We start from the raw sequence: 115,343 nt of genomic DNA, 5'->3' as shown, positions 1-115,343 counted from the left end.
GCATTTCCAGTTGCTGTCTTTCTTTCCATTACTGACGAATGCGGGCAGTCATCGCATTCAGTTTGTTGCGCAATGACAAAGATTGCGCAGGTTCTTGCTCCGCTTCTTCGGTAGTTTCAGCTGAGGTGGAGCAACCGCACCGCAGGCCGTTAGCATCTTCTGCGGAATAAACGTGCAGTAAGTGCCGACCAGCGGAATGACGCACTTTGGAGAACTGCTCGAAAATGGCGGGCAGAACGGTGACAAATGGCATGATTTTCCTTCCCCGTACACGGGAGACAATGAAAAAGGCCGCATTATTACCATGATTTAAGTGTGCTTTATTTGTTTTATCTCGCGGTTAAAAATTGCCGAGGGGTAACAAAGTCGGGATTTGCGATAAAAGATACAGTATCAATCCAATACAACCACCAACCAGTGTACCGTTGACGCGGATAAACTGGAGATCTTTGCCGATATTTAACTCGATTTGCCGCGACATATCCCGCGCATCCCAGCTTTTCACCGTGTCAGTAATGTGGCGCGTCAGGAATGCCGAAAACTCTGGTGCGACGCGGTGCGCAGCCTGTTCGAGATGACCATTTAACGACGCCCGCAAGGCATCATCGGCAATTAACGTCTCGCCAAACCATTGACCCGCCCGCGCGATACGTTCCTTCACGCGAGAATCTTCGCTATTGATATCGGCCTTCAACCATTCCCGCAAATCCCCCCACAATTCACCGAGATAGCGGTTAAACGCTTCATCTTCTTTCAGATACGCTTTGATATTGTCGGCGCGCGCCGCCATTTCCGGATCGTTTTTCAGCTTATCGATCAGCGCAAAGATAGCGCGATCAAACGCATGGCGGATCTGATGCGCGCGATCGCGGCTGATATCATCAAGCAAAGAATTAACTGCGTCAGAAACCAGCTCTGCGCTATGTTCACCCAGCCATTCAGTCGGCAAAATTTTCGCTTTCAGCGGATGTTCGCTCTCCAGCCAGCGGACGATCTGTTGGGCGATAAATTTGCGTGATTTATCGCGCTGGAGCAGGGCGATCAGTTGTGCGATCAGAGTATCCAGCAGCACCTGATGACGATCGTTTTTGGTCATGCTCTCCAGCATTAACGCACTGGTGCCGGAAAGATCCACTTTATCAATCGCCCGATGCACCGCGCGCTTAAGCAGACGCTGAATACGTGCATCATCGGTCAGTTCGAGAAAACCACTCATGATCTGCAAAAGATGCTGCCCAACGCGGTGGGCATTTTCCGGCTGACTAAACCAGTTGCCGATTAACAATGCCGGTTCATGACGACGAATCAACGCCACCAGGGATTGGGTATCGAGAAATTTTTCCTGTACGAACTGCCCGAGATTTTCGCCAATCCGGTCTTTATTACGCGGGATAATCGCCGTATGGCGAGAAATAATCGGAATCGGCACGCGGCGAAACAGCGCCACCACCGCAAACCAGTCAGCCAGAGCGCCGACCATTGCCGCCTCCGCAATCGCCTTCACGCCGCTCACCCAAAAATTGGGGGGCAAAAAAAGCGTAACGATAAAAGTCGCGGCAGCAACGAGCAGTAAAGAGAGCGCCAGCATTTTGGCGCGTCGGAGTTCAATGATTTTATTCATATCGTAAGAATAGAGCCTGACGGCAGGTTCACGCAAAAATCGAGACGCCTTCCAGAAAAATGTATCGCTTGCAGGAGAACAAAAATAGCCTGGAAAGCGCCTCGGGGAATGGGAAATTACCGGATGTGAGCGGAATTAGGAATCGCTAAAGTCGGGCTATCTCTTCAACAGGTGACGGATCGCCATGACAAACTTCACGACCAGCACGCCGCATGACGCATTATTTAAATCTTTTCTCACGCACCCTGACACCGCGCGGGACTTTATGGAGATCCATTTACCAAAAGGTTTACGTGAACTGTGCGATCTCGATACCTTAAAACTGGAATCAGCCAGCTTTGTCGATGAAAAACTGCGGGCGCTGCACTCCGATATTTTATGGTCGGTAAAGACCCGCGAAGGCGATGGTTATATCTACGTGGTGATTGAACATCAGAGCCGCGAGGATATTCATATGGCCTTTCGGCTGATGCGATATTCCATGGCGGTGATGCAGCGTCATATAGAGCATGATAAACGCCAGCCGCTACCGCTGGTTATTCCGATGCTGTTTTATCACGGTAGTCGTAGTCCTTACCCCTGGTCTTTGTGCTGGCTGGACGAATTTGCCGACCCGATTACCGCTCGGAAACTTTATACCGCCGCGTTCCCGCTGGTGGATATCACTGTGGTGCCGGACGATGAGATTGTGCAACATCGCAGAGTTGCCCTGCTGGAGCTGATCCAAAAGCATATCCGCCAGCGCAATATGATGGGGCTGATTGATCAACTGGTAGCATTACTGGTTACAGAGTGCGCTAATGACAGCCAGATAACCGCGCTGTTAAATTACATTTTACTGGCTGGTGATGAAGCGAGTTTTGAAGAATTTGTCAATGAGCTTGCCAGGCGAATGCCACAACACAGGGAGCGAATCATGACGATTGCAGAGCGAATACATAATGCGGGATGGCTGTTGGGAAGGGAAGAAGGGAGGATCGAAGGCAAAGAAGAAGGTAAAGAAGAAGGGGAACAGCGTCTTCTCCGGTTGTTTTTGCAGAATGGTGCAGATCCTGAATGGATACAAAAGATTACCGGACATTCATTAGAGCAAATACAGGCATTAGGTCAGTCTTTGCCTGACAGTTACCGCGATTAAGGGATCGAATAATAATCAGAGACTGATGACAAACGCCAAACTTCCTTATGTGCTACGCTTAACAGGCTTATATAGCCCATGCAATATATTGAATTTGCAATATTTTGTATGCCGGATAAGGCGCTCGCGCCACATCCGGCATGAACAAAGCGCACTTTACCTAAGCCATACTGGAACGTAGCGATGTTGCTATAGAGACAAAACGAGCCACAAGCTATTCGTCAGAGGAAATTTAGGCGCGTCGTCACGATTCCGTATTTATTCCATTGCCCGATACACTGCCTCGCCAATTTGCTTTAGTGCTTCGCGGTAGGTTTCGCTGAGCGGCAAAGCGCAGTTGATGCGCAGACAGTTTCGGTATTTACCGGAAGCTGAGAAAATCGAACCTGCCGCCACCTGGATTTTCATGCGGCACAATTGCCGCGCGACGCAGACCATATCGACCTGTTCAGGCAATTCTATCCACAGTAAAAATCCGCCTTTCGGGCGCGTAATACAGATTTCGCAGGGAAAATATTCCCGTATCCAGCAGGTATAAAGCACCATATTGCGCTGATAGTTCTGCCGCATCCGCCGGATATGGCGATGATAGTGACCTTCCAGCACAAACGTTGCTGCCGCCATTTGCGTGGACGGTACATTAAAGCTGCTGGTGGCATATTTCATATGCAGCAGTTTATCGTGATAACGCCCCGGCGCGACCCAGCCCACGCGCAGGCCTGGCGCAATGCTTTTACTGAACGAACTGCACAGCAGCACCCGACCATCGCTATCCCATGAATGAATGGTACGCGGGCGCGGATATTCCGTTGCCAGTTCGCCGTAGACATCATCTTCAAAAATCACAATATCATGACGCTGAGCGAGAGAGAGAACGGCTCGTTTGCGCGCGTCCGGCATAATAAATCCCAGCGGATTATTACAGTTTGGCACCAGAATGATGCCTTTAATCGGCCATTGTTCCAGCGCCAGTTCCAGTGCTTCAACGCTGATGCCTGTTTCTGGATCGGTTGGGATTTCAATCACGTTCACGCCTATGCCACGCAGCATCTGCATCGAACCGTAATAACAGGGCGATTCAACCGCGACAATATCGCCCGGTTTACACACCGCCATTAACGCCAGCGACATCGAGTTATGGCAGCCGCTGGTGATAATAATGTCATCGGCGGTGACCACCGAGCCGCTGTCGAGCATCAGGCGGGCAATCTGCTCGCGCAATACCCGCTGACCGGTTAACGAATCATAGCTGAGAACGGTTTGCAGATTATGCTGCACCACCCGGCTAAGCTCCCGCCAGAGCGGTTTCAGGCTGGGCGCCTCGACATCCGGCGTGCTTTTACTGAACGGAATAACAGAACTATCGCTATGCGCTTTCAGCATATCCAGCACCTGATCCCACTGGGTAATTTCCACCGGACGTTGCACCGGACGCGTCATCGGCGGCACTGGCGGCTGGGCTTTATGTTGCGCGACAAAATAACCCGAACGCGGCTGCGGGGTGATGAGCTTCATTGTTTCGAGCGTCTGATACGCCTGCTGCACGGTACTGATACTGACGCCGTGCTCCTGACTTAAGCTGCGCACCGACGGCAATTTCTCCCCGTGACGATACAGCCCCTGCTCAATCCGCTCGGCAAGTAGAGTCGCCAGATGTTGATAACGCGTCATGCTGTATTCCTTATATGAACCATACAGAGAGAAAAACCGGTACAGATGAGGCTAAAAAACCGGATGCAGATGCTGTTTTAACCTGTCTGTATGTTAAATAAAAGTAATATTTGCATCTGTATTGTGAACTGCCAGAAGGCGGATGATTAAGCCTCTGAAAGATGAGGAGGCAGCAGATGGAATTTCACGAAAACAAAGCCAAAGCGCCGTTTATTGGACTTGTGCAACTCTGGCAGGCGGTGAGGAGTTGGTGGCTGAAAAAGCAGACCCGGCGAGTGTTACAGCAAATGAGTGATGAGCGGTTGAGGGATATAGGGTTACGCAGGGAGGATGTGGAGTGAGGGGACAGTTCGTCGCGGATAAACAGGATTTCTCTATAACCTCCACAAGGAAGTGTTTATTATTGTGAAATCATCGCTTCACGGAAAGACGTCAGAATGAAAGCAACAGAAGCCCGTTTACTCGATTTTTTAAAACGTTCGCAGCAGTTTGTTATTCCCATTTATCAACGCACCTATTCATGGACAGAGCAACAATGTCGGCAACTTTGGGACGACATCATTCGTGCCGGAAAGCGTGATGATATATCAGCGCATTTTATCGGTTCGGTTGTTTATATAGAGCAGGGGTTGTATCAGGTTTCCGGTATTTCTCCGTTGCTGGTCATTGATGGTCAACAGCGTCTGACGACCGCAATGTTGCTGATTGAGGCTTTATCGCGCCATCTTGGCGAAGAAGAAGTTTTTGATGGCTTTTCGGCAATGAAATTGCGTAATTATTATTTACTCAATCCTTATGAGTCCGGTGAGAAAGGATTTAAATTACTGCTGACCGAGACCGATAAAGACAGTTTGCTGGCGTTAATAAAACAAAGACCAATGCCAGAAAACTATTCCCATCGAATAATGGAAAACTTTACTTTCTTTGATGAGCAAATTGCCAAACTCGGTGATGACTTGATCCCCTTATGTCGTGGGTTAGCAAAGTTATTAATTGTCGATGTTGCGCTTAATCGTGGTCAGGATAATCCGCAACTGATTTTTGAAAGTATGAATTCCACCGGTAAGGCGTTAAGTCAGGCCGATCTGGTGCGCAATTTTATTCTGATGGGCCTCGAACCAGAGCATCAAACCCGGTTGTATGAAGATCACTGGCGTCCAATGGAAGTCGCTTTTGGTCAGCAAGGTTACAGCGAATATTTTGACAGTTTTATGCGTCATTATCTGACGGTAAAAACAGGGGAGATCCCTCGGACAGATGAAGTCTATGAGGCATTTAAACTACATGCCCGCAGCCAGAGTGTTGCTGAAAAAGGTGTAGATCGGCTGGTTGAAGATATACACATCTACGCGGAGTATTACTGTGCAATGGCATTGGGTAAGGAAAGTGACAAATCGCTTGCCACGGCTTTTCAGGATTTGCGCGAGTTAAAGGTCGATGTTGCGTATCCTTTCTTACTGGCGCTTTATCATGACTATAAAAATGGCGTTTTGTCTCACGAAGATTTCCTGCGCATAATTCGTTTAATTGAATCTTATGTTTTCCGCCGTGCAGTGTGTGCAATTCCGACGAATTCTTTGAACAAGACGTTTGCCACTTTTTATAAAGTCATTAATAAAGAAAAATATCTGGAAAGCATTCAGGTACATTTTATGAACCTGCCTTCATATCGTCGTTTTCCCAACGATGATGAATTTAAACGGGAATTAAAAGTTCGCGATCTCTATAACTTCCGCAGTCGCAGCTACTGGTTACGACGACTGGAAAACGATAAACGCAGAGAGCGCGTGGAAGAGTTTACGATTGAACACATTATGCCGCAGAACGAAAATCTGTCGGCTAAATGGCGCGAAGAGCTGGGAAGCGACTGGCAGCGTATTCATAAAGAATTGTTGCATACGTTGGGGAATCTCACTTTAACGCGCTATAACTCCCGCTACAGTGACAGACCTTTCGCGGAAAAACGCGATATTGAAGACGGCTTTAAGCATAGCCCGCTCTATTTGAATATCGGTCTTGGACAGTGCGAAAAATGGGATGAAGCCGCCATTCGCGCCCGAGCCGATCGTCTGGCCGATCTCGCAGTTCAGGTCTGGCAAGCGCCTTCTCTTCCTGAAGAGGTTTTAGCTGTTTATCGGGGGCAGCCGGAGAACAAAACCAGTTACAGCCTGAATGATTTTCCTTTCCTTGCTGATGGTTCGCATAGCCGGGTGTTATTCGATCATCTTCGCGATGAAGTTATGCGCCTGGACGCAGGGATCACACAGGAAGTTTTAAAGCTGTATATTGCGTTTAAAGCGGAAACGAATTTTGTTGATGTTGTACCGCAAAAAAGCCGACTGCGGTTGTCGCTTAATATGCAGTTTCATGAACTGGTCGATCCGAAAGGTATTGCCAAAGATGTGACAAATGTTGGGCGCTGGGGCAATGGCGATGTGGAAATTGGTTTCAGCGACCTCACACAACTTCCTTACATTATGGGATTAATTCGTCAGGCATTTGAAAAACAGATGGAGAGCACGTTGGTATAACGCGGCGAATAATACCCGGTAGCACTTGGCGCTACCGGGTCAATCTATCAGGCAACTTTCTGTTTACCCGCAATCACCCCAATAAATTCCTGCACCTGCTTTTGTTTACGTGCTGACAGCTTGCACACCTGGCGCAGCGACTGCATCAGTTCGCTCTCTTCGGGGGCGGGTGGTTGGGCGGTGAGGACAATACAGCCTTCCATCACTTTGACATCTACCGCCGTGCCGGTGGCAAAACCGGCGGCTTCCAGCCACTGACCTTTCAGGGTGATGGCAGGAATACGGCTGTAATCCGGGTAGCGACTCGCATAACTCACGGTTAATTGACGGTTATTTGCCGGGGAGACTTCTGCTTCGAATGATTCTGAAATAGAATGCGTGTCAGTCATGATTACTATTCTCGTGAAATAGGGATTGTGATGAGCGGTGCGGGTGTGCGCCAACACACCCGCACCGCGCTAAATACCTGGATATATCATCAGTAAACACAGGGAAAGTCCAGCTAAAAATAGAATAAAATGGGCAATTTCTGGAGGGGTTTAAATATATTTATGTGGGTTATGATTGGCGTGAAATAATAAAAAGCGCACCGGAAAGGTGCGCCAGAAAATAATGATCAGGATTTTTTGCGCGAGGCTTTTTTACCCCCGCTGGCTGCGCGCTCGGCTTTGATTTTTTCCAGCAACGCGGCGGCGCTGTTTTCTCCACTGATCAAATCCGGGTTTTCGGCCCGCCACTGGGCGGTAAGTTCACCACGGAACGCTTTTGCCAGGATGGATTGCGTCAGGTTGTTGACGCGGGCCAGGGCGTTGTTGACCTGTTTTTCTATGGTGTCGGCGTAGGCGAAGAGTTGCTCGACGCGGCGAACGATTTCGGCTTGTTCGGGGATGGATAATAACTTAAATTTAAATTCTTTTACATCACGTATATAGATCGCTTGTTGCGCCGTAGCACCAGAGGCTGAGACTAATTGTTTTTGTCCAGAGATATTATTGAATACTAATTTCATAAAACTAGGCAACACTATATTTTTATTTAGTTTTATGAGTAGAACACTTCCCATGAGGCAAAACTTAGTATTAATTGATACCAAATGCGTTCTGCCTACAGTTGCACCTCTACTTACAATTAAAATATCATCTTTTTCAGGTGAACATCTACTCAATGCTTTATCCGCGGTTTCTTTTGATAAATATTTAACATTATCAAATAGTAATTCATTTTCTTGTACATCTTTTGCTGACAGTAAAGGTATACCGGCTTCAACTGTCTTAGGTGTTATATGTTCCCCATCAGTTATTTTTTCTGCAACTTCGACAAGTTTAACAATGTTGTCAGACTCCGGAGATTTTTCATTGGTTATTGATAAAGCACTTACAAGCACTGCCTGACGAAAACGTTTCAGGATTTGCGGAATTTGCTCAAGACGTGCTTTGGTGCTGTCTACCTGCGCCAGCAGCGTATCGAGTTTTTCAGCGATGATTTTTTGTTCGGCAAGTGGAGGAATTGGTACTATAAGCGTGGATAATTTTTGAGCATTTACATTTTGTAATGCATTTCCAGCCGACATAGAGGCAAGCTGAACCCAATAGTTGCCGGACTCTAAAAAACGCTTCAAGTAAAGCTCTGAAATATTATCAAAAGGTTTGAATCTGATCAGGTACGAAGCAAAGACAGCATTATTCGGTGGGTTTTTTACTAAAAAACTAAAACCTACGGAACCAGCCCGGGATATAACAATATCTCGATCTTGAAGCTGATATTTAAGTATATCATCAGGATTTTGCAAACAATAAGGTACAGTGGACCAATCCACAGTACCTTTAGTAATATCTGTAGTTCTTAAAAATTTTACATTACCTGTAAAGCTCGACTTAGTTGTATAACCATATTGTGGTTTACTACATATTTCAGAAAGGTAGGTTTCAACCCACCCCTCCGGCAATTTCCCCGCACTCATTCCTTCACCCCACCAAACGCTTCTTCCAGCAACTGACGCTGTGCATCCGCTTCATCGCTCGCCCCCAGTTCACGCATCAGCGCATCCAGTTCACCCAGCGCCTGTACCAGTTCGCCCATCGCTTCTGCCGCTAATACATCCGGCTCCGGTAGGTTGTCGGCATCAATGCTGTCTTTATCTTTCAGCCAGGAGATATCCAGCGAATCGGATTTCGCGGTGCGGATCCACTCGCGGCTGAACTTGCGCCAGCGGCTGGTAGCCAGATGCTGATCGGTGTTTTTGTTCTCTTCGCTGTCGGCAACTTCCGTCTCTTCGGCGTTAAAACTCCATTCACCTTCAGTGCGCGGGCTTAAGCCGTGCGGGTCTTCGCCAAACACGCGCTCAAACGGCTGCAGATGCTCGTCGGTAAACGGCGTGCGCTTGCCGAAGCTCGGCATATTGGTACGCAGGTCGTACACCCACACGTCATCGGTACAGTTCTTATCCTGATTCGGGTTCGCCACCGTCCCTTTGGTAAAGAACAGCACGTTGGTCTTCACGCCCTGCGCGTAAAAAATACCGGTCGGCAGACGCAGAATGGTGTGCAGATGACACTTATCCATCAGGTCACGACGAATGTCGGTGCCTTTGCCGCCTTCAAACAGCACGTTATCCGGCACCACCACCGCCGCACGACCGCCGGGGTGCAGCGTTTCGATAATATGCTGCATAAAGCACAACTGTTTGTTGCTGGTCGGGTGAACAAAGGTGCGGGTAATGTTGGTGCCTGCGGCGCTGCCAAACGGCGGGTTAGTAGCGACAATATGCGCCTTCGGCAGGTTTTCACCGTCGCTGCCCAGAGTGTTGCCCAGACGGATTGCGCCGCCGTGGTCGAGGTTGCCTTCAATATCGTGCAGCAGGCAGTTCATCAGCGCCAGACGACGGGTGCCGGGCACCAGTTCGAGGCCGATAAAGGCGCGGTGGATCTGGAAATCCTGCGTATCGCCATCAAGGTCGTCCAGATCGTTAGTCTGCGACTTAACGTAGCGGTCAGCTTCAATCAAAAAGCCCGCCGTACCTGCTGCCGGGTCCTGCACCACTTCACGCGGCTGCGGTTTCAGCAGATGAATAATGGTTTTAATCAGCGGACGCGGGGTGAAGTACTGGCCCGCGCCAGACTTGGTTTCGTTGGCGTTTTTCTGCAACAGCCCTTCGTACATATCGCCGAAGTCATCGCGCGACTTACCGTGCGCACCGTTGTACCAGTCCAGCGAATCCATATTTGTGACCAGTTCGGTCAACTGTTTCGGCTGGGTAATGGTGGTGTTGACGTTCTGGAACACCGCCTGCACCAGCTTTTGATTGTCGGCGCCCAGATGTACCAGCAGGTTACGGTAGAACTGCAACTGCTCCTGGCCGATGCGGGATTTCAGGTCATCCCAGCGGTAGCCTTCCGGAAGGTACTCCTCTTCCTGTCCGGTCTCTTTACACATTTTCAAAAACAGCAGCGAGGCGAGTTCATTGACGTAGTTTTGATAGGAAACGCCGCCATCGCGCAGGTTGTCGCACAGCTTCCAAAGCTTGGCGACCAGATCGTTATTGTTCATTGTGAGTTCCGTAAATTAAGCAGCGGCCCAAATTTATCGGGCCGCAGAAGAAGAAATTGCCGGGAATGATACCGTGTCAGGCGAGCTCGTCCCAGATGTAATCGCTGAATTTGCCCAGCAAGGTATCGAGATTATCGTCAAAGGTTCTTTGCAGCATCGCCTTCCCGCCGCGACGGTGGAAGTTGCCGGTTTTGAAGACATCGTCGTCGAGCACCACTTTTTCTTTCAGCGCCTGCGCTAAACGATCGAGCCAGCTTAATTGCTCGCTGCTCCAGTCGTTTTCGCCCTTAATGCGCGTAAGCGCGTGATCGACACGTTCCTCAAACGGTTTCAGCGCATCGCCCACCGCAGCGCGGCGAATATGACCAATCAGCCGGGCGGCGATATCTTCATTACGCGTCTCTTTCCACGCTTTGCGCAGGGAAGATTCCTCAAAGTGCTGTCGGTCAAACCACTCCTGTAGCTCGACCAGCCCTTTACGGGTGAGATCGCGCGGGCGATTGATCACCGCCTGCAACGCCGGTTGCGCGTTCGGGGAACGTTGCACCAGCGAGTCAAAGGCTTCGAGGAAATCCTGCGGCGTGTCGTAATCACCGTACAGCGATTTTACGCTCACCACTTCATCGTCAATATCGAGGAAGATCGGCGCATCATTCAGGTTGTTGATGTCGGTTTTCAGCTTTTCCAGACGGGCGATAAAGCCAGGCAGTTTGTTAAAGACTTCGGCGCTCCGGTGCGGCCCTTTTTCCCGCAGGCGCGAGGCGAAGCCGTTAAAGTTAACCCCCGCCGCGTCCTGGCATAGCTCATCCAGACGACGCACCTGTTTATCTATCGTTTCGCTGCGGTCACGGTTAAACGTGGCCAGGCCGATGATGCGCTGGAGCTTCGCCACCAGTTGTTCATGGCTGTGCTCGGCAAAACTGCGGCCATCCGCTTCGGTTATTTTATAGGTTTCCGAATCGGTAATTTCGTTGACCAGCGTTTGCAGTTCCACCTTCGGACGCACCACCACCGGACGCATGGTGTCGACGCTCTCCAGCGTGCTGTAGATATCGACGCAGTCGAAAATCTTAAAGCTGGTTTTATTCACGTCCGGGCATAAGCGCGTGGCGCGGCCTTTCATCTGCTCGTACAGAATACGGCTGCGTACTTTACGCAGGAACACGATGTTACAGATCGACGGAATATCGACGCCGGTCGTCAGCAGGTCGACGGTTACCACAATATTGGGCAGCCGCTCTTTATTGAAGCGGGTGATCATGGTCTGCACTTTGCGCGCGTCTTTATCGGCATCACCGGTGATCTTGATGATCGCGTCGTGCTCCAGTTGCGGATACTTTTTCTTGAACGCAGTACGCAACTCTTCCACCACCATATCGGCATGGGCATTGGTGACGCAGAAGACCAGCGTTTTTTGTGACCCGGTCGGGTCAAGGTAGTTGGTGAGTTCGTTACAGACGGCGCGGTTAAACGCCGGGATCACCAGGCCACGGTTAAAGTCGGCGACCTCAAAATCCTGATCGTCTTCCAGGGTGTCGTTGATCACTTCCCCCTGCGGGCTGATGCGCTCTACCTGTTCGCCTTTGGAGAGATAAACCCCTTCCTGCGCGTTGCGGGTGATGATCTGAATCGGCGGATCCTGGTCGATCAGAAAACCGTCGATAACTGCGGTACGGTAGGTATAACGGTAAACCGGCTCACCGAAAATCTGCACCGTATGCAGCGCCGGGGTGGCGGTGAGGGCGATTTTTACCGCATCGAAGTGATCGAGAATGCGACGATAGGCAGAAACGTAATCCAGCTGGCTGCGGAACTGCAGCTCTCCTTCGGTCTGCTCTTTATCGAGAATATAGCCGCGATGCGCTTCATCGACGACGATACAGTCGTAACGAGCCACCGGCATCGGTTCATCCGATTGCAGGGTGCGTTTCACCAGCGACTGTACGGTGGCAACGTGAATTTTGGTGCTGTCTTCCGGGAATTTATCCGTCAGCCCTTTAATATCGAAAATGCTGTTGAAGGTGTCGCCGTTAATACGCGTATCTTCAAACGCGCCCAGCGCCTGCTCGCCAAGAGAACGGCGATCGACAAGGAAGAGAATGCGTTTAAAACGCTGGGACTGGATCAGGCGGAACATCATGGCGATTGCCGTACGAGTTTTACCAGTACCCGTCGCCATCGCCAGCAGGATCTCTTGTTGACCCTTGACGATTGCCTTTTCTACCGCGCGGACGGCATCTTCCTGATAATAACGCAGGCCCAGCTCGCTCATGCCAGGGTTATCGGCAAACCACTGATTCTGTTTTTGCGGTTCGCTGCCGAGCATTTCCAGCAGCTCTTCCGGGCGATGCCACTCGGGTAAGGCTTTCGACATATTGCGGGTATCACGCACGTCGCGATACCAGATGCCACTTTTAGTCTTCATCGCTGCGCGGTATTCGCGCCCGTTGGTCGAGTAGCAGAAGGGGATTTTAAACCGTTGTTTGCCGCTGGTATCCTGCCAGCTGATTTCATACTCCGGCACCGCTTCATGCACTTCATCCGGTGAGTAATGTTCAAGCAAGGTTTCCCGCAGGAAGCCATTATCGAAGCATTTACTGTAGCGATACGACTCATTGAGCTTGCCGGGAACGTCGATATTTTTACGTTTCGCTTCTACCACCGCGATGGGTTTGAGGCCGACAAACAACACATAATCCGCAAAGCCCTGTTTACCCGTTTCATCTTTCCCGGTCGGCCATTCGGCAATGGCTTTGTTGACGCCGGGTTCAGGGCGTGCGCCTTTGGAGAAGCGCAGGGTTTTGCTATCGGCCTGCCAGCCTGCTTTACGCAGTTGTGCATCAATCAGGAAGCGGCTCTCTTCTTCGCTAAGGTTGAGCGTGCGCTTGATGGCCTGATCGGTAATTTCTTTGTGGTAAGCCTTACGTTCCTGTTCGGTCTGTTTGGCCAGTTCCGCGTTCTTCTCGGCGAGCTGTGCTTCCAGTGCAGCAAGGCGAGCCTGGGTTTGCGCTTCTGTTTCCTGCTGTTTGCCTTCCAGAATGGCGATATAGCCGTTCAGGGCAACCAGCTTCTGCTGTTGCGCTTCGACTTCTGCCTGAGTCTGCGCTTTTTCTCGTACCTGCTGTTCAAGCTGTTGTTTTAGCGTCAGCACTTCCTGGTGATAGAGGTTTTCACCACGTTCCGGCAACACAAACACCGGCACCGGGAAGTCATAATCTTTGGTGACCAGACGGTAGTACCAGACAGCCAGGCGGAACCCGAGTCGCAGGCACATCTGGGCATCGTCGAGATCGTTATGATATTCGTGCACTGCCTGGTTACCAATGCGGCGTAATTTGTGGAATACAGAGAGGATGTTGTCATCAACGAAGGCGATTTTGCCGAGTTCGCGCAGGAGATCGTGTTGATTCTCACAAGGGGGGATGTTGAGTAACAGACCAAGATGTTTCGCTGTGGCTTCGCCAAACATACGCATTTTAATCAGCGTCGTGTTGGGATCATCCGGGTAGTTATTTTCCGCCGCACAGGCGATGGCATAAGTGAAGTCGTTGACGCCCTTCAGGAATTCAAAATTGGATTTATTCATCATTGTTATTAATCCATTGCTGTGTGGGCCTGTCCAAATATTTAAGGCCCATAACATCTTATCTTAGCTTTCTGTACCTTTCCGGGCAATGACCGGAGTCACAGCAACTGACTAATTTCTAACGTGTTCGTCTATTTTGGTAGTGCTATAGTAGTCGCAATAACGACTCGTTTTTCTGGCCGGTGTTTCTTTACGTTTTTTGAAGGTGCTGAAGCTGGATTATTTTGAGTAAAAAACAGTGAACCATGCAATCAAGGATCCTCTAGTGACAACCAAACTACTGGACCTGAGCTGGAATGCAAATGCCATCCCGGCGATGCAAATTGTCGGTACGCGCGCGGCATTGTTTACCTTCAAAACGCATATGGCGGGTTTTGTCTGGGATGCCGCGCAACTGGAAAATAACCCTTATACCTTTGTTGAAGTTAAAACGCTGCTCGATGGCGTCACCGTTGGCGGGCACAAGGTCAGTGATACTGAGCAGGTGCTAAACCTGGCGGACAGCGCGAAAAAGTTGATCGAGCTGGTGCAGTCAGGCCGTTTTGATCTCGATAAAAAAACGTTCACGTTATTGCACGGCATTATTGCCCGCAATGAGGCGCCGGAGTGGGGCATTTTTCGCGGCGAAGGTGAAGAGTTGCATTACAATGCGCGCGTTCACCTCGGCGAGTTGGGCACCCATTTTCCTCCTGCTACCGAAGCGGGCGCACCAGAGCTGAACCGCATTTTTGCTGAGGGTGTCGCGCATATTAAAATGCTTCCCCCGTTTGAAGGCGCGCTGGCGATGTTCCTTTTCGGTGCCTACTATCAGTTTTTCTTCGACGGTAACAAGCGCACCAGCCGCTATATGATGAATGGCTGGTTAATGATGCACGGCTATAATCCAATCAGTATTCCAGCAGCGAAAGCCTTGGAATTTAACAGCAAAATGGTACGCTTTTATCACAGCAAAGACGCGACGGAGATGATGGCGTTTTTGGTGGAGTGCTATCAGCTCTGAGTAGACGCCGGATGCGGCTGCGCCTTATCCGGCCCATAAACCCTACTTCCTCAACCCCGCAAACGCCGCCCGAATCTCATCCTCCGGCAACTGAATCCCGATAAACACCATCGTGCTATGCGGTTTTTCATCGCCCCACGGGCGGTCCCAGTCGGCGCTGTAGAGGCGCTGGACGCCCTGGAACAGCAGGCGGTTAGGTTCGCCGTCAATCCACAGCATCCCTTTGTAACGCAGCAGTTTATCCGCCGACTCCAGCAGCAGGTTTTCCATAACGCGGGAAACTTCGCTGATATCTACCGGGTAATCCAGTTCCACCACAATCGACGAAATATCGTTTTGTTTGTCCGCGATAAAGTGGAAGCGCGGTTTGGCGCTGACGACGTTCTCTTCCAGCATAAAACCGTTGGTGTTGAACAGCAGGCCCAGGTCGATGTCGCCGTGGGTGACGGTGTAGACCGGTGCGCGGGCGTTGATGCGCGCCAGGCGTTCACGCAGTTTTTCTGCTTCGCCTGCGACGTCGGTTTTGGTCAGCAGAATACGGTCGGCGTAGCCAACCTGGGACTGGGCGATGGTGAACTGGTTCATCTGCTCATCGGCATGTACCGCATCCACCAGCGCAATCACGCCGTCCAGCAGGTAACGCTGGCATAAAATCTCATGAGAGAAAAAGGTCTGAATAATCGGGCCGGGATCGGCCATGCCGGTGCATTCAATCACCAGACGGTCGAACTGAATATTGCCCTTGTCGAGATTGTCCAGCAGGTCGAGTAGCGCGTCCTCCAGCTCGTTGGAGCGCGAACAGCAGATGCAGCCGTTGGTCAGCGTTTTGATCTGCGTGGCGCGGTCGCCAATCAGTTGATCATCAACGGAGACTTCGCCGAATTCGTTTTCAATCACGGCAATCTTGTAGCCGTGTTGTTCGTTAAGAATATGGCGCAACAGGGTGGTTTTGCCCGCGCCTAAAAAACCGGTGAGTAGGGTAACTGCAATCGGGTTCATGCTCTCTCCATTAACAACAGCGCATACCGCCTTTACCATCGCCGCCGTAGCGCGCGTTCTGGCGTTCGCGGAAGAATTCTTCATAGCTCATGTACGGCTTGTCGGGATGGTTGGTCTTCATATGCTCGACGTAGTTGTCGTAGTCTGGAATGCCAATCAACATCTTCGCCGCCTGGCCGAGATATTTTTTTGCCTGTCCTAAGTTACCAAACATTTTGCCTTCCAGATATGCGTAAAGCCCGGAAGGTCCGGGCTGGGGATTTGCCGGATGCGGCGTACACGCCTTATCCGGCAACCGGTTAGTGGTGCGAAGAGATCTTCACGCCGCCTTCCGGGATTGGAACGTACGGTGTTTCTTTGTCAGTACGTTTGTCGCTGTTACGCACCTTCAGCCAGGTTTTGAAACCGTAGAAGATGATGCTGTACACCACAATCAGGAACAGAATACTCAGGCCTGCGTTGGTGTAGTTGTTCACAACGATGTGGTTCATGTTGGCAATCTGCTGCGCCGTCAGGTCAGTACCGTTAGCAATCTTCTCTTTGTACTGGCTTGCCATGTAGAAGAAGCCTTCCATCTGCGGGTTGGTGCTGAACAGTTTCAGACCCAGCGCCCAGGTGGTGCAAATAAGCAGCCATACAGCCGGAACAACAGTTACCCAGATGTATTGGGTACGCTTCATCTTAATCAGCACAACGGTGCCCAGTACCAGCGCCACGGCTGCCAGCATCTGGTTAGAGATACCGAACAGCGGCCACAGGCTCTTAACGCCGCCCAGCGGATCGACCACGCCCTGATACAGCAGGTAGCCCCACAGACCCACACAGCCCGCCGTACCGATGATACCGGCAACCAGAGAGTCGGTTTTTTTCAGGAACGGGATGAAGTTACCCAGCAGGTCTTGCAGCATAAAGCGGCCAGAACGCGTACCGGCATCCAGTGCGGTCAGGATGAACAGGGCTTCGAACAGAATACCGAAGTGATACCAGAAGCCCATGTCAGCCATCGGCAGCACTTTGTGGAACACGTGTGCGATACCTACCGCCAGCGTCGGCGCTCCACCTGCACGGTTCAGGACAGAAGGCTCACCAATGTCTTTCGCGGTTTGCAGGATCTGCTCTGGCGAAATCACGAAGCCCCAGGAGCTGACGGTTGCTGCCGCGTGTGCGGTAACGTCTTTCAGCTGCGCCATGATGATCGGCGCGTTCTCGCCACCCATTTCATGCAGGTTAGGCATGGTGATGCCGAGACCCGCAGGCGGGGTGTTCATCGCGAAGTAAAGACCCGGTTCGATGATGGACGCAGCAACCAGCGCCATAATCGCCACGAAGGACTCCATCAGCATTGCGCCGTAGCCAATGAAACGCGCGTCGGTTTCGTTAGCCAGCAGTTTCGGCGTCGTACCGGAAGAGATCAGGGCGTGGAAGCCAGATACCGCACCACAGGCGATGGTGATGAACAGGAACGGGAACAGAGCGCCTTTCCACAGCGGGCCAGTACCGTCAATGTACTGGGTCATCGCAGGCATTTTCAGTTCCGGGTTCAGTACCACGATACCCAGCGCCAGGCCGACGATAACGCCGATTTTCAGGAAGGTTGCCAGATAGTCGCGAGGTGCGAGGATCAGCCACACTGGCAGCAGTGCAGAAACAAACGCATAGCCAATCAGCGCGAAGGTAATGGTGGTGTCTTTAAAGGTCAGTGCCGGACCCCAGTACGGGTCGTGAGCAATCACGCCGCCGAAGTAGATAGAGGCAACCAGCAGCACGATACCAATGACAGAGACTTCACCTACACGCCCCGGACGGATAAAGCGCATGTAGATACCCATAAACAGCGCAATCGGTACGGTTGAGCAAACGGTGAAGACACCCCACGGACTTTCGGCCAGGGCTTTAACCACAATCAGCGCCAGGACGGCAAGGATGATGATCATGATTAAGAAACAGCCAAACAGCGCGATAGTCCCCGGTACTGGTCCCATCTCTTCTTTGATCATCTCACCGAGAGATGCGCCGTTACGGCGAGAGGAGATAAACAGCACCATAAAGTCCTGTACCGCACCGGCCAGCACTACCCCCGCCAGCAACCACAGCGTGCCAGGCAGGTAGCCCATCTGTGCGGCGAGAACCGGACCGACCAGCGGACCAGCACCGGCGATAGCGGCGAAGTGGTGACCAAACAACACGTAACGGTTGGTCGGAACATAGTTCAGACCGTCGTTGTTAATAACCGCAGGCGTCGCGCGTGTGGGATCGAGTTTCATCACCTTCTGAGCGATGTACAGACTATAGTAGCGATACGCCACCAGATACACCGACACAGAGGCGACCACGATCCACAGGGCACTGACGTGCTCCCCCCGACGTAATGCAACTACCGCGAGGCAGAATGCACCGATGATTCCAAGAATCACCCAGGGTATGTGCTTGAATAGTTTTTTCGTATCCATAGTAAAACCTGGCATTTTACTCGTCGTCTTTTGGCTTACTGGTGCGGCAGCTACATTCGCTCCCCCAGTCACTTACTGTTGTAAGCACCCGGGGATTCACTCACTTGCTGCCTTCCTGCAAACCAAAATCCATAGAGTAATTTGTTAATCATAGGCCGAAGCCGTTCTAGGTTTGCGTTGCGTTTGAGGAGGTAAATTGACCGCTATCCTGCAGTGATGTTGCCAGAGTTACGCGCGCGTAAAGTAAGGTAAATAACTGAGTGGTTATATTAGGGACGTAAGCGGTCAGTTTTGCAGTTGAGCGGTATTGGGCGAGGTTTATGAAGGCTATTTATGTGATATTGATCACAACCGAAGCGATTTTTAGCCCTCGGTTGTGTTACTCATATAAAAATTATATTCACGCTATAAATATTAAATAACAATATAGCAATATGGTGTATTATTTATTTCTTTAAGTAAAACGTGTTTTTTACGAGATTTAGTAAGGTGAAATTTCTCATCTAAATAACTGTCGATGAGATAATCCAGTCTTTCCCTGTCTATCATGGGGGTGATGCCCAGGGTCCAGAAACTACGCAAATCAAGTTCAGAACGTTTAATTTTGGCACTTTTCTCTAAGTCTGCGATCATATTTTTAACACAACTAGTCGCGTCTCTGTTTTGTTTTATTTCAAGTGCGATATAGCTATCTTGCGTCCAGCCTTTTTTACGTAATAAGAAATCTGTGCGTAGTGTGGGGCGCTGGGGATTTCTGCGCTTATCACAGCAAAGTGTTTGTTCTCGCCACCATTCATGGCCTGTTGAGCAGAGCATATTGGCAAATTCAACCTGAAGCCACACTTCCCAACCAGTGATATTGTTTTGGTCAATAATATTAAGTTTTTGACAAATATCCTCACGTTCAAAAAAGAGATGTAATAGCGTTGAGAGATGATCGAAGTCACGGTTTAACATTTCAGATGTCCTTTCTTAAAAATTCACATATAGAACATATTTCGTTCAAAACAGATACAGTTAGTGTGAAAAAAATAAGAAAGAAAAATGTATCAATGAGTGGTTATTGTATTTTTGAACAAAAATAAAAAAGTGAGATAAATTTAACCAGTTTCAGGTCGCTACCTATAAAGTTTTCTCATTCCAGGCCGAAAATCCTGCTATCGGTCAACAGGAAAAGAGAAACCATGTTAAAACGTATCAGGATCGTGACCAGCTTACTGCTGGTTTTGGCCGTTTTCGGCCTTTTGCAACTGACATCAGGCAGCCTGTTCTTTAACGCTTTAAAAAAGGACAAAGAAAATCTCTCCGTCTTACAAACCATTCGCCAGCAGCAATCTACGCTAAATGGCAGTTGGGTTGCGTTGTTGCAGACGCGTAACACCCTCAACCGTGCGGGTATCCGCTACATGATGGATCAGAACAATATTGGCAGCGGTTCGACCGTCGCCGAGCTGATGCAGAGTGCCACTATTTCGCTGAAACAAGCGGAAAAAAACTGGGCAGATTACGAAGCATTACCGCGAGACTTGCATCAGAGCACAGCGGCTGCCACGGAGATCAAACGTAATTACGATATCTATCACAATGCACTGGCGGAGCTGATCCAGTTGTTAGGGGCGGGCAAAATCAACGAGTTTTTTGACCAACCTACTCAGGGATATCAGGACGGTTTCGAGAAGCAGTATATGGCGTACATGCAGCAAAACGATCGTCTCTATGACATCGCCGTCACCGATAATAATGCTGCCTTTAACCAGGCAATGTGGGTGCTGGCTGGTGTGCTGATTGTCGTACTGGCGGTTATCTTCGCCGTCTGGTTTGGTATTAAAACGTCGCTGGTGGCGCCGATGAATCGCCTGATCGACAACATTCGTCATATTGCTGGCGGCGATCTGGTGAAACCGATCGAGGTAGATGGCTCTAATGAAGTGGGGCAACTGGCAGAGAGTTTGCGCCATATGCAAAGTGAACTGGTACGTACCGTGGGTGATGTGCGTAATGGTGCTAATGCTATCTATAGCGGAGCCAGCGAAATCGCTACCGGTAATAACGATCTCTCTTCACGCACTGAGCAACAAGCCGCTTCGTTAGAAGAGACGGCAGCCAGCATGGAGCAATTGACTGCGACAGTGAAACAGAATGCCGAGAACGCGCGACAGGCAAGCCACCTGGCGTTAAGTGCTTCCGAAACGGCACAACGTGGCGGTAATGTGGTCGATAGCGTGGTACAAACCATGCGCGATATTTCCACAAGCTCGCAGAAAATCGCCGATATTATCAGTGTCATCGACGGCATTGCTTTCCAGACGAATATTCTGGCCTTAAATGCGGCGGTCGAAGCAGCACGCGCGGGTGAACAAGGCCGTGGTTTTGCGGTGGTCGCGGGAGAAGTGCGTAATCTGGCTCAGCGTAGCGCCCAGGCGGCGCGTGAAATTAAAAGCCTGATAGAAGATTCGGTTGGCAAAGTGGATGTCGGATCGACACTCGTCGAAAGCGCCGGGGAAACTATGGCGGAGATTGTCAGCGCCGTGACCCGTGTGACCGATATCATGGGCGAAATTGCCTCCGCTTCAGATGAGCAGAGTCGCGGTATCGATCAGGTTGGCTTAGCGGTTGTCGAGATGGACCGGGTAACACAACAGAACGCTGCGCTGGTGGAAGAGTCTGCCGCTGCTGCCGCCGCGCTGGAAGAGCAGGCCAGCCGCCTGACTGAAGCTGTGGCTGTATTTCGTATTCAGCAAGAGCAACAGCGTCAGCGCGAAGCGTTGGCGGTAAAAACGGTGGCACCGATGGTGTCGCGTAAAGCGGTAGTGGCTGATAGCGGGGATAACTGGGAAACGTTTTAATTGCCACAAAAAATGCCCGATAAGCGATGACTTATCGGGCAAGGGGAGATTACTCTTTATGCGGATCGCTAATGGGTTGATGTACCATGAAGATGTACGCCAGCGCGCCTGCTGCGGTGACGCAACCGCAGATGAGTAGCGCCAGACGGAATGAGTGAGTGGTATCGACAATAAAACCGGTAATAATCGGTGCTAATGAGGCACACATGAAGCTGGCAAAGTTCTGGATACTGCCCACTGACGCAGCCATGCGAGAAGCGACCGCTACGTGAACCAGCCCCCAGCAGGAGGTTCCAGCAAAGTGAAGGCAGAACAGCGCCATGCCAATCAGCAGAACCGCACTCATGGGGGTTGTCGCTTGCGGTACTACCAGAGTAAAGGCGGCTGAAATGAACATCCCGGTAACAATACAGAGCTTACGGTTCTTAATCGGCTTCATCCCGCCTTTGACCAGCCAGTCGGTCACATATCCGTTGAGTAGCATCCCGATCCCACCAAACAGGAAAGGTATTGCTGCCATCAAGCCCGTGCTTTTTAAATCCAGGTGATAGACTGTTTGCAGGTAACCTGGCAACCAGGCAATGTACAACCACCCCGCATAGTTCATACCACTGAAACCGAGCATCATTCCCCACATTGTGCGGTTACGAAACAGGCTGCGCCATTCGGCAAAAGTGAGTGGGTCGCGGCGGGTATTGACGCTACCGGCGTTGAGATAGGTTTGTTCAGCGGCGGTCAGCCCCACCTGCTCGCGGTTGCGATAGAACATAAACCAGGCGATGGCGAGAAAAATGCCCAGTAAGCCGATGGTTATAAACATCCCACGCCAGCCGATGGCCAGCATTATCGCTGCCAGAATCGGCGGGCTTATGGCAATACCAATGACGGAGGCCGCGTTGAAAAAGCCCATCGGGCGTCCACGTTCTTTGATGTTGTACCAGTCGTTAATCACTTTAACACCGCACGGGTTCATGGGAGCCTCGCCGATCCCCATACCTATGCGCATCAGCACGAACTGCGCCAGGCTGTGCACCATGCCAGACATTGCCTGAAACAGCGACCAGACGATCATCCCTAGCCCCAGCATCAGGCGTGGGCCTTTGCGGTCCAGCAGTATGCCTGCGGGCAATTGCGCAATCCCGTAAGAGAGAGAGAACACGGAGAGTAAAGCGCCCATCTCGGTGGCGTTTAACCCCAGTTCTCCACGAATAGTTACATTCGCTACCGACAGCGAACTGCGATCGAGAAAATTTATTACCGCAGCAATAAATAATAACAACATGGCGGTGGTTTGAATGTGTTTAATTCGTGGACTGCGTTGAATTAATCCATTTGGTGGCACGGGGATATCTACCGACGACGTTGAGCGAAAGGAAGATTGCGGATCGAGGGTAATATTTTCTTTTTCCACGCCGAACTCCTGTATCTATAATATATTAATTATTTGCGTAATTATGTATTGCGCAGGGTTAATATTAATGGCAGATGAAATCTTTAGGATTTCACTACCGCTCGCAAGAAAACATTTATAGTCGACTGGTTGCGAGCATAGGTAAGTCGGAAATTTCGGGTGTTTATATTTTGATAAAACCGTGCACAAACTAATAGTTTGCTGTTTTTAATCTGTATTTAATAAACGTACCGCTTGTTCTTCTTGATGGAACGAATCATCGCTTGTTTAGCTGAATTCAAATGGTTACGTAGTGCAAGCGTTGCATCCACATAGCTGCGGCAAACCAAAGCACTGAGAATAGTCATATGCTCATCTATGGCTATGATATTGCGCTGCCGGCGATCGTTTTCGTCCCATTGATAGTGGAAATGAAAGATGACGGAGATAATATCAATTGATTGATTGAAAAAGATATTGTCAGTGGCTGAAAGCAATAAGGAATGGAACTCTCTGTCCAGTTGCGAGAACGTGTGAAAATTACTGCCGATGTTGTTACGCAGCATTCGGTGGCGTTCGAGCATGGTTTTCACCTGAAACCAGCGCGGATCATTATCAGGCAGGGTGAGAAAACGCTGGATTGAGCGCGTTTCCAACATTTCGCGCAGTTCAAAAAGCTGCTCGGCGTAGGATTGATCGAAATGCTTTATCCTCCACTGACCGCGTTTTTCGCTTTGGGTGAGGTTATAGCACCATAATTTTAAAAGATATTTTCTTGCCGTAATCGAGCTGACACCTGCCGCTCGCGCCAGTTGCAGCTCAGAAAAAGTTTCACCAGGCAATAACTGACGCTGATTGATCATCGTGAAAAAAAACTGCTCAAATACTTTGTCTTGCTCGCTTATCGAAGCTGCGGGACAGGCAAAACCATCGTTGTGATCAGGTTTACGCGTGATGACGTGGTCATTCCCGACCTGCGTCAGGACACCGCATTCGCGTAAGTGGCTGAGAACATGACGCACCGTGGTGCGACTGACGTTGTACATTTCCGCTAGTGAGCTTTGCGATGGGAGTGGGGAAGGGATATGACCACATACCATCTCATCAATAAACTGGTTAACCACATTATGGCGTAAATTTTGTGAGCGACTCATATTTTTCTCCTTGTCGCGCTATTAAAACCCGATTTAAAACATTTTTATGCGTGTATTTTCACAAAATAGATTTTCTATTTCACTGGCATTTTTCATTTTCATTGATATCTAAGACAACAAAAAATGGAGAGCAGAATTATGCCTAAGATAAATACATTAATTTGCCAGAAACCGAAAGAATTAGTCTGGAAACAATATGAAATGCCAATTCCCGGTGGCGATGAAGTATTGATAAAGATTAAGTCTGTCGGAATTTGTGGTACTGATATTCATGCCTGGGGTGGAAATCAACCATTTTTTAGTTATCCACGCGTGTTAGGCCATGAAATATGTGGAGAGATTGTTGAATTAGGTAAAGATATTGCTGATCTCAAAAATGGCCAGCAAGTTGCAGTGATCCCTTATATCGCCTGTCAGCAATGCCCGGCGTGTAAAAGTGGTCGCACCAACTGCTGTGAAAGCATTTCGGTCATAGGGGTGCATCAGGATGGCGGTTTTAGTGAGTATTTAAGCGTGCCAGAGGCGAACATTTTGCCCGCAGACGGCATCGACCCACAGGCGGCAGCGTTGATTGAACCCTTCGCCATTAGTGCTCATGCGGTGCGCCGCGCGGCAGTTGCGCCTGGCGAGCAGGTGCTGGTGATTGGGGCGGGGCCAATCGGTCTCGGCGCGGCGGCAATTGCTAAAGTTGATGGCGCACAGGTGGTGGTGGTGGATACCAGCCCGGCGCGGCGTGAGCATGTGATAAGGCATCTGGAGCTGCCCGTTCTTGATCCGTTCGCAGAAGATTTTGATGACCAACTACGCGCGCAATTTGGCGGCTCTCTGGCGCAGAAAGTGATCGACGCGACAGGTAATCAACATGCGATGAATAACACTGTTAATCTGATTCGCCACGGTGGCACGGTAGTCTTTGTCGGCCTGTTTAAAGGCGATTTGCAAATCTCTGATCCAGAATTCCACAAAAAAGAGGCCACAATAATGGGCAGCCGTAACGCTACGCCGGAAGATTTTGCGAAAGTCTGGCGACTGATGGCGGAAGGGAAGATCACTGCCGGCATGATGTTAACCCATCGCTATCCGTTCGCCACGCTGGCAGAAACCTATGAGCGCGATGTGATTAACAATCGTGAGTTGATTAAGGGTGTGGTTACTTTCTGATAATGAGTGACTGGTAAAGTGGCTATGCAGTGTTGGACACTATTTTTATTTATCAATAATGTTTTGTTGGTCGGATAAGACGTTTACGCGTCTTATCCGACCTGTAAATCCGTCAGTGTTTACCCTTCACGCGCCACCACTTTAATTTCCACCATCCCGATACCGAGTTTACGCGGCGAGTGACCGAGAATATTCCCTTCGTTGGTTGCGACGGGTTCCGGCGGCACAATCACCAGGGTGTCGGCATCGGTTGGGTTATCGAAATGCAGCGTAGTGGTGGTCACTTCGTTGCCCAGCACAATGGTTTGTTCTTCATTGCCAACGCGTACCGGAATGGGGCGGCTGGCGTTATTACCGTAGGCTTTGGCGGTAATCACCAGATCAAATTTCTTCGGCAGCGGATGCTTGTACTCGATTTTCACTTCATCGCCAAGCTGTGCATTAGACCAGCGACCCCACGACTCCGGACGGGAAATCCCGCTAAACTGTTTCACCTCTTCCGGCGCACCCGCGACGTTAAAGATGAAACTGTCTGCTTTGTAGCGAATATCGTTATCGACAATCTTCAGTGTATCGACATTGCCTTTGTAGCGTGCCATGTCGATGACCGTGTCCTTAAATGCCGTTTTACCTTTCCATTCTGGCTTATCGACATGCTGCACAGTTTGTTGCCCGCCAAGTTGCCCCTGTGAAACACACCAGTCGGTAGAAAGCGCCAGTTCCGGCGCCCACAACTGCCCCATTTTGTAGCAGCGGTCAACCCAGATGAAATTATCACGTGGGGCGAAATCGGCCAGTTGGAAACGCAGTGGTGCGGAGTATTCACTTTCTGGCAGCGGTTCCACTCGTTTGTCTGAAACCCGCAGCAGCAGCGGCAAACGGAAATGACTACCCGAGAAGGCGATCATGTTTTTATTCTGATTGATGGTAAATTCTTTTATCTCGGTGGGGAATTTCCACAGACGAATGATATCCGGCTTCCACGCCAGTACTTTCTCTTTCATGTTCAGGAACACTTCTGACATTGACTGACCAGAAAGGCTACTGCGTCCGAGGCCGATAAAATTATCACCACCAAGGATATCCAGTACCGTAGCGCCGTTATCCATCGTGTTGCGCTTCACTGCCAGCGTCTCTTGCTGCGGTTTGTCGCCACGGATGACAAAAAACAGGTTATTGCGATCCTGCTTATTGAGGTATTTCCACGCCGTGTTATTCATCGCTAAATGGTCAGAAGAGACGACGATGACGGTATCTTTAAACCACGGTGACGCTTTGATTTTGTTGATAAACGTCGCGATGTTCTCCTGGCTGCAACTTACCGCGCTGAATGACTGGTTCGGTTTTCCGTCAAAATCATATTTTTTGCGATTACAGGTACGAGAGATAAAACCATCCGGGTGATGGGTATCGACCGTCAGGGTAAACAGTGAGAACCGCTGACCAGAGCGGGAAAGCTCTTCAAATTTTTTCCATGCTTCATCCAGCACGGTATCGTCGTAGAATCCCCAGTCGTTGCGATAATGCGGGTCTGCGACCACGCTTTTTAGTTCTTCCGAGCCGTACAAATGGTCGAAGCCGTGTGATTTCAGGAACACATCTTTACCGGCAAAACGCAGATTGGCTCCCTGTACGAAATAGTTCTGATAACCCGAGTTTTTCAGGATATCGCCCAGACAGATGTTCTGCGGGAAGAAGCTGGAAACGGATGCAGAAGCGTTGCCTTCAAATGGAGCAAAAAGCGGAATACCACACTGGGAAGCCACCATGCCCGCAATCGTGTAGTCCGTTCCCGGCAACTGCTGCGTGTGGCTGAAATCCAGACTTTCATTTTTCAGCGCGCCCAGTTCAGGCGTGAGATCCGGGAAAGCATCGTTGTCAAAATAGGTGCGTTCGAGGCTTTCTCCGTAGATATAAACCAGGTTGAGTTTCGGGTCAGGAATGGTTTTCGACGGTTCTTTATAATAAGCCGCAAAGTCCGGATCGCCGTCGCGCGACTGGGATTTCACCAGTTCTGTTATCTGACGAAACGCCGGGCTGGCATCGACAGAACCCAGTGCCAGCAAGAGCGCCAAAAGGCTGTAACCAAAATGGTGCGGATGATGACGTCGGCGGCGCAGGATCCAGCCCAGTGCACCGAAAACGACTGCCAGTGCCAGTGCAATGCCAATACCTGGCAGGATATATTTGCTGACGCCTGCACCGGTCAGGCTGTTGGTTAAGGTATAGAGAACCGCGTCGTTAATACCATCGCCAGTAAAATAGTCGCTGGCAAACAGGGTAATATTTAAAACGACAAATAACCCTAACACCGTTAACGTGGCGGCAAACCACCAGGTGTTACGTCCCGCTTTCCATGCGTAGATCAGCACAGAGGCGAGAAACAAGGCAAATGAGAGTAGTTCTGACAACGGGCGATCCTCACTAAACCAGGCTGTGTAGCCGATGCTTAAGATTTTTTGAGAAACACAATGTAATGGCGCTGCCATATTGCTGCAATTCTAGTGTCAAAAAAATGAGATGTTGTTAGGAATTAGTTTATAAACAGACTTTTTTGATCGAGGTTGTTTCCCGCATAGCAGGGGATGAAAGCGTCAGAAGTGGGAAAAAGAGAAGGGGATTGCCGCGCCAGCCGATTAACAGCTAAAACGCGGCGTTATGCGGATCAAGAGATAAAGTTCAGACCTTGCTTTAATACCAGATCGCAGGCTTTGGTTTTCACTTTCTCCGCCAGCGGAGTCGTACCGATGTTATCCAGATTAAGCTGCTGGCCATCTTTGGTTTTCAGCAAACCCTGAATGCCGTCCAGATAGTTGGTGTCTTCTTTCTGCTCTTCGCTGTTCAGACCCAGCTTCTCCAGTACCTGGTTTTTGATGTTTTCCGCATCGGTCACCGAAGCCAGCTTTTGCTTCGCGCAGTATTGCAGAATGCCTGCGGCATTGTTCATGTTATCTGCGCTTAATGCCTGATTGCCGCTACTAAGCAGGTTAGTTAATGAAGCGAGCGACCAGCCGCCTTCCTGTGTGGTGTTTTGATTGCCTAACTCGCTGGCGGCGCTGGAGAGCGCATCTTTCCAGGAAGCGGCATTCACCCCGGCGGAAATTAATGCGCTGGCGGTAATTGCACAGCACAGAAGGTGTTTAACAGTTTTCATCATCATTACTCAAGGTGGAATTTTGTCGCAGTATAACGCCGGGAATGGGGATTAATACTCTTTACCCGTTACCCGACTACGATAACTGTCCCAGTTGAAGATCACCCACAGACTGTTACCCAGGCGCATACGATCCATCACGCGTTCACCCAGCAACTTCGTCATTTCCTCCACATTGCTGTTTGTCAGCATTCCGGTTGGGCGCTTGGAAGAAGAGCGACGATCGACGATCTGATTGATGATCACTTTTTCGTATTTAGATTCGGTCTGCACGCCGATCTCGTCGATCACCAGTAGATCAACGTTGCTCAGATCGTTGAGCAGTTGTTCTTCACTGGCACCGCTATTTTTGAAGGTATCTTTCATCGCCGACATAATATCGGCAACAGTAATAATCAATACCGATTTGCCGCGCAGCAGTAGTTCGTTGCAGATTGCCGCCGCCAGATGGTTTTTACCGGTGCCCGGCTTGCCAGAAAAGATAAAGCTGGCGATGTTGCCGTCGAACTCTTCGACATACTGACGCGCTTTGCTCAACGCATTCATCTGCCCTTCGCATTCAACACGATAGTTCTCAAAGGAACAGTTCTGATGCAGTGGACGAATGCCGGAGCGGTTAAAGGTGCGCTGCATTTTCATCGCCCGATTCTCGCGCTCCAGAGCGGCGGAGCGGAGCGCCCCTTGTTCTTTCTGCCACGCCAGAAGTTCTTCACCCGTTTTGAAGGCGGGTTTGATATGGGCAGGCATCATTTTTTGCAGGCGTTGCATCAGGTCGCCAACGTTTTTCATCGTTAACCTCTGAATCCTGGTGGAATTTGGCTGTCAGGTTCGCTGACCGTGTTCACATCTCGTTTGGCTAGTCCGCCGTTGCTGGCGCGACCAATTTGCAGACTGCGCGCCAGTTTTTGCTGCCACTGTACATGATGAAAGACTTTACCTTCCGCCTGCCAGTAGGCAATGAATGAGGCCAGTTCTTCGGCGGTAGCGGGCTCTCTTAGTGCCACGCCCCACAACGCGGCCTGGCGAGTGAAGTCGGCATCGGGTCGCCAGTCTGGGTACATGGCAAATTTTCCCATCGGTACGGCAACGGGGGCAGTTTGCGGTTCCTGATAGAGTTGATCGTCCAGAGCGACATCGCTTCCCGGACGTGCCAGCTTTTCTTCCAGCGCCAGCAGTTCAGCAAGACGCGCGGGCGTGACGGCATAAAACGCCGGGGCGTTGTTAGCAAATACGGCAACCATTCCGCCTTCGGCTTTTGCCAGAACGGTCTGGTGATCGTGTACCAGGGCGTCAATACCAACGACGTCCGGGGTCAAAACTCTGGAAGACATACTGTTTCTCAATATGGAACGATGAACGAGAAGGGAGATTACTTTTATAGTAACACACGGATGAAAGGAGGCCGTCTCTCATCCGTGTGCTTTAAGCGAGGCAATTTTATACGCGAGGGCGCTTGCGGTACAACCATAATCCAGGAATGGAAAGACCGATGGATAATGCACCAACAATTGATGATGCCGTAAGAAAGTTGGTTAACAGGGTAATCATCAACGGCTCGCTATAACCTAACTGACTGATTTTTACAGCTGAAATCATTGCTGTATAAGCAGAAATGCCAGGGAACATGGGGATAACAGCCGCCACGGTAAAGACTTTTGGATGCGCCAGATACCAGCGCGACCATTGAATACCAATGGTGCCGACCAGCATAGATGCCATAAAGGTTGACCACTCAATATTCAGCCCGGTAGTCATTAAGATCATTCGTGAACCATGACCAATCGCGCCAAGCAGCGCACACCAGCGTAACGCCCGAACCGGAACATTGAATACCATCGCAAATCCGACCGCAGGAATTGCCGCGAGGATCATATCCTGCACCAACGCTATGAGAAATTCGATCATACCCATCCGCGTAGTCCCCAAATCGTCAGTGCCATCACCACGCCAACGCAGGTAGCCAACGTCAACAGGCTGGCAATTGCCCAGCGTGCCAGCCCGGTATTGATGTGGCCTTTAAACATATCGGCGACGGCATTAATCAACGGAAAGCCCGGCACCAGCAACAGAACGCTGGCCGCCATCGCTATGGTAGGCGTATGACTGAATGTCGGAAGTTGTAAAAGGAGGCCGGAAATCGTGGTGGCGGCAAATGCGGTGAGACAAAAGTTTATCTGCGGGTGAAGATGGCGTTGTGCCAGCAGTTGGCGGATGTACATGGCGATCATGCTGGCAAAGAACGTAATCAGCGCGCCGTCCCAGCCACCGTTATTCAGTTTGCAGAAACAGGCGCAAGAAAGTCCAACCATCAGGGCTACCAGCCAACGCGGATAGCGCAGAGGATGTATTTGACTAAAACGCTTCTCCACACCTTTGCAATCCAGCAATTTATGTTCCGCCAGAATCACAATGTGCTGTACTTCAGTAACCACATGCATATTAATGCCGCGATCCTGATTTTTACGTGTCGAGGTTAAACATTGACCATCTTTAATGGTGGTCAGCACAATTGCGTTGGAAGAGATGGAGCTTTCAACGCAGTCCATACCCAGCGCACGCCCAAGTCGTGAAGAAAGCTCATCCACCAGCGCACTTTCCGCCCCGTGCTGCAAAAGAAATAATCCGCACTGGATACATAGCCGTGTTACGGCTCGCTGTTGCTCAGTTTGCATAACTCGCCCTTTGTCATAGACGTGCAGCGTATTGTTCAAATAATGAGACCCCATTTGTATCATGAAGCGCGGTTGTTTTGGGGTTGGTTAAGATCAAAATTGCGCTGATTAATTCTGGTTATGGTCACAGGAAGCGGTCTGCGTCGGAGGTCAAATAAATATCCTCATGAATATTATCACTGAAATGAATTTATAGTTTTGTTTTTACTTGTTTAGCTAATAGCAGGGGAAATCAATTTTTCGAATCTGGATAAGAAATATCTTTCAGTTTTTATTGCTTTTTTTGTTGTTCTTTCGGACTAAAGGCCTTGTATTTCGCCTTTGGTCATTATTTTGAATGATATCGTAAACTGATTGGATTTGCGGTTTTTGATTAAGTATTTCTAACAACATAATTTAGATATTTTAAATGTGTCAGAGGTATTTTACCAGGTTATTATTTGATGCTAGCCTCCTGAAACATACAAAGGATTTTTGGTGTGTCAGGGGTAAACTGATATGAAAGTGAATGCTAAGGATAATTTATTCGCTAGATCTATTAATTTGTTGGAGTCATTTGAAGGATGAATATCCTGATTAAACCATCATGATTTATAGAGAGTGGATATGGAGGATATATGTTGCCAGGATGCTGCAAAAATGGAATTGTTATCAGTAAAATACCCGTTATGCAGGCAGGATTAAAAGAGGTCATGAGGACCCATCTACCTGAATATGAAATAACGAGTAGCGCCTCTGCGGAGGAGTTGACCTTATTACAATTACGTCGTGCTGGGTTAGTGATTGCCGATTTATCCGGCGAAATGGAAGACCCGCGTTCCGTTTGTGAACATTACTATTCATTGATCTCACAATACCGGGAAATACATTGGGTTTTCATGGTTTCGCGTGCCTGGTACTCCCCGGCAGTAGAACTGCTTATGTGCCCAACAGCGACGTTACTGTCCGATGTCGAACCCATTGAGAATCTGGTTAAGACCGTTCGTTCCGGCAATGCGTATGCGGATCGTATCAGCGCCATGCTGACCTCTCCGGCAATGACTGAAACTCAGGATTTTAGCTATCGCACCGTCATTCTGACCCTTTCAGAGCGCAAGGTACTGCGGCTGTTAGGCAAAGGATGGGGCATCAACCAGATAGCTTCATTGCTCAAGAAAAGTAATAAAACTATCAGCGCACAAAAAAACAGTGCGATGCGTCGGCTGGCAATTCACAGCAATGCTGAGATGTATGCATGGATAAATAGCGCGCAGGGTGCAAGAGAACTTAACTTGCCTTCTGTTTATGGAGATGCCGCAGAATGGAACACAACCGAATTAAGAAGAGAAATGTCGCACTTATAGAAAAATGCGTCATGAGCAGTATCGGTATTGAGAGTTTATTCAGAAAGTTTGCGGGTAACCCTTATAAGCTCCACACCTATACCAGCCAGGAGTCGTTTCAGGATGCCATGTCGCGGTTCTCGTTTGCGGCGGTTATTTTTTCTTTTTCTGCCATGAGAAGTGAGCGCAGAGAAGGATTATCTTGCCTGACTGAGCTGGCGATTAAATTTCCGCGTACCCGACGTTTGGTTATTGCAGATGATGATATTGAAGCACGGTTGATCGGTTCATTATCTCCATCACCACTGGACGGAGTATTAAGTAAAGCATCGACGCTGGAAGTTTTTCATCAGGAGTTATTTTTGTCATTAAATGGTGTGCGTCAGGCAACCGATCGGCTGAACAATCAGTGGTACATTAACCAAAGTCGGACGTTAAGCCCAACGGAGAGAGAAATATTGCGTTTTATGTCGCGTGGCTACTCAATGACACAAATTGCCGAGCAGCTTAAACGCAATATCAAAACGATCCGCGCGCATAAATTTAATGTGATGTCGAAATTGGGCGTCAGTTCTGATGCAGGGTTGTTGGAGGCCGCAGATATTCTGTTATGTATGCGGCATTGCGAAGCAAGTAATGTGTTGCATCCCTATTAATCCGCATGATGCCGGGTTTACTTCCCCGGCAGTGCTTTCATTTCAGCGTACAATCGCCACATTGCTGCACATCCGGTAGGCGATAACGCTGGCAGCAGGTTCGGCGCACCAGCAGGCCGTCGCGCAGTACCACGGTACGCCAGAGTGGATTGTCTTCGCCGCTGGTGAGTGTTTTCTCAAAAAAGAGGGCATGGCGGAGCGATTCAACCGTCGCCTCGCCAAGCAACTGCTTCATTTCTGTCAGATACCAGTTGATCAAATAGCCGGTATTACTCCAGATGAGTTTGCCGTTAATCTCTCCAGTCGCTTCTAATGCCTGCACTACCGGGACAAGTGCCTGGCTGATTAACGTTTCCATTCGCTGTTGTGGAGAATGCGTTGTTGCGTTTTTATCTTCACACACATCGACCCAGAAACAGGCGGCGCGTCCGGTTTCGTGAAACTCAACGTGGAAATGCTCCGGGGAAAGGTCTAACGCTTTTTCCTGCGTCAGCAGCGCCAGCATTAATGGTGGCACCATCAGGCCGATATACCATTGTGCCCACAACGAGATCAGCGGCTTGTTCTCGCGGATCATCATCGGTTGGTTGCGGTAGATATGATCGGAATAGACCGCCAGTAGAGAACTTAGCGCATTCGGTGATGACCATTGCGCCAGCGTCATGGCGTTAAGCGGGGCGGGTTCATCCAGACGGATAAACTCCAGCAAATGTTCACGATGTTTGGCGATCGTCGCACGTACGGCTTGTGCAAGCCCAGCATCCTGCGGCTGGAGATGCGTTCGCCAGATGACATCTTCAGGAAGCGGTGCGGAACGATAGGTCATAATCGTGATGGTAATCTAAATGATAATGATTGCTAATCCTAGCGATAGGTTTACCCGATAGCAAGGGATTTCTCTGGCTTGCAAATGATAAAAATTATCATATGATATTGGTTATCATTATCAATGAAAGAGATGAAACCATGTTGCAACGTACGCTGGGCAGTGGCTGGGGAGTGTTGCTGCCGGGATTGCTGATTGCAGGGCTGATGTATGCGGATTTATCGCCGGATCAGTGGCGGATTGTCATTCTGATGGGATTAGTACTGACGCCGGTGATGCTGTATCACAAACAGTTACGGCATTATGTATTGCTACCATCGTGCCTGGCGCTTATTTCTGGCGTCATGCTGATGATAATAAACTGGAATCAGGGATGATAAAGCAGGGAAGAAACAAGAGAGGAAGTAAAGATAATTGGTGCGAGGGGGGGGACTTGAACCCCCACGTCCGTAAGGACACTAACACCTGAAGCTAGCGCGTCTACCAATTCCGCCACCTTCGCACAGTCATCTTACTTTTTTTGATATCGCCTCGTTGGTGCGAGGGGGGGGACTTGAACCCCCACGTCCGTAAGAACACTAACACCTGAAGCTAGCGCGTCTACCAATTCCGCCACCTTCGCCCAGTGCGAGCAATATCAACGTGGTTTTTGGTGCGAGGGGGGGGACTTGAACCCCCACGTCCGTAAGGACACTAACACCTGAAGCTAGCGCGTCTACCAATTCCGCCACCTTCGCATACCATCAATTCTTAAAAAGAATTGCTACCACGGAGGCGCATTCTAGTGGTTTTCAGCTTTTCGTCAATAGTTAATTATCGCCTGATGCGTAATTGCTGGAAAAATGGTCATCAGGAGGCTAACGTGCAGGTTTTGTATGTCGGATAAGGCGTTCACGCCGCATCCGATATGGCATGTGGCAATGGATGCCAGATGCGACGCTGGTGCGTCTTATCTGGCCTACAAAGGGCTAACGAGCAGGTTTGGTAGGTTGGATAAGGCGCTCACGCCGCATCCAACAAGGCTTGCGGCGAGAGACTTAACCTTTCTTCGCCTGGCGGGTCATAATGGCGCGATACACCTTGAAGCGTCCGGTTTGCGCGATCACTTCGTGGAAGCCAAATGTCTCATCCAGCACGTCCGGATAAGGCAGGAAGGCGTTCGCTACAATTCGCAACTCGCCGCCGCTGTTAAGATGACGCACCGCGCCGCGAATCAGCGTTTGCGCCGCATCCAGGCTGGTTTGCATCCCATCGTGGAACGGTGGGTTGGAGATGATCATATCAAAACGACCTTTCACCTCGGAAAAGACGTTGCTGGCAAAGACTTCACCTTCAACACCGTTAGCAGCAAGCGTCGCGCGGCTGGCTTCTACCGCCGGTGCAGAGACATCGCACAAGGTGAGACGAATCTTCGGCGAATGGCGCGCAAAGGCAACTGAAAGCACACCCGCACCGCAGCCGACATCCAGCACTTTGCCTTTTGTGTGCGGGGTTAACGTCGAGAGCAGCAACTGGCTGCCGACATCCAGACCGTCGCGGCTAAACACGCCAGGCAGCGTTTTGACCGTCAGGCCATCGACGCTGTATTCGCCCCAGAATTTATCCGCATCAAACACCGGCTGTTTTTCCAGACGACCAAAATAGAGGCCACAGCGACGGGCGCTGTCTACCTTATTCAACGGCGCATAATCTGCCAGCATCTGCTCGGCGCTGCGCACGCCGCTGCGGTTCTCGCCAACGACGAAAATATCTGTCCCCACCGGCAGCAGAGAAAGTAAATTCATCAACTGGAACTGGGCTTCCGGTTTGTTCTTCGGCCAGTAGTAAATCAGCGTATCGCAATCTGCGACGTCATCTGCCGTGGCGACCAGACTAAAACGGGCATTATCTCCCATCTGGCGGCTTAATACCTGCCAGTGGTGGAATTGCTGGGTATGAGCACGACTGGTCGCGGTATCTAAACGCGCGGGCAGGTCATCCTGTAAGTCACCGGCAAACAGAATACGGCTTTGTTCGAAATCATCACTGTGGCGCAGCAAGACTTCACTTGCCGGGGTAAATGCAGACATGGAATGCTCCTCAATTGATACTGGCGGCGATTATAGCCATATGTTGGCGCGGTATCGACGAATTTGCTATATTTGCGCCCCTGACAACAGGAGCGATTCGCTATGACATCCCGACGAGACTGGCAGTTACAGCAGCTGGGCATTACCCAGTGGTCGCTGCGTCGCCCTGGCGCGTTGCAGGGAGAGGTCGCCATTGCGATCCCCGCACACGTTCGTCTGGTGATGGTGGCAAACGATCTTCCCGCCCTGACCGATCCTCTGGTGAGCGACGTTCTGCGCGCATTAACCGTCAGCCCTGATCAAGTGCTGCAACTGACGCCAGAAAAGATCGCGATGTTGCCGCAAGGCAGTCGCTGCAATAGCTGGCGGTTGGGCACTGATGAACCGCTATCACTGGAAGGCGCTCAGGTGGCATCACCGGCGCTCACCGAATTACGGGCAAACCCAACGGCACGCGCCGCGTTATGGCAACAAATTTGCACATATGAACACGATTTCTTCCCTCGAAACGACTGATTTACCTGCGGCTTTCCACATTGAACAACGCGCCCATGCCTTTCCGTGGAGTGAGAAAACCTTTGCCAGCAATCAGGGCGAACGCTATCTCAACTTTCAGTTAACGCAAAACGGTAAAATGGCGGCGTTTGCGATTACGCAAGTGGTGCTGGATGAAGCTACATTGTTCAATATTGCGGTCGATCCCGACTATCAGCGTCAGGGACTGGGAAGGGCGCTGCTTGAACATCTGATCGACGAACTGGAAAAACGCGGCGTGGCGACGCTATGGCTGGAAGTCCGTGCTTCAAATGCTGCCGCCATTGCCCTGTACGAAAGTTTAGGCTTTAACGAGGCGACGATTCGCCGCAATTACTACCCCACCACGGACGGTCGCGAAGACGCCATCATCATGGCGTTGCCAATCAGTATGTAAGACAAGGTGGAATAATGAAGTGGGACTGGATTTTCTTTGATGCCGATGAAACGCTGTTTACTTTTGACTCGTTCACCGGCCTGCAGCGGATGTTTCTTGATTACAGCGTCACCTTTACCGCTGAAGATTTTCAGGACTATCAGGCCGTTAACAAGCCACTGTGGGTGGATTATCAAAACGGCGCGATCACTTCATTACAGCTCCAGCACGGGCGTTTTGAGAGCTGGGCCGAACGGCTGAACGTCGAGCCGGGTAAACTCAACGAGGCCTTCATTAATGCGATGGCGGAAATCTGTACGCCGCTGCCGGGGGCGGTTTCCCTGCTTAACGCCATTCGTGGCAACGCCAAAATCGGCATCATCACCAACGGCTTTAGCGCCTTGCAACAGGTGCGTCTGGAACGCACGGGGCTGCGTGATTACTTCGATTTGCTGGTGATTTCCGAAGAAGTTGGCGTTGCCAAACCGAATAAGAAAATTTTTGATTATGCGCTGGAACAGGCGGGCAATCCTGACCGTTCACGCGTGCTGATGGTTGGCGACACCGCTGAGTCCGATATTCTCGGTGGCATCAATGCCGGGCTTGCGACCTGCTGGCTGAATGCACACCATCGCGAGCAACCAGAAGGCATCGCGCCCACCTGGATCGTTTCTTCGTTGCACGAACTGGAGCAGCTCCTGTGTAAACACTGATTGCCTCCCCCCCGTTGATGGGTAAAATAGCCGCAATTTTTCGTTTTCAACAAGCGCGGCGCGATGCCGCTTACTCAAGAAGAAAGAATTATGACGTTGTCTCCTTATTTGCAAGAGGTGGCGAAGCGCCGCACTTTTGCCATTATTTCTCACCCGGACGCCGGTAAAACTACCATCACCGAGAAGGTGCTGCTGTTCGGACAGGCTATTCAGACCGCCGGTACAGTAAAAGGCCGTGGTTCCAACCAGCACGCTAAGTCGGACTGGATGGAGATGGAAAAGCAGCGTGGGATCTCCATTACTACGTCTGTGATGCAGTTTCCGTATCACGACTGCCTGGTTAACCTGCTCGACACCCCGGGGCACGAAGACTTCTCGGAAGATACCTACCGTACCCTGACGGCGGTGGACTGCTGCCTGATGGTTATCGACGCCGCAAAAGGTGTTGAAGATCGTACCCGCAAGCTGATGGAAGTTACCCGTCTGCGTGACACGCCGATTCTCACCTTTATGAACAAACTTGACCGTGATATCCGCGACCCGATGGAACTGCTCGATGAAGTTGAGAACGAGCTGAAAATCGGCTGCGCACCGATTACCTGGCCGATTGGCTGCGGCAAGCTGTTTAAAGGCGTTTACCACCTATATAAAGATGAAACCTATCTCTATCAGAGCGGTAAAGGCCACACCATTCAGGAAGTACGCATTGTTAAAGGGCTGAACAACCCGGATCTCGACGCTGCGGTCGGTGAAGATCTGGCACAGCAGCTGCGTGACGAACTGGAACTGGTGAAAGGCGCGTCTAACGAGTTCGACAAAGAGCTGTTCCTTGCAGGTGAAATCACCCCGGTATTCTTCGGTACTGCGTTGGGTAACTTCGGCGTCGATCATATGCTGGATGGTCTGGTGGAGTGGGCGCCTGCGCCGATGCCGCGTCAGACCGATACCCGTACCGTAGAGGCGAGCGAAGATAAATTTACCGGCTTCGTATTTAAAATTCAGGCCAACATGGACCCGAAACACCGCGACCGCGTGGCGTTTATGCGTGTGGTATCCGGTAAATATGAAAAAGGTATGAAGCTGCGCCAGGTGCGTACCGCGAAAGATGTGGTGATCTCCGACGCGCTGACCTTTATGGCGGGTGACCGTTCGCACGTTGAAGAAGCTTATCCGGGCGATATCCTCGGTCTGCACAACCACGGCACTATTCAGATCGGCGACACCTTTACCCAGGGTGAGATGATGAAGTTCACCGGTATTCCGAACTTCGCGCCGGAACTGTTCCGTCGTATCCGCCTGAAAGATCCGCTGAAGCAAAAACAGCTGCTCAAAGGGCTGGTACAGCTTTCCGAAGAGGGCGCGGTGCAGGTGTTCCGTCCCATCTCCAACAACGATTTGATCGTCGGTGCGGTTGGTATACTGCAGTTTGATGTGGTGGTGTCGCGCCTGAAGAGCGAATACAACGTCGAAGCGGTGTATGAGTCAGTCAACGTCACCACCGCCCGCTGGGTAGAATGCGCGGACGCGAAGAAATTCGAAGAGTTCAAGCGTAAGAACGAAAGCCAACTGGCGCTCGATGGCGGCGATAACCTTGCTTACATCGCCACCAGCATGGTTAACCTGCGCTTAGCGCAAGAGCGTTATCCGGACGTTCAATTCCACCAGACCCGCGAGCATTAATTCTTGCCTCCAGGGCGCGGCAGCCGCTGCGCCCTGTCAATTTCCCTTCCTTATTAGCCGCTTGCGGAATGTTCTTAAAACATTCGCTTTCGCTTATGTTTGCTCGCTTTTTAGCCGATACGGCGAGCGGTTTCAAAATTGTGATCTATATTTAACAAAGCAATGACATTTGTGTCGGCGTTAAATACCGTTATGTACGTAGGTAACAGTATTTAAAACCGTTAACTGTCATTCGATTGATATTAATAACTGATTCAGAAGCTGTAACGGTCGTTATTCATCACCCATCGCTTTTGTGATGGCGACCATTGACTTCTGTCGAGGGTGAAGTCTCTCCCTATTCAGCAATGCAACCTCGTGTTGCCTGGCTCAAATTACGAGCAAACATACAGGAATAAATCGATGACTATGACAAGACTGAAGATTTCGAAAACTCTGCTGGCTGTGATGTTGACCTCTGCCGTCGCGACCGGTTCTGCCTATGCGGAAAACAACGCGCAGACCACCAATGAAAGCGCAGGGCAAAAAGTCGATAGCTCTATGAATAAAGTCGGTAATTTCATGGATGACAGCGCCATCACTGCGAAAGTGAAGGCAGCTCTGGTGGATCATGAAAATATCAAGAGCACTGATATCTCTGTCAAAACCGATCAAAAAGTCGTGACGTTAAGCGGATTTGTTGAAAGCCAGGCACAGGCCGAAGAGGCAGTGAAAGTGGCGAAAGGCGTTGAAGGCGTGACCTCCGTCAGCGACAAACTGCACGTTCGCGACGCTAAAGAAGGCTCTGTGAAGGGCTACGCGGGTGACACCGCCACCACCAGTGAAATCAAAGCCAAACTGCTGGCGGACGATATCGTCCCTTCCCGTCATGTGAAAGTTGAAACCACCGACGGCGTGGTTCAGCTCTCCGGTACCGTCGATTCCCAGGCACAGAGCGACCGTGCTGAAAGTATCGCCAAAGCGGTAGATGGTGTGAAAAGCGTTAAAAATGATCTGAAAACTAAGTAATTCGTCGTAATTCGTCCTCCCGAACTTTGTCGGGAGGCGCGATGTGCACCACACTAAAAATATCGCATTGAGTGATTTTCACGCTCATATCAAGCGGTGACATTAACTATGGTAAAGGAGACGCTTATGTTTCGTTGGGGCATCATATTTCTGGTTATCGCGTTAATCGCCGCCGCACTTGGGTTTGGTGGTCTGGCCGGTACCGCTGCAGGCGCAGCTAAAATTGTCTTTGTCGTCGGGATTATTCTGTTCCTGGTGAGTTTGTTCATGGGCCGAAAACGACCCTAGATTTCAGACCATTAAGAAAATTTTATCCAAAGCCAGTCCAGCGGACTGGCTTTTGCGGTTTTAGCGAATAATAAATTGCGTTACTTTGTCATTCTTTCACAACAAAAACAGGAAGGCAGAGGTGGGGCAGCGAATACCTGTAACGCTTGGTAATATTGCGCCGTTGTCGCTAAGGCCGTTCCAGCCTGGACGAATTGCGCTGGTGTGCGAAGGCGGTGGGCAGCGTGGAATTTTCACGGCTGGTGTGCTGGATGAGTTTATGCGCGCGCAGTTTAATCCTTTCGATCTCTATTTTGGCACGTCCGCCGGGGCGCAAAATCTTTCGGCCTATATCTGCAACCAGCCTGGTTACGCGCGTAAAGTCATCATGCGCTACACCACAAAACGTGAATTTTTCGATCCAGTACGTTTTGTCCGTGGAGGAAATCTTATCGATCTCGACTGGCTGGTGGAGGCGACTGCAAGCCAGATGCCGTTGCAGATGGATACCGCTGCGCGGTTGTTTGATAGCGGCAAATCGTTTTATATGTGCGCCTGCCGCCAGGACGATTACACGCCGAACTACTTTGTGCCGACCAAACAAAACTGGCTGGATTTGATTCGCGCCTCCAGTGCTATTCCCGGTTTTTATCGCACCGGAGTTTCACTTGATGGGATTAACTATTTTGATGGTGGCGTCAGCGATGCGATCCCGGTTAAAGAAGCGGCAAGACAGGGGGCGAAAACGCTGGTGGTGATCCGCACTGTGCCGTCGCAAATGTACTATACGCCTCAGTGGTTTAAACGTATGGAACGTTGGTTGGGTGACAGTAGCCTACAACCGCTGGTCAATCTGGTGCAGCATCATGAAACCAGTTATCGCGCCATCCAACAATTTATTGAGAAACCGCCCGGCAAGTTACGCATTTTCGAAATTTATCCGCCGAAGCCGCTGCATAGCATCGCGCTTGGCAGTCGGCTTCCGGCGCTACGCGATGACTATAAACTTGGGCGTTTATGCGGTCGCTATTTCCTGGCCACAGTCGGTAAAATGCTAACCGAAAAAGCACCGTTCACTCGCCATCTGGTGCCTGTGGCGACGCCGGAACCAATCGTCATTCCGCCTGCGCCAGTCGCCAACGATACGCTGGTTACCGAGGTGATAGACGCCCCGCAGGCGAATGACCCGACATTTAACAATGAGGATCTGGCTTGATTTGCCGTTTTATCGACACCCACTGCCATTTTGATTTTCCGCCGTTTAGCGGTGATGAAGAGGCCAGCCTGCAACGCGCGGCACAAGCGGGCGTAGGCAAGATCATTGTTCCGGCAACCGAGGCGGCAAATTTTGCCCGCGTGCAGGCGTTAGCGGAAAATTATCAGCCGCTGTATGCCGCATTGGGCTTGCATCCTGGTATGTTGGAAAAACATAGCGATGCGTCGCTGGAGCAGTTACAGCAGGCACTGGAAAGGCGTCCGCCGAAGGTGGTGGCGGTAGGGGAGGTAGGCCTGGATCTTTTTGGCGACAATCCACAATTTGATCGTCAGCAGTGGTTGCTCGACGAACAACTGAAGCTGGCGAAACGCTACGATCTGCCGGTGATCCTTCATTCACGGCGCACGCATGACAAACTGGCGATGCATCTTAAACGCCACGATTTGCCGCGTGCTGGCGTGGTTCACGGATTTTCTGGCAGCCTGCAACAGGCCGAACGGTTTGTGCAACTGGGCTACAAAATCGGCGTAGGCGGCACTATCACTTATCCGCGAGCCAGTAAAACCCGCGATGTCATCGCAAAATTACCGCTGGCGTCGTTGTTGCTGGAAACTGATGCGCCGGATATGCCGCTAAATGGTTTTCAGGGGCAGCCTAACCGCCCGGAGCAGGCCGCCCGTGTGTTTGCCGTGCTTTGTGAGTTACGCCCGGAACCAGCGGATGAAATTGCCGACGTGTTGCTTAATAACACGTATGCGGTGTTTAACGTGCCCGATGGCTGGTAAGGCCGTCCGTAAGTGAACACTGGTGCTGCTTGTTCCCCTCACCCTAACCCTCTCCCCAGAGGGGCGAGGGGACTGATTGTGCTTGATGTTGAGTTTTGCGACATCTCTGGCTTATCACAAATACAGCGCCGGAAATATCAATCGACTTACCCCGCGCTCCTTTAACGCGCCAGCCAACTGCTCAACATCTTCCGGCGTGGCGCTCGGCCAGCTTTGCGCCTCGCCATACACGCCGTGGGCATGAAACGCGTTCAGGCGTACCGGAACATCGCCAAGTCCCTTGATAAACGCCGCCAGCTCATCGATGTGTTGCAAATAATCCATCTGATTGGGGATTACCAATAAACGCAGTTCCGCCAGCTTGCCGCGCTCTGCAAGCAAACTGATGCTGCGCTTAATCTGTTGATTATCTCGTCCGGTTAACTGTTGATGACACGCGCTACCCCACGCTTTGAGATCGAGCATTGCGCCGTCGCATACCGGAAGCAATTTTTCCCAGCCGGTTTCGCTCAACATGCCGTTGCTGTCCACAAGACAGGTGAGATGGCGCAATTGTGGATCATTTTTGATAGCAGTAAACAGCGCCACCACAAACGGCAGCTGCGTCGTGGCTTCACCGCCGCTCACCGTTATCCCTTCAATAAACAACACCGCTTTGCGGATATGACTAAGCACCTCGTCCACGCCCATGGTTTGTGCCATCGGCGTGGCATTCTGCGGACACATCTTCAGGCAGGTGTCGCACTGCTCGCAGACTGCAACGTTCCACATTACTTTGCCGTCGGCAATCTGCAACGCCTGATGTGGACACTGCGGCACACATTCCCTGCAATCATTGCAGCGTCCCATCGTCCACGGATTGTGACAATTTTTGCAGCGCAGATTGCAGCCCTGCAAAAACAGAGCCAGACGACTGCCTGGCCCGTCAACGCAGGAGAAGGGGATAATCTTACTGACTAAAGCGCATCTGCTGTTCATGGCTTATCACGCGCGGCTGGCGTTCCAGAATACGAGTGTTACGTGCAGCTTCTTCGCCCAGCCAGGTGGTATTGGTACGTGAACCTTCGGCACGATATTTTTCTAAATCCGACAAACGCACCATATAACCGGTAACGCGAACCAGATCGTTACCGCTGACATTGGCGGTAAATTCACGCATTCCGGCTTTAAAGGCACCGAGGCAAAGCTGTACCAGCGCCTGCGGATTACGTTTGATGGTTTCGTCGAGCGTCAGAATGTCGCTGATCCCGGAGTAATAATATGCATGATGCGGGGCGACGGTTTGCAGATGGGTGATTGGATCTGGCTCATCGCCATACGGCAGGCGCGCCCCCGGCGTGGTGCCGATATCGGAACTGATCCCCGACTGTGCGTGTAACATGGCGCGTTTTTGCCAGCCATATTTCACTGGCGTGCTGGCGACAAACTCCGCCAGTTGCGCGCTGATGCGATAACCCACTTCATTTGCGGCAGCTTCTTTACCGTAGCGCGCGGCAATCCCTTCTTTCTCGCACAGCAAGTTAACCGCTTCCGCCAGCCCGTACATGCCAAACATCGGCACAAAACGTTCAGGATCAATCAACCCTTCTTTGACCAGGAAGCTATTCTCAAAGAAGTGTGATTGTTGATAGAGAAATTCACATCGCGCATCGATGATGGCGATCTGCTGCTGGCAGTAGTGCGGTAGAGTGCGCGTAAAGAAGTCATCCAGCGATTCGCTGCGCTCGGCAATGGCTTTCAGGTTAAGGCGTACCAGCGTGCTGCCACCACCCGCAAGCGGCAGTGAGTTGTAACAGCTCACAATCCCGTAGCCCCCTTTTGTGAAAATTTTATCATGCACCGGACCGTTGGCGATGTGCGGTTTGCTACATTCACAGATGTTCTTCGCCACTTCCAGCAGCAGGTCATCAGGGGTGATTTCAGGATCGTAGATAAAGGTCAGGTTCGGTGAAACCTGCTTCAACTCTGCGTCTGCACGTAAGATCGCGCGGGTAATGGGCGAATCAGACGGGCCGATATTGGCGTGCATAAAGGCGTCTGGCAGGGTTCTGTCGAGGTAACGCCAGAAACGTTTTATTCGAACATCGATCTCGTCTTGTGTTAGAATTCTAACATACGGTTGCAACAACGCATCCAGTTGCCCCAGGTAGACCGGCATCGATGTGACCGAAGGAACGTGGTGGTAAAGAATGGTCAGCAGAGAGAGTGCATCATCAAGATCTTTCGCGCCTTCCAGCTCCAGCCATTCGGAACCGTTCGCCAGAAAACGGGCGTAATCGGGTAAGACATAGCGCGGTTTGTACGGCGCATGACCTTCAAACATATCGCAGATTACACCCTCATCCAGCGCGCGGCGGGCCTCGGCAGGCAGCTGCGGATAAGGCAGATTGTTTTCTGCTTCCAGTGCCAGAAAATGGCGCTTCTGTTCCGGGCTAAGCACTGGGCTGGTGACAATTTGCTGGCAACGTTGTTGCAGTGCATTTTCATGAGAAGTGGGCATCTTCTTTTCCTTTTATGCCGAAGGTGATGCGCCATTGTAAGAAGTTTCGTGATGTTCACTTTGATCCTGATGCGTTTGCCACCACTGGCGCATTCATTTGAAAGTGAATTATTTGAACCAGATCGCATTACCGTAATGCAAATTTGTAAGTAGATTTTCTTAATTGTGATGTATATCGAAGTGTGTTGCGGAGTCGATGTTAGAATACTAACAAACTCGCAAGGTGAATTTTATTGGCGACAAGCCAGGAGAATGAAATGACTGATCTGAAAGCAAGCAGCCTGCGTGCACTGAAATTGATGGACCTGACCACCCTGAATGACGACGACACCGACGAGAAAGTGATCGCCCTGTGTCATCAGGCTAAAACTCCGGTCGGCAATACCGCCGCTATCTGTATCTATCCTCGCTTTATCCCGATTGCTCGCAAGACTCTGAAAGAGCAGGGCACCCCGGAAATCCGTATCGCTACGGTAACCAACTTCCCACACGGTAACGATGACATCGAAATCGCGCTGGCAGAAACCCGTGCGGCAATCGCCTACGGTGCCGATGAAGTTGACGTGGTGTTCCCGTACCGCGCGCTGATGGCGGGCAACGAGCAGGTTGGTTTTGACCTTGTGAAAGCCTGTAAAGAGGCTTGCGCGGCAGCGAATGTACTGCTGAAAGTGATCATCGAAACCGGCGAACTGAAAGACGAAGCGCTGATCCGTAAAGCGTCTGAAATCTCCATCAAAGCGGGCGCTGACTTTATCAAAACCTCCACCGGTAAAGTCGCGGTGAATGCGACGCCTGAAAGCGCGCGCATCATGATGGAAGTCATCCGCGACATGGGCGTAGAAAAAACCGTTGGTTTCAAACCGGCGGGTGGCGTGCGTACTGCGGAAGATGCACAGAAATATCTCGCGATTGCAGATGAACTGTTCGGTGCTGACTGGGCAGATGCACGTCACTATCGCTTTGGCGCTTCCAGCCTGCTGGCAAGCCTGCTGAAAGCTCTGGGCCACGGCGACGGTAAGAGCGCCAGCAGCTACTAAGTAAGATGCTTTACGCCTGATGCGCTGCGCTTATCAGGCCTACGAGACGTATCTACCCGTAGGCCGGATAAGGCGTAGACGCATCCGGCAAAAGCCGCCTCATACTCTTTTCCACGGGAGGTTACCTTGTTTCTCGCACAAGAAATTATTCGTAAAAAACGTGATGGTCATGCGCTGAGCGATGAAGAAATTCGTTTCTTTATCAACGGCATTCGCGACAACACTATCTCCGAAGGGCAAATTGCCGCCCTCGCGATGACCATTTTCTTCCACGATATGACAATGCCGGAGCGTGTCTCGCTGACGATGGCGATGCGAGATTCAGGAACCGTTCTCGACTGGAAAAGCCTGCATCTGAATGGCCCGATTGTTGATAAACACTCCACCGGCGGCGTCGGCGATGTGACTTCGCTGATGTTGGGGCCAATGGTCGCGGCCTGCGGCGGCTATATTCCGATGATCTCCGGTCGTGGCCTCGGTCATACTGGCGGTACGCTCGACAAACTGGAATCAATCCCAGGCTTCGATATCTTCCCGGATGACAACCGTTTCCGCGAAATTATTAAAGATGTCGGCGTGGCAATTATCGGTCAGACCAGCTCACTGGCTCCGGCGGATAAACGTTTCTACGCAACCCGCGATATTACCGCAACAGTGGACTCCATTCCGCTGATCACCGCCTCTATTCTGGCGAAGAAACTTGCGGAAGGTCTGGACGCGCTGGTGATGGACGTGAAAGTGGGTAGCGGCGCGTTTATGCCGACCTACGAACTCTCTGAAGCCCTCGCCGAAGCGATTGTTGGCGTGGCTAACGGCGCTGGCGTGCGCACCACTGCGCTGCTCACCGACATGAATCAGGTGTTGGCCTCCAGTGCCGGTAACGCGGTTGAAGTGCGTGAAGCGGTGCAGTTCTTGACGGGTGAGTATCGTAACCCGCGTCTGTTTGATGTCACGATGGCGCTGTGCGTGGAGATGCTTACCTCCGGCAAACTGGCGAAAGATGACGCCGAAGCGCGCGCGAAATTGCAGGCGGTGCTGGACAACGGTAAAGCGGCAGAAGTCTTTGGTCGTATGGTCGCGGCACAAAAAGGCCCGACTGACTTCGTTGAGAACTACGCGAAGTATCTGCCGACAGCCATGCTGACGAAAGCAGTCTATGCTGATACCGAAGGTTTTGTCAGTGAAATGGATACCCGCGCGCTGGGGATGGCAGTGGTTGCAATGGGCGGCGGTCGCCGTCAGGCATCTGACACCATCGATTATAGCGTCGGCTTTACTGATATGGCGCGTCTGGGCGACCAGGTAGACGGTCAGCGTCCGCTGGCGGTTATCCACGCGAAAGACGAAAACAGCTGGCAGGAAGCGGCGAAAGCGGTGAAAGCGGCAATTAAACTTGCCGATAAAGCCCCAGAAAGCACACCAACTGTCTATCGTCGTATCAGTGAATAATTGTATACTGATCTGATCATTTAAATTTGAAGCACTGAGTACGGAGAACATATGAAACGTGCATTTATTATGGTGCTGGACTCATTCGGCATCGGCGCTACAGAAGATGCAGAACGCTTTGGTGACGTCGGGGCTGACACCCTGGGTCATATCGCAGAAGCTTGTGCTAAAGGCGAAGCTGATAATGGTCGTAAAGGGCCACTGAATCTGCCAAATCTGACCCGTCTGGGGCTGGCGAAAGCACACGAAGGTTCTACCGGTTTCATTCCGGCAGGAATGGACGGCAACGCTGAAGTTATCGGCGCGTACGCATGGGCGCACGAAATGTCATCCGGTAAAGATACCCCGTCTGGTCACTGGGAAATCGCCGGTGTACCGGTTCTGTTTGAGTGGGGATATTTCTCCGATCACGAAAACAGCTTCCCGCAAGAATTGCTGGATAAACTGGTCGAACGCGCTAATCTGCCGGGTTACCTTGGTAACTGCCACTCTTCCGGTACGGTCATCCTGGATCAACTGGGCGAAGAGCACATGAAAACCGGCAAGCCGATTTTCTATACCTCCGCTGACTCAGTGTTCCAGATTGCCTGCCATGAAGAAACCTTTGGCCTGGATAAGCTCTACGAACTGTGCGAAATCGCCCGTGAAGAGCTGACCAACGGCGGCTACAACATCGGTCGCGTTATCGCCCGTCCGTTTATCGGCGACAAAGCCGGTAACTTCCAGCGTACTGGTAACCGTCACGACCTGGCTGTTGAACCGCCAGCACCGACCGTGCTGCAAAAACTGGTTGATGAAAAACACGGCCAGGTGGTTTCTGTCGGTAAAATTGCGGACATCTACGCTAACTGCGGTATCACCAAAAAAGTGAAAGCGACCGGTCTGGACGCGCTGTTTGACGCCACCATTAAAGAGATGAAGGAAGCGGGTGATAACACCATCGTCTTCACCAACTTCGTTGACTTCGACTCTTCCTGGGGCCACCGTCGCGACGTCGCGGGTTATGCTGCGGGTCTGGAACTGTTTGACCGCCGTCTGCCGGAGCTGATGTCACTGCTGCGCGATGACGATATCCTGATCCTCACCGCTGACCACGGTTGTGACCCGACCTGGACTGGTACTGACCACACCCGTGAACACATTCCGGTACTGGTGTATGGCCCGAAAGTAAAACCGGGTTCGCTGGGTCATCGTGAAACCTTCGCGGATATCGGTCAGACTCTGGCAAAATATTTTGGTACTTCTGATATGGAATATGGCAAAGCCATGTTCTGATAATGGGTGCGGCTTGATGCCCTCACCCCGGCCCTCTCCCACAGGGAGAGGGTGAAAACATGTTGATAAGGATAAAACAATGGCTACCCCACACATTAATGCAGAAATGGGCGATTTCGCTGACGTAGTTTTGATGCCAGGCGACCCGCTGCGTGCGAAGTATATTGCTGAAACTTTCCTTGAAGATGTCCGTGAAGTGAACAACGTTCGCGGTATGCTGGGCTTCACCGGTACTTACAAAGGCCGCAAAATTTCCGTAATGGGTCACGGTATGGGTATCCCGTCCTGCTCCATCTACACCAAAGAGCTGATCACCGATTTCGGCGTGAAGAAAATCATCCGCGTGGGTTCCTGTGGTGCTGTTCTGCCGCACGTAAAACTGCGTGACGTGGTGATTGGTATGGGTGCCTGCACCGACTCCAAAGTTAACCGCATCCGTTTTAAAGACCATGACTTTGCCGCTATCGCTGACTTTGACATGGTGCGTAACGCGGTAGACGCGGCTAAAGCTCTGGGCGTTGATGCTCGCGTTGGTAACCTGTTCTCCGCTGATCTGTTCTACTCTCCGGACGGCGAAATGTTCGACGTGATGGAAAAATACGGCATCCTTGGCGTGGAAATGGAAGCCGCTGGCATCTACGGCGTAGCAGCAGAATTTGGTGCGAAAGCCCTGGCTATCTGCACCGTATCTGACCACATCCGCACTCACGAGCAGACCACTGCTGAAGAGCGTCAGACCACCTTCAACGACATGATCAAAATCGCACTGGAATCCGTTCTGCTGGGCGATAAAGAGTAATTGTTTTTCGCTGAAAGGCGATTGTCGTGTTCAGCCGGAGCGGGAGACTGCTCCTGCTTTTTAGTATCTATTCATCAATAGCAACTGATTTATAGATTTACTATTATTTTTCATATGGATAGAAAATAAAATCCATTCAAGTATCTATTCACGAATCTATTCATTTATGTTCAGCCGTCATCCAGGAAGGGCATATCAGCAACTCTGGCGGACAACCATAAATTCTTGCCATTTTGCTTTTGATGTTTGAGCTAAGCCGCTCCGTCTTTTCGATCCGTTTTAGAGAGTTAATCGAGATACCTAACATTTTACTTAATTCAGCAAGCGATAATTTATGCCTGATACGCACAGCGGCTAGCCAGGAAATACGCTGGCTGAACATTAAGTTGATAATCTCCCGCTCCTGGTTTTCCAGAGCGATCATATTTCCTTCCTTGGATATTTTAATCAGCGAGTTACCGTACTGCCCCAGCCATCCACGCCGACAACTCCCGTAGCTCTTTTTCCTGTTCAGGGAAGTCGACCAGCAGAGCTTCGCACTCTTGTTGCAGCATATCTGCGCGGTACAGACAGCCTTGCAGTCGTCCGGCGAGAGCTTCCAGCGGTGCGGGGTTGAGGCTATCGGTAAACACCTGAGCGCGGGTGATATGGCCTTTTTCAACGTCGAAGTGCAGTTCCACTCCGCCCCATGTGAAGCGTTCATCCAGCAGATGCGAAAATGCCGGAGCCTGACCGAAGTTCCACTCCCAGCTACTCTGGCGGGCAAAGGTTTCGGCGAAGTTTGGCAGGTCTGGCGTTTTGTCCGGGGAGATAATTTCCGCTTCTGTGCGCTCGCCATAATGGGCGAAAAAGGCCTCGGTTATAGCCTCGCAAATTTGCTCATGGGTAATTCCCGGTAGCAATTCGGTCAGATTAGTCACGCGGGAACGTACCGAAGTAATGCCTTTCGCCGCCAGTTTCTTTTTATCCGGATTGAGATAGTTTGCCAGGCGGCTAAGGTCGGCATTGAGCAGCAAGGTGCCGTGGTGGAAGCCACGATCTTTGGTTTCGCGATAGGCCGAGCCTGAGACTTTGCGGTCGCCTTCGGTGGTTTTCACCACCAGATCGTTGCGCCCGGAGGCTTCGGCGGTGACGCCGAGCGCGTTCAGCGCATTGAGCACAATCGACGTGGAGATGGTTTTATCGTACTCCGGCTTGCCAGCCATAAAGGTAAAACAGGTATTGCCGAGATCGTGGAACACCGCGCCACCGCCGCTACTGCGCCGCGCCAGTCGGACGTTATCTTCTTCCATCCGCCGGGTATTACACTCTTTCCACGGGTTTTGTGCGCGACCAATCACTACGGTGTCGGCATTGCGCCAGAGAAACAGAACGCGCTGCGTGGCGGGCATCTGGCGAAAAATACATTCCTCAACCGCCAGGTTAAACCACGGGTCGTAAGAGTCAGAAATAAGCAGGCGTAATGTGGACATAACGATTTCCTTTCTTGTAGTAATGGGTCACTCTTTTTTCTCGCTTTCTTCCTCTTCCGGCACCGGTTTGCTGGCGGTTAACAGGAAGGGGGATTGCTGCCAGCGGGTGCGCTTACCCTGCAACAACGTGCGGGTAAGCACCACGCCGATTGCCAGCGAGAGCAGCAACATCAGGCGTAAAATGTTAGTGGTGTTATCCACCTGTTTGGCTTCGGTGGCGAGCGTATGGGTGTCGAGCGTCAGGCGCAGATAGCCGAGCGGACCATTTTTCCCCGCAATCGGTTCGACAATCTGCTGGTTAAAATAGCCGCCCGCTTTTTTACCGTCGAGCGCCAGCCGATCGCGCACTTCGACGCTTTCGCCTGCGCGGGCGATAAGATCGCCTTGCTCGTCATACACGCCCGCGTCGAGGATGCGGCTTTCGTCTGTTAACTGGCTGAGGATTGCCTGAATGCGTTTTTCATCCGGAGAGTCGGTACGCATTAGCGGCGCAACGTTCAGCGTCACCTGACGCGCCAGGGTGCGAGCCAGTTCTTCAAGTTGCGGATTACGCTGTCGCTGGTGGTTTTGACTAAACCATGACGCCCCCTGCATCAGCGCCACTAACAAGGCGAGGCAGAACAGGACAATCACTGCCCGATGCAGCCGGAATTTCAGTTTTGTGCGAGCCATCTTCCACCCTTTGAAAATTTGAGACTTAATGTTGCCAGAAGCAATGGATACAAGGTAGCCTCATGCGTTATTTTCCCTGCTTCGAACGATTTTACAGGAGCCTTAATGCCTAACATTACCTGGTGCGACCTGCCTGAAGATGTCTCTTTATGGCCTGGTCTGCCTCTTTCATTAAGTGGTGATGAAGTGATGCCACTGGATTACCACGCAGGTCGTAGCGGCTGGCTGCTGTATGGTCGTGGGCTGGATAAACAACGTCTGACCCAGTACCAGAGCAAACTGGGCGCGGCGATGGTGATTGTTGCCGCCTGGTGCGTGGAAGATTATCAGGTGATTCGTCTGGCAGGTTCGCTTACCGCGCGGGCTACACGCCTGGCTCATGAAGCACAACTGGATGTCGCGCCGTTGGGGAAAATTCCGCATCTGCGCACCCCTGGTTTGCTGGTGATGGACATGGACTCCACCGCCATCCAGATTGAATGTATTGATGAAATTGCCAAACTGGCCGGAACGGGCGAGATGGTGGCGGAAGTAACCGAACGGGCGATGCGCGGCGAACTTGATTTTACCGCCAGCCTGCGCAGCCGCGTGGCGACGCTGAAAGGCGCTGATGCGAACATTTTGCTTCAGGTACGTGAAAATCTGCCGCTGATGCCAGGCTTAACGCAGCTGGTACTCAAGTTGGAAACGCTGGGCTGGAAAGTGGCGATTGCCTCCGGCGGCTTTACCTTCTTTGCTGAATACCTGCGCGACAAGCTGCGCCTGACCGCCGTAGTAGCCAATGAACTGGAGATCATGGACGGTAAATTTACCGGCAATGTGATCGGCGACATCGTTGACGCGCAATATAAAGCGAAAACCCTGAACCGCCTCGCGCAGGAGTATGAAATCCCGCAGGCGCAGACCGTGGCGATTGGCGATGGTGCCAACGACCTGCCGATGATCAAAGCAGCAGGGCTGGGGATTGCCTACCATGCCAAGCCAAAAGTGAATGAAAAGACGGAAGTCACCATCCGTCACGCTGACCTGATGGGCGTGTTCTGCATCCTCTCCGGCAGCCTGAATCAGAAGTAATTGCACGCCCGCCATCCTGCGGGCAGCACAGCATTAACGAGGTACACCGTGGCAAAAGCTCCAAAACGCGCCTTTGTTTGTAATGAATGCGGGGCAGATTATCCGCGCTGGCAGGGGCAGTGCAGCGCCTGCCATGCCTGGAACACCATCACCGAGGTGCGTCTTGCTGCGTCGCCAACGGTGGCGCGTAACGAGCGTCTCAGTGGCTACGCTGGTAGCGCGGGAGTGGCGAAAGTCCAGAAACTCTCCGATATCAGCCTTGAAGAACTGCCGCGTTTTTCCACCGGATTTAAAGAGTTCGACCGCGTATTAGGCGGCGGGGTGGTGCCGGGAAGCGCCATTTTGATTGGCGGTAACCCAGGGGCGGGGAAATCCACGCTGCTGCTGCAAACGCTGTGCAAACTGGCGCAGCAGATGAAAACGCTGTATGTCACCGGCGAAGAGTCGCTGCAACAGGTGGCGATGCGCGCTCATCGTCTCGGCCTGCCGACTGACAATCTCAATATGCTGTCGGAAACCAGCATCGAACAGATCTGCCTGATTGCCGAAGAAGAGCAGCCGAAGCTGATGGTGATCGACTCCATCCAGGTGATGCATATGGCGGATGTTCAGTCTTCGCCTGGCAGCGTGGCGCAGGTGCGTGAAACAGCGGCTTATCTGACACGATTCGCTAAAACGCGCGGCGTGGCGATTGTCATGGTCGGGCACGTAACCAAAGATGGCTCGCTGGCTGGTCCGAAAGTGCTGGAACACTGTATTGACTGTTCGGTGCTGCTGGACGGCGACGCCGACTCCCGTTTTCGCACCTTACGCAGCCATAAAAACCGCTTCGGCGCGGTGAATGAGCTGGGCGTATTCGCGATGACCGAACAGGGACTGCGTGAAGTCAGCAATCCTTCGGCAATCTTCTTAAGCCGTGGCGATGAAGTGACCTCTGGCAGTTCAGTGATGGTGGTATGGGAAGGGACGCGCCCGCTGCTGGTGGAGATTCAGGCGCTGGTCGATCACTCGATGATGGCGAACCCACGCCGCGTGGCGGTCGGGCTGGAACAAAACCGTCTGGCGATCCTGCTGGCGGTGCTGCACCGTCACGGCGGTCTGCAAATGGCCGATCAGGATGTCTTTGTGAACGTGGTCGGCGGCGTGAAGGTAACGGAAACCAGCGCCGACTTAGCGTTACTGCTGGCGATGGTTTCCAGCCTGCGCGACAGGCCGCTGCCGCAGGATCTGGTGGTGTTTGGCGAAGTGGGGCTGGCAGGGGAGATCCGCCCGGTGCCCAGCGGTCAGGAACGAATCTCTGAAGCGGCGAAACACGGTTTTCGCCGGGCGATTGTTCCTGCGGCCAACGTGCCGAAAAAAGCGCCGGAAGGGATGCAGATTTTTGGCGTTAAGAAACTCTCCGACGCGCTTAGCGTGTTCGACGACTTATAATGAGAGATACGGAGGGAGATATGTCGTCATTTGATTACCTGAAAACCGCTATTAAGCAACAAGGCTGCACGTTACAGCAGGTTGCTGATGCCAGCGGTATGACCAAAGGGTATTTAAGCCAGTTACTGAATGCCAAAATCAAAAGCCCCAGCGCACAAAAGCTGGAGGCGTTGCACCGTTTTTTGGGGCTTGAATTTCCCCGGCAGAAGAAAACCATTGGTGTCGTATTCGGTAAGTTCTACCCGCTGCATACCGGACATATCTACCTTATCCAGCGCGCCTGTAGCCAGGTTGACGAGCTGCATATCATTATGGGCTTTGACGATACTCGCGACCGCGCGTTGTTTGAAGACAGCGCCATGTCGCAGCAGCCCACGGTGCCGGATCGTCTGCGCTGGTTATTGCAAACCTTTAAATATCAGAAAAATATCCGCATTCATGCTTTCAACGAAGAGGGCATGGAGCCGTATCCGCACGGCTGGGACGTGTGGAGCAACGGCATCAAAAATTTTATGGCCGAAAAAGGCATTCAGCCGGATTTGATCTACACCTCGGAAGAGACCGACGCACCACAGTACCTGGAACATCTGGGGATCGAAACGGTGCTTGTCGATCCGAAACGCACCTTTATGAGTATCAGCGGAGCGCAGATCCGTGAAAACCCGTTCCGCTACTGGGAATATATTCCTACGGAAGTGAAACCGTTCTTTGTGCGTACCGTGGCGATCCTCGGCGGCGAGTCGAGTGGTAAATCCACCCTGGTAAACAAACTCGCCAATATCTTCAACACCACCAGTGCGTGGGAGTTTGGTCGTGATTATGTCTTTTCGCACCTCGGTGGCGATGAGATTGCGTTGCAGTATTCCGACTACGATAAAATTGCGCTGGGTCACGCGCAATATATTGATTTTGCGGTGAAATATGCCAATAAAGTGGCGTTTATCGACACTGATTTTGTGACAACTCAGGCGTTCTGCAAAAAGTACGAAGGGCGTGAGCATCCGTTCGTGCAGGCGCTGATCGATGAATACCGTTTTGATCTGGTGATCTTGCTGGAGAACAACACGCCGTGGGTGGCAGATGGTTTACGCAGCCTCGGCAGTTCGGTGGATCGTAAAGAGTTCCAGAATTTGCTGGTGGAGATGCTGGAAGAGAACAATATCGAATTTGTGCGGGTTGAAGAGGACGATTACGACAGCCGTTTCCTGCGCTGCGTGGAGCTGGTGCGGGAGATGATGGGGGAGCAGGGTTAAGACCCAATGCCTGATGCGACGCTGACGCGTCTTATCAGGCCTACTGTTTTGCAACCTATTGAAATCACTGGGCTTGTAGGCCGGATAAGGCGTTCACGCCGCATCCGGCATTCGGAGTCCAATGCCTGATGCGACGCTGACGCGTCTTATCAGGCCTACTGTTTCGCAACGTATTGAAATCGCTGGACTTGTAGGCCGGATAAGGCGTTCACGCCGCATCCGGCATTTTACGCATTACTTCGCAATACGCTTGTACTTGATACGCTTCGGCTCCAGCGCGTCTGCGCCCAGCGTGCGTTTCTTATACTCTTCGTACTCGGTAAAGTTACCTTCGAAGAACTCAACTTTACCTTCATCCTGATAATCCAGAATGTGCGTCGCGATACGGTCGAGGAACCAACGGTCGTGCGAGATAACCATCGCGCAGCCCGGGAACTCCAGCAGGGCGTTTTCCAGCGCGCGCAGGGTTTCGATATCCAGGTCGTTGGTCGGTTCGTCGAGCAGCAGCATGTTGCCGCCAACCTGCAGCAGCTTCGCCAGATGCAGACGACCGCGCTCACCACCGGAGAGTTCGCCAACGCGTTTACCCTGATCAACCCCTTTAAAGTTAAAGCGGCCAACGTAGGCGCGGCTTGGCATCTCGGTGTTGCCAATCTTCATGATATCCAGCCCGCCGGAAACTTCTTCCCAAACGGTTTTGCTGTTATCCATTGAGTCACGGAACTGATCAACCGATGCCAGTTTCACCGTTTCACCTAAAGTGATGGTGCCGCTGTCCGGCTGTTCCTGACCAGAGATCATACGGAACAGGGTTGATTTACCCGCGCCGTTCGGACCGATGATCCCGACGATCGCCCCTTTCGGGATCGAGAAGCTCAGGTTATCAATCAGCAGGCGATCGCCGTAGGATTTACGCAGGTTGCTGACTTCCAGCACTTTATCGCCCAGACGCGGTCCAGGTGGAATAAACAGTTCGTTGGTTTCGTTACGTTTCTGATATTCGGTGTTGTTCAGCTCCTCAAAGCGCGCCAGACGTGCTTTACCTTTCGACTGACGGCCTTTAGTCCCCTGACGTACCCACTCCAGCTCTTTTTCAATCGACTTACGACGTGCTGCTTCTTGCGAAGCTTCCTGCGCCAGACGCTGATCTTTCTGCTCCAGCCAGGAGGAGTAGTTACCTTCCCACGGAATACCTTCGCCACGGTCAAGTTCGAGGATCCAGCCCGCAACGTTATCGAGGAAGTAACGGTCGTGGGTAATCGCCACAACGGTGCCTTCGAAGTCGTGCAGGAAGCGTTCCAGCCACGCTACGGATTCGGCATCCAGGTGGTTAGTTGGTTCGTCGAGCAGCAGCATGTCTGGTTTTTCCAGCAGCAGGCGGCACAATGCCACGCGACGACGCTCACCACCGGAGAGGTTAGCGATTTTCGCCTCCCAGTCTGGCAGACGCAGCGCATCCGCCGCACGCTCCAGTTGCACATTCAGGTTATGACCGTCGTGAGCCTGAATGATCTCTTCCAGACGACCCTGTTCAGCGGCCAGCTTGTCAAAATCGGCATCCGGATCGGCGTATAACGCATACACTTCATCCAGACGTTTCAGGGCGTTAACCACTTCAGAGACCGCTTCTTCAATGGACTCACGCACGGTGTGTTCCGGGTTCAGCTGCGGTTCCTGCGGCAGATAACCAATCTTGATATCCGGCTGCGGACGCGCTTCACCTTCGATATCTTTATCGATGCCCGCCATAATGCGCAGCAGGGTGGACTTACCGGCGCCGTTCAGACCCAGGACGCCGATTTTTGCCCCAGGGAAGAAACTCAGAGAGATGTTTTTCAAAATATGACGTTTCGGCGGAACAACTTTGCCGACACGATGCATGGTATAAACGAATTGAGCCACGTTGGACTTCGCCTCTATGTTTATCGTGATGATGAGTTTTCAAAGGCGAAGTGTAGCCTGTTTCCTTATCTAATCCCAGCCGGTCGATCACCCTCCCGATAAAAGTAAAAAAGTGTCCATAACGTGGCGCAAACGGCAATGACTGGTTAGCATAAATCTATTAGGCGGCAAGATGCTGCATTGATGTATTTACACTTAGAGGATGCGCTTGTGGAAAAAGCCAAACAAGTTACCTGGCGGCTGTTGGCTGCCGGTGTCTGTCTGCTGACGGTCAGCAGCGTGGCGCGAGCCGACTCACTGGATGAGCAGCGTAGCCGTTACGCGCAAATCAAGCAGGCCTGGGATAATCGACAAATGGATGTGGTCGAACAAATGATGCCATCCCTGAAGGATTATCCACTTTATCCCTACCTGGAATACCGCCAGATCACCGATGATCTGATGAATCAACCAGCGGTCACGGTCACTAACTTTGTTCGCGCTAACCCAACGCTTCCTCCGGCTCGCGCACTACAATCTCGTTTCGTCAATGAGCTGGCGCGGCGTGAAGACTGGCGTGGCTTGTTAGCTTTTAGCCCGGAAAAACCAGGGACTACCGAAGCGCAATGTAATTACTACTATGCGAAATGGAACACCGGGCAGAGCGAAGAAGCCTGGCAGGGGGCGAAAGAGCTGTGGCTAACCGGCAAGAGCCAGCCTAACGCTTGCGATAAGTTGTTTAGCGTCTGGCGCGCGTCCGGTAAGCAAGAGCCACTGGCTTATTTAGAGCGTATCCGCCTGGCGATGAAAGCGGGCAATACCGGATTAGTGACGGTACTCGCAGGTCAGATGCCTGCCGATTATCAAACTATCGCCTCGGCGATTATTTCTCTGGCGAACGATCCCAATACAGTGCTGACCTTCGCGCGTACTACCGGAGCGACTGATTTTACCCGCCAGATGGCAGCGGTGGCGTTTGCCAGCGTGGCGCGCCAGGATGCAGAAAACGCACGACTGATGATCCCGTCGCTTGCCCAGGCGCAGCAGCTTAATGAAGATCAGATTCAGGAGCTACGCGATATCGTCGCCTGGCGTCTGATGGGCAATGACGTCACCGACGAGCAGGCGAAATGGCGCGATGACGCAATTATGCGTTCGCAATCCACGTCGTTAATTGAACGACGCGTGCGGATGGCGCTTGGCACTGGCGACCGTTCTGGCCTGAATACCTGGCTGGCACGCTTGCCAATGGAAGCGAAAGAGAAAGATGAATGGCGCTACTGGCAAGCGGATTTACTGCTGGAACGCGGTCGTGAAGCGGAAGCAAAAGAGATTTTGCATCAACTCATGCAACAGCGTGGTTTCTACCCGATGGTTGCTGCACAGCGGATCGGCGAAGAGTATGAGCTGAAGATTGATAAAGCGCCGCAGAATATCGACAGTGCTCTGACTCAGGGGCCGGAGATGGCGCGCGTGCGCGAGTTGATGTACTGGAATCTCGATAACACCGCGCGTAGCGAGTGGGCCAATCTGGTGAAGAGCAAGTCAAAAACAGAGCAGGCACAGCTGGCGCGGTATGCTTTCAACAACCAATGGTGGGATCTTAGCGTTCAGGCGACGATCGCCGGGAAACTGTGGGATCATCTGGAAGAGCGATTCCCGCTGGCCTACAACGATCTTTTCAAACGCTACACCAGTGGCAAAGATATCCCGCAAAGCTATGCAATGGCGATTGCTCGCCAGGAGAGCGCCTGGAATCCGAAAGTGAAGTCGCCGGTAGGCGCCAGCGGTCTGATGCAGATTATGCCGGGCACAGCGACCCATACGGTGAAAATGTTCTCAATTCCAGGTTACAGCAGCCCAGGACAATTGCTGGATCCGGAAACGAACATCAACATTGGCACCAGTTACCTGCAATATGTTTATCAGCAGTTTGGTAATAACCGCATTTTCTCATCGGCAGCCTATAACGCTGGACCAGGACGGGTACGCACCTGGCTTGGCAACAGCGCCGGGCGTATCGACGCTGTGGCATTTGTCGAGAGTATTCCGTTCTCCGAGACGCGCGGTTATGTGAAGAACGTGCTGGCTTATGACGCGTATTATCGCTATTTCATGGGCGATAAACCGATGCTTTTGAGCGCCACAGAATGGGGGCGTCGTTACTGAACCGCCCGTTTATGATATGCTATCGTACTCTTTTGCGAGTACAACCGGGGGAGGCATTTTGCTTCCCCCGCTAACAATGGCGACACACTATGGCTCAACAATCACCCTATTCAGCAGCGATGGCAGAACAGCGTCACCAGGAGTGGTTACGTTTTGTTGACCTGCTTAAGAATGCCTACGAAAACGATCTCCATTTACCGCTGTTAAACCTGATGCTGACGCCGGATGAGCGCGAAGCGTTGGGGACTCGCGTGCGTATCGTAGAAGAGTTGTTGCGCGGTGAAATGAGCCAGCGTGAGTTAAAAAACGAACTCGGCGCGGGCATTGCGACCATTACTCGTGGATCGAACAGCCTGAAAGCCGCACCCGTCGAGTTGCGCCAGTGGCTGGAAGAAGTGCTGCTGAAAAGCGATTGATTTTGTAGGCCTGATAAGACGCGTCAGCGTCGCATCAGGCATTGCGCACCGAATGCCGGATGCGTCGTGAACGCCTTCTCCGTCCTACAATGGCTGATACACCGCATTATGAAACGGACTCAGCGCCAGGATCACCGCCTGGTGATAGACGCTGGTGCGGGTGAGTTTCCCGGCGGTAAACACGCCGATTGCTCCTTCTTTACGACCAATCTCATCAATGCCGGTATAGCGCGACATCACGGGGCCAAGCGCCTCACCTTCACGCACTTTCTCCAGAATCACCGCAGGCAACGGCAAAGTTGCTGAACGCGCTTCACCACGCTGGCTGGCGTTTTCAATCACCACCCAACTGAAGGTGCTGTCACCATCAATACCCGCTTCAATCGCTACCCAAAAATCAGCCTCTGGGCGTAAATGACGGGAATTTGCTACCCGATTTCGTGCGCCAGCGCGCGTTTCCTCACTGCCAAAGGGCTGTTCCGGTACGCCGCTCTCGACGGCAACGGACTCAATGTGGCAGGATCCTTCGCCGAAGATCTCGTGAAATGCCTGCAGAATGGCCTGAATTTTAGCGGGATTGGTGGTCGCACAGACAACATGGTGCATAATCAGGATTACTCACAAAATTAACGTTAAAGCAGTATACGGAAAAAAAGCATGTTACAGGTATACCTTGTCCGCCACGGTGAAACCCAGTGGAACGCCGAGCGACGTATTCAGGGCCAGTCTGACAGCCCGCTGACTGCAAAAGGTGAGCAACAGGCAATGCAGGTGGCGAACCGTGCCAAAGAGCTTGGCATTACGCATATCATCAGTAGTGATTTAGGCCGCACCCGGCGTACGGCGGAAATTATCGCCCAGGCTTGTGGTTGTGACATCATCTTTGATTCCCGCTTGCGTGAGTTAAATATGGGCGTGCTGGAGAAAAGACACATTGACTCTCTGACTGAAGAAGAAGAGAACTGGCGTCGTCAGCTCGTCAATGGCACCGTTGACGGGCGTATTCCTGAAGGCGAGTCGATGCAGGAACTTAGCGATCGCGTTAACGCAGCACTGGAATCTTGTCGGGATTTACCACCGGGAAGTCGACCGCTGCTGGTGAGCCACGGTATTGCGCTGGGATGCCTGGTGAGTACCATTCTGGGCTTACCGGCATGGGCAGAACGACGCTTACGTCTGCGTAACTGTTCTATTTCGCGCGTGGATTATCAGGAAAGCCTGTGGCTGGCATCTGGCTGGGTCGTTGAAACAGCAGGGGACATCTCGCATCTGGACGCCCCTGCATTAGACGAGCTACAGCGTTAACGACGTATCGGAATAAGCAGCTCGCAGCGCAGATTAATTGGGCGATCTCCCGCTTTGGCATCTTCTGCCGGGTAGTATCGCTCAATATCCTGGCCTTTACGGCGAGTCAGGTTGAGCATCGGCATACAGGTTCCGTATACCGTCAGAATAAACTCCTGCACGCCGGTTCCCAGACCTTCGTAGGTAAACATCACATAGTCGCCGCCCTGCAACAGCACCGGATGCCCGGTCAGTACATAGCCGTCGGCTTGATCCCGAGCCAGAGCCGTGGTGTAAAACACTTCTTGCTCGTCGTCTTTATCCTGGCTTGGACGCGTTTCGTTCAAACCGTAAAGCACTGGCGGAATGGTTGGCGAGTTACCGAGAAAATCGTGCCAGAACTGGTAGCGCATTTCATGGCGGAAATCAGAGATTTGCTCCAGCGAGCAGGAGTAGCTCTGGGTAACACCAATCAGCGGCGTATCTTCCAGGGTGACAAATTTGTGCTCTGGCATGGTAAATTCACCCAGACGTAGCGGCGGGCGAATACCAAAGGCGCTCCATTCAGGAGAACGGCGGTAAAGTGCGGGAGTCTGGGCAAACTGCTTCTTGAATGCGCGGGTAAATGTCTGTTGAGAGTCGAAGCGGTATTGCAGCGCGATATCCAGAATCGGACGCGCAGTCAGGCGTAGTGCGACCGCCGATTTCGACAAACGACGAGCACGAATATACGCGCCAATAGCATGGCCAGTGACATCTTTAAACATTCTCTGTAAGTGCCACTTGGAATAACCTGCTTTCGCCGCTACATTGTCGAGCGACAGGGGCTGATCCAGATGACCTTCCAGCCAGATTAAAAGGTCGCGAATAATGCCGGCCTGATCCATAAAATATCCTCATCCTTTCAACAACGAGCACCTGACATCAGGTAATTGGATAATAGCATTTTTTGCTGTTTTAGCATTCAGTGTTTTTTTCTTAGCAGAGTATGTTTTAGGTCTTGACGGAGATAAAAGAATTGAGATTTTGTTCTTAATCAATATGTTATTTATCGTGACGAACTAATTGCTCAGTGTAACTTATAAAAATGGTAACAATATGAAATACAAGCATTTGATCTTGTCCTTAAGCCTGATAATGCTGGGGCCATTGGCTCATGCGGAAGAAATTGGTTCGGTCGACACCGTATTTAAAATGATCGGCCCGGATCACAAAATTGTCGTAGAAGCCTTTGACGATCCCGATGTGAAAAACGTCACCTGTTATGTGAGTCGGGCGAAAACCGGCGGTATTAAAGGAGGATTAGGTCTGGCGGAAGATACTTCCGATGCGGCCATTTCCTGCCAGCAGGTAGGGCCGATTGAACTGTCGGATCGCATTAAAAACGGCAAAGCTCAGGGTGAAGTCGTGTTCAAAAAACGGACTTCTCTGGTCTTTAAGTCGTTACAGGTCGTGCGTTTCTATGACGCCAAACGCAACGCGCTCGCTTACCTGGCTTACTCCGACAAAGTTGTTGATGGTTCACCGAAAAATGCCATCAGCGCCGTTCCTGTCATGCCGTGGCGACAATAACAGAGGCGATTTATGCAACGGGAAACGGTCTGGTTAGTGGAAGACGAGCAAGGGATAGCCGACACGCTGGTCTACATGTTGCAGCAGGAAGGTTTTGCCGTCGAATTCTTTGAACGGGGCTTACCGGCGCTGGATAAAGCGCGCCTGCAGGTTCCTGACGTTATCATTCTCGATGTCGGCCTGCCTGATATTAGCGGTTTCGAACTGTGTCGCCAGTTGCTGGCGCTGCATCCTGCGTTGCCCGTACTATTTCTGACCGCCCGTAGTGAAGAGGTGGATCGCCTGCTTGGGCTGGAGATTGGCGCTGACGACTACGTGGCTAAACCATTTTCACCCCGCGAAGTGTGCGCCAGAGTGCGCACCTTACTGCGTCGGGTGAAGAAGTTTTCTACGCCGTCTCCCGTCATCCGTATTGGTCATTTTGAACTGAATGAACCTGCGGCGCAGATAAGCTGGTTTGACACGCCATTAACGCTGACGCGGTACGAATTTTTGTTGTTGAAAACGTTACTCAAGTCGCCAGGCCGTGTCTGGTCACGCCAGCAATTGATGGATAGCGTCTGGGAAGATGCACAGGACACTTACGATCGCACCGTCGATACTCACATCAAAACGCTGCGCGCCAAACTGCGCGCTATAAATCCCGACCTTTCGCCGATTAATACTCATCGCGGAATGGGATACAGTCTGAGGAGCCTGTAATGCGCATCGGGATGCGCCTGTTGCTGGGCTATTTTTTACTGGTGGCGGTGGCGGCCTGGTTCGTACTGGCAATTTTTGTCAAAGAAGTTAAACCGGGCGTGCGAAGGGCGACGGAAGGGACGCTGATCGACACCGCAACGTTGCTGGCGGAGCTGGCGCGTCCCGATTTGCTCTCTGGTGACCCCGAGCATGGACAACTGGCGCAGGCGTTTAACCAGCTACAAAATCGCCCGTTTCGCGCCAATATCGGCGGCATTAACAAAGTGCGCAATGAATACCATGTCTATATGACCGATGCGCAGGGCAAAGTATTGTTCGATTCGGCAAATAAAGCTGTGGGGCAGGATTATTCCCGCTGGAATGATGTCTGGTTAACGTTGCGTGGTCAGTATGGCGCGCGTAGCACGTTGCAAAATCCTGCCGATCCCGAAAGTTCTGTAATGTATGTTGCCGCGCCGATTATGGACGGTTCGCGGCTAATTGGTGTTTTGAGCGTAGGCAAACCGAACGCAGCGATGGCGCCGGTCATTAAACGCAGTGAGCGGCGAATTTTATGGGCGAGTACCATTTTGTTGGGGATTGCGCTGGTGATTGGCGCGGGAATGGTTTGGTGGATCAACCGCTCCATTGCCCGGCTCACCCGCTATGCTGATTCCGTTACCGACAATAAGCCCGTTCCTCTCCCTGAACTCGGCAGTAGCGAGCTGCGTAAGTTAGCGCAGGCGCTGGAAAGTATGCGCGTGAAGCTGGAAGGGAAAAACTATATAGAGCAGTATGTTTACGCATTAACCCATGAGCTAAAAAGCCCACTGGCGGCGATTCGTGGCGCGGCGGAAATTTTACGCGAAGGCCCGCCGCCGGAAGTAGTGGCTCGCTTTACCGATAATATTTTGACGCAAAATGCGCGAATGCAGGCGCTGGTTGAAACGTTATTACGCCAGGCAAGACTGGAGAATCGCCAGGAAGTGGTTCTTTCTGCGGTTGATGTAGCGGCATTATTTAACCGCATCAGCGAAGCGCGCACCGTGCAGCTGGCAGAAAAAAATATCACTCTGCATGTTATGCCCATTGAGGTTAACGTTGCTGCTGAACCTGCGTTACTGGAGCAGGCGCTGGGGAATTTACTGGATAACGCCATCGATTTCACTCCCGATCATGGCTGCATAACGCTTAGTGCTGTGGCAGATCAGGAGCAAGTCACGCTTAAGGTGCAGGATACCGGCAGTGGCATTCCTGACTACGCGCTGCCGCGCATTTTTGAACGTTTTTACTCTTTGCCACGTGCAAATGGGCAAAAAAGCAGTGGTCTGGGGCTGGCGTTTGTCAGCGAAGTTGCCCGTTTGCTCAATGGCGAAGTCACGCTGCACAACATGCCGGAAGGCGGTGTGCAGGCCTCGCTTCGGCTTCACCGTCACTTCACATAACTTCAAATTCTTCCCACATAGCCTTCATACACTGCCGCCATTGTAAAGGAGAAGACTATGTTGAAATCCCCCCTGTTCTGGAAAATGACCACTTTGTTTGGCGCGGTGTTGCTGTTGTTAATTCCATTAATGTTGATTCGGCAGGTGATTGTCGAACGTGCCGATTACCGTAGCGATGTTGAAGATGCAATTCGTCAAAGCACCAGCGGGCCACAAAAGTTGGTTGGGCCGCTTATCGCTATTCCTGTGACCGAGCTTTATACGGTGCAGGAAGAGGATAAAACTGTGGAGCGCAAGCGGAGTTTTATCCGTTTCTGGTTACCGGAGTCGTTGATGGTTGATGGCAATCAGAATGTGGAAGAACGGAAGATCGGTATTTATTCCGGCCAGGTCTGGCACAGTGATTTAACGCTGAAAGCCGATTTTGACGTTTCGCGTCTTAGCGAACTTAATGCGCCAAATATCACCTTAGGCAAGCCGTTTATCGTGATTAGCGTTGGTGACGCGCGTGGCATTGGCGTGGTGAAATCGCCTGAACTTAACGGAACGGCGTTGACTATTGAACCCGGCACCGGGTTAGAGCGAGGCGGGCAGGGCGTGCATATCCCTTTACCCGAAGGAGACTGGCTGAAGCAGAACCTGAAGCTGAATATGGCGCTGAATTTAAGCGGTACTGGTGATTTTTCTGTGGTTCCGACGGGACGTAATAGCGAGATGACCTTAACCAGCAACTGGCCGCACCCCAGTTTTTTAGGCGATTTTTTGCCAGCGAAACGGGAAATAAGTGCGTCCGGTTTTCAGGCGCAATGGCAAAGTAGCTGGTTTGCTAATAATCTCGGTGAGCGTTTTGCTTCAGGCAATGATAGCGGCTGGGAAAATTTCCCGGCGTTTAGCGTCGCAGTCACTACGCCAGCCGATCAGTATCAATTAACGGATCGGGCGACCAAGTACGCCATTTTGCTGATCTCGCTAACTTTTATGGCTTTCTTTGTTTTTGAAACATTAACGGCAAAGCGTTTACACCCGATGCAATATTTGCTGGTAGAGCTGTCATTGGTGATGTTTTATTTGCTCTTGCTGGCGCTTTCTGAACATACCGGTTTTACCGTGGCCTGGATAATCGCCAGTCTGATTGGGGCGTTAATGAACGGTATTTACTTGCAGGCAGTATTAAAAGGCTGGCGCAACAGCATGTTGTTTACCCTCGCGCTGTTGTTGCTGGATGGCGTGATGTGGGGACTGCTGAATTCTGCCGATAGCGCGCTGTTGTTGGGAACCAGTGTGCTGGTGGTGGCGCTGGCAGGCATGATGTTTGTGACACGTAATATCGACTGGTATGCGTTTTCACTGCCGAAAATGAAAACCAGCAAAGAAGCCACAATGGACGATGAGTTACGTATCTGGAAATAATGTTGAAAAATAAAAACGGCGCTAAAAAGCGCCGTTTTTTTGACGGTGGTAAGCCGATTAATCTTCCAGATCACCGCAGAAGCGATAACCTTCACCGTGAATGGTGGCGATGATTTCCGGCGTATCCGGCGTAGATTCGAAATGCTTACGAATACGACGGATTGTCACGTCTACAGTACGGTCGTGCGGCTTCAGCTCACGGCCGGTCATTTTCTTCAGCAGTTCAGCACGAGACTGAATTTTGCCTGGGTTTTCACAGAAGTGAAGCATGGCGCGGAACTCGCTGCGCGGCAGTTTGTACTGCTCGCCATCAGGGCCGATCAACGAACGGCTGTTGATGTCCAGTTCCCAACCATTGAACTTGTAGCTTTCAACGCTACGACGTTCTTCGCTGACAGTACCCAGATTCATGGTACGAGACAGCAAGTTGCGTGCACGAATAGTCAGTTCACGCGGGTTGAACGGTTTGGTGATGTAATCGTCTGCACCGATTTCGAGGCCGAGAATTTTATCGACTTCGTTGTCACGGCCAGTCAGGAACATCAACGCAACATTCGCCTGCTCGCGCAGTTCACGCGCTAACAGAAGACCGTTCTTACCCGGCAGATTGATATCCATGATCACCAGGTTGATGTCATATTCAGAGAGGATCTGATGCATTTCCGCGCCATCTGTCGCTTCGAAAACATCATAGCCTTCCGCTTCGAAAATACTTTTCAACGTGTTGCGTGTTACCAACTCGTCTTCAACGATAAGAATGTGCGGGGTCTGCATGTTTGCTACCTAAATTGCCAACTAAATCGAAACAGGAAGTACAAAAGTCCCTGACCTGCCTGATACATGCTGCAAATTAACATGATCGGCGTAACATGACTAAAGTACGTAATTGCGTTCTTGATGCACTTTCCATCAACGTCAACAACATCATTAGCTTGGTCGTGGGTACTTTCCCTCAGGACCCGACAGTGTCAAAAACGGCTGTCATCCTAACCATTTTAACAGCGACATAACAGGCTAAGACGTGCCGGACACCCAATAAAACTACGCTTCGTTGACATATATCAAGTTCAATTGTAGCACGTTAACAGTTTGATGAAATCATCGTATCTAAATGCTAGCTTTCGTCACATTATTTTAATAATCCAACTAGTTGCATCCTACAACTAATAAACGTGGTGAATCCAATTGTCGAGATTTATTTTTTATAAAATTATCCTAAGTAAACAGAAAGATATGTAGCGTTTTTTAACAATTGAACGGTTAGTACAGTCAAGAAATAGTTTAGCTTTTTTTAAGTTAAGTAAAGGGCTTTTTCTGCGACTTGCGTTAATATTTTGTAAATTCTCTCCGCGCAGTAAGTTGACATTCATCACTCTATTCGCGGTTATTTGGTCAAGAAGAGTAGCAACATGCGTTTGACGATTATTCTGGTCGCACCCGCCAGAGCAGAAAATATTGGGGCAGCAGCGCGGGCAATGAAAACGATGGGTTTTAGCGAACTGCGGATTGTCGATAGTCAGGCACACCTGGAGCCAGCCACCCGATGGGTTGCACATGGATCCGGTGATATTATTGATAATATTAAAGTTTTTTCAACGCTGGCTGAATCGTTACATGACGTAGATTTCACTGTTGCCACCACAGCGCGTAGTCGGGCGAAATATCATTACTACGCGACACCGGTGGAACTGGTGCCATTGTTAGAAGAAAAATCGGCGTGGATGGATCATGCGGCGCTGATCTTTGGTCGTGAAGATTCCGGGCTGACCAACGAGGAACTGGCACTGGCTGATATTCTTACCGGTGTGCCAATGGTGGCAGATTACCCTTCGCTCAATCTGGGGCAGGCGGTGATGGTCTATTGCTATCAATTAGCAACATTAATACAACAACCGACGAAAAGTAACGCAACGGCAGACCAACATCAACTGCGCGCTTTACGCGAACGTGCCATGTCGTTGTTAACGACGTTAGCGGTGGCAGATGACACAAAACTGGTCGACTGGTTACAGCAACGTCTGGGGCTTTTAGAGCAACGGGATACCGCAATGTTGCATCGTTTGTTGCATGATATTGAAAAAAATATCACCAAATAAAAAACGCCACGTCATGTGGTTTTTAGGTTTTCATTCTGACTGCAACGGGAAATCTGTCTCTGAGTGGATTAAAAAAAGAGTACCTGCCAGCAGCTTATGAACTGGTTGCCTTCCGTGAGTAAATTAAAATTTTATTGACTTAGGTCACTAAATACTTTAACCAATATAGGCATAGCGCACAGACAGATAAAAATTACAGAGTACACAACATCCATGAAACGCATCAGCACCACCATTACCACCACCATCACCATTACCACAGGTAACGGTGCGGGCTGACGCGTACAGGAAACACAGAAAAAAGCCCGCACCTGACAGTGCGGGCTTTTTTTTCGACCAAAGATAACGAGGTAACAACCATGCGAGTGTTGAAGTTCGGCGGTACATCAGTGGCAAATGCAGAACGTTTTCTGCGGGTTGCCGATATTCTGGAAAGCAATGCCAGGCAGGGGCAGGTGGCTACAGTCCTCTCTGCTCCCGCCAAAATAACCAACCATCTGGTGGCGATGATTGAAAAAACGATTAGCGGCCAGGATGCTTTGCCTAATATCAGCGATGCCGAACGTATTTTTGCCGAACTTCTGACGGGACTCGCCGCCGCCCAGCCGGGTTTTCCGCTGGCGCAACTGAAAACTTTCGTCGATCAAGAATTTGCCCAAATCAAACATGTTCTGCATGGTATCAGCCTGTTGGGACAGTGCCCGGACAGCATCAACGCTGCGTTGATCTGCCGTGGTGAAAAAATGTCGATCGCCATTATGGCCGGTGTACTGGAAGCGCGCGGTCACAACGTTACCGTTATCGATCCAGTCGAAAAACTGCTGGCTGTCGGTCACTACCTCGAATCTACCGTCGATATTGCTGAATCCACCCGCCGTATTGCTGCAAGCCGCATTCCGGCTGACCACATGGTGCTGATGGCAGGCTTCACCGCCGGTAATGAAAAAGGCGAACTGGTGGTGCTGGGACGCAATGGTTCCGACTACTCCGCTGCGGTGCTGGCTGCCTGTTTACGTGCCGATTGTTGCGAAATCTGGACGGACGTCGACGGGGTCTATACCTGCGACCCGCGTCAGGTGCCCGATGCGAGGTTGTTAAAGTCGATGTCCTATCAGGAAGCGATGGAGCTTTCCTATTTCGGCGCTAAAGTTCTTCACCCCCGCACCATTACCCCCATCGCTCAGTTCCAGATCCCTTGCCTGATTAAAAACACCGGAAATCCACAAGCGCCAGGGACGCTCATTGGTGCCAGCCGTGATGAAGATGAATTACCGGTCAAGGGTATTTCCAATCTGAATAACATGGCGATGTTCAGCGTTTCTGGTCCCGGAATGAAAGGGATGGTCGGCATGGCGGCGCGCGTCTTTGCAGCAATGTCACGCGCCCGCATTTCAGTGGTGCTGATTACGCAATCGTCTTCCGAATACAGCATCAGTTTCTGCGTTCCACAAAGCGACTGTGTGCGAGCTGAACGGGCAATGCAGGAAGAGTTCTATCTTGAACTGAAAGAAGGCTTACTGGAGCCGCTGGCAGTGACAGAACGGCTGGCTATTATCTCGGTGGTGGGCGATGGTATGCGCACGCTGCGTGGGATCTCGGCGAAATTCTTTGCCGCGCTGGCTCGCGCTAATATCAACATTGTCGCCATTGCCCAAGGGTCTTCTGAACGTTCAATCTCCGTGGTGGTAAATAACGATGATGCGACCACTGGTGTGCGCGTTACCCACCAGATGCTGTTCAATACCGATCAGGTTATCGAAGTGTTTGTGATTGGTGTCGGTGGCGTTGGAGGTGCGCTGCTGGAGCAACTGAAGCGTCAGCAAAGCTGGCTGAAGAGTAAACATATTGATTTACGAGTCTGTGGCGTTGCCAACTCGAAGGCGTTGCTGACCAATGTGCATGGTCTTAACCTGGAAAACTGGCAGGAAGAACTGGCGCAAGCTAAAGAGCCGTTCAACCTTGGGCGCTTAATTCGCCTGGTGAAAGAATATCATCTGCTGAATCCGGTTATTGTTGACTGCACCTCCAGCCAGGCGGTGGCGGATCAATATGCCGACTTCCTCCGCGAAGGTTTCCACGTGGTGACTCCGAACAAAAAGGCCAACACCTCGTCGATGGATTATTACCACCAGTTGCGTTACGCGGCGGAAAAGTCGCGGCGTAAATTCCTCTATGACACCAACGTCGGTGCGGGATTACCGGTCATTGAGAATCTGCAAAACCTGCTCAACGCAGGTGATGAGTTGATGAAGTTCTCCGGCATTCTTTCAGGTTCGCTTTCTTATATCTTCGGCAAGTTAGACGAAGGCATGAGTTTCTCCGAGGCGACCACGCTGGCGCGGGAAATGGGCTATACCGAGCCGGATCCGCGTGATGATCTTTCTGGTATGGATGTGGCGCGCAAACTGTTGATTCTCGCCCGTGAAACTGGACGTGAACTGGAGCTGGCGGATATCGAGATCGAACCTGTGCTGCCCGCAGAGTTTAACGCGGAGGGTGATGTTGCAGCTTTTATGGCGAATCTGTCACAGCTCGACGATCTCTTTGCCGCGCGCGTGGCGAAGGCTCGTGATGAGGGCAAAGTTTTGCGCTATGTTGGCAATATTGATGAAGATGGCGTCTGCCGCGTGAAAATTGCTGAAGTGGATGGTAACGATCCGCTGTTCAAAGTGAAAAATGGCGAAAACGCCCTGGCCTTCTATAGCCACTATTATCAGCCGCTGCCGTTGGTTCTGCGCGGATATGGCGCGGGCAATGACGTTACGGCTGCCGGTGTCTTTGCCGATCTGCTACGCACCCTCTCATGGAAGTTAGGAGTCTGACATGGTTAAAGTTTATGCTCCGGCTTCCAGTGCCAATATGAGCGTCGGGTTTGATGTGCTTGGCGCGGCGGTAACGCCTGTTGATGGCGAGTTGCTTGGGGATGTGGTGACGGTTGATGCGGCAGAGACATTCAGTCTCAACAACCTTGGGCGGTTTGCCGACAAGCTACCGTCAGAGCCACGAGAAAATATCGTTTATCAGTGCTGGGAGCGTTTTTGCCAGGAATTGGGCAAGCAAATTCCAGTGGCGATGACTCTGGAAAAGAATATGCCGATCGGTTCGGGCTTAGGCTCCAGCGCCTGTTCGGTGGTCGCGGCACTGGTAGCGATGAATGAACACTGCGGCAAGCCGCTCAATGATACCCGCTTACTGGCCTTGATGGGCGAGCTGGAAGGGCGTATCTCTGGCAGCATTCATTATGACAACGTGGCACCGTGTTTTCTTGGTGGTATGCAGTTGATGATCGAAGAAAACGACATCATCAGCCAGCAAGTGCCCGGGTTTGATGAGTGGCTGTGGGTGCTGGCATATCCGGGGATTAAAGTCTCGACGGCAGAAGCCCGGGCTATTTTACCGGCGCAGTATCGCCGCCAGGATTGCATTGCGCACGGGCGACATCTGGCAGGCTTCATTCACGCCTGCTATTCCCGTCAGCCTGAGCTTGCCGCGAAGCTGATGAAAGATGTTATCGCTGAACCCTACCGTGAACGGTTACTGCCTGGCTTCCGGCAGGCGCGGCAGGCGGTTGCGGAAATCGGCGCGGTAGCGAGCGGTATCTCTGGCTCCGGTCCGACCTTGTTCGCTTTGTGTGACAAGCCGGATACCGCCCAGCGCGTTGCCGACTGGTTGGGTAAGAACTACCTGCAAAATCAGGAAGGTTTTGTTCATATTTGCCGGCTGGATACGGCGGGCGCACGAGTACTGGAAAAATAAATGAAACTCTACAATCTGAAAGATCACAACGAGCAGGTCAGCTTTGCGCAAGCCGTAACGCAGGGGTTGGGCAAAAATCAGGGGCTGTTTTTTCCGCACGATCTGCCGGAATTCGGCCTGACCGAAATTGATGAGATGCTGAAACTGGATTTCGTCACCCGTAGCGCGAAGATCCTTTCGGCGTTTATTGGTGATGAAATCCCGCAGGACGCACTGGAAGAGCGCGTTCGCGCGGCGTTTACCTTTCCGGCTCCGGTTGCCAAAGTTGAAAGCGATGTCGGTTGTCTGGAACTGTTCCACGGGCCAACGCTGGCATTTAAAGATTTCGGCGGTCGCTTTATGGCGCAAATGCTGACCCACATAGCGGGCGATAAGCCAGTGACCATTCTGACTGCAACCTCCGGCGATACCGGGGCGGCAGTGGCTCACGCTTTCTACGGTTTACCGAATGTAAAAGTGGTTATCCTCTATCCGCGCGGCAAAATCAGTCCCCTGCAAGAAAAGCTGTTCTGTACGCTGGGCGGCAATATTGAAACCGTTGCCATCGACGGCGATTTCGATGCCTGTCAGGCTCTGGTGAAGCAGGCGTTTGATGATGAAGAACTGAAAGTGGCGCTGGGGTTAAACTCCGCTAACTCCATTAACATCAGCCGCTTGCTGGCACAAATTTGCTACTACTTTGAAGCTGTGGCGCAGTTGCCGCAGGAAGCGCGCAACCAGCTGGTTGTCTCGGTGCCGAGCGGTAACTTCGGCGATTTGACGGCAGGCCTGCTGGCGAAATCTCTCGGTCTGCCGGTGAAGCGTTTTATCGCTGCCACTAACGTGAACGATACAGTGCCGCGTTTCCTGCACGACGGGCAGTGGTCGCCAAAAGCCACCCAGGCGACGTTATCCAATGCGATGGATGTTAGCCAGCCGAATAACTGGCCGCGTGTGGAAGAGTTGTTCCGCCGGAAAGTCTGGCAACTGAAAGAGCTGGGTTATGCAGCGGTGGATGATGAAACCACGCAACAGACGATGCGCGAGTTAAAAGAGCTGGGCTATACCTCAGAACCGCACGCTGCTGTGGCTTACCGTGCGCTGCGTGACCAGTTGCATCCAGGCGAATATGGTCTGTTCCTCGGCACCGCACATCCGGCGAAGTTTAAAGAGAGTGTGGAAGCGATTCTCGGTGAATCGCTGGCGCTGCCAAAAGAGCTGGCAGAACGAGCTGAATTACCGCTGCTTTCTCATTATCTGCCCGCCGATTTTGCCGCGTTGCGCAAGCTGATGATGAATCATAAGTAGTATCCATTAATTTCCTGAAAATGGCCGGGCTTGCGTTTATGCAGTTCGGCTTTTTTATGGAGAAAACATGAGAAAAATCGACAGAAAAAAAGGAGAAATTTTCAATAAATGCGGTAAATTAGCTCTTTCAATTGTAGAGAATGACAACGGGGATTCTTTTACCGTAAGCTCCTGATATCGGCCCATAACTGGCAATGATAAAAGGAGTCACCTGTGAAAAAGATGCAACCTATCCTACTCGCACTTTCCCTGATTCTGGTCGCTCCTATGGCAGCGCAGGCTGGGGAAATAATGCTAGTACCATCAGTGACATTACAGATTGGCGATCGCGACCACCGTGGTTACTACTGGGATGGCGGTTACTGGCGTGACCGTGACTGGTGGTATCGAAATTATGAATGGCGAGACAATCGCTGGCACCCACACGGATCGCCGCGTCATAATTGGTATAATGATCATCGAAATGATCACCGTGGAGATCATCGACACGATCACGGCGGCGATCATCGTCCAGGTCCGGACAGTCACCATCGGTAAATATAAATGCCGGATGACCTCCGGCATTTGAGACTGATGACAAACGCCAAATTGCCTGATGCGCTACGCTTATCAGGCCTACGTGATCTCTACAATATATTGAATCTACATGTTTTGTAGACCGGATAAGGCGTTTACGCCGCATCCGGCATTTACCACAAACTTAACGCAGTTCGTAGCGTTTAAACACCAGTTCGCCATTGCTGGAACTGGCTTCATCGAAGAAGTAACCTTCACTATTAAAACCAGTCAGTTGCTCTGGTTTGGTCAGGCGATTTTCAATAATAAAACGACTCATCAGGCCACGCGCTTTTTTAGCATAGAAGCTAATAACCTTAAACTTACCGTTCTTCTCATCGAGGAACACCGGCTTGATAATCTCAGCATTCAGTTTCTTCGGTTTCACTGATTTAAAATACTCATCTGACGCCAGATTAATCACTACCTGATCGCCTTGCGCTTCGAGCGCCTCGTTCAGCTTGTTGGTGATCACATCACCCCAGAATTGGTACAGATCTTTACCCCTGGCGTTCTCAAGACGGATACCCATCTCCAGACGATATGGCTGCATTAAATCGAGCGGGCGCAGTACGCCATACAAACCGGAAAGCATACGCAAATGCTGCTGGGCAAAAGCGAAATCGTCTTCACCGAAGGTTTCGGCCTGTAAACCGGTGTAGACATCGCCTTTGAACGCCAGAATCGCCTGTCGGGCATTCTCTGGCGTGAAATCTGGCTGCCAGTCATGAAAGCGAGCGGCGTTGATACCCGCCAGTTTGTCGCTGATGCGCATCAGCGTGCTAATCTGCGGGGGCGTCAGCTTCCGCGCTTCGTGAATAAGCTGCTGAGAGTTGTCTAACAGCTCCGGCAACGTATAGCGCGTGGTAGCCAACGGGCTTTGATAATCAAGCGTTTTCGCAGGTGAAATCAGAATCAGCATATCCAGTCCTTGCAGGAAATTTACAGCGACTGTAGCAAAAAAAGCGGATGAATTGATCGATAGTTGTGATTAGTCCCGCGAAACATCATCCCACGTATCAGGCGCGAGTTGCTGGTCGATATCCGGGTAGCGCAGTGGATCAAACACCGGACGCACACCAAGTTTACGCTGGCGAAGATAATCACTGGCAATGGTATGCACTACCGGAGAGAGCAGCAAAATAGCGGTCAGATTAGTGATCGCCATACACGCCATAATAATATCAGCCAGTTGCCACATCATGGGTAGGCTAAGTAGCGTGCCACCAATCACGGTGGTAAAGATGCAGATACGCAGGCACCAGATCGCTTTGGGGCTGTTCAGGCGTAAAAAGAAAAGATTATTTTCTGCATAAATGTAATTGGCGACGATGGAGCTGAAGGCAAACAGAATTACCACTATTGTGACAAACTCTGCCCCCCAGGAACCCATTAGTGCTCGCATCGCTTTCTGGAGAAGTTGTATACCCTCCAGCGGCATATAGGTTGTACCGTTTCCGGCCAGTAATATCAGCATGGCGCTCGCCGTGCAGATGACCAGGGTGTCGATGAAAATGCCAATCATCTGGACAATGCCTTGCGCAGCCGGATGCGGCGGCCAGGATGCCGCTGCCGCCGCTGCGTTTGGTGTCGAACCCATTCCCGCCTCATTAGAAAACATACTGCGCTGAAAGCCGTTTGTAACCGCCTGACTCAGGGTGTAGCCCGCCGCGCCGCCTGCCGCTTCCTGCCAGCCAAAGGCGCTTTCAAAAATAGACCAAATGACGTGAGGAAGTTGCTCGATATTCATCGCACAAATGACCAGACTGGCGAGTACCCAGATTAATGCCATCGCGGGGACAAACCATTGCATCAGTCGGGCTACGCCATGAATACCGTGGGTTATCGCCAACAGGGTAAAGACGGCGAGAATGATGCCAGTTACTAATGGTGGAACATCAAACGCAAAATTCATCGCGCGGGCAACGGCGTTTGCCTGAACACCGCTGAAAATCAATCCGTAGGCAATGAGCAAAAAGATAGCGAATAGCACGCCCATCCAGCGCATCCCCAATCCACGCGCCATATACCATGCTGGACCACCGCGAAACTGCCCATTAGCGTCACGTTCTTTATAAAGCTGGGCAAGGGAACATTCTGCAAAAGAGGTCGCCATGCCGATAAACGCGGCAATCCACATCCAGAAGATAGCACCGGGTCCACCGGCAGTAATGGCCAACGCAACACCTGCGAGGTTACCGCTGCCGACGCGCGCGGCAAGGCTGGTGCACAGTGACTGAAAAGAGGTTAAGCCACCCGGTTGGGGATGAACGCTATTTTTGAGACTTTTGCCAAACTGGCGAATATAGCGAAACTGAACGAATCCGGTGCGAAAAGTGAACCAGCAACCTGCACCGAAGAGCAGGTAGATCATCACTGATCCCCATAGGACATTGTTAATAAAAGAGAAAAAATCAGGCATTCGTATCCCTCTTGTCGCCGGCACGCGGTTACATTCCTGTGTAAACGTTACCAATTGATTAAGAATTATATACGATGTGCATTGGTAGATAACGCTTGGGTAGCATACTCGAGTTTTTGTTTAAAAATGGCGAGCGATATCAACGCAGTGTCAGAAAACCTAAACAGTCTCGCCTGGCTATAACCCTCTCGTCTGCGGTTGCGCTGTCGTTGCGTCGTGATATCATCAGGGCAGACCGGTTACATCCCCCTAACAAGCTGTTTAAAGAGAAATACTATCATGACGGACAAATTGACCTCCCTTCGTCAGTACACCACTGTAGTGGCCGACACTGGGGACATCGCGGCAATGAAGCTGTATCAACCGCAGGATGCCACAACCAACCCTTCTCTCATTCTTAATGCAGCGCAGATTCCGGAATACCGCAAGTTGATTGATGATGCTGTCGCATGGGCGAAACAGCAGAGCAACGATCGCGCACAGCAAATCGTGGACGCGACTGACAAACTGGCCGTAAACATTGGTCTGGAAATCCTGAAACTGGTTCCTGGCCGTATCTCCACTGAAGTTGATGCGCGTCTTTCTTATGACACTGAAGCGTCAATTGCGAAAGCAAAACGCCTGATCAAACTTTACAACGATGCGGGTATCAGCAACGATCGTATTCTGATCAAACTGGCGTCTACCTGGCAGGGTATCCGTGCTGCTGAACAGCTGGAAAAAGAAGGTATCAACTGTAACCTGACTCTGCTGTTCTCCTTCGCTCAGGCGCGTGCTTGTGCGGAAGCGGGCGTGTTCCTGATCTCTCCGTTCGTTGGTCGTATTCTTGACTGGTACAAAGCCAATACCGATAAGAAAGAGTATGCGCCGGCAGAAGATCCGGGCGTGGTATCTGTATCGGAAATCTACCAGTACTACAAAGAGCACGGTTATGAAACCGTGGTTATGGGCGCAAGCTTCCGTAACATCGGCGAAATTCTGGAACTGGCAGGCTGCGACCGTCTGACCATTGCACCGGCACTGCTGAAAGAGCTGGCTGAGAGCGAAGGGGCTATCGAACGTAAACTGTCTTACACCGGCGAAGTGAAAGCGCGTCCGGCGCGTATCACCGAGTCCGAGTTCCTGTGGCAGCACAACCAGGATCCAATGGCAGTAGATAAACTGGCGGAAGGTATCCGTAAGTTTGCTGTTGACCAGGAAAAACTGGAAAAAATGATCGGCGATCTGCTGTAATCATTCTTAGCGTGACCGGGAAGTCGGTCACGCTACCTCTTCTGAAGCCTGTCTGTCACTCCCTTCGCAGTGTATCATTCTGTTTAACGAGACTGTTTAAACGGAAAAATCTTGATGAATACTTTACGTATCGGCTTAGTTTCCATCTCTGATCGCGCGTCCAGCGGCGTTTATCAGGATAAAGGCATCCCTGCACTGGAAGAATGGCTGACATCAGCACTGACAACGCCATTTGAGCTGGAAACCCGCTTAATCCCTGATGAGCAGGCGATCATTGAACAAACCCTGTGTGAGCTGGTGGATGAAATGAGTTGCCATCTGGTACTCACTACGGGAGGGACTGGGCCGGCGCGCCGTGACGTGACGCCTGATGCAACGCTGGCAGTAGCTGACCGCGAGATGCCGGGCTTTGGTGAACAGATGCGCCAGATTAGCCTGCATTTTGTGCCGACGGCGATCCTTTCGCGTCAGGTTGGCGTGATTCGTAAACAGGCACTGATCCTTAACTTACCCGGTCAGCCGAAGTCTATTAAAGAGACTCTGGAAGGGGTGAAGGATGCTGAGGGTAACGTTGTGGTGCACGGTATTTTTGCCAGCGTACCGTACTGCATTCAGTTGCTGGAAGGGCCATACGTTGAAACGGCACCAGAAGTGGTTGCTGCATTCAGACCGAAGAGTGCAAGACGCGAAGTGAGCGAATAAAAAAATCCCCCCGAACGGGGGGATCTCAAACAATTAGTGGGATTCACCAATCGGCAGAACGGTGCGACCAAACTGCTCGTTCAGCACTTCACCCATCGCCAGATAGATTGCGCTGGCACCGCAAATCAGGCCAATCCAGCCTGCGAAATGGATGATTGCAGCGTTACCGGCAATATTACCGATAGCCAGCAGGGCAAACAGCACGGTCAGGCTGAAGAAAACGAATTGCAGAACGCGTGCGCCTTTCAGCGTGCCGAAGAACATAAACAGCGTAAACACGCCCCACAGACCCAGGTAGACACCAAGGAACTGCGCATTTGGCGCATCGGTCAGACCCAGTTTCGGCATCAGCAGAATCGCAACCAGCGTCAGCCAGAAAGAACCGTAAGAGGTAAAGGCGGTTAAACCGAAAGTATTGCCTTTTTTGTACTCCAGCAGACCGGCAAAAATTTGCGCGATGCCGCCGTAGAAGATGCCCATAGCAAGAATAATACCGTCCAGGGCGAAATAACCCACGTTGTGCAGGTTAAGCAGAATGGTGGTCATGCCGAAGCCCATCAGGCCCAGCGGTGCCGGATTAGCCAACTTAGTGTTGCCCATAATTCCTCAAAAATCATCATCGAATGAATGGTGAAATAATTTCCCTGAATAACTGTAGTGTTTTCAGGGCGCGGCATAATAATCAGCCAGTGGGGCAGTGTCTATGATCTTTTGAGGGGAAAATGAAAATTTTCCCCTGTGTCACGTATCAGACCTGAGTGGCGCTAACCATTCGCCGCAGACAGGCGATTTGTAACACTGCTGGAATTGTCACCCGAAAGGCAGTGCCGCTAACGGCTTTAACCCCATTTAATGCTGCACCCACCGGCCCTCCCAGACCCGCGCCGCGTAGCAGACCATGCCCAAGCACGCTCATCGCAGCGTGGGTACGCAAAATGCGGGTCAGCTGGCTGGAAAGCAGATGCGACACGCCTTTGGCCAGTTGTTTGTCTTTCATCAATAACGGCAGCAGCTCTTCCAGTTCGTTAACCTTTGCGTTGACGGCCTGCAAAAACTCCTTTTTATGCGTCTCGTCCATTTTCTTCCAGGTATTGCGCAGAAAATGTTCGAGTAACTGTTGCTCAATTGCAAAGGTAGACATCTCTTTATCGGCTTTCAGTTTCAGCCGTTTGGAGACATCGAGTAAAATAGCGCGATACCGTTTGCCGTGTCCGCGCAGTTTGTTAGCGATGCTATCGCCGCCAAAATGTTGTAATTCCCCAGCAATTAGCTGCCAGTTGCGGCGATGCTGCTCGGGATGCCCTTCCATCGATTTAAACAGTTCGTTGCGCATTAATACGCTGGACAGGCGGGTTTTGCCTTTTTCATTATGAGTGAGTAAGCGGGTAAAGTTTGCCAGCTGTTCTTCGCTGCAATGCTGTAGAAAATCTAAGTCTGAATCATGTAGATAGTTGACGTTCATGTCATTGTGGCTTCTGTATTAAAAGGTTAGTCGTCGCCGATAATTTTCAGCGTGGCCATATCCGATGAGTTCACCGTATGACCGGAAAAGGTGATTTTTGACACGCAGCGTTTGTTGTCGTTATCGCTGTTAATGTTGATCCAGCCGGTGGTTTGCCCTTCTTTGATTTCAGCCGGAATGTTCAGGCTTTGGCTGGCGCTACGGGCTGCTTTGAAATAAACCGACGCGGCACTTAACTGTAAATCGCCATGATCGGCAGTGAGTTGTATGCGTTTTACAATGCGGCAAACGGGGAGTTTCAACGTCAGATCGTTGGTCTCGTTACGCGGTATGGCAATGACGCCGAGGATTTTATGGTCGTTGGCCTGCGCGGTGCAGCACAGCATCAGGCCGAGCACGAGGCTGGCGGAAATCATAAAAATGGATTTCATTAAGATTCTCTTAGCGGGAAGAGGTAGGGGGATGAATACCCACTAGTTTACTGCTGATAAAGAGAAGATTCAGGCACGTAATATTTTCTTTTTATTACAATTTTTTGATGAATGTCTTGGCTGCGATTCATTCTTTATATGAATAAATTGCTGTCAGTTTCACGTCTTGTCCTGCCATATCGCGAAATTTCTGCGCAAAAGCACAAAAAATTTTTGCATCTCCCCCTTGATGACGTGGGTTACGACCCCATTTAGTAGTCAACCGCAGTGAGTGAGTCTGCAAAAAAATGAAATTGGGCAGTTGAAACCAGACGTTTCGCCCCTATTACAGACTCACAACCACATGATGACCGAATATATAGTGGAGACGTTTAGATGGGTAAAATAATTGGTATCGACCTGGGTACTACCAACTCTTGTGTAGCGATTATGGATGGCACCACTCCTCGCGTGCTGGAGAACGCCGAAGGCGATCGCACCACGCCTTCTATCATTGCCTATACCCAGGATGGTGAAACTCTGGTTGGTCAGCCGGCTAAACGTCAGGCAGTGACGAACCCGCAAAACACCCTGTTTGCGATTAAACGCCTGATTGGCCGCCGCTTCCAGGACGAAGAAGTACAGCGTGATGTTTCCATCATGCCGTTCAAAATTATTGCTGCTGATAACGGCGACGCATGGGTCGAAGTTAAAGGCCAGAAAATGGCACCGCCGCAGATTTCTGCTGAAGTGCTGAAAAAAATGAAGAAAACCGCTGAAGATTACCTGGGTGAACCGGTAACTGAAGCTGTTATCACCGTACCGGCATACTTTAACGATGCTCAGCGTCAGGCAACCAAAGACGCAGGCCGTATCGCTGGTCTGGAAGTAAAACGTATCATCAACGAACCGACCGCAGCTGCGCTGGCTTACGGTCTGGACAAAGGTACTGGCAACCGTACTATCGCGGTTTATGACCTGGGTGGTGGTACTTTCGATATTTCCATTATCGAAATCGACGAAGTTGACGGCGAAAAAACCTTCGAAGTTCTGGCAACCAACGGTGATACTCACCTGGGTGGTGAAGACTTCGACAGCCGTCTGATCAACTACCTGGTTGAAGAATTCAAGAAAGATCAGGGCATTGACCTGCGCAACGATCCGCTGGCAATGCAGCGCCTGAAAGAAGCGGCAGAAAAAGCGAAAATCGAACTGTCTTCCGCTCAGCAGACCGACGTTAACCTGCCGTACATCACTGCAGACGCGACCGGTCCGAAACACATGAACATCAAAGTGACTCGTGCGAAACTGGAAAGCCTGGTCGAAGACCTGGTGAACCGTTCCATTGAGCCGCTGAAAGTTGCTCTGCAGGACGCTGGCCTGTCCGTATCTGATATCGACGATGTTATCCTCGTTGGTGGTCAGACTCGTATGCCAATGGTTCAGAAGAAAGTTGCTGAGTTCTTTGGTAAAGAGCCGCGTAAAGACGTTAACCCGGACGAAGCTGTGGCAATCGGTGCTGCCGTTCAGGGTGGTGTACTGACTGGCGACGTGAAAGACGTACTGCTGCTGGACGTTACCCCGCTGTCTCTGGGTATCGAAACCATGGGTGGTGTGATGACGACGCTGATCGCGAAAAACACCACTATCCCGACCAAGCACAGTCAGGTGTTCTCTACCGCTGAAGACAACCAGTCTGCGGTAACCATCCACGTGCTGCAGGGTGAACGTAAACGTGCGGCTGATAACAAATCTCTGGGTCAGTTCAACCTGGATGGTATCAACCCGGCTCCGCGCGGTATGCCGCAGATCGAAGTTACCTTCGATATCGATGCTGACGGTATCCTGCACGTTTCCGCAAAAGACAAAAACAGCGGTAAAGAGCAGAAGATCACCATCAAGGCTTCTTCTGGTCTGAACGAAGATGAAATCCAGAAAATGGTACGCGACGCGGAAGCTAACGCCGAAGCAGACCGTAAGTTTGAAGAGCTGGTACAGACTCGCAACCAGGGCGACCATCTGCTGCACAGCACCCGTAAGCAGGTTGAAGAAGCTGGCGACAAACTGCCGGCTGACGACAAAACTGCTATCGAGTCTGCGCTGACTGCACTGGAAACTGCTCTGAAAGGTGAAGACAAAGCCGCTATCGAAGCGAAAATGCAGGAACTGGCACAGGTTTCCCAGAAACTGATGGAAATCGCCCAGCAGCAACATGCACAGCAGCAGACTGCCGGTGCTGATGCTTCTGCAAACAACGCGAAAGATGACGATGTTGTCGACGCCGAGTTTGAAGAAGTCAAAGACAAAAAATAATCGCCCTATAAACGGGTAATTATACTGACACGGGCGAAGGGGATTTTCCTCTCCGCCCGTGCATTCATCTAGGGGCAAATCAAAAAAAATGGCTAAGCAAGATTATTACGAGATTTTAGGCGTTTCCAAAACAGCGGAAGAGCGTGAAATCAAAAAGGCCTATAAACGCCTGGCCATGAAATATCACCCGGACCGTAACCAGGGTGACAAAGAGGCCGAGGCGAAATTTAAAGAGATCAAGGAAGCTTATGAAGTTCTGACCGACTCGCAAAAACGCGCGGCATATGATCAGTACGGTCATGCGGCGTTTGAGCAAGGCGGCATGGGCGGCGGCGGTTTTGGCGGCGGCGCAGACTTCAGCGATATTTTTGGTGACGTTTTCGGCGATATTTTTGGCGGCGGACGTGGTCGTCAACGTGCGGCGCGTGGTGCTGATTTACGCTATAACATGGAGCTCACCCTCGAAGAAGCTGTACGTGGCGTGACCAAAGAGATCCGCATTCCGACTCTGGAAGAGTGTGACGTTTGCCACGGTAGCGGTGCAAAACCAGGTACGCAGCCGCAGACCTGTCCGACCTGTCATGGTTCTGGTCAGGTGCAGATGCGCCAGGGCTTCTTCGCTGTACAGCAGACCTGTCCGCACTGTCAGGGGCGCGGTACGCTTATCAAAGATCCGTGCAACAAATGCCATGGTCATGGTCGTGTTGAGCGTAGCAAAACGCTGTCCGTTAAAATCCCGGCAGGGGTGGATACTGGAGACCGCATCCGTCTTGCGGGCGAAGGTGAAGCAGGCGAACATGGCGCACCGGCAGGCGATCTGTACGTTCAGGTTCAGGTTAAACAGCACCCGATTTTCGAACGTGAAGGCAACAACCTGTATTGCGAAGTACCGATCAACTTCGCAATGGCGGCGTTGGGCGGTGAAATCGAAGTGCCGACCCTTGATGGTCGCGTAAAACTGAAAGTGCCAGGCGAAACGCAGACCGGTAAGTTGTTCCGTATGCGCGGTAAAGGCGTCAAGTCTGTTCGCGGCGGTGCACAGGGCGATTTGCTGTGCCGTGTTGTCGTCGAAACACCGGTAGGTCTGAACGAGAAGCAGAAACAGCTGCTGCAAGAGCTGCAAGAAAGCTTCGGTGGCCCAACCGGCGAACACAATAGCCCGCGCTCAAAGAGCTTCTTTGATGGCGTGAAGAAGTTTTTTGACGACCTGACTCGCTAATTTACCCTGGCCTGCCCGTGGGCAGGCCAGGGTAAAAAAAATAGGGTGCGTTGAAGATATGCGGGCACCTGTAAAGTAGCGGGGATCGCTCCCCGCCGTTGCTCTTACTCGGATTCGTAAGCCGTGAAAACAGCAACCTCCGTCTGGCCAGTTCGGATGTGAACCTCACAGAGGTCTTTTCTCGTTACCAGCGCCGCCACTACGGCGGTGATACAGATGACGATCAGGGCGACTATCATCGCCTTATGCTGCTTCATTGCTCTCTTCTCCTTGACCTTACGGTCAGTAAGAGGCACTCTACATGTGTTCTGCATATAGGGGGCCTCGGGTTGATGGTAAAATATCACTCGGGGCTTTTCTCTATCTGCCATCCAGCTAATGCCTGAGACAGACAGCCTCAAGCACCCGCCGTTATTATACTGCTCTCTTTAATCCATTCTGTTTTATCGATTCTAATCCTGAAGACGCCTCGCATTTTTATGGCGTAATTTTTAAAGGATTCAATTATTTAACGTTGATTTAGCTTTTTATTGCGATTATTGACGATAAATTGGAGATATTTGAAATATCGCCTTAACAAACAGCTCCGGTTTATTGCAAATTAATTATTACTTATTCCGAATAAACCCCTCAGAAATCTTGACATTAAGCTATGATTATCAGGGCTTGAGGTCATCAGCCACCGCTTTCGGGCGCCAAAAACACTCCCTCTGCTGGTGACGCAATTTTCTTTATAGATCGTTAAAAGCGAATTATTCCTACACTATAATCTGATTTTAACGATGATTCGTGCAGAGTAAAATAGTAAAAACGATCTATTCACCTGAAAGAGAAATAAAAAGTGAAACATCTGCATCGATTCTTTAGCAGTGATGCCTCGGGAGGCATTATTCTCATCATTGCCGCTGTTCTGGCGATGATTATGGCCAACAGCGGTGCAACCAGTGGATGGTATCACGACTTTCTTGAGACGCCGGTTCAGCTGCGGGTAGGTTCTCTTGAAATCAATAAAAACATGCTGTTATGGATAAATGACGCGCTAATGGCGATATTTTTCCTGTTAGTTGGTCTGGAAGTTAAACGCGAGCTGATGCAAGGATCGCTGGCCAGTTTACGCCAGGCTGCGTTTCCGGTTATTGCCGCAATCGGCGGGATGATTGTCCCGGCATTGCTCTATTTGGCCTTTAACTACGCCGATCCTATCACTCGTGAAGGGTGGGCAATCCCGGCGGCGACTGATATTGCCTTTGCCCTCGGTGTCCTGGCGTTATTGGGAAGCCGTGTACCGTTAGCACTGAAGATCTTTTTGATGGCACTGGCTATTATCGACGATCTTGGAGCCATCATTATCATCGCCTTGTTTTACACTAATGACTTGTCGATGGCCTCTCTTGGCGTTGCAGCGGTAGCAATTGCGGTGCTCGCGGTGCTGAACATTTGTGGTGTTCGCCGTACGGGAGTTTATATTCTGGTCGGCGTGGTGTTGTGGACTGCAGTGTTGAAATCAGGCGTCCACGCAACGCTGGCAGGCGTCATTGTCGGTTTCTTTATTCCATTGAAAGAGAAGCATGGCCGTTCTCCGGCGAAGCGCCTGGAGCATGTATTGCATCCGTGGGTGGCTTATCTGATTTTGCCGCTGTTTGCTTTTGCCAATGCCGGCGTTTCTCTGCAAGGCGTGACGCTGGATGGCCTGACCTCCATCCTGCCATTAGGGATCATCGCCGGTTTGCTGATTGGCAAGCCGTTGGGTATTAGTTTGTTCTGCTGGCTGGCGCTGCGTTTGAAACTGGCGCATTTGCCGGAGGGAACCACTTATCAGCAAATTATGGCGGTTGGTATCCTGTGTGGTATCGGTTTTACTATGTCTATCTTTATCGCCAGCCTGGCCTTTGGTAGCGTAGATCCAGAACTGATTAACTGGGCGAAATTGGGCATTCTGGTTGGCTCAATCTCTTCGGCGGTAATTGGATATAGCTGGTTACGCATTCGCTTACGTCCATCAGTTTGACTGGACGATGTTCCGGGGAGCCATAAATGGCTCCCTTTTCATTCTTATCAGGGAGAGAAATGAGCATGTCTCATATCAATTACAACCACTTGTATTACTTCTGGCATGTCTACAAAGAAGGCTCTGTGGTTGGCGCAGCGGAGGCGCTTTATTTAACACCACAAACCATTACCGGACAGATCCGGGCGCTGGAAGAGCGCCTGCAAGGGAAATTATTTAAGCGTAAAGGACGCGGTCTGGAACCCAGTGAACTGGGGGAACTGGTCTATCGCTATGCCGATAAAATGTTCACGCTAAGCCAGGAAATGCTGGATATCGTCAACTATCGCAAAGAGTCCAACTTATTGTTTGATGTTGGTGTGGCTGATGCCCTTTCCAAACGCCTGGTCAGCAGTGTTCTGGATGCCGCAGTTGTAGAAGACGAGCAGATTCATCTACGCTGTTTCGAATCGACGCACGAGATGCTGTTAGAGCAGTTGAGTCAGCATAAGCTGGATATGATCATCTCTGACTGTCCGATCGACTCCACCCAACAAGAAGGGCTGTTTTCCATGAAAATTGGCGAGTGTGGCGTCAGTTTCTGGTGCACTAACCCGCTGCCGGAAAAGCCGTTTCCTGCCTGTCTGGAAGAGCGTCGTTTACTTATTCCGGGGCGTCGCTCAATGTTGGGACGCAAGCTATTAAACTGGTTTAACTCTCAGGGCTTAAACGTTGAAATTCTGGGGGAGTTTGATGATGCGGCGTTGATGAAAGCCTTTGGGGCGACGCATAACGCTATTTTCGTTGCACCTTCGCTGTATGCCAATGATTTTTATAATGATAACTCGGTTGTGGAGATTGGGCGAGTTGAGAATGTCATGGAAGAGTACCATGCGATTTTTGCCGAAAGGATGATTCAACACCCTGCGGTACAGCGTATTTGCAATGCTGATTACTCTGCGCTGTTTACGCCAGCCGCGAAATAACCATTCGTACTTTGCAGGCTGCAGTTTTGGCCTGCTGGAGACATAAAAAAACCCGCTTACGCGGGTTTTTTTACAAAGCTGACAACAAAAGGCGATTAAGCCAGTTTGTTGATCTGCGCAGTCAGGTTAGCCTTATGACGTGCAGCTTTGTTTTTGTGGATCAGACCTTTAGCAGCCTGACGGTCCACGATCGGTTGCATTTCGTTAAATGCTTTCAGTGCAGCAGCTTTGTCGCCAGCTTCGATAGCTGCGTATACTTTCTTGATGAAAGTACGCATCATAGAGCGACGGCTTGCGTTGTGCTTACGAGCCTTTTCAGACTGAATGGCGCGCTTCTTAGCTGATTTGATATTAGCCAAGGTCCAACTCCCAAATGTGTTCTATATGGACAATTCAAAGGCCGAGGAATATGCCCTTTTAGCCTTCTTTTGTCAATGGATTTGTGCAAATAAGCGCCGTTAATATGGCGGCGCTCGTTACGTAGTGATGGCGCAGGATTCTACCAGCTTGCGTGGTGTGAATACAGCTTTTCCGCGATAAAATTGCAGCAGGTCGTTAGTTTCTTACCGTGATTTGCGCCATGGCAATGAAAAGCCACTTCTTTCTGATTTCAGTACTCAATCGCCGGTTAACCTTGACCGCTGTACAAGGTATACTCGGACGATTTTCACTGTTTTGAGCCAGACATGAAGCTGATACGCGGCATACATAATCTCAGCCAGGCCCCGCAAGAAGGGTGTGTGCTGACTATTGGTAATTTCGACGGCGTGCATCGCGGTCATCGCGCGCTGTTGCAGGGGTTGCAGGAAGAAGGGCGCAAGCGCAACTTACCGGTGATGGTGATGCTTTTTGAGCCTCAACCGCTGGAACTGTTTGCTACCGATAAAGCCCCGGCACGCCTGACCCGACTGCGGGAAAAACTGCGTTACCTCGCAGAGTGCGGCGTGGAGTATGTGCTGTGCGTGCGTTTCGACAGGCGTTTTGCGGCGCTGACGGCGCAAAACTTTATCAGCGATCTACTGGTAAAGCATTTGCGGGTAAAATTTCTGGCTGTTGGTGATGATTTCCGCTTTGGCGCTGGTCGTGAAGGTGATTTCTTGTTATTACAGAAAGCTGGCGCGGAATACGGCTTCGACATCACCAGTACGCAAACTTTTTGCGAAGGCGGCGTGCGTATCAGCAGTACCGCTGTGCGTCAGGCATTGGCAGATGACAACCTTGCTCTGGCGGAAAGTTTATTGGGGCACCCGTTTGCCATCTCCGGGCGCGTTGTCCACGGTGATGAGTTAGGGCGCACCATTGGTTTCCCGACGGCAAATGTACCGCTACGCCGTCAGGTCTCCCCGGTGAAAGGGGTTTATGCGGTGGAAGTGCTGGGCCTCGGTGAAAAGCCGTTACCCGGCGTTGCAAACATCGGCACGCGCCCAACGGTTGCAGGTATCCGCCAGCAGCTGGAAGTGCATTTGTTAGATGTTGCAATGGACCTGTACGGTCGCCATATACAAGTAGTGCTGCGTAAAAAAATACGCAGTGAGCAGCGATTTGCGTCGCTGGACGAACTGAAGGCGCAGATTGCGCGTGATGAATTAACCGCCCGCGAATTTTTTGGGCTAACAAAACCGGCTTAAGCCTGTTATGTAATCAAACCGAAATACGGAACCGAGAATCTGATGAGTGACTATAAATCAACCCTGAATTTGCCGGAAACAGGGTTCCCGATGCGTGGCGATCTCGCCAAGCGCGAACCGGGAATGCTGGCGCGTTGGACTGATGATGATCTGTACGGCATCATTCGTGCGGCTAAAAAAGGCAAAAAAACCTTCATTCTGCATGATGGCCCTCCATATGCGAATGGCAGCATTCATATTGGTCACTCGGTTAACAAGATTCTGAAAGACATAATCATCAAGTCCAAAGGGCTTTCCGGTTATGACTCGCCATATGTGCCTGGCTGGGACTGTCACGGTCTGCCGATCGAGCTGAAAGTAGAGCAAGAATACGGTAAGCCGGGTGAGAAATTCACCGCCGCCGAGTTCCGCGCCAAGTGCCGCGAATACGCGGCGACCCAGGTTGACGGTCAACGCAAAGACTTTATCCGTCTGGGCGTGCTGGGCGACTGGTCGCACCCGTACCTGACCATGGACTTCAAAACTGAAGCCAATATCATCCGCGCGCTGGGCAAAATCATCGGCAATGGTCACCTGCACAAAGGCGCGAAGCCAGTTCACTGGTGCGTTGACTGCCGTTCTGCGCTGGCGGAAGCGGAAGTTGAGTATTACGACAAAACTTCTCCGTCCATCGACGTTGCTTTCCAGGCAGTCGATCAGGATGCACTGAAAGCAAAATTTGCCGTAAGCAACGTTAACGGCCCAATCTCGCTGGTAATCTGGACCACCACGCCGTGGACTCTGCCTGCCAACCGCGCAATCTCTATTGCACCTGATTTCGACTATGCGCTGGTGCAGATCGACGGTCAGGCCGTGATTCTGGCGAAAGATCTGGTTGAAAGCGTAATGCAGCGTATCGGCGTGACCGATTACACCATTCTCGGCACGGTAAAAGGTGCGGAGCTGGAACTGCTGCGCTTTACCCATCCGTTTATGGGCTTCGACGTTCCGGCAATCCTCGGCGATCACGTTACGCTGGATGCCGGTACGGGGGCTGTTCACACCGCGCCTGGCCACGGCCCGGACGACTATGTGATTGGGCAGAAATATGGCCTGGAAACCGCTAACCCGGTTGGCCCGGACGGCACTTATCTGCCGGGTACTTACCCGACTCTGGATGGTGTGAACGTCTTTAAAGCGAACGATATCGTCGTTGCGCTGCTACAGGAAAAAGGCGCGCTGCTGCACGTTGAGAAAATGCAGCACAGCTATCCGTGCTGCTGGCGCCACAAAACGCCGATCATCTTCCGCGCAACCCCGCAGTGGTTCGTCAGCATGGATCAGAAAGGTCTGCGTGCGCAGTCACTGAAAGAGATCAAAGGCGTGCAGTGGATCCCGGACTGGGGTCAGGCGCGTATCGAGTCGATGGTCGCTAACCGTCCTGACTGGTGTATCTCCCGTCAGCGTACCTGGGGCGTACCGATGTCGCTGTTCGTGCACAAAGACACTGAAGAGCTGCATCCGCGTACCCTCGAACTGATGGAAGAAGTCGCTAAACGCGTTGAAGTTGACGGCATCCAGGCGTGGTGGGATCTCGATGCGAAAGAAATCCTCGGCGACGAAGCTGACCAGTACGTGAAAGTGCCGGATACGCTGGACGTGTGGTTTGACTCCGGATCTACCCACTCTTCCGTTGTTGACGTGCGTCCGGAATTTGCCGGTCACGCAGCGGATATGTATCTGGAAGGTTCAGACCAGCACCGTGGCTGGTTCATGTCTTCCCTGATGATCTCCACCGCGATGAAGGGCAAAGCGCCGTATCGTCAGGTACTGACCCACGGCTTTACCGTGGATGGTCAGGGTCGCAAGATGTCTAAATCCATCGGCAACACTGTTTCGCCGCAGGATGTGATGAACAAACTGGGCGCGGATATTCTGCGTCTGTGGGTGGCATCAACCGACTACACCGGCGAAATGGCCGTTTCTGACGAGATCCTGAAACGTGCTGCTGACAGCTATCGTCGTATCCGTAACACCGCACGCTTCCTGCTGGCAAACCTCAATGGTTTCGATCCGGCAAAAGATATGGTGAAACCGGAAGAGATGGTGGTACTGGACAGATGGGCCGTGGGTTGTGCGAAAGCGGCTCAGGAAGACATCATCAAGGCGTACGAAGCATACGATTTCCACGAAGTGGTACAACGTTTGATGCGCTTCTGTTCCGTTGAGATGGGTTCCTTCTACCTCGACATCATCAAAGACCGTCAGTACACCGCGAAAGCGGATAGCGTTGCGCGTCGTAGCTGCCAGACTGCGCTGTATCACATCGCAGAAGCGCTGGTTCGCTGGATGGCGCCGATCCTCTCCTTCACCGCTGATGAAGTGTGGGGCTACCTGCCGGGCGAACGTGAAAAATACGTCTTCACCGGTGAGTGGTACGAAGGCCTGTTTGGTCTGGCAGACAGCGAAGCGATGAACGATGCGTTCTGGGACGAGCTGCTGAAAGTGCGTGGCGAAGTGAACAAAGTCATCGAGCAGGCACGTGCCGACAAGAAAGTGGGTGGCTCGCTGGAAGCGGCGGTAACGCTGTACGCAGAACCGGAACTGGCGGCGAAGCTGACCGCGCTGGGTGATGAATTACGATTTGTCCTGTTGACCTCTGGCGCTGCCGTTGCAGACTATAACGACGCACCTGCTGATGCGCAGCAGAGCGAAGTACTCAAAGGGCTGAAAGTCGCGTTGAGTAAAGCCGAAGGTGATAAGTGCCCACGCTGCTGGCACTACACCCAGGATGTCGGCAAGGTGGCGGAACACGCAGAAATCTGCGGCCGCTGTGTCAGCAACGTCGCCGGTGACGGTGAAAAACGTAAGTTTGCCTGATGAGTCAATCGATCTGTTCAACAGGGCTACGCTGGCTGTGGCTGGTAGTGGTCGTGCTGATTATCGATCTGGGCAGCAAATACCTGATCCTCCAGAACTTTGCTCTGGGGGATACGGTTCCGCTGTTCCCGTCGCTTAATCTGCATTATGCGCGTAACTATGGCGCAGCGTTTAGTTTCCTTGCCGATAGCGGCGGCTGGCAGCGTTGGTTCTTTGCCGGTATTGCGATTGGTATTAGTGTGATCCTGACGGTGATGATGTATCGCTCGAAGGCTACGCAAAAGCTAAACAATATCGCTTACGCGCTGATTATTGGCGGCGCACTGGGCAACCTGTTCGACCGTCTGTGGCACGGCTTTGTGGTCGATATGATCGACTTCTACGTCGGCGACTGGCATTTCGCCACCTTCAACCTCGCCGATACTGCAATCTGTGTCGGTGCGGCATTGATTGTGCTGGAAGGTTTTTTGCCTTCGAAAGCGAAAAAACAATAATAAAACCTGCCGGATGCAGCCTACCGATTGCTGCGAAATCGTAGGCCGCATCCGGCAAAAATCCTCAAATACAAGAGCAAACCTGCATGTCTGAATCTGTACAGAGCAATAGCGCCGTCCTGGTGCACTTCACGCTAAAACTCGACGATGGCACCACCGCCGAGTCTACCCGCAACAACGGTAAACCGGCGCTGTTCCGCCTGGGTGATGCTTCTCTTTCTGAAGGGCTGGAGCAACATCTGCTGGGGCTGAAAGTGGGCGATAAAACCACCTTCTCGCTGGAGCCAGATGCGGCGTTTGGCGTGCCGTCACCGGACCTGATTCAGTACTTCTCCCGCCGTGAGTTTATGGATGCAGGCGAGCCAGAAATTGGCGCAATTATGCTTTTTACCGCAATGGATGGCAGTGAGATGCCTGGCGTGATCCGCGAAATTAACGGCGACTCCATTACCGTTGATTTCAACCATCCGCTGGCCGGGCAGACCGTTCATTTTGATATTGAAGTGCTGGAAATCGATCCGGCACTGGAGGCGTAACATGCAGATCCTGTTGGCCAACCCGCGTGGTTTTTGTGCCGGGGTAGACCGCGCTATCAGCATTGTTGAAAACGCGCTGGCCATTTACGGCGCACCGATATATGTCCGTCACGAAGTGGTACATAACCGCTATGTGGTCGATAGCTTGCGTGAGCGTGGGGCTATCTTTATTGAGCAGATTAGCGAAGTACCGGACGGCGCGATCCTGATTTTCTCCGCACACGGTGTTTCTCAGGCGGTACGTAACGAAGCAAAAAGCCGCGATTTGACGGTGTTTGATGCCACCTGTCCGTTGGTGACCAAAGTGCATATGGAAGTCGCCCGCGCCAGCCGTCGTGGCGAAGAATCTATTCTCATCGGTCACGCCGGGCACCCGGAAGTGGAAGGGACAATGGGTCAGTACAGCAACCCGGAAGGGGGAATGTATCTGGTCGAATCGCCAGACGATGTGTGGAAACTGACGGTCAAAAACGAAGAGAAGCTCTCTTTTATGACCCAGACTACACTGTCGGTAGATGACACTTCTGATGTTATCGACGCGCTGCGTAAACGCTTCCCGAAAATTGTCGGGCCGCGCAAAGATGATATCTGCTACGCCACTACCAACCGTCAGGAAGCGGTACGCGCCCTGGCAGAGCAGGCGGAAGTTGTGTTGGTGGTCGGTTCGAAAAACTCCTCTAACTCCAACCGTCTGGCGGAACTGGCACAGCGTATGGGCAAACGCGCGTTTTTAATTGACGATGCGGCAGATATCCAGGAAGAGTGGGTAAAAGAAGCGAAATGCGTCGGTGTGACCGCTGGCGCATCAGCTCCGGATATTCTGGTACAGAACGTAGTCGCACGTTTACAGCAGCTGGGCGGTGGCGAAGCCATACCGCTGGAAGGCCGTGAAGAAAACATTGTTTTCGAAGTACCGAAAGAGCTGCGTGTCGATATTCGTGAAGTTGATTAAGTCATTAGCAGCCTAAGTTATGCGAAAATGCCGGTCTCGTTACCGGCATTTTTTATGGAGAAAACATGCGCTTGCCGATTTTTTTGGATACCGATCCAGGTATCGACGATGCCGCAGCGATTGCTGCCGCGATCTTTGCCCCACAACTCGATCTCCAACTGATGACGACTGTCGGAGGCAATGTCTCGGTGCATAAAACTACCCGAAATGCGCTGCAATTGCTGCATTTCTGGAATGCGGATATCCCACTCGCCCAGGGGGCGGCAACACCGCTAGTTCGCGCACCGCGTGATGCGTCTTATGTTCATGGCGAATCCGGCATGGAAGGTTATGACTTCGTTGAGCACAATCGGAAACCACTGGAGAAACCGGCGTTTCTGGCGATTCGTGATGCGCTAATGTGCGCGCCAGAACCGATTACGTTGGTGGCGATCGGCCCGTTGACGAATATCGCGCTATTGCTTTCACAGTGCCCGGAATGCAAACCACATATTCGTCGTCTGGTCATCATGGGTGGTTCTGCCGGTCGTGGCAATTTCACGCCAAATGCCGAGTTTAATATTGCTATTGATCCCGAAGCGGCAGCCCAGGTCTTCCAGAGCGGGCTGGAGATTGTGATGTGTGGCCTGGACGTTACCAATCAGGCGATGCTAACTCCCGAATACCTCACCACACTGCCGGAATTGAATCGCACCGGAAAAATGCTTCATGCACTGTTTAGCCACTACCGCAGCGGCAGTATGCAAAGTGGCTTGCGAATGCACGATCTCTGTGCCATCGCGTGGCTGGTGCGCCCGGACTTGTTCACTCTCAAGCCGTGTTTTGTGGCGGTAGAAACGCAGGGTGAATTTACTGCAGGTACGACAGTCGTCGATATTGACGGTCGGCTGGATAAACCGGCAAATGTTCAGGTTGCGCTGGATCTGGATGTGAAAGGTTTCCAGCAGTGGGTGGCGGAGGTGCTGGCGCTGGCGCCGTAACCAGTCACATGTTATCGGCATGTAGTCATTCACTGACTCATGCCTTTCACTGATATCCCTCCCTGTTTATCATTAATTTCTAATTATCAGCGTTTTTGGCTGGCGGCGTAGCGATGCGCTGGTTACTCTGAAAACGGTCTATACAAATTAACAAAAGAGAATAGCTATGCATGATGCAAACATCCGCGTTGCCATCGCGGGAGCCGGGGGGCGAATGGGCCGCCAGTTGATTCAGGCGGCGTTGGCATTAGAGGGCGTGCAGCTTGGCGCGGCGCTGGAACGCGAAGGATCTTCTTTACTGGGCAGCGATGCTGGCGAACTGGCCGGTGCCGGGAAAACCGGCGTTATCGTACAAAGCAGCCTTGATGCTGTAAAAGATGATTTTGATGTATTTATCGATTTTACTCGTCCGGAAGGCACGCTGAATCATCTGGCCTTTTGTCGCCAACACGGCAAAGGAATGGTGATCGGCACTACGGGTTTTGACGAAGCAGGCAAACAGGCGATTCGTAATGCCGCCGAAGATATTGCGATTGTCTTTGCCGCCAACTTTAGCGTCGGTGTCAACGTCATGCTTAAGTTGCTGGAGAAAGCGGCTCAGGTAATGGGTGACTACACTGATATCGAAATTATCGAGGCTCATCATCGACATAAAGTCGATGCGCCGTCAGGCACCGCGCTGGCGATGGGGGAAGCGATTGCCCATGCGTTGGATAAAGATCTGAAAGATTGTGCCGTTTACAGCCGCGAAGGGCATACCGGTGAACGCGTTCCCGGAACGATAGGTTTTGCCACCGTCCGCGCCGGAGACATTGTGGGCGAGCATACTGCGATGTTTGCCGATATTGGTGAGCGTCTGGAGATTACCCATAAGGCTTCCAGCCGTATGACTTTTGCCAACGGTGCGGTAAGATCGGCTTTGTGGCTTAATAGCAAGAAAAGTGGTCTTTTTGATATGCGAGATGTGCTTAATCTCAACAGTTTATAGTTATAAAATACTGTCAATGACGAAAAAATAACTTATTTAATCTAATGATTTTACAGGTCTTTATTTTTAAGGCCTGTTATTTTTGTTGTTTGGTGATGGTTTTTTACTAATGAGTGAGAAAGTAAGTGTTTTGTGGCTGATAATTGTTGTTTTAATGTAAATTTTGACCATCTGGTCTACTTTTCTTCTCCGGTTTTTGCATTTACATATTCTTCTCGCTGCGCAAGCGTTTTCTAGACCTTGTTAGATGGTGTTTTTGTCGGTTAGTGCCCGTAAAACAGGCATGAGGCATAAAATTATATAATAAATCCCGCTGTTGAGTTGACTTTTAGCTCCCATATCTCCAGAATGCCGCCGTTTGCCAGAAATTCGTCGGTAAGCAGATTTGCATTGATTCATCGCATCATTGTGAATTAATATGCAAATAAAGTGAGTGAATATTCTCTGGAGGGTGTTTTGATTAAGTCAGCGCTATTGGTTCTGGAAGACGGAACCCAGTTTCACGGTCGGGCCATAGGGGCAACAGGTTCGGCGGTTGGGGAAGTCGTTTTCAATACTTCAATGACCGGTTATCAAGAAATCCTCACTGATCCTTCCTATTCTCGTCAAATCGTTACTCTTACTTATCCCCATATTGGCAATGTCGGCACTAATGACGCCGATGAAGAATCTTCTCAGGTACATGCTCAAGGTCTGGTGATTCGTGACCTGCCGCTGATTGCCAGCAACTTCCGTAATACCGAAGACCTCTCTTCTTACCTGAAGCGCCATAACATCGTAGCGATTGCCGATATCGATACCCGTAAGCTGACGCGTTTACTGCGCGAGAAAGGCGCACAGAACGGCTGCATCATCGCGGGCGACAACCCGGATGCGGCGCTGGCGTTAGAAAAAGCCCGCGCGTTCCCAGGCCTCAATGGTATGGATCTGGCAAAAGAAGTGACTACCGCAGAAGCCTATAGCTGGACACAAGGGAGCTGGACGCTGACCGGCGGCCTGCCAGAAGCGAAAAAAGAAGACGAGCTGCCGTTCCACGTCGTGGCTTACGATTTTGGTGCCAAGCGCAACATCCTGCGGATGCTGGTGGACAGAGGCTGTCGCCTGACCATCGTTCCGGCGCAAACTTCTGCGGAAGATGTGCTGAAAATGAACCCGGACGGTATCTTCCTCTCCAACGGTCCTGGCGACCCGGCACCGTGCGATTACGCCATTACCGCCATCCAGAAATTCCTCGAAACAGATATTCCGGTATTCGGCATCTGCCTCGGCCATCAGCTGCTGGCGCTGGCAAGTGGTGCGAAGACCATCAAAATGAAATTTGGTCACCACGGCGGCAACCATCCGGTTAAAGATGTGGAGAAAAACGTGGTGATGATCACCGCCCAGAACCACGGTTTTGCGGTGGATGAAGCAACATTACCTGCAAACCTGCGTGTCACGCATAAATCCCTGTTCGACGGTACGTTACAAGGGATTCATCGCACCGATAAACCGGCGTTCAGCTTCCAGGGACACCCTGAAGCCAGCCCTGGGCCACACGATGCAGCGCCGTTGTTCGACCACTTTATCGAGTTAATTGAGCAGTACCGTAAAACCGCTAAGTAATCAGGAGTAAAAGAGCCATGCCAAAACGTACAGATATAAAAAGTATCCTGATTCTGGGTGCGGGCCCGATTGTTATCGGTCAGGCGTGTGAGTTTGATTACTCTGGCGCGCAAGCATGTAAAGCCCTGCGTGAAGAGGGTTATCGCGTCATTCTGGTGAACTCCAACCCGGCGACCATCATGACCGACCCGGAAATGGCTGATGCGACCTACATCGAGCCGATTCACTGGGAAGTGGTACGCAAGATTATTGAAAAAGAGCGCCCGGACGCGGTGCTGCCAACGATGGGCGGTCAGACGGCGCTGAACTGCGCGCTGGAGCTTGAGCGTCAGGGCGTGCTGGAAGAGTTCGGTGTGACCATGATTGGTGCTACCGCCGACGCGATTGATAAAGCAGAAGACCGCCGCCGTTTCGACGTGGCGATGAAGAAAATCGGCCTCGAAACCGCGCGTTCTGGTATCGCACATACTATGGAAGAGGCGCTGGCGGTTGCCGCTGAAGTTGGCTTCCCGTGCATCATTCGACCTAGCTTTACTATGGGCGGCAGCGGTGGCGGTATCGCCTATAACCGCGAAGAGTTTGAAGAGATTTGCGCCCGTGGTCTGGATCTCTCCCCGACCAAAGAGCTGCTGATTGATGAGTCGCTGATCGGCTGGAAAGAGTACGAGATGGAAGTGGTGCGTGATAAAAACGACAACTGCATCATCGTCTGCTCTATCGAAAACTTCGATGCGATGGGCATCCACACCGGTGACTCCATTACCGTGGCGCCAGCCCAGACGCTGACCGACAAAGAATATCAAATCATGCGTAACGCCTCGATGGCGGTACTGCGTGAAATTGGCGTTGAAACTGGCGGTTCCAACGTTCAGTTTGCGGTTAACCCGAAAAACGGTCGCCTGATTGTTATCGAAATGAACCCGCGTGTGTCGCGTTCTTCGGCGCTGGCATCGAAAGCCACCGGCTTCCCGATTGCCAAAGTGGCGGCGAAGCTGGCGGTGGGTTACACCCTCGACGAACTGATGAACGACATCACCGGCGGGCGTACACCGGCCTCCTTCGAACCGTCCATCGACTACGTGGTCACCAAAATTCCTCGCTTTAACTTCGAGAAATTCGCTGGCGCTAACGACCGTCTGACCACTCAGATGAAATCGGTTGGCGAAGTGATGGCGATTGGTCGCACGCAGCAGGAGTCTTTGCAAAAAGCCCTGCGCGGCCTGGAAGTGGGCGCGACTGGCTTCGACCCGAAAGTGAGCCTCGACGACCCGGAAGCCCTGACCAAAATCCGTCGCGAACTGAAAGATGCAGGCGCTGAGCGTATCTGGTACATCGCCGATGCTTTCCGCGCGGGTCTGTCTGTAGACGGCGTTTTCAACCTGACCAACATTGACCGCTGGTTCCTGGTGCAAATCGAAGAGCTGGTGCGTCTGGAAGAGAAAGTGGCGGAAGTGGGCATCACTGGCCTGAACGCTGACTTCCTGCGCCAGTTGAAACGCAAAGGCTTTGCCGATGCGCGTCTGGCAAAACTGGCGGGTGTGCGCGAAGCGGAAATCCGTAAGCTGCGCGACCAGTATGACCTGCATCCGGTCTACAAACGTGTGGATACCTGTGCGGCAGAGTTCGCCACCGACACCGCTTACATGTACTCCACTTATGAAGAAGAGTGCGAAGCGAATCCGTCTACTGACCGTGAAAAAATCATGGTGCTCGGCGGCGGCCCGAACCGTATCGGCCAGGGTATCGAATTCGACTACTGCTGCGTACACGCCTCGCTGGCGCTGCGCGAAGACGGTTACGAAACCATTATGGTTAACTGTAACCCGGAAACCGTCTCCACCGACTACGACACTTCCGACCGCCTCTACTTCGAGCCGGTAACCCTGGAAGATGTGCTGGAAATCGTGCGTATTGAGAAGCCGAAAGGCGTTATCGTTCAGTATGGCGGTCAGACCCCGCTGAAACTGGCGCGCGCACTGGAAGCCGCTGGCGTGCCGGTTATCGGCACCAGCCCGGATGCCATCGACCGCGCGGAAGACCGTGAACGCTTCCAGCACGCGGTTGACCGTCTGAAACTGAAACAACCGGCTAACGCCACCGTTACGGCTATTGAAATGGCGGTTGAGAAGGCGAAAGAGATTGGCTACCCGCTGGTGGTGCGCCCATCTTACGTTCTCGGCGGTCGGGCGATGGAAATCGTCTACGATGAAGCCGACCTGCGCCGTTACTTCCAGACGGCGGTGAGTGTCTCTAACGATGCGCCGGTGCTGCTGGATCACTTCCTCGACGACGCGGTAGAAGTGGATGTTGACGCCATCTGCGACGGCGAAATGGTGCTGATTGGCGGCATCATGGAGCACATCGAGCAGGCGGGCGTGCACTCCGGCGACTCCGCATGTTCGCTGCCGGCGTACACCTTAAGTCAGGAAATTCAGGATGTGATGCGCCAGCAGGTGCAGAAACTGGCCTTCGAATTGCAGGTGCGCGGTCTGATGAACGTGCAGTTTGCAGTGAAAAACAACGAAGTTTACCTGATTGAAGTTAACCCGCGTGCGGCGCGTACCGTTCCGTTCGTCTCCAAAGCCACCGGTGTTCCGCTGGCGAAAGTGGCGGCGCGCGTCATGGCAGGGAAATCGCTGGCTGAGCAGGGCGTAACCAAAGAGGTTATTCCGCCGTACTACTCGGTAAAAGAAGTGGTGTTGCCGTTCAACAAATTCCCCGGCGTTGACCCGCTGTTAGGGCCAGAAATGCGCTCTACCGGGGAAGTGATGGGCGTTGGTCGTACCTTCGCTGAAGCGTTTGCTAAAGCGCAACTGGGCAGTAACTCCACCATGAAGAAACAGGGCCGTGCGCTGCTCTCCGTGCGTGAAGGCGACAAAGAACGCGTGGTTGATCTGGCGGCAAAACTGCTGAAACAGGGCTTCGAGCTGGATGCGACCCACGGCACGGCGATTGTGCTGGGTGAAGCGGGTATTAATCCGCGTCTGGTGAACAAGGTGCATGAAGGTCGTCCGCACATTCAGGATCGTATCAAGAATGGCGAATATACCTACATCATCAACACCACGTCAGGTCGTCGCGCGATTGAAGACTCCCGTGTGATTCGTCGCAGCGCGCTGCAATATAAAGTGCATTACGACACCACCCTGAACGGCGGTTTTGCTACTGCGATGGCACTGAATGCCGATGCGACCGAAAAAGTTATTTCGGTACAGGAAATGCACGCGCAGATCAAATAATAGCGTGTCATGGCAGATATTTTTTATCCGCCAATTTGATCGAATAACTAATACGGTTCTCTGATGAGAACCGTTTTTTTTACCAGTAAGGACAATCTTTCCTGGAAACTCTATTTTTGATGATGTAAGCAGGATTTAGCTCACACTTATTGCCAGGGAAGTTGCATACTATCGATATATCCACAATTTTAATATGGCCTTGTTTGATTGCTTCAAAACGAGTCATAGCCAGACTTTTAATTTGTGAAACTGGAGTTCGTATGTGTGAAGGATATGTTGAAAAACCACTCTATTTGTTAATCGCCGAATGGATGATGGCTGAAAATCGTTGGGTGATAGCAAGAGAGATCTCTATTCATTTCGATATTGAACACAGCAAGGCGATTAATACCCTGACTTATATTCTGTCGGAAGTCGCAGAAATAAGCTGCGAAGTTAAGATGATCCCTAATAAGCTGGAAGGGCGGGGATGTCAGTGTCAGCGACTGGTTAAAGTGGTCGATATCGATGAGCAAATTTACGCGCGCCTGCGTAATAACAGTCGGGAAAAATTAGTCGGCGTAAGAAAGACGCCACGTATTCCTGCCGTTCCGCTCACGGAACTTAACCGAGAGCAGAAGTGGCAGATGATGTTGTCGAAGAGTATGCGTCGTTAATTTAATTTCGTTGATACCGCGCGGCCTGGTTGCCGGATGCGATGCTGGCGCATCTTATCCGGCCTACGGTTGCTCTCCAGCCAGGTCGGATAAGGCGTTTACGCCGCATCCGACGATGTTACCGTTTTGGCGTCACATCCGTCGTCCCCTGCAAACGGGGACGATTTTCCTCCATTTGCCTCAACGGTTGCGTTTCATGTAACGCTGCATGGCAACGCCCGACAAGATCCTGATACTCTTTAGTGTTCAATTGCTTCCAGTGCAACTCGTCATCGCTGACGCTGCGCACCGCACGGGCTGGCGTGCCCATCAACAACTGGCGTTTCTCGCCGCAAAAACCTGCTTTGACAAAGCTCATGGCGGCAACAATGCTCTCATCGCCAATGACCGCACCATCCATGATCACGCTGTTCATCCCGACCAATGCATCACGACCGATCACACAGCCATGCAGGATAGCGCCATGACCGATATGACCGTTTTCCCCGACAATGGTGTCAGTATCGCTGTAGCCGTGCATGATGCAGCCATCCTGAATATTGGCTCCCGCTTGCACAATCAGTCGTCCGTAATCACCGCGCAGCGAGGCGAGGGGGCCGATGTAGACACCGGCTCCCACAATCACATCGCCAATCAGTACTGCACTGGGATGGACAAACGCCGTCGGGTGAACCACCGGAATTAATCCCTCAAAGGCGTAATAGCTCACGGTTGTTAACGCCCTTTCCACACCGGATCGCGCTTCTCGGCAAACGCCAGCGGCCCTTCAATGGCATCTTCCGAATGCAGAACTGATGGATAGTGTTTCAACACGCCGCTGCGAATATAGCGATATGCCTCTTCTACTGGCATTTCGCTGGTGGTGCGGTAGATCTCTTTCAGCGCCGCAATCGCCAGCGGGGCGCTGTCAACCAGTTGCTGCGCCAGTTCGCGGGCGTTATCCATCAGTTCCGCCTGGCTAACCACGCGGTTGACTACCCCCCAACGCTGCGCCTCTTCTGCGCCCATTCTTCTGCCAGTCATTACCATTTCATTGACGATGGCAGGCGGCAGGATCTTCGGCAGACGCAGCACGCCGCCGCTGTCCGGGACAATACCCAGTTTGGCTTCCGGCAGGGCGAAGCTGGCGTTATCGGCACAAACAATAAAATCTGCCGCCAGCGCCAGTTCAAAGCCGCCGCCAAAGGCGTAGCCGTTCACGGCTGCGATAACCGGTTTATCGAGATTGAAAATTTCGGTTAACCCAGCAAATCCGCCTGGCCCGAAATCAGCATCCGGCGCTTCGCCTTCTGCTGCCGCTTTTAAATCCCAGCCAGCAGAGAAGAATTTCTCTCCGGCTCCGGTAATAATAGCGACGCGCAATTGCGGATCGTCACGGAAATTAAGAAATACTTCGCCCATCTCAAAGCTGGTTTTTGCATCAATAGCATTTGCTTTTGGACGATCAAGGGTAATTTCCAGAATTGATCCATTGCGGGTCAGATGTAATGATTCACTCATTCCTTTTCTCCATTTTTATTTTTTTCAGGGACGACAACATCCCTGCAAAGAATGCATTTATTTTTAGAACGTGATTATTAGCTGGCAGGATAATTCCCTGCCATTATGTTTATTTCAGATTCTTTCTGATTATTTTCCCCGAGCAATTACGTGGCAGATCTTTTCTGATCTCCAGATAAGATGGCACTTTAAATTTCGCCATATTTTGTTCGCAGAAGCGGAAAAATTCCTCTTCGCTCAATGTTTCACCTTCATTCAGTACCACGAACGCTTTAATGGCTTCATCGCGAATAGAATCTTTAATACCAACAACCACGATATCCTGAATTTTCGGATGGGCGGAGATAATATTTTCCAGCTCCACGCAGGAGACATTTTCTCCGCCGCGTTTGATCATGTTGCAGCGACGATCGACGAAATAAAAAAAGCCCTCTTCGTCGCGGTATCCGGTATCGCCAGTATGCAGCCAGCCATCGGCTTCCAGCACTTTCGCAGTGGCTTGCGGGTTGAGAAAGTACTCTTTGAAGATGGTTTTCCCTGGTTCGCCTTTAATGCAAATTTCGCCGATCTCACCTGCCGGGAGCGGACGATTGTGATCGTCGCGGATTTCCGCTTCGTAGCAAAACCCCGCCCGACCAATCGACGGCCAGCGACGCTTATCGCCGGGGCGATCGCCGATAATGCCGACGATGGTTTCCGTCATCCCATAAGACGTCAGCAAGCGAACGCCGAAGCGTTCACAAAAAGCGTCTTTTTCCTGCTCCGACAAGTTGAGATAAAACATCACTTCCCGCAGGCAGTGTTGTCGATCGTTCGCAGAAGGCGGTTGCACCATCAAGGTGCGGATCATCATCGGAATACATTCGGTGACGGTGGCACTATACTTCTGTACCTGTCCCCAGAAGGCGCGGGCGCTGTATTTCTCGACCAGCACAAAGGTGGCTCCGGCAGAAAACGCCGCCATCGCCGCTGTACACTGGCAGTCGATATGAAACGCAGGCATCACCGTCAGGTAGACGTCATCGTCACGCAGGGCGCACTGCCAGGCGGAGTAATATCCAGCGAAGCGCAGGTTGTAATGGGTAATCACCACACCTTTCGGTCGGGAGGTGGTGCCGGAGGTAAAGAGAATTTCCGCCGTATCGTCGGTCGATAGCGGCGGCACATAGCACAAGGTGGCAGGTTGTTGATCTTTCAGTTGAGTAAACGAACTGACGCCATCATCAGCGGGAAGCGCCACATCGGTCAGGCAAATGTGCCGTAGCTGCGTGGCATCTTCCTGCTGAATCTGTTGATACATAGGATAAAATTGCGCACTGGTCACCAGCAGGCACGCCTGGCTATTTTGCAGGATCCACGCACTCTCTTCGCGTAGCAGGCGGGCGTTAATCGGCACCATAATCGCGCCAATTTTTGCCAGCCCGAACCAGCAAAAGATAAATTCCGGGCAGTTGTCCAGATGCAGCGCGACCTTGTCGCCTTTGCGGATCCCCAGCGTATAAAACAGGTTTGCCGTGCGGTTAATCTCCTGATTTAACTGAAGATAACTGTACCGGTTAACGACTCCGCCGCTGGACTCACAAATCAGCGCCGTTTTATGGCCGTAAACGTCCGCCAGATCGTCCCACATTTGACGTAGATGTTGTCCGCCAATGATATCCATTGCACCTCTATCCATTTTGTTCGTTTGTTATTGGCGGGCGCTAGTCAGTCAAGCCAACTGGCGCCACGCGTTTAGTCCTCAACTTTGGCCAGACCTTTGCTGACCAACTCCTGAATGTCGTTTTCGCTGTAGCCGATATTTTTCAAAATGGCTGCCGTGTCCATGCCGTGTGAGGGCATTCCGCGCCAGATTTGTCCGGGATTATTTTTGAATTTCGGCATCACGTTCGGCCCTTTGCAGGTGCGGCCATCCATCGTTTGCCACTGAGTGATCGATTCACGGGCGACGTACTGTGGATTGCTTTCCAGTTCCGGTACGGTCAGTACTTTGGCACAGGCGATATTCAGTTCGGCAAAGCGTTCTTTTACTTCCGCGATGGTGTGTGCTGCCAGCCAGGCATCGAGTTTCTCTTCTACCAGCGGACCGTAAGGGCATTCGATACGGTGGATAAGCTGGGTGCCTTCCGGGATTTCCGGCGTACCAAGCAGATGCGCAAGGCCAATATCTTTAAAGCACTCTGCGATCTGAGTAATACCCACCAGCTCCATAACGATGTAGCCATCAGCGCATTTGTACAGACCGCAACCGGCGTAGTAGGGATCTTTACCTTTGGTCATGCGCGGGCACATTTCGCCGCCGTTGAAGTAATCCATCATGAAGTACTGACCCATGCGCAGCATCACTTCATACATGGCGATGTCGATACTTTCGCCTTTACCGGTTTCACGCACTTTGTGCAGTGCCGCCAGCGCCGCCGTGGTGGCGGTCAGGCCGGAGAAGTAATCGGCGGTATACGGGAAAGCAGGCATTGGCTGGTCAACATCACCGTTCTGAATCAGGTAACCACTGAAGGCCTGGGCGATGGTGTTATAGGCCGGAAGGTTGGTGTACTCCTCGGTGCCGTACTGCCCAAAACCGGACAAGTGAGCGATAACCAGTTTCGGGTTGTGCTGCCACAGGACTTCATCAGTAATACCACGGCGGGCAAAGGCCGGGCCTTTACTGGCTTCGATGAAGATATCGGTGGTTTCCATTAATTTCAGAAACGCTTCGCGGCCTTCATCTTTGAAAATATTTAACGACAGCGCGTGCAAATTGCGGCGGGAGAGCTGCGGGTAGTTCGGTTGAACGCGAATGGTGTCGGCCCAGGCGACGTTCTCGATCCAGATAACTTCCGCACCCCATTCTGCGAACATTTGCCCGGCAAACGGTCCGGCGATTTCGATACCGGAGAAGACAACGCGCAATCCGGCCAGCGGTCCGAATTTCGGCATGGGTAGATGATCCATATTAGCTCCTGAAAAATTTATGTAGCGCATGACTGCCGGATGCGGCGTAAACGCCTTATCCGGCCAACCGTAGGCCTGATAAGACGCGGCAAGCGTCGCATCAGGCAGCGCACGGACTTAGCGGTATTGCTTCAGCACCGCGCGACCCAGCGTCAGGATCTGCATTTCGTCAGATCCCCCGGAAACGCGGTCTACACGCAGGTCACGCCAGAAGCGGCTGATGCGGTGGTTGCCCGCAATCCCGACACCGCCCAGCACCTGCATTGCGCTATCCACCACTTCAAACGCTGCATTGGCGCAGAAGTATTTACACATCGCCGCATCGCCAGAGGTGATGGTGCCGTTGTCTGCTTTCCATGCTGCTTCATACAGCATGTTTTTCATGGAGTTTAATTTGATCGCCATGTGGGCGAATTTTTCCTGAATCAACTGGAAACGACCAATTGCCTCGCCAAACTGCACGCGCTGATTGGCGTAGCGCGCTGCATCTTCAAAGGCGCACATTGCCGTACCGTAGTTGGTCAGGGCTACCAGGAAACGTTCGTGGTCGAACTCTTCTTTGACGCGGTTAAAGCCGTTACCTTCCCGACCGAACATGTCTTTCTCGTCCAGTTCTACATCGTCAAAGGTGATTTCACAGCAGCTATCCATACGCAGACCGAGCTTCTCAAGTTTGGTCACTTTGATGCCCGGTTTGCTCATATCAACAAACCATTCGGTGTAGACAGGTTTGTCCGGAGAAGCCCCGTCGCGTGCCATCACCACGATGTACGGGGTGTAGGCGCTGCTGGTAATAAAACACTTACTACCATTAAGATAAATCTTACCATTTCTACGGGTATAAGTCGTTTTCAGGCTACCCACGTCGGAGCCAGCGCCCGGTTCAGTAATCGCCGAGTTCCACATCTGCTTACCCGTGCCACGGAACGCCATAATCTTGTCGATCTGCTCTTGTGTGCCTTCGCGCAGGAAGGTGTTAAACCCGCCCGGCAACTGGTACAGCACGTAGGTTGGCGCTCCCAGACGCCCCAGTTCCATCCACACAGCGGCAAGCGTGACGAATCCCGCGTCCAGACCACCGTGCTCTTCCGGGATCAGCAGGCTATCGATACCCATATCCGCCAGTGCTTTGACAAAACGTTCCGGGTAGACGCTGTCACGGTCACACTCGGCAAAATAGGCCTCCCAGTTTTCGCTGGCCATCAGTTCACGTATACCGGCGACAAACAGTTCCTGCTCATCATTTAAATTAAAATCCATCTTTCAACCTCTTGATATTTTGGGGGTTAATTAATCTTTCCAGTTCTGTTTCGCGTCTTTAATAAAGGAGAGCGTCACCATAATGTTGACGAAGAACAGCGGGCATCCTCCGGCGATAATGGCGGTTTGAATCGGTTTCAGGCCGCCGAGCGCCAACAGAACGATGCCGATAATGCCAACCAGGATTGACCAGCCGATACGTACCAGCAGTGGCGGTTCTTCGCCGTCGCGTACTTCGCGGCAGGTGGACATCGCCAGGGTATAAGAGCAGGCGTTAACCAGCGTAACGGTGGCAATAAAGCAGAGAATGAAGAAGCCCCACATGGTGGCGGTGCTGAGCGGCAGAGCGGCCCAGGTTTCGATGATGGCGCGCGCCACACCGTACTGTTCGATCAGGTTCGGAATGTTGATGATGTTTTTATCCATCAACAGCAGAGTGTTACTGCCGAGTACGGTCCACAGGATCCAGGTGGACGCTGTCAGTCCCAGCACCATGCCGAAGCACAGTTCACGCACGGTACGACCACGGGAGATACGGGCGAGGAAGATACTCATCTGGATAGCGTAAATCACCCACCATGCCCAGTAGAACACGGTCCAGCCCTGTGGGAAGCCGCCTTTAGCGATGGGATCGGTATAGAACAACATGCGCGGCAGATACATCAGCAACATCCCCACCGAATCGGTGAAGTAGTTCATGATGAAGCTGGCACCGCTGACAATGAACACCCAACCCAGCATCAGGAAGCTCAGGTAACTACGCACGTCACTGGCGATACGTACCCCTTTTTGCAGACCGCAGGCGACGCAAATGGCGTTGAGGATAATCCAGCAGGTAATGATGATAGCGTCCAGTTGCAGGGTATGCGGAATGCCAAACAACCATTGCATACACTCGGTCACCAGCGGCGTGGCAAGGCCCAGACTGGTGCCCATCGCGAAGATCAAGGCGACGAGATAGAAGTTGTCGACGATAGTGCCGAACAACCCTTTGGCGTGTTTTTCACCTACCAGCGGCACCAGGGTGGAGCTGGGGCGAATCACTTCCATTTTGCGGACAAAGAAGAAGTAAGCGAAGGCGACTGAAAGGAAGCTGTAAGTGGCCCACGGCAGAGGTCCCCAGTGGAACAAGCTGTAAGCCAGCCCCAACTCTTTCGCTCCTGTCGAGTTCGGTTCTAAGCCAAACGGCGGGGTGGAGATGTAGTAGTAGATCTCAATAGAGCCCCAGAACAGTACGGCAGCAGACGTACAGGAGGCGAACATCATAAAGATCCAACTGGCGGTGCTAAATTCCGGTGGTTCGTTACCTAAACGCTTTTTGGCATACGGGCCAAACACCAGCCAGAACCAGCCGAAAAGCATCACCACCATATACCATTCAAATGCCCATCCCCATACATTGGTGACGTAACTGAATACGGCATTAATAACGACATTCGCCGCATCCAGATCTCTGACTGTAAGCCAGCAAAGTATGCCAACGATTATTAACGGCGGAAAGAATACCTTCGGTTCTATTCCCGTTTTTCTCTTTTCATCTTTCATGAGTTAATTCCACTGTGAAAACGAATATTTATTTTGCGTTCCCGTTTGTTTTATTTTTGTTAACATTTAATATAATTATTATTAACCTCGTGAACGCGTTGATTGCTAACTCATAATGGGTATTCAGTTAGCCGTATTCTGTGATGGTAGTCACGTTTTTCTATCGGGTGAAAGCAAGGTGTTTTGATGTAAATATTCCTTGTTAATCAATTTATTATGTTTGATTGTGAGTAAAAAAATAGCATCTGACTTTCAATATTGGTGATCCATAAAACAATATTGAAAATTTCTTTTTTCTACGCCGTGTTTTCAATATTGGTGAGGAACTTAACAATATTGAAAGTTGGATTTATCTGCGTGTGACATTTTCAATATTGGTGATTAAAGTTTTATTTCCAAATTAAAGGGCGTGATATCTGTAATTAACACCACCGATATGAACGACGTTTCCTTCATGATTTCTGGAGATGCAATGAAGATTATTACTTGCTATAAGTGCGTGCCTGATGAACAGGATATTGCGATCAATAATGCTGATGGTTCATTAGACTTCAGTAAAGCCGATGCCAAAATAAGCCAATACGATCTGAACGCTATTGAAGCGGCTTGCCAGTTAAAACAGCAGGCGGCAGAGGCGCAGGTGACGGCCTTAAGTGTGGGCGGTAAAGCCCTGACCAACGCCAAAGGGCGTAAAGATGTGCTATCGCGCGGCCCGGATGAACTGATTGTAGTGATTGATGATCAGTTCGAGCAGGCACTGCCGCAACAAACTGCAACCGCACTGGCTGCGGCTGCCCAGAAAGCTGGCTTTGATCTGATCCTCTGCGGCGATGGTTCTTCTGACCTTTATGCCCAGCAGGTTGGGTTGCTGGTGGGCGAAATCCTCAATATTCCGGCCGTTAACGGCGTCAGCAAAATCCTCTCCCTGACGGCAGATACCCTCACCGTTGAGCGCGAACTGGAAGATGAAACAGAAACGTTAAGCATTCCGCTGCCTGCGGTTGTTGCTGTTTCCACTGATATCAACGCCCCACAAATTCCTTCGATGAAAGCCATTCTCGGCGCGGCGAAAAAGCCGGTTCAGGTGTGGTCGGCGGCGGATATCGGTTTTAACGCACAGGCAGCCTGGTCTGAACAACAGGTTGCCGCGCCGAAACAGCGCGAGCGTCAACGCATCGTGATTGAAGGCGACGGCGAAGAACAGATCGCCGCATTTGCTGAAAATCTTCGCAAAGTCATTTAATTACAGGGGATGCTATGAACACGTTTTCTCAAGTCTGGGTATTCAGCGATACCCCTTCTCGTCTGCCGGAACTGATGAACGGTGCGCAGGCTTTAGCTAATCAAATCAACACCTTTGTCCTCAATGATGCCGACGGCGCACAGGCAATCCAGCTCGGCGCTAATCATGTCTGGAAATTAAACGGCAAACCGGACGATCGGATGATCGAAGATTACGCCGGTGTCATGGCTGACACTATTCGCCAGCACGGCGCAGACGGTCTGGTGCTGTTGCCAAACACCCGTCGCGGCAAATTACTGGCGGCAAAACTGGGTTATCGCCTTAAAGCGGCGGTGTCTAACGATGCTAGCACCGTCAGCGTACAGGACGGTAAAGCGACAGTGAAACACATGGTTTACGGTGGTCTGGCGATTGGCGAAGAACGCATTGTCACGCCGTATGCGGTACTGACCATCAGCAGCGGCACGTTCGATGCGGCTCAGCTAGACGCGTCACGTACTGGCGAAACGCACACCGTGGAGTGGCAGGCTCCGGCTGTGGCGATTACCCGCACGGCAACCCAGGCGCGCCAGAGCAACAGCGTCGATCTCGACAAAGCCCGCCTGGTGGTCAGCGTCGGTCGCGGTATTGGCAGCAAAGAGAACATTGCGCTGGCAGAACAGCTTTGCAAGGCGATAGGTGCGGAGTTGGCCTGTTCTCGTCCGGTGGCAGAAAACGAAAAATGGATGGAGCACGAACGCTATGTCGGTATCTCCAACCTGATGCTGAAACCTGAACTGTACCTGGCTGTGGGGATCTCCGGGCAGATCCAGCACATGGTTGGCGCTAACGCGTCGCAAACCATTTTCGCCATCAATAAAGATAAAAATGCGCCGATCTTCCAGTACGCGGATTACGGCATTGTTGGCGACGCCGTGAAGATCCTTCCGGCGCTGACCGCAGCTTTAGCGCGTTGATCCACTCAGGCAGGGCTGTATTTCGGCTCTGCCGCTGACAGGGAGTTCTTATGTCCGAAGATATCTTTGACGCCATCATCGTCGGTGCAGGGCTTGCCGGTTCGGTTGCCGCACTGGTGCTCGCCCGCGAAGGGGCGCAAGTGTTAGTTATCGAGCGTGGCAATTCCGCAGGTGCCAAGAACGTCACCGGTGGGCGTCTCTATGCCCACAGTCTGGAACACATTATTCCTGGTTTCGCCGACTCCGCCCCCGTAGAACGCCTGATCACCCATGAAAAACTCGCGTTTATGACGGAAAAGTCAGCGATGACCATGGACTACTGCAATGGCGACGAAACCTCGCCATCCCAGCGTTCTTACTCCGTTTTGCGCAGTAAATTTGATGCCTGGCTGATGGAGCAGGCTGAAGAAGCGGGCGCGCAGTTAATTACCGGGATCCGCGTCGATAACCTCGTACAGCGCGATGGCAAAGTTGTCGGCGTAGAAGCCGATGGTGATGTGATTGAAGCGAAAACGGTGATCCTTGCTGATGGGGTGAACTCCATCCTTGCCGAAAAGCTGGGGATGGCAAAACGCGTTAAACCGACGGATGTGGCGGTTGGCGTGAAGGAACTGATCGAGTTACCGAAGTCGGTTATCGAAGACCGTTTTCAGTTGCAGGGTAATCAGGGCGCGGCTTGCCTGTTTGCGGGTTCCCCCACTGATGGCCTGATGGGCGGCGGCTTCCTTTATACCAATGAAAACACCCTGTCGCTGGGGCTGGTTTGTGGTCTGCATCATCTGCATGACGCGAAAAAATCGGTGCCGCAAATGCTGGAAGATTTCAAACAGCATCCGGCAGTTGCACCGCTGATTGCGGGCGGCAAGCTGGTGGAATATTCCGCTCACGTAGTGCCGGAAGCAGGCATCAACATGCTGCCGGAGTTGGTTGGTGACGGCGTATTGATTGCGGGTGATGCCGCCGGAATGTGTATGAACCTCGGTTTTACCATTCGCGGTATGGATCTGGCGATTGCCGCCGGGGAAGCCGCAGCAAAAACCGTGCTTTCAGCGATGAAAAGCGACGATTTCAGTAAGCAGAAACTGGCGGAATATCGTCAACATCTTGAGAGTGGCCCGCTGCGCGATATGCGCATGTACCAAAAACTACCGGCGTTCCTTGATAACCCACGCATGTTTAGCTGCTACCCGGAACTGGCGGTGGGCGTGGCGCGTGACCTGTTCACCATTGACGGCAGCGCGCCGGAACTGATGCGCAAGAAAATCCTCCGCCACGGTAAGAAAGTGGGCTTCATCAATCTAATCAAGGATGGCATGAAAGGAGTGACCGTTTTATGACTTCTCCCGTCAATGTGGACGTCAAACTGGGCGTCAATAAATTCAATGTCGATGAAGAGCATCCGCACATTGTTGTGAAGGCCGATGCTGATAAACAGGCGCTGGAGCTGCTGGTGAAAGCGTGCCCCGCAGGTCTGTACAAGAAGCAGGATGACGGCAGTGTGCGCTTCGATTACGCCGGATGTCTGGAGTGCGGCACCTGTCGCATTCTGGGGCTGGGGTCGGCGCTGGAACAGTGGGAATACCCGCGCGGCACCTTTGGTGTGGAGTTCCGTTACGGCTGATGTTGGTTTGATACGTAACGCCGTACTGACTCTCATTGCAAAAAAACAGGAATAACCCATGCAACCGTCCAGAAACTTTGACGATCTCAAATTCTCCTCTATTCACCGCCGCATTTTGCTGTGGGGAAGCGGTGGTCCGTTTCTGGATGGTTACGTACTGGTAATGATTGGCGTGGCGTTGGAGCAACTGACTCCGGCACTGAAACTGGACGCCGACTGGATTGGCTTGCTGGGCGCGGGAACGCTCGCCGGGCTGTTTGTCGGTACATCGCTGTTTGGCTATATCTCCGATAAAGTCGGACGGCGCAAAATGTTCCTCATTGATATCATCGCCATCGGCGTGATATCGGTGGCGACGATGTTTGTCTCATCCCCCGTAGAACTGCTGGTGATGCGGGTACTCATCGGCATTGTCATTGGCGCGGATTATCCCATCGCCACCTCAATGATCACCGAGTTCTCCAGCACCCGTCAGCGGGCGTTCTCCATCAGCTTTATCGCCGCCATGTGGTATGTCGGCGCGACCTGCGCCGATCTGGTCGGTTACTGGCTTTATGATGTGGAAGGTGGTTGGCGCTGGATGTTGGGTAGCGCGGCGATCCCGTGTTTGTTGATTTTGATTGGTCGATTCGAACTGCCTGAATCTCCCCGCTGGCTGCTACGCAAAGGGCGAGTAAAAGAGTGCGAAGAGATGATGATCAAACTGTTTGGCGAACCGGTGGCTTTCGATGAAGAGCAGCCACAGCAAACCCGTTTTCGCGATCTGTTTAACCGTCGCCATTTTCCGTTTGTCCTGTTTGTTGCCGCCATCTGGACTTGCCAGGTGATCCCAATGTTTGCCATTTACACCTTTGGTCCGCAAATCGTTGGTCTTCTGGGGCTGGGCGTCGGCAAAAATGCGGCGCTGGGAAATGTGGTGATTAGCCTGTTCTTTATGCTCGGCTGTATTCCGCCGATGCTGTGGCTAAACACTGCCGGACGGCGTCCATTGTTGATTGGCAGCTTTGCCATGATGACGCTGGCGCTGGCGGTTTTGGGGCTGATCCCGGATATGGGGATTTGGCTGGTGGTGATGGCGTTCGCGGTGTATGCCTTTTTCTCTGGCGGGCCGGGTAATTTGCAGTGGCTTTATCCTAATGAACTCTTCCCGACGGATATCCGCGCTTCTGCCGTGGGGGTGATTATGTCCTTAAGCCGGATTGGCACCATTGTTTCAACCTGGGCGCTGCCTATCTTTATCAATAATTACGGCATCAGTAGCACCATGCTGATGGGGGCGGGTATCTCGCTGTTTGGCTTGTTGATTTCCGTAGCATTTGCCCCGGAAACCCGTGGGATGTCACTGGCGCAGACCAGCAATATGACGATCCGCAGGCAGCGAATGGGGTAATTTGTTCAGATTTCTCTCTTTTCTGAATCAATATTATTGACTATAAGCCGCGTGAATATGTGACTACACTTTGTGGAAAACAAAGGCGTAACCGCGCAGGCTAACTATGATTCTCATAATTTATGCGCATCCTTATCCGCATCATTCCCATGCGAATAAACGGATGCTTGAACAGGCAAGGACGCTGGAAGGCGTCGAAATTCGCTCTCTTTATCAACTCTATCCTGACTTCAATATCGATATTGCCGCCGAGCAAGAGGCGCTGTCTCGCGCCGATCTGATCGTCTGGCAGCACCCGATGCAGTGGTACAGCATTCCACCGCTCCTTAAACTTTGGATCGATAAAGTCCTCTCGCACGGCTGGGCTTACGGTCACGGCGGTACGGCGCTGCATGGCAAACATTTGCTGTGGGCGGTGACGACCGGCGGCGGGGAAAGCCATTTTGAGATTGGCGCGCATCCGGGCTTTGATGTGCTGTCGCAGCCGCTACAGGCGACGGCGATCTACTGTGGGCTGAACTGGCTGCCGCCGTTTGCCATGCACTGCACCTTTATTTGTGACGACGAAACCCTCGAAGGGCAGGCGCGTCACTATAAGCAACGTCTGCTGGAATGGCAGGAGGCACATCATGGATAGTCATACGCTGATTCAGGCGCTGATCTACCTCGGTTCGGCGGCGCTGATTGTACCCATTGCAGTACGCCTCGGTCTGGGATCGGTACTTGGCTACCTGATCGCAGGCTGCATTATTGGCCCGTGGGGGCTGCGGCTGGTGACCGATGCCGAATCTATCCTGCACTTTGCTGAAATCGGCGTGGTGCTGATGCTGTTTATCATTGGCCTCGAACTCGACCCACAAAGGCTGTGGAAGCTGCGTGCGGCGGTGTTCGGTGGTGGCGCATTGCAGATGGTGATTTGTGGCGGCCTGCTGGGGCTATTCTGCATGTTACTTGGGCTGCGCTGGCAGGTAGCGGAACTGATCGGCATGACGCTGGCGCTCTCCTCTACGGCGATAGCCATGCAGGCGATGAATGAGCGTAACCTAATGGTGACGCAGATGGGACGCAGCGCCTTTGCGGTGCTGCTGTTCCAGGATATCGCGGCGATCCCGCTGGTAGCGATGATCCCGCTACTGGCGGCGAGCAGTGCCTCGACGACGATGGGCGCATTTGCTCTCTCGGCATTAAAAGTGGCGGGCGCACTGGTGCTGGTAGTATTGCTGGGGCGCTATGTCACGCGTCCGGCGCTGCGTTTTGTTGCCCGCTCTGGCTTGCGGGAAGTATTCAGTGCCGTGGCGTTATTCCTCGTGTTTGGCTTTGGTTTGCTGCTGGAAGAGGTTGGCTTGTCGATGGCGATGGGCGCGTTTCTGGCGGGCGTACTGCTGGCAAGCTCGGAATATCGTCATGCGCTGGAAAGCGATATCGAACCGTTCAAAGGTTTGCTGCTGGGGCTGTTTTTCATTGGCGTTGGCATGTCGATAGACTTTGGCACGCTGCTTGAAAATCCGTTGCGCATTGTCATTTTGCTGCTTGGTTTCCTCATCATCAAAATCGCCATGTTGTGGCTGATTGCCCGGCCGTTACAGGTGCCGAATAAACAGCGTCGCTGGTTTGCGGTGCTGTTAGGGCAGGGCAGTGAGTTTGCCTTTGTGGTGTTTGGTACGGCGCAGATGGCAAATGTGCTGGAGCCGGAGTGGGCGAAATCGCTGACCCTGGCGGTGGCGCTGTCGATGGCGGCAACGCCGATTCTGCTGGTGATCCTCAATCGCCTTGAGCAATCTTCTACTGAAGAAGCGCGTGAAGCCGATGAGATTGACGAAGAACAGCCACGGGTCATTGTTGCTGGATTTGGACGTTTTGGGCAGATCACCGGACGTTTACTGCTCTCCAGCGGGGTAAAAATGGTGGTGCTCGATCACGATCCTGACCATATCGAAACGTTGCGCAAATTCGGCATGAAAGTGTTTTACGGCGATGCCACGCGGATGGATTTACTGGAATCTGCCGGAGCGGCGAAAGCAGAAGTGCTGATTAACGCCATCGACGATCCGCAAACCAATCTGCAACTGACGGAGATGGTGAAGGAGCATTTCCCACATTTGCAGATTATTGCCCGTGCCCGCGATGTTGATCACTATATCCGCCTGCGCCAGGTAGGCGTTGAAAAGCCGGAGCGTGAAACTTTCGAAGGCGCGTTGAAAACCGGGCGGCTGGCGCTGGAAAGTTTAGGTCTTGGGCCATATGAAGCGCGAGAACGCGCGGATGTGTTCCGCCGCTTTAATATTCAGATGGTGGAAGAGATGGCAATGGGCGAAAACGA

The 115,343-nt window shown here is 51.6% G+C and carries 104 protein-coding genes, 3 tRNA genes, 2 pseudogenes and 1 other annotated feature (1 of these 110 cut by a window edge); of the genes and pseudogenes, 63 read left to right on the top strand and 46 right to left on the bottom strand.

Annotation, left to right across the window (positions count from 1 at the left end; translation table 11 throughout):
• Positions 1-28: 28 nt before the first annotated feature.
• Positions 29-253 (bottom strand): hypothetical protein, encoded by a 225-nt coding sequence (locus C3D30_RS14620; protein WP_105287044.1) that lies wholly within the window; start codon positions 251-253, stop codon positions 29-31.
• An 87-nt stretch (positions 254-340) separates the two neighbouring features.
• Positions 341-1,621, bottom strand: a complete 1,281-nt coding sequence (locus C3D30_RS14615; RefSeq protein ID WP_105287043.1) for a DUF445 domain-containing protein — start codon at positions 1,619-1,621, stop codon at positions 341-343.
• Positions 1,622-1,805: 184 nt separating this feature from the next.
• Here C3D30_RS14615 and C3D30_RS14610 point away from each other — a divergent pair, with 184 nt between their 5' ends.
• On the top strand, positions 1,806-2,759 hold the full coding sequence (locus C3D30_RS14610; protein WP_105287042.1) for an Rpn family recombination-promoting nuclease/putative transposase: 954 nt from the start codon (positions 1,806-1,808) through the stop codon (positions 2,757-2,759).
• Positions 2,760-3,017: 258 nt separating this feature from the next.
• Here C3D30_RS14610 and C3D30_RS14605 read toward each other — a convergent pair whose 3' ends face one another.
• Positions 3,018-4,430 (bottom strand): aminotransferase-like domain-containing protein, encoded by a 1,413-nt coding sequence (locus tag C3D30_RS14605; RefSeq protein WP_105287041.1) that lies wholly within the window; start codon positions 4,428-4,430, stop codon positions 3,018-3,020.
• 176 nt (positions 4,431-4,606) lie between these two features.
• Here C3D30_RS14605 and C3D30_RS14600 point away from each other — a divergent pair, with 176 nt between their 5' ends.
• The 3 genes and pseudogenes from C3D30_RS14600 (at position 4,607) to C3D30_RS20640 (ending at position 6,961) form a co-directional block, all read left to right on the top strand.
• On the top strand, positions 4,607-4,771 hold the full coding sequence (locus C3D30_RS14600; protein ID WP_105287040.1) for a DUF1127 domain-containing protein: 165 nt from the start codon (positions 4,607-4,609) through the stop codon (positions 4,769-4,771).
• A 96-nt stretch (positions 4,772-4,867) separates the two neighbouring features.
• Positions 4,868-5,521 (top strand): annotated as a pseudogene (locus C3D30_RS20645) (DUF262 domain-containing protein); the annotation flags it as partial.
• Positions 5,522-5,797: 276 nt separating this feature from the next.
• Positions 5,798-6,961 carry a GmrSD restriction endonuclease domain-containing protein gene (locus tag C3D30_RS20640; RefSeq protein WP_105287039.1) on the top strand — a complete coding sequence of 388 codons (1,164 nt, stop codon included), beginning with the start codon at positions 5,798-5,800 and terminating at the stop codon, positions 6,959-6,961.
• A gap of 47 nt (positions 6,962-7,008) precedes the next feature.
• Here the strand turns inward: C3D30_RS20640 and symE are convergent, their stop codons facing one another.
• From symE to hsdR, 4 genes are all read right to left on the bottom strand, one after another.
• Positions 7,009-7,350: an endoribonuclease SymE gene (gene symE, locus C3D30_RS14585; RefSeq protein ID WP_105287038.1), complete on the bottom strand. Its 342-nt coding sequence runs from the start codon at positions 7,348-7,350 to the stop codon at positions 7,009-7,011.
• Between the two features lie 227 nt (positions 7,351-7,577).
• Positions 7,578-8,921: a restriction endonuclease subunit S gene (locus C3D30_RS14580; RefSeq protein ID WP_105287037.1), complete on the bottom strand. Its 1,344-nt coding sequence runs from the start codon at positions 8,919-8,921 to the stop codon at positions 7,578-7,580.
• Positions 8,918-10,507, bottom strand: coding sequence for a type I restriction-modification system methyltransferase (gene hsdM / locus C3D30_RS14575; protein WP_105287036.1), 1,590 nt, complete (start codon positions 10,505-10,507; stop codon positions 8,918-8,920). Before hsdM ends, C3D30_RS14580 begins: the two co-directional genes overlap by 4 nt.
• A 76-nt stretch (positions 10,508-10,583) precedes the next feature.
• Positions 10,584-14,096, bottom strand: coding sequence for a type I restriction-modification system endonuclease (gene hsdR, locus C3D30_RS14570; protein ID WP_105287035.1), 3,513 nt, complete (start codon positions 14,094-14,096; stop codon positions 10,584-10,586).
• A gap of 262 nt (positions 14,097-14,358) precedes the next feature.
• Between hsdR and C3D30_RS14565 the strand changes: the two genes are divergently transcribed.
• Positions 14,359-15,093 carry a Fic family protein gene (locus C3D30_RS14565; RefSeq protein WP_105287034.1) on the top strand — a complete coding sequence of 245 codons (735 nt, stop codon included), beginning with the start codon at positions 14,359-14,361 and terminating at the stop codon, positions 15,091-15,093.
• Between the two features lie 42 nt (positions 15,094-15,135).
• Here C3D30_RS14565 and yjiA read toward each other — a convergent pair whose 3' ends face one another.
• From yjiA to C3D30_RS14540, 4 genes are all read right to left on the bottom strand, one after another.
• Positions 15,136-16,092, bottom strand: a complete 957-nt coding sequence (yjiA, locus tag C3D30_RS14560) for a GTPase (protein ID WP_054249794.1) — start codon at positions 16,090-16,092, stop codon at positions 15,136-15,138.
• Positions 16,093-16,102: 10 nt separating this feature from the next.
• Complete coding sequence (locus C3D30_RS14555) at positions 16,103-16,306, bottom strand: YbdD/YjiX family protein (RefSeq protein WP_000467859.1); 204 nt, start codon at positions 16,304-16,306, stop codon at positions 16,103-16,105.
• An 85-nt stretch (positions 16,307-16,391) separates the two neighbouring features.
• Entirely contained in the window at positions 16,392-18,542 is a 2,151-nt protein-coding gene (gene btsT, locus C3D30_RS14550) for a pyruvate/proton symporter BtsT (protein WP_001309197.1), read from the bottom strand.
• Positions 18,543-18,956: 414 nt separating this feature from the next.
• Positions 18,957-19,499 (bottom strand): hypothetical protein, encoded by a 543-nt coding sequence (locus C3D30_RS14540; protein ID WP_105287033.1) that lies wholly within the window; start codon positions 19,497-19,499, stop codon positions 18,957-18,959.
• Positions 19,500-19,726: 227 nt separating this feature from the next.
• Between C3D30_RS14540 and tsr the strand changes: the two genes are divergently transcribed.
• Positions 19,727-21,388 carry a methyl-accepting chemotaxis protein gene (gene tsr, locus C3D30_RS14535; RefSeq protein ID WP_000919637.1) on the top strand — a complete coding sequence of 554 codons (1,662 nt, stop codon included), beginning with the start codon at positions 19,727-19,729 and terminating at the stop codon, positions 21,386-21,388.
• Positions 21,389-21,437: 49 nt separating this feature from the next.
• Here tsr and C3D30_RS14530 read toward each other — a convergent pair whose 3' ends face one another.
• Positions 21,438-22,799, bottom strand: coding sequence for an MFS transporter (locus C3D30_RS14530; protein WP_105287032.1), 1,362 nt, complete (start codon positions 22,797-22,799; stop codon positions 21,438-21,440).
• A 218-nt stretch (positions 22,800-23,017) separates the two neighbouring features.
• Entirely contained in the window at positions 23,018-23,932 is a 915-nt protein-coding gene (locus C3D30_RS14525) for a GntR family transcriptional regulator (protein WP_000091592.1), read from the bottom strand.
• 138 nt (positions 23,933-24,070) lie between these two features.
• Here C3D30_RS14525 and C3D30_RS14520 point away from each other — a divergent pair, with 138 nt between their 5' ends.
• Positions 24,071-25,093, top strand: coding sequence for a zinc-binding alcohol dehydrogenase family protein (locus C3D30_RS14520; protein ID WP_001124255.1), 1,023 nt, complete (start codon positions 24,071-24,073; stop codon positions 25,091-25,093).
• 119 nt (positions 25,094-25,212) lie between these two features.
• Here C3D30_RS14520 and opgB read toward each other — a convergent pair whose 3' ends face one another.
• The 6 genes from opgB to C3D30_RS14490 form a co-directional block, all read right to left on the bottom strand.
• Positions 25,213-27,504, bottom strand: coding sequence for a phosphatidylglycerol--membrane-oligosaccharide glycerophosphotransferase (gene opgB / locus C3D30_RS14515; RefSeq protein WP_024191056.1), 2,292 nt, complete (start codon positions 27,502-27,504; stop codon positions 25,213-25,215).
• A 254-nt stretch (positions 27,505-27,758) separates the two neighbouring features.
• Positions 27,759-28,250: a DUF2501 domain-containing protein YjjA gene (yjjA, locus tag C3D30_RS14510; RefSeq protein WP_016231567.1), complete on the bottom strand. Its 492-nt coding sequence runs from the start codon at positions 28,248-28,250 to the stop codon at positions 27,759-27,761.
• Between the two features lie 48 nt (positions 28,251-28,298).
• Entirely contained in the window at positions 28,299-29,036 is a 738-nt protein-coding gene (dnaC, locus tag C3D30_RS14505) for a replicative helicase loader DnaC (RefSeq protein WP_000799917.1), read from the bottom strand.
• 2 nt (positions 29,037-29,038) lie between these two features.
• Positions 29,039-29,578: a primosomal protein DnaT gene (gene dnaT / locus C3D30_RS14500; RefSeq protein ID WP_010351507.1), complete on the bottom strand. Its 540-nt coding sequence runs from the start codon at positions 29,576-29,578 to the stop codon at positions 29,039-29,041.
• Positions 29,579-29,684: 106 nt separating this feature from the next.
• Entirely contained in the window at positions 29,685-30,158 is a 474-nt protein-coding gene (locus tag C3D30_RS14495; RefSeq protein ID WP_000525340.1) for a threonine/serine exporter, read from the bottom strand.
• The gene (locus tag C3D30_RS14490) at positions 30,149-30,919 is read right to left on the bottom strand and encodes a threonine/serine exporter family protein (protein ID WP_010351504.1); all 771 of its coding nucleotides are present in this window, start codon (positions 30,917-30,919) and stop codon (positions 30,149-30,151) included. Before C3D30_RS14490 ends, C3D30_RS14495 begins: the two co-directional genes overlap by 10 nt.
• Positions 30,920-31,536: 617 nt before the next feature.
• Here C3D30_RS14490 and C3D30_RS14485 point away from each other — a divergent pair.
• Both C3D30_RS14485 and bglJ read left to right on the top strand, forming a co-directional pair.
• The gene (locus tag C3D30_RS14485; protein ID WP_105285424.1) at positions 31,537-32,262 is read left to right on the top strand and encodes a helix-turn-helix domain-containing protein; all 726 of its coding nucleotides are present in this window, start codon (positions 31,537-31,539) and stop codon (positions 32,260-32,262) included.
• Positions 32,220-32,897 (top strand): DNA-binding transcriptional activator BglJ, encoded by a 678-nt coding sequence (gene bglJ / locus C3D30_RS14480; protein ID WP_016159441.1) that lies wholly within the window; start codon positions 32,220-32,222, stop codon positions 32,895-32,897. Before C3D30_RS14485 ends, bglJ begins: the two co-directional genes overlap by 43 nt.
• Before the next feature lie 37 nt (positions 32,898-32,934).
• On the opposite strand, the gene fhuF is transcribed toward bglJ, so the two are convergent.
• Positions 32,935-33,723 carry a siderophore-iron reductase FhuF gene (gene fhuF / locus C3D30_RS14475; protein ID WP_000222382.1) on the bottom strand — a complete coding sequence of 263 codons (789 nt, stop codon included), beginning with the start codon at positions 33,721-33,723 and terminating at the stop codon, positions 32,935-32,937.
• A gap of 140 nt (positions 33,724-33,863) precedes the next feature.
• On the opposite strand from fhuF, the gene C3D30_RS14470 reads away from it, so the two are divergent.
• Positions 33,864-34,100, top strand: a complete 237-nt coding sequence (locus tag C3D30_RS14470) for a DUF1435 domain-containing protein (RefSeq protein WP_016231568.1) — start codon at positions 33,864-33,866, stop codon at positions 34,098-34,100.
• Positions 34,101-34,138: 38 nt separating this feature from the next.
• Here the strand turns inward: C3D30_RS14470 and C3D30_RS14465 are convergent.
• From C3D30_RS14465 to rsmC, 4 genes are all read right to left on the bottom strand, one after another.
• Positions 34,139-34,225, bottom strand: a tRNA-Leu gene (locus C3D30_RS14465).
• A gap of 33 nt (positions 34,226-34,258) precedes the next feature.
• Positions 34,259-34,345 (bottom strand) — tRNA-Leu (locus C3D30_RS14460).
• A gap of 28 nt (positions 34,346-34,373) precedes the next feature.
• Positions 34,374-34,460, bottom strand: a tRNA-Leu gene (locus tag C3D30_RS14455).
• 300 nt (positions 34,461-34,760) lie between these two features.
• The gene (rsmC, locus tag C3D30_RS14450; protein ID WP_001272354.1) at positions 34,761-35,792 is read right to left on the bottom strand and encodes a 16S rRNA (guanine(1207)-N(2))-methyltransferase RsmC; all 1,032 of its coding nucleotides are present in this window, start codon (positions 35,790-35,792) and stop codon (positions 34,761-34,763) included.
• A gap of 102 nt (positions 35,793-35,894) precedes the next feature.
• Between rsmC and holD the strand changes: the two genes are divergently transcribed.
• The 8 genes from holD (at position 35,895) to C3D30_RS14410 (ending at position 42,371) form a co-directional block, all read left to right on the top strand.
• Complete coding sequence (gene holD / locus C3D30_RS14445; RefSeq protein WP_000204035.1) at positions 35,895-36,308, top strand: DNA polymerase III subunit psi; 414 nt, start codon at positions 35,895-35,897, stop codon at positions 36,306-36,308.
• Positions 36,277-36,723, top strand: coding sequence for a ribosomal protein S18-alanine N-acetyltransferase (rimI, locus tag C3D30_RS14440; RefSeq protein ID WP_001092450.1), 447 nt, complete (start codon positions 36,277-36,279; stop codon positions 36,721-36,723). The genes holD and rimI overlap by 32 nt, the downstream gene beginning before the upstream one ends.
• 14 nt (positions 36,724-36,737) lie before the next feature.
• Positions 36,738-37,415 carry a pyrimidine 5'-nucleotidase gene (gene yjjG, locus C3D30_RS14435; protein ID WP_021550151.1) on the top strand — a complete coding sequence of 226 codons (678 nt, stop codon included), beginning with the start codon at positions 36,738-36,740 and terminating at the stop codon, positions 37,413-37,415.
• A gap of 90 nt (positions 37,416-37,505) precedes the next feature.
• Positions 37,506-39,095, top strand: coding sequence for a peptide chain release factor 3 (gene prfC / locus C3D30_RS14430; protein ID WP_000175939.1), 1,590 nt, complete (start codon positions 37,506-37,508; stop codon positions 39,093-39,095).
• Positions 39,096-39,497: 402 nt separating this feature from the next.
• On the top strand, positions 39,498-40,103 hold the full coding sequence (gene osmY, locus C3D30_RS14425) for a molecular chaperone OsmY (protein ID WP_016159438.1): 606 nt from the start codon (positions 39,498-39,500) through the stop codon (positions 40,101-40,103).
• A gap of 126 nt (positions 40,104-40,229) precedes the next feature.
• The gene (locus tag C3D30_RS14420; protein ID WP_000490275.1) at positions 40,230-40,391 is read left to right on the top strand and encodes a DUF1328 domain-containing protein; all 162 of its coding nucleotides are present in this window, start codon (positions 40,230-40,232) and stop codon (positions 40,389-40,391) included.
• Between the two features lie 121 nt (positions 40,392-40,512).
• A complete protein-coding gene (locus tag C3D30_RS14415; RefSeq protein WP_016159437.1) occupies positions 40,513-41,586 on the top strand; it encodes a patatin-like phospholipase family protein in 1,074 nt (357 codons plus the stop codon).
• Entirely contained in the window at positions 41,583-42,371 is a 789-nt protein-coding gene (locus C3D30_RS14410) for a metal-dependent hydrolase (RefSeq protein WP_105287031.1), read from the top strand. Before C3D30_RS14415 ends, C3D30_RS14410 begins: the two co-directional genes overlap by 4 nt.
• Before the next feature lie 114 nt (positions 42,372-42,485).
• Here C3D30_RS14410 and C3D30_RS14405 read toward each other — a convergent pair whose 3' ends face one another.
• Both C3D30_RS14405 and C3D30_RS14400 read right to left on the bottom strand, forming a co-directional pair.
• Positions 42,486-43,349: a YjjW family glycine radical enzyme activase gene (locus C3D30_RS14405; protein WP_105287030.1), complete on the bottom strand. Its 864-nt coding sequence runs from the start codon at positions 43,347-43,349 to the stop codon at positions 42,486-42,488.
• Complete coding sequence (locus C3D30_RS14400) at positions 43,321-44,871, bottom strand: YjjI family glycine radical enzyme (protein WP_105287029.1); 1,551 nt, start codon at positions 44,869-44,871, stop codon at positions 43,321-43,323. Before C3D30_RS14400 ends, C3D30_RS14405 begins: the two co-directional genes overlap by 29 nt.
• 257 nt (positions 44,872-45,128) lie before the next feature.
• Between C3D30_RS14400 and deoC the strand changes: the two genes are divergently transcribed.
• From deoC to deoD, 4 genes are all read left to right on the top strand, one after another.
• The gene (gene deoC, locus C3D30_RS14395; RefSeq protein ID WP_001295412.1) at positions 45,129-45,908 is read left to right on the top strand and encodes a deoxyribose-phosphate aldolase; all 780 of its coding nucleotides are present in this window, start codon (positions 45,129-45,131) and stop codon (positions 45,906-45,908) included.
• Positions 45,909-46,034: 126 nt separating this feature from the next.
• Positions 46,035-47,357 carry a thymidine phosphorylase gene (gene deoA / locus C3D30_RS14390; RefSeq protein WP_000477829.1) on the top strand — a complete coding sequence of 441 codons (1,323 nt, stop codon included), beginning with the start codon at positions 46,035-46,037 and terminating at the stop codon, positions 47,355-47,357.
• A gap of 51 nt (positions 47,358-47,408) precedes the next feature.
• Entirely contained in the window at positions 47,409-48,632 is a 1,224-nt protein-coding gene (gene deoB / locus C3D30_RS14385) for a phosphopentomutase (RefSeq protein WP_000816471.1), read from the top strand.
• Positions 48,633-48,711: 79 nt separating this feature from the next.
• On the top strand, positions 48,712-49,431 hold the full coding sequence (gene deoD, locus C3D30_RS14380; protein WP_000224882.1) for a purine-nucleoside phosphorylase: 720 nt from the start codon (positions 48,712-48,714) through the stop codon (positions 49,429-49,431).
• Between the two features lie 160 nt (positions 49,432-49,591).
• Here deoD and C3D30_RS14375 read toward each other — a convergent pair whose 3' ends face one another.
• Genes C3D30_RS14375 through C3D30_RS14365 form a run of 3 tightly spaced genes read right to left on the bottom strand, consistent with a single transcriptional unit; the run spans position 49,592 to position 51,575 of the window.
• Complete coding sequence (locus C3D30_RS14375) at positions 49,592-49,855, bottom strand: helix-turn-helix domain-containing protein (RefSeq protein WP_105287028.1); 264 nt, start codon at positions 49,853-49,855, stop codon at positions 49,592-49,594.
• A 31-nt stretch (positions 49,856-49,886) separates the two neighbouring features.
• Positions 49,887-50,903 (bottom strand): lipoate--protein ligase, encoded by a 1,017-nt coding sequence (lplA, locus tag C3D30_RS14370; protein WP_105287027.1) that lies wholly within the window; start codon positions 50,901-50,903, stop codon positions 49,887-49,889.
• Between the two features lie 27 nt (positions 50,904-50,930).
• Positions 50,931-51,575 (bottom strand): YtjB family periplasmic protein, encoded by a 645-nt coding sequence (locus tag C3D30_RS14365; RefSeq protein ID WP_105287026.1) that lies wholly within the window; start codon positions 51,573-51,575, stop codon positions 50,931-50,933.
• Positions 51,576-51,680: 105 nt separating this feature from the next.
• On the opposite strand from C3D30_RS14365, the gene serB reads away from it, so the two are divergent.
• The 3 genes from serB to nadR are packed head-to-tail and all read left to right on the top strand — an operon-like array spanning position 51,681 to position 55,333.
• Positions 51,681-52,649 (top strand): phosphoserine phosphatase, encoded by a 969-nt coding sequence (gene serB, locus C3D30_RS14360; protein ID WP_105287025.1) that lies wholly within the window; start codon positions 51,681-51,683, stop codon positions 52,647-52,649.
• Positions 52,650-52,697: 48 nt separating this feature from the next.
• On the top strand, positions 52,698-54,080 hold the full coding sequence (gene radA, locus C3D30_RS14355; RefSeq protein ID WP_001029698.1) for a DNA repair protein RadA: 1,383 nt from the start codon (positions 52,698-52,700) through the stop codon (positions 54,078-54,080).
• A gap of 20 nt (positions 54,081-54,100) precedes the next feature.
• A complete protein-coding gene (nadR, locus tag C3D30_RS14350) occupies positions 54,101-55,333 on the top strand; it encodes a multifunctional transcriptional regulator/nicotinamide-nucleotide adenylyltransferase/ribosylnicotinamide kinase NadR (protein WP_000093822.1) in 1,233 nt (410 codons plus the stop codon).
• A 234-nt stretch (positions 55,334-55,567) separates the two neighbouring features.
• Here the strand turns inward: nadR and ettA are convergent, their stop codons facing one another.
• Positions 55,568-57,235 carry an energy-dependent translational throttle protein EttA gene (gene ettA / locus C3D30_RS14345; protein ID WP_000046759.1) on the bottom strand — a complete coding sequence of 556 codons (1,668 nt, stop codon included), beginning with the start codon at positions 57,233-57,235 and terminating at the stop codon, positions 55,568-55,570.
• Between the two features lie 210 nt (positions 57,236-57,445).
• Between ettA and sltY the strand changes: the two genes are divergently transcribed.
• Both sltY and trpR read left to right on the top strand, forming a co-directional pair.
• Complete coding sequence (sltY, locus tag C3D30_RS14335) at positions 57,446-59,383, top strand: murein transglycosylase (protein WP_105287052.1); 1,938 nt, start codon at positions 57,446-57,448, stop codon at positions 59,381-59,383.
• 89 nt (positions 59,384-59,472) lie between these two features.
• Entirely contained in the window at positions 59,473-59,799 is a 327-nt protein-coding gene (gene trpR, locus C3D30_RS14330) for a trp operon repressor (RefSeq protein ID WP_000068670.1), read from the top strand.
• An 84-nt stretch (positions 59,800-59,883) separates the two neighbouring features.
• Here trpR and yjjX read toward each other — a convergent pair whose 3' ends face one another.
• Positions 59,884-60,405: an inosine/xanthosine triphosphatase gene (gene yjjX / locus C3D30_RS14325; protein WP_000546620.1), complete on the bottom strand. Its 522-nt coding sequence runs from the start codon at positions 60,403-60,405 to the stop codon at positions 59,884-59,886.
• A gap of 51 nt (positions 60,406-60,456) precedes the next feature.
• Here yjjX and gpmB point away from each other — a divergent pair, with 51 nt between their 5' ends.
• The gene (gene gpmB, locus C3D30_RS14320; protein ID WP_000942335.1) at positions 60,457-61,104 is read left to right on the top strand and encodes a 2,3-diphosphoglycerate-dependent phosphoglycerate mutase GpmB; all 648 of its coding nucleotides are present in this window, start codon (positions 60,457-60,459) and stop codon (positions 61,102-61,104) included.
• Here gpmB and robA read toward each other — a convergent pair.
• Positions 61,101-61,970 (bottom strand): MDR efflux pump AcrAB transcriptional activator RobA, encoded by an 870-nt coding sequence (gene robA / locus C3D30_RS14315; RefSeq protein WP_000371672.1) that lies wholly within the window; start codon positions 61,968-61,970, stop codon positions 61,101-61,103. The genes gpmB and robA overlap by 4 nt on opposite strands.
• Before the next feature lie 211 nt (positions 61,971-62,181).
• Between robA and creA the strand changes: the two genes are divergently transcribed.
• The 4 genes from creA to creD are packed head-to-tail and all read left to right on the top strand — an operon-like array spanning position 62,182 to position 66,191.
• A complete protein-coding gene (creA, locus tag C3D30_RS14310) occupies positions 62,182-62,655 on the top strand; it encodes a protein CreA (protein WP_000875485.1) in 474 nt (157 codons plus the stop codon).
• Positions 62,656-62,667: 12 nt separating this feature from the next.
• A complete protein-coding gene (gene creB, locus C3D30_RS14305; RefSeq protein WP_001188653.1) occupies positions 62,668-63,357 on the top strand; it encodes a two-component system response regulator CreB in 690 nt (229 codons plus the stop codon).
• Entirely contained in the window at positions 63,357-64,781 is a 1,425-nt protein-coding gene (gene creC / locus C3D30_RS14300) for a two-component system sensor histidine kinase CreC (protein ID WP_105285261.1), read from the top strand. The genes creB and creC overlap by 1 nt, the downstream gene beginning before the upstream one ends.
• Positions 64,782-64,838: 57 nt before the next feature.
• Entirely contained in the window at positions 64,839-66,191 is a 1,353-nt protein-coding gene (gene creD / locus C3D30_RS14295; protein ID WP_105287024.1) for a cell envelope integrity protein CreD, read from the top strand.
• Positions 66,192-66,248: 57 nt separating this feature from the next.
• Here creD and arcA read toward each other — a convergent pair whose 3' ends face one another.
• Positions 66,249-66,965, bottom strand: a complete 717-nt coding sequence (gene arcA / locus C3D30_RS14290) for a two-component system response regulator ArcA (protein ID WP_001194358.1) — start codon at positions 66,963-66,965, stop codon at positions 66,249-66,251.
• Between the two features lie 95 nt (positions 66,966-67,060).
• Between arcA and yjjY the strand changes: the two genes are divergently transcribed.
• The 7 genes from yjjY to C3D30_RS14255 all read left to right on the top strand — a co-directional run bounded on the left by yjjY (position 67,061) and on the right by C3D30_RS14255 (position 73,867).
• Positions 67,061-67,201: a YjjY family protein gene (gene yjjY / locus C3D30_RS14285; RefSeq protein WP_001303782.1), complete on the top strand. Its 141-nt coding sequence runs from the start codon at positions 67,061-67,063 to the stop codon at positions 67,199-67,201.
• A gap of 399 nt (positions 67,202-67,600) precedes the next feature.
• The gene (locus C3D30_RS14280) at positions 67,601-68,287 is read left to right on the top strand and encodes a tRNA/rRNA methyltransferase (RefSeq protein WP_105287023.1); all 687 of its coding nucleotides are present in this window, start codon (positions 67,601-67,603) and stop codon (positions 68,285-68,287) included.
• Positions 68,288-68,500: 213 nt separating this feature from the next.
• The gene (gene thrL, locus C3D30_RS14275; protein ID WP_001386572.1) at positions 68,501-68,566 is read left to right on the top strand and encodes a thr operon leader peptide; all 66 of its coding nucleotides are present in this window, start codon (positions 68,501-68,503) and stop codon (positions 68,564-68,566) included.
• Positions 68,502-68,621: a sequence feature (Thr leader region), on the top strand. Its footprint overlaps the gene before it by 65 nt.
• Positions 68,622-68,646: 25 nt before the next feature.
• On the top strand, positions 68,647-71,109 hold the full coding sequence (gene thrA, locus C3D30_RS14270) for a bifunctional aspartate kinase/homoserine dehydrogenase I (protein WP_105287022.1): 2,463 nt from the start codon (positions 68,647-68,649) through the stop codon (positions 71,107-71,109).
• Between the two features lies 1 nt (position 71,110).
• Positions 71,111-72,043, top strand: a complete 933-nt coding sequence (thrB, locus tag C3D30_RS14265) for a homoserine kinase (protein ID WP_016159427.1) — start codon at positions 71,111-71,113, stop codon at positions 72,041-72,043.
• Complete coding sequence (gene thrC, locus C3D30_RS14260; RefSeq protein ID WP_105287021.1) at positions 72,044-73,330, top strand: threonine synthase; 1,287 nt, start codon at positions 72,044-72,046, stop codon at positions 73,328-73,330.
• Positions 73,331-73,552: 222 nt separating this feature from the next.
• Positions 73,553-73,867 carry a DUF2502 domain-containing protein gene (locus tag C3D30_RS14255; protein ID WP_194309646.1) on the top strand — a complete coding sequence of 105 codons (315 nt, stop codon included), beginning with the start codon at positions 73,553-73,555 and terminating at the stop codon, positions 73,865-73,867.
• Between the two features lie 163 nt (positions 73,868-74,030).
• On the opposite strand, the gene yaaA is transcribed toward C3D30_RS14255, so the two are convergent.
• On the bottom strand, positions 74,031-74,807 hold the full coding sequence (gene yaaA / locus C3D30_RS14250; RefSeq protein ID WP_000906160.1) for a peroxide stress protein YaaA: 777 nt from the start codon (positions 74,805-74,807) through the stop codon (positions 74,031-74,033).
• Positions 74,808-74,876: 69 nt separating this feature from the next.
• The gene (locus tag C3D30_RS14245) at positions 74,877-76,307 is read right to left on the bottom strand and encodes an alanine/glycine:cation symporter family protein (protein WP_001112544.1); all 1,431 of its coding nucleotides are present in this window, start codon (positions 76,305-76,307) and stop codon (positions 74,877-74,879) included.
• A gap of 279 nt (positions 76,308-76,586) precedes the next feature.
• On the opposite strand from C3D30_RS14245, the gene tal reads away from it, so the two are divergent.
• Together tal and mog are read left to right on the top strand one after the other, a co-directional pair.
• Complete coding sequence (gene tal / locus C3D30_RS14235) at positions 76,587-77,540, top strand: transaldolase (RefSeq protein ID WP_000130187.1); 954 nt, start codon at positions 76,587-76,589, stop codon at positions 77,538-77,540.
• Between the two features lie 114 nt (positions 77,541-77,654).
• Entirely contained in the window at positions 77,655-78,242 is a 588-nt protein-coding gene (gene mog / locus C3D30_RS14230; RefSeq protein ID WP_001094685.1) for a molybdopterin adenylyltransferase, read from the top strand.
• Positions 78,243-78,275: 33 nt separating this feature from the next.
• Here the strand turns inward: mog and satP are convergent, their stop codons facing one another.
• The 3 genes from satP to C3D30_RS14215 form a co-directional block, all read right to left on the bottom strand.
• Complete coding sequence (gene satP, locus C3D30_RS14225; RefSeq protein ID WP_000528538.1) at positions 78,276-78,842, bottom strand: acetate uptake transporter; 567 nt, start codon at positions 78,840-78,842, stop codon at positions 78,276-78,278.
• A 148-nt stretch (positions 78,843-78,990) separates the two neighbouring features.
• Positions 78,991-79,704, bottom strand: a complete 714-nt coding sequence (gene msyB, locus C3D30_RS14220; RefSeq protein WP_001102346.1) for an acidic protein MsyB — start codon at positions 79,702-79,704, stop codon at positions 78,991-78,993.
• Between the two features lie 26 nt (positions 79,705-79,730).
• Entirely contained in the window at positions 79,731-80,135 is a 405-nt protein-coding gene (locus tag C3D30_RS14215) for a DUF2541 family protein (RefSeq protein WP_105287020.1), read from the bottom strand.
• 375 nt (positions 80,136-80,510) lie between these two features.
• On the opposite strand from C3D30_RS14215, the gene dnaK reads away from it, so the two are divergent.
• Both dnaK and dnaJ read left to right on the top strand, forming a co-directional pair.
• The gene (dnaK, locus tag C3D30_RS14210; RefSeq protein WP_000516135.1) at positions 80,511-82,427 is read left to right on the top strand and encodes a molecular chaperone DnaK; all 1,917 of its coding nucleotides are present in this window, start codon (positions 80,511-80,513) and stop codon (positions 82,425-82,427) included.
• An 88-nt stretch (positions 82,428-82,515) separates the two neighbouring features.
• Positions 82,516-83,646, top strand: a complete 1,131-nt coding sequence (gene dnaJ, locus C3D30_RS14205) for a molecular chaperone DnaJ (protein WP_001118464.1) — start codon at positions 82,516-82,518, stop codon at positions 83,644-83,646.
• Between the two features lie 104 nt (positions 83,647-83,750).
• On the opposite strand, the gene mokC is transcribed toward dnaJ, so the two are convergent.
• Positions 83,751-83,903: a type I toxin-antitoxin system toxin MokC gene (mokC, locus tag C3D30_RS14200; RefSeq protein ID WP_000809168.1), complete on the bottom strand. Its 153-nt coding sequence runs from the start codon at positions 83,901-83,903 to the stop codon at positions 83,751-83,753.
• Positions 83,904-84,487: 584 nt separating this feature from the next.
• On the opposite strand from mokC, the gene nhaA reads away from it, so the two are divergent.
• Positions 84,488-85,654, top strand: a complete 1,167-nt coding sequence (gene nhaA / locus C3D30_RS14190) for a Na+/H+ antiporter NhaA (RefSeq protein WP_000681376.1) — start codon at positions 84,488-84,490, stop codon at positions 85,652-85,654.
• Between the two features lie 59 nt (positions 85,655-85,713).
• Entirely contained in the window at positions 85,714-86,619 is a 906-nt protein-coding gene (gene nhaR / locus C3D30_RS14185) for a transcriptional activator NhaR (protein ID WP_000062880.1), read from the top strand.
• A 95-nt stretch (positions 86,620-86,714) separates the two neighbouring features.
• Here nhaR and rpsT read toward each other — a convergent pair whose 3' ends face one another.
• Positions 86,715-86,978, bottom strand: a complete 264-nt coding sequence (rpsT, locus tag C3D30_RS14180) for a 30S ribosomal protein S20 (RefSeq protein ID WP_001274019.1) — start codon at positions 86,976-86,978, stop codon at positions 86,715-86,717.
• 102 nt (positions 86,979-87,080) lie between these two features.
• Here rpsT and C3D30_RS14175 point away from each other — a divergent pair.
• The 11 genes and pseudogenes from C3D30_RS14175 to caiF all read left to right on the top strand — a co-directional run bounded on the left by C3D30_RS14175 (position 87,081) and on the right by caiF (position 100,556).
• Positions 87,081-87,298 (top strand): annotated as a pseudogene (locus C3D30_RS14175) (DUF2575 domain-containing protein).
• Between the two features lie 7 nt (positions 87,299-87,305).
• On the top strand, positions 87,306-88,247 hold the full coding sequence (gene ribF, locus C3D30_RS14170; protein WP_016159418.1) for a bifunctional riboflavin kinase/FAD synthetase: 942 nt from the start codon (positions 87,306-87,308) through the stop codon (positions 88,245-88,247).
• A gap of 42 nt (positions 88,248-88,289) precedes the next feature.
• A complete protein-coding gene (ileS, locus tag C3D30_RS14165; RefSeq protein WP_105287019.1) occupies positions 88,290-91,106 on the top strand; it encodes an isoleucine--tRNA ligase in 2,817 nt (938 codons plus the stop codon).
• A complete protein-coding gene (gene lspA / locus C3D30_RS14160; protein WP_000083379.1) occupies positions 91,106-91,600 on the top strand; it encodes a signal peptidase II in 495 nt (164 codons plus the stop codon). The genes ileS and lspA overlap by 1 nt, the downstream gene beginning before the upstream one ends.
• Before the next feature lie 86 nt (positions 91,601-91,686).
• Positions 91,687-92,136, top strand: coding sequence for an FKBP-type peptidyl-prolyl cis-trans isomerase (gene fkpB, locus C3D30_RS14155; protein ID WP_000004655.1), 450 nt, complete (start codon positions 91,687-91,689; stop codon positions 92,134-92,136).
• A gap of 1 nt (position 92,137) precedes the next feature.
• On the top strand, positions 92,138-93,088 hold the full coding sequence (ispH, locus tag C3D30_RS14150) for a 4-hydroxy-3-methylbut-2-enyl diphosphate reductase (RefSeq protein ID WP_001166391.1): 951 nt from the start codon (positions 92,138-92,140) through the stop codon (positions 93,086-93,088).
• A 65-nt stretch (positions 93,089-93,153) separates the two neighbouring features.
• Positions 93,154-94,068: a ribonucleoside hydrolase RihC gene (gene rihC / locus C3D30_RS14145; protein ID WP_001239106.1), complete on the top strand. Its 915-nt coding sequence runs from the start codon at positions 93,154-93,156 to the stop codon at positions 94,066-94,068.
• A gap of 166 nt (positions 94,069-94,234) precedes the next feature.
• On the top strand, positions 94,235-95,056 hold the full coding sequence (gene dapB, locus C3D30_RS14140) for a 4-hydroxy-tetrahydrodipicolinate reductase (protein ID WP_105287018.1): 822 nt from the start codon (positions 94,235-94,237) through the stop codon (positions 95,054-95,056).
• A gap of 456 nt (positions 95,057-95,512) precedes the next feature.
• Positions 95,513-96,661, top strand: coding sequence for a glutamine-hydrolyzing carbamoyl-phosphate synthase small subunit (carA, locus tag C3D30_RS14135; protein ID WP_001589662.1), 1,149 nt, complete (start codon positions 95,513-95,515; stop codon positions 96,659-96,661).
• A gap of 17 nt (positions 96,662-96,678) precedes the next feature.
• A complete protein-coding gene (gene carB / locus C3D30_RS14130; protein ID WP_001126396.1) occupies positions 96,679-99,900 on the top strand; it encodes a carbamoyl-phosphate synthase large subunit in 3,222 nt (1,073 codons plus the stop codon).
• A 260-nt stretch (positions 99,901-100,160) separates the two neighbouring features.
• Entirely contained in the window at positions 100,161-100,556 is a 396-nt protein-coding gene (caiF, locus tag C3D30_RS14120; protein WP_000333116.1) for a carnitine metabolism transcriptional regulator CaiF, read from the top strand.
• Positions 100,557-100,674: 118 nt separating this feature from the next.
• Here the strand turns inward: caiF and caiE are convergent, their stop codons facing one another.
• The 6 genes from caiE to caiT all read right to left on the bottom strand — a co-directional run bounded on the left by caiE (position 100,675) and on the right by caiT (position 107,813).
• On the bottom strand, positions 100,675-101,265 hold the full coding sequence (caiE, locus tag C3D30_RS14115; RefSeq protein ID WP_000122891.1) for a carnitine operon protein CaiE: 591 nt from the start codon (positions 101,263-101,265) through the stop codon (positions 100,675-100,677).
• A gap of 5 nt (positions 101,266-101,270) precedes the next feature.
• On the bottom strand, positions 101,271-102,056 hold the full coding sequence (caiD, locus tag C3D30_RS14110) for a crotonobetainyl-CoA hydratase (protein ID WP_000004402.1): 786 nt from the start codon (positions 102,054-102,056) through the stop codon (positions 101,271-101,273).
• Between the two features lie 109 nt (positions 102,057-102,165).
• The gene (gene caiC / locus C3D30_RS14105) at positions 102,166-103,719 is read right to left on the bottom strand and encodes a crotonobetaine/carnitine-CoA ligase (RefSeq protein WP_105287017.1); all 1,554 of its coding nucleotides are present in this window, start codon (positions 103,717-103,719) and stop codon (positions 102,166-102,168) included.
• A 71-nt stretch (positions 103,720-103,790) separates the two neighbouring features.
• Complete coding sequence (gene caiB / locus C3D30_RS14100; protein ID WP_000349943.1) at positions 103,791-105,008, bottom strand: L-carnitine CoA-transferase; 1,218 nt, start codon at positions 105,006-105,008, stop codon at positions 103,791-103,793.
• 117 nt (positions 105,009-105,125) lie between these two features.
• A complete protein-coding gene (gene caiA / locus C3D30_RS14095) occupies positions 105,126-106,268 on the bottom strand; it encodes a crotonobetainyl-CoA dehydrogenase (protein ID WP_000347117.1) in 1,143 nt (380 codons plus the stop codon).
• A gap of 30 nt (positions 106,269-106,298) precedes the next feature.
• A complete protein-coding gene (caiT, locus tag C3D30_RS14090; RefSeq protein ID WP_000650972.1) occupies positions 106,299-107,813 on the bottom strand; it encodes an L-carnitine/gamma-butyrobetaine antiporter in 1,515 nt (504 codons plus the stop codon).
• 472 nt (positions 107,814-108,285) lie between these two features.
• On the opposite strand from caiT, the gene C3D30_RS14085 reads away from it, so the two are divergent.
• The 7 genes from C3D30_RS14085 to kefC form a co-directional block, all read left to right on the top strand.
• Positions 108,286-109,056 (top strand): electron transfer flavoprotein FixA, encoded by a 771-nt coding sequence (locus C3D30_RS14085; protein ID WP_105287016.1) that lies wholly within the window; start codon positions 108,286-108,288, stop codon positions 109,054-109,056.
• Positions 109,057-109,070: 14 nt separating this feature from the next.
• Positions 109,071-110,012, top strand: coding sequence for an electron transfer flavoprotein subunit alpha/FixB family protein (locus C3D30_RS14080; protein ID WP_105287015.1), 942 nt, complete (start codon positions 109,071-109,073; stop codon positions 110,010-110,012).
• Positions 110,013-110,062: 50 nt separating this feature from the next.
• Positions 110,063-111,349 (top strand): FAD-dependent oxidoreductase, encoded by a 1,287-nt coding sequence (locus C3D30_RS14075; RefSeq protein ID WP_001287713.1) that lies wholly within the window; start codon positions 110,063-110,065, stop codon positions 111,347-111,349.
• On the top strand, positions 111,346-111,633 hold the full coding sequence (gene fixX, locus C3D30_RS14070) for a ferredoxin-like protein FixX (protein ID WP_000203741.1): 288 nt from the start codon (positions 111,346-111,348) through the stop codon (positions 111,631-111,633). Before C3D30_RS14075 ends, fixX begins: the two co-directional genes overlap by 4 nt.
• A gap of 58 nt (positions 111,634-111,691) precedes the next feature.
• Positions 111,692-113,023 carry an MFS transporter gene (locus tag C3D30_RS14065; RefSeq protein ID WP_105287014.1) on the top strand — a complete coding sequence of 444 codons (1,332 nt, stop codon included), beginning with the start codon at positions 111,692-111,694 and terminating at the stop codon, positions 113,021-113,023.
• 106 nt (positions 113,024-113,129) lie between these two features.
• Complete coding sequence (gene kefF / locus C3D30_RS14060) at positions 113,130-113,660, top strand: glutathione-regulated potassium-efflux system oxidoreductase KefF (RefSeq protein WP_000600737.1); 531 nt, start codon at positions 113,130-113,132, stop codon at positions 113,658-113,660.
• On the top strand, positions 113,653-115,343 hold the 5' portion of the coding sequence (gene kefC, locus C3D30_RS14055; RefSeq protein WP_105287013.1) for a glutathione-regulated potassium-efflux system protein KefC. 169 nt of this gene lie beyond the right edge of the window; 1,691 of the gene's 1,860 nt are visible here — the first part of the coding sequence; it begins with the start codon at positions 113,653-113,655; the stop codon falls past the right edge of the window. Before kefF ends, kefC begins: the two co-directional genes overlap by 8 nt.

Origin of the sequence: Escherichia sp. MOD1-EC5433, assembly GCF_002966005.1 — a bacterium.
In the GTDB taxonomy this organism is placed as follows: Bacteria; Pseudomonadota; Gammaproteobacteria; order Enterobacterales; family Enterobacteriaceae; genus Escherichia; species Escherichia ruysiae.
This window is presented reverse-complemented; position numbering and strand designations above follow the sequence as displayed.

What these genes read in the sequence shown, in the direction of transcription:
- C3D30_RS14620 (WP_105287044.1), bottom strand. Translation starts at nt 253, where the DNA reads ATGCCATTTGTCACCGTTCTGCCCGCCATTTTCGAGCAGTTCTCCAAA.
- dnaJ (WP_001118464.1), top strand. Translation starts at nt 82,516, where the DNA reads ATGGCTAAGCAAGATTATTACGAGATTTTAGGCGTTTCCAAAACAGCG.
- C3D30_RS14375 (WP_105287028.1), bottom strand. Translation starts at nt 49,855, where the DNA reads ATGATCGCTCTGGAAAACCAGGAGCGGGAGATTATCAACTTAATGTTC.
- tsr (WP_000919637.1), top strand. Translation starts at nt 19,727, where the DNA reads ATGTTAAAACGTATCAGGATCGTGACCAGCTTACTGCTGGTTTTGGCC.
- dnaK (WP_000516135.1), top strand. Translation starts at nt 80,511, where the DNA reads ATGGGTAAAATAATTGGTATCGACCTGGGTACTACCAACTCTTGTGTA.
- caiT (WP_000650972.1), bottom strand. Translation starts at nt 107,813, where the DNA reads ATGAAAGATGAAAAGAGAAAAACGGGAATAGAACCGAAGGTATTCTTT.
- btsT (WP_001309197.1), bottom strand. Translation starts at nt 18,542, where the DNA reads ATGGATACGAAAAAACTATTCAAGCACATACCCTGGGTGATTCTTGGA.
- creD (WP_105287024.1), top strand. Translation starts at nt 64,839, where the DNA reads ATGTTGAAATCCCCCCTGTTCTGGAAAATGACCACTTTGTTTGGCGCG.
- deoB (WP_000816471.1), top strand. Translation starts at nt 47,409, where the DNA reads ATGAAACGTGCATTTATTATGGTGCTGGACTCATTCGGCATCGGCGCT.
- hsdR (WP_105287035.1), bottom strand. Translation starts at nt 14,096, where the DNA reads ATGATGAATAAATCCAATTTTGAATTCCTGAAGGGCGTCAACGACTTC.
- osmY (WP_016159438.1), top strand. Translation starts at nt 39,498, where the DNA reads ATGACTATGACAAGACTGAAGATTTCGAAAACTCTGCTGGCTGTGATG.
- deoC (WP_001295412.1), top strand. Translation starts at nt 45,129, where the DNA reads ATGACTGATCTGAAAGCAAGCAGCCTGCGTGCACTGAAATTGATGGAC.
- C3D30_RS14255 (WP_194309646.1), top strand. Translation starts at nt 73,553, where the DNA reads ATGCAACCTATCCTACTCGCACTTTCCCTGATTCTGGTCGCTCCTATG.
- C3D30_RS14065 (WP_105287014.1), top strand. Translation starts at nt 111,692, where the DNA reads ATGCAACCGTCCAGAAACTTTGACGATCTCAAATTCTCCTCTATTCAC.
- caiA (WP_000347117.1), bottom strand. Translation starts at nt 106,268, where the DNA reads ATGGATTTTAATTTAAATGATGAGCAGGAACTGTTTGTCGCCGGTATA.
- kefF (WP_000600737.1), top strand. Translation starts at nt 113,130, where the DNA reads ATGATTCTCATAATTTATGCGCATCCTTATCCGCATCATTCCCATGCG.
- C3D30_RS14280 (WP_105287023.1), top strand. Translation starts at nt 67,601, where the DNA reads ATGCGTTTGACGATTATTCTGGTCGCACCCGCCAGAGCAGAAAATATT.
- bglJ (WP_016159441.1), top strand. Translation starts at nt 32,220, where the DNA reads ATGGAACACAACCGAATTAAGAAGAGAAATGTCGCACTTATAGAAAAA.
- dnaT (WP_010351507.1), bottom strand. Translation starts at nt 29,578, where the DNA reads ATGTCTTCCAGAGTTTTGACCCCGGACGTCGTTGGTATTGACGCCCTG.
- ribF (WP_016159418.1), top strand. Translation starts at nt 87,306, where the DNA reads ATGAAGCTGATACGCGGCATACATAATCTCAGCCAGGCCCCGCAAGAA.
- ileS (WP_105287019.1), top strand. Translation starts at nt 88,290, where the DNA reads ATGAGTGACTATAAATCAACCCTGAATTTGCCGGAAACAGGGTTCCCG.
- C3D30_RS20640 (WP_105287039.1), top strand. Translation starts at nt 5,798, where the DNA reads ATGGCATTGGGTAAGGAAAGTGACAAATCGCTTGCCACGGCTTTTCAG.
- gpmB (WP_000942335.1), top strand. Translation starts at nt 60,457, where the DNA reads ATGTTACAGGTATACCTTGTCCGCCACGGTGAAACCCAGTGGAACGCC.
- dapB (WP_105287018.1), top strand. Translation starts at nt 94,235, where the DNA reads ATGCATGATGCAAACATCCGCGTTGCCATCGCGGGAGCCGGGGGGCGA.
- yjjA (WP_016231567.1), bottom strand. Translation starts at nt 28,250, where the DNA reads ATGATGAAAACTGTTAAACACCTTCTGTGCTGTGCAATTACCGCCAGC.
- deoD (WP_000224882.1), top strand. Translation starts at nt 48,712, where the DNA reads ATGGCTACCCCACACATTAATGCAGAAATGGGCGATTTCGCTGACGTA.
- nadR (WP_000093822.1), top strand. Translation starts at nt 54,101, where the DNA reads ATGTCGTCATTTGATTACCTGAAAACCGCTATTAAGCAACAAGGCTGC.
- prfC (WP_000175939.1), top strand. Translation starts at nt 37,506, where the DNA reads ATGACGTTGTCTCCTTATTTGCAAGAGGTGGCGAAGCGCCGCACTTTT.
- caiC (WP_105287017.1), bottom strand. Translation starts at nt 103,719, where the DNA reads ATGGATATCATTGGCGGACAACATCTACGTCAAATGTGGGACGATCTG.
- rimI (WP_001092450.1), top strand. Translation starts at nt 36,277, where the DNA reads ATGAACACGATTTCTTCCCTCGAAACGACTGATTTACCTGCGGCTTTC.
- ispH (WP_001166391.1), top strand. Translation starts at nt 92,138, where the DNA reads ATGCAGATCCTGTTGGCCAACCCGCGTGGTTTTTGTGCCGGGGTAGAC.
- C3D30_RS14245 (WP_001112544.1), bottom strand. Translation starts at nt 76,307, where the DNA reads ATGCCTGATTTTTTCTCTTTTATTAACAATGTCCTATGGGGATCAGTG.
- lplA (WP_105287027.1), bottom strand. Translation starts at nt 50,903, where the DNA reads ATGTCCACATTACGCCTGCTTATTTCTGACTCTTACGACCCGTGGTTT.
- C3D30_RS14485 (WP_105285424.1), top strand. Translation starts at nt 31,537, where the DNA reads ATGTTGCCAGGATGCTGCAAAAATGGAATTGTTATCAGTAAAATACCC.
- C3D30_RS14215 (WP_105287020.1), bottom strand. Translation starts at nt 80,135, where the DNA reads ATGAAATCCATTTTTATGATTTCCGCCAGCCTCGTGCTCGGCCTGATG.
- C3D30_RS14520 (WP_001124255.1), top strand. Translation starts at nt 24,071, where the DNA reads ATGCCTAAGATAAATACATTAATTTGCCAGAAACCGAAAGAATTAGTC.
- caiD (WP_000004402.1), bottom strand. Translation starts at nt 102,056, where the DNA reads ATGAGTGAATCATTACATCTGACCCGCAATGGATCAATTCTGGAAATT.
- creB (WP_001188653.1), top strand. Translation starts at nt 62,668, where the DNA reads ATGCAACGGGAAACGGTCTGGTTAGTGGAAGACGAGCAAGGGATAGCC.
- C3D30_RS14365 (WP_105287026.1), bottom strand. Translation starts at nt 51,575, where the DNA reads ATGGCTCGCACAAAACTGAAATTCCGGCTGCATCGGGCAGTGATTGTC.
- fkpB (WP_000004655.1), top strand. Translation starts at nt 91,687, where the DNA reads ATGTCTGAATCTGTACAGAGCAATAGCGCCGTCCTGGTGCACTTCACG.
- C3D30_RS14600 (WP_105287040.1), top strand. Translation starts at nt 4,607, where the DNA reads ATGGAATTTCACGAAAACAAAGCCAAAGCGCCGTTTATTGGACTTGTG.
- C3D30_RS14470 (WP_016231568.1), top strand. Translation starts at nt 33,864, where the DNA reads ATGTTGCAACGTACGCTGGGCAGTGGCTGGGGAGTGTTGCTGCCGGGA.
- C3D30_RS14490 (WP_010351504.1), bottom strand. Translation starts at nt 30,919, where the DNA reads ATGCAAACTGAGCAACAGCGAGCCGTAACACGGCTATGTATCCAGTGC.
- rsmC (WP_001272354.1), bottom strand. Translation starts at nt 35,792, where the DNA reads ATGTCTGCATTTACCCCGGCAAGTGAAGTCTTGCTGCGCCACAGTGAT.
- lspA (WP_000083379.1), top strand. Translation starts at nt 91,106, where the DNA reads ATGAGTCAATCGATCTGTTCAACAGGGCTACGCTGGCTGTGGCTGGTA.
- nhaR (WP_000062880.1), top strand. Translation starts at nt 85,714, where the DNA reads ATGAGCATGTCTCATATCAATTACAACCACTTGTATTACTTCTGGCAT.
- C3D30_RS14080 (WP_105287015.1), top strand. Translation starts at nt 109,071, where the DNA reads ATGAACACGTTTTCTCAAGTCTGGGTATTCAGCGATACCCCTTCTCGT.
- C3D30_RS14605 (WP_105287041.1), bottom strand. Translation starts at nt 4,430, where the DNA reads ATGACGCGTTATCAACATCTGGCGACTCTACTTGCCGAGCGGATTGAG.
- C3D30_RS14540 (WP_105287033.1), bottom strand. Translation starts at nt 19,499, where the DNA reads ATGTTAAACCGTGACTTCGATCATCTCTCAACGCTATTACATCTCTTT.
- C3D30_RS14555 (WP_000467859.1), bottom strand. Translation starts at nt 16,306, where the DNA reads ATGTTTGGTAACTTAGGACAGGCAAAAAAATATCTCGGCCAGGCGGCG.
- C3D30_RS14610 (WP_105287042.1), top strand. Translation starts at nt 1,806, where the DNA reads ATGACAAACTTCACGACCAGCACGCCGCATGACGCATTATTTAAATCT.
- caiB (WP_000349943.1), bottom strand. Translation starts at nt 105,008, where the DNA reads ATGGATCATCTACCCATGCCGAAATTCGGACCGCTGGCCGGATTGCGC.
- rihC (WP_001239106.1), top strand. Translation starts at nt 93,154, where the DNA reads ATGCGCTTGCCGATTTTTTTGGATACCGATCCAGGTATCGACGATGCC.
- C3D30_RS14580 (WP_105287037.1), bottom strand. Translation starts at nt 8,921, where the DNA reads ATGAGTGCGGGGAAATTGCCGGAGGGGTGGGTTGAAACCTACCTTTCT.
- C3D30_RS14525 (WP_000091592.1), bottom strand. Translation starts at nt 23,932, where the DNA reads ATGAGTCGCTCACAAAATTTACGCCATAATGTGGTTAACCAGTTTATT.
- C3D30_RS14400 (WP_105287029.1), bottom strand. Translation starts at nt 44,871, where the DNA reads ATGCCCACTTCTCATGAAAATGCACTGCAACAACGTTGCCAGCAAATT.
- hsdM (WP_105287036.1), bottom strand. Translation starts at nt 10,507, where the DNA reads ATGAACAATAACGATCTGGTCGCCAAGCTTTGGAAGCTGTGCGACAAC.
- creC (WP_105285261.1), top strand. Translation starts at nt 63,357, where the DNA reads ATGCGCATCGGGATGCGCCTGTTGCTGGGCTATTTTTTACTGGTGGCG.
- mog (WP_001094685.1), top strand. Translation starts at nt 77,655, where the DNA reads ATGAATACTTTACGTATCGGCTTAGTTTCCATCTCTGATCGCGCGTCC.
- tal (WP_000130187.1), top strand. Translation starts at nt 76,587, where the DNA reads ATGACGGACAAATTGACCTCCCTTCGTCAGTACACCACTGTAGTGGCC.
- dnaC (WP_000799917.1), bottom strand. Translation starts at nt 29,036, where the DNA reads ATGAAAAACGTTGGCGACCTGATGCAACGCCTGCAAAAAATGATGCCT.
- creA (WP_000875485.1), top strand. Translation starts at nt 62,182, where the DNA reads ATGAAATACAAGCATTTGATCTTGTCCTTAAGCCTGATAATGCTGGGG.
- caiF (WP_000333116.1), top strand. Translation starts at nt 100,161, where the DNA reads ATGTGTGAAGGATATGTTGAAAAACCACTCTATTTGTTAATCGCCGAA.
- thrB (WP_016159427.1), top strand. Translation starts at nt 71,111, where the DNA reads ATGGTTAAAGTTTATGCTCCGGCTTCCAGTGCCAATATGAGCGTCGGG.
- symE (WP_105287038.1), bottom strand. Translation starts at nt 7,350, where the DNA reads ATGACTGACACGCATTCTATTTCAGAATCATTCGAAGCAGAAGTCTCC.
- C3D30_RS14495 (WP_000525340.1), bottom strand. Translation starts at nt 30,158, where the DNA reads ATGGGTATGATCGAATTTCTCATAGCGTTGGTGCAGGATATGATCCTC.
- satP (WP_000528538.1), bottom strand. Translation starts at nt 78,842, where the DNA reads ATGGGCAACACTAAGTTGGCTAATCCGGCACCGCTGGGCCTGATGGGC.
- serB (WP_105287025.1), top strand. Translation starts at nt 51,681, where the DNA reads ATGCCTAACATTACCTGGTGCGACCTGCCTGAAGATGTCTCTTTATGG.
- fhuF (WP_000222382.1), bottom strand. Translation starts at nt 33,723, where the DNA reads ATGACCTATCGTTCCGCACCGCTTCCTGAAGATGTCATCTGGCGAACG.
- carB (WP_001126396.1), top strand. Translation starts at nt 96,679, where the DNA reads ATGCCAAAACGTACAGATATAAAAAGTATCCTGATTCTGGGTGCGGGC.
- fixX (WP_000203741.1), top strand. Translation starts at nt 111,346, where the DNA reads ATGACTTCTCCCGTCAATGTGGACGTCAAACTGGGCGTCAATAAATTC.
- yjjG (WP_021550151.1), top strand. Translation starts at nt 36,738, where the DNA reads ATGAAGTGGGACTGGATTTTCTTTGATGCCGATGAAACGCTGTTTACT.
- yjjY (WP_001303782.1), top strand. Translation starts at nt 67,061, where the DNA reads ATGACTAAAGTACGTAATTGCGTTCTTGATGCACTTTCCATCAACGTC.
- thrC (WP_105287021.1), top strand. Translation starts at nt 72,044, where the DNA reads ATGAAACTCTACAATCTGAAAGATCACAACGAGCAGGTCAGCTTTGCG.
- C3D30_RS14405 (WP_105287030.1), bottom strand. Translation starts at nt 43,349, where the DNA reads ATGAACAGCAGATGCGCTTTAGTCAGTAAGATTATCCCCTTCTCCTGC.
- msyB (WP_001102346.1), bottom strand. Translation starts at nt 79,704, where the DNA reads ATGAACGTCAACTATCTACATGATTCAGACTTAGATTTTCTACAGCAT.
- arcA (WP_001194358.1), bottom strand. Translation starts at nt 66,965, where the DNA reads ATGCAGACCCCGCACATTCTTATCGTTGAAGACGAGTTGGTAACACGC.
- yjiA (WP_054249794.1), bottom strand. Translation starts at nt 16,092, where the DNA reads ATGAACCCGATTGCAGTTACCCTACTCACCGGTTTTTTAGGCGCGGGC.
- trpR (WP_000068670.1), top strand. Translation starts at nt 59,473, where the DNA reads ATGGCTCAACAATCACCCTATTCAGCAGCGATGGCAGAACAGCGTCAC.
- yaaA (WP_000906160.1), bottom strand. Translation starts at nt 74,807, where the DNA reads ATGCTGATTCTGATTTCACCTGCGAAAACGCTTGATTATCAAAGCCCG.
- C3D30_RS14085 (WP_105287016.1), top strand. Translation starts at nt 108,286, where the DNA reads ATGAAGATTATTACTTGCTATAAGTGCGTGCCTGATGAACAGGATATT.
- C3D30_RS14615 (WP_105287043.1), bottom strand. Translation starts at nt 1,621, where the DNA reads ATGAATAAAATCATTGAACTCCGACGCGCCAAAATGCTGGCGCTCTCT.
- holD (WP_000204035.1), top strand. Translation starts at nt 35,895, where the DNA reads ATGACATCCCGACGAGACTGGCAGTTACAGCAGCTGGGCATTACCCAG.
- C3D30_RS14420 (WP_000490275.1), top strand. Translation starts at nt 40,230, where the DNA reads ATGTTTCGTTGGGGCATCATATTTCTGGTTATCGCGTTAATCGCCGCC.
- mokC (WP_000809168.1), bottom strand. Translation starts at nt 83,903, where the DNA reads ATGAAGCAGCATAAGGCGATGATAGTCGCCCTGATCGTCATCTGTATC.
- robA (WP_000371672.1), bottom strand. Translation starts at nt 61,970, where the DNA reads ATGGATCAGGCCGGCATTATTCGCGACCTTTTAATCTGGCTGGAAGGT.
- yjjX (WP_000546620.1), bottom strand. Translation starts at nt 60,405, where the DNA reads ATGCACCATGTTGTCTGTGCGACCACCAATCCCGCTAAAATTCAGGCC.
- thrA (WP_105287022.1), top strand. Translation starts at nt 68,647, where the DNA reads ATGCGAGTGTTGAAGTTCGGCGGTACATCAGTGGCAAATGCAGAACGT.
- C3D30_RS14075 (WP_001287713.1), top strand. Translation starts at nt 110,063, where the DNA reads ATGTCCGAAGATATCTTTGACGCCATCATCGTCGGTGCAGGGCTTGCC.